This window comes from Haloparvum alkalitolerans, assembly GCF_055381565.1.
Genome location: NZ_AP043937.1, coordinates 55,618 through 167,658, shown reverse-complemented (window position 1 = coordinate 167,658; position 112,041 = coordinate 55,618). Strand labels below are relative to the sequence as shown.

107 protein-coding genes (2 of these 107 cut by a window edge) are annotated in these 112,041 nt (G+C 68.0%); 37 read left to right on the top strand and 70 right to left on the bottom strand.

Annotated features, from left to right (window positions below; translation table 11 throughout):
* Positions 1 to 339 carry the 3' portion of an HD domain-containing protein gene (locus tag ACZ432_RS01825; protein ID WP_426963187.1) on the top strand. Its footprint begins 1,110 nt before the window's first position, so 339 of the gene's 1,449 nt are visible here — the last part of the coding sequence; its start codon lies off the left edge, out of view; its stop codon occupies positions 337 to 339.
* 55 nt (positions 340 to 394) lie between these two features.
* On the opposite strand, the gene ACZ432_RS01820 is transcribed toward ACZ432_RS01825, so the two are convergent.
* Positions 395 to 1,867 (bottom strand): sensor histidine kinase, encoded by a 1,473-nt coding sequence (locus ACZ432_RS01820; RefSeq protein ID WP_426963188.1) that lies wholly within the window; start codon positions 1,865 to 1,867, stop codon positions 395 to 397.
* Between the two features lie 125 nt (positions 1,868 to 1,992).
* On the opposite strand from ACZ432_RS01820, the gene ACZ432_RS01815 reads away from it, so the two are divergent.
* Positions 1,993 to 2,760, top strand: a complete 768-nt coding sequence (locus ACZ432_RS01815; protein ID WP_426963189.1) for a DICT sensory domain-containing protein — start codon at positions 1,993 to 1,995, stop codon at positions 2,758 to 2,760.
* A 48-nt stretch (positions 2,761 to 2,808) separates the two neighbouring features.
* On the opposite strand, the gene ACZ432_RS01810 is transcribed toward ACZ432_RS01815, so the two are convergent.
* Positions 2,809 to 5,310: an efflux RND transporter permease subunit gene (locus tag ACZ432_RS01810; RefSeq protein ID WP_426963190.1), complete on the bottom strand. Its 2,502-nt coding sequence runs from the start codon at positions 5,308 to 5,310 to the stop codon at positions 2,809 to 2,811.
* A gap of 3 nt (positions 5,311 to 5,313) precedes the next feature.
* The gene (locus ACZ432_RS01805; protein ID WP_426963191.1) at positions 5,314 to 6,912 is read right to left on the bottom strand and encodes a COG1361 S-layer family protein; all 1,599 of its coding nucleotides are present in this window, start codon (positions 6,910 to 6,912) and stop codon (positions 5,314 to 5,316) included.
* 187 nt (positions 6,913 to 7,099) lie between these two features.
* On the opposite strand from ACZ432_RS01805, the gene ACZ432_RS01800 reads away from it, so the two are divergent.
* Positions 7,100 to 7,867, top strand: coding sequence for a TrmB family transcriptional regulator (locus ACZ432_RS01800; RefSeq protein ID WP_426963192.1), 768 nt, complete (start codon positions 7,100 to 7,102; stop codon positions 7,865 to 7,867).
* A 36-nt stretch (positions 7,868 to 7,903) separates the two neighbouring features.
* Here the strand turns inward: ACZ432_RS01800 and ACZ432_RS01795 are convergent, their stop codons facing one another.
* The 6 genes from ACZ432_RS01795 to ACZ432_RS01770 all read right to left on the bottom strand — a co-directional run bounded on the left by ACZ432_RS01795 (position 7,904) and on the right by ACZ432_RS01770 (position 13,679).
* Complete coding sequence (locus ACZ432_RS01795) at positions 7,904 to 8,185, bottom strand: DUF8036 family membrane protein (protein ID WP_426963193.1); 282 nt, start codon at positions 8,183 to 8,185, stop codon at positions 7,904 to 7,906.
* Positions 8,186 to 8,240: 55 nt separating this feature from the next.
* A complete protein-coding gene (locus ACZ432_RS01790) occupies positions 8,241 to 8,516 on the bottom strand; it encodes an ArsR/SmtB family transcription factor (protein WP_426963194.1) in 276 nt (91 codons plus the stop codon).
* Positions 8,517 to 8,619: 103 nt separating this feature from the next.
* Positions 8,620 to 9,114, bottom strand: a complete 495-nt coding sequence (locus tag ACZ432_RS01785; RefSeq protein WP_426963195.1) for a fasciclin domain-containing protein — start codon at positions 9,112 to 9,114, stop codon at positions 8,620 to 8,622.
* Positions 9,115 to 9,228: 114 nt separating this feature from the next.
* On the bottom strand, positions 9,229 to 10,548 hold the full coding sequence (gene gdhB / locus ACZ432_RS01780; RefSeq protein WP_426963196.1) for a glutamate dehydrogenase GdhB: 1,320 nt from the start codon (positions 10,546 to 10,548) through the stop codon (positions 9,229 to 9,231).
* Positions 10,545 to 10,688, bottom strand: coding sequence for a rubrerythrin-like domain-containing protein (locus ACZ432_RS01775; protein WP_426963197.1), 144 nt, complete (start codon positions 10,686 to 10,688; stop codon positions 10,545 to 10,547). Before ACZ432_RS01775 ends, gdhB begins: the two co-directional genes overlap by 4 nt.
* Before the next feature lie 117 nt (positions 10,689 to 10,805).
* Positions 10,806 to 13,679: a bacterio-opsin activator domain-containing protein gene (locus tag ACZ432_RS01770; protein ID WP_426963198.1), complete on the bottom strand. Its 2,874-nt coding sequence runs from the start codon at positions 13,677 to 13,679 to the stop codon at positions 10,806 to 10,808.
* 252 nt (positions 13,680 to 13,931) lie between these two features.
* Between ACZ432_RS01770 and ACZ432_RS01765 the strand changes: the two genes are divergently transcribed.
* Entirely contained in the window at positions 13,932 to 16,145 is a 2,214-nt protein-coding gene (locus tag ACZ432_RS01765; protein ID WP_426963200.1) for a PAS domain S-box protein, read from the top strand.
* Positions 16,146 to 16,910: 765 nt separating this feature from the next.
* Here ACZ432_RS01765 and ACZ432_RS01760 read toward each other — a convergent pair.
* Genes ACZ432_RS01760 through ACZ432_RS01745 form a run of 4 tightly spaced genes read right to left on the bottom strand, consistent with a single transcriptional unit; the run spans position 16,911 to position 21,542 of the window.
* Complete coding sequence (locus ACZ432_RS01760; RefSeq protein ID WP_426963202.1) at positions 16,911 to 18,098, bottom strand: ABC transporter ATP-binding protein; 1,188 nt, start codon at positions 18,096 to 18,098, stop codon at positions 16,911 to 16,913.
* 31 nt (positions 18,099 to 18,129) lie between these two features.
* Positions 18,130 to 19,068, bottom strand: a complete 939-nt coding sequence (locus ACZ432_RS01755; protein WP_426963204.1) for a carbohydrate ABC transporter permease — start codon at positions 19,066 to 19,068, stop codon at positions 18,130 to 18,132.
* Between the two features lies 1 nt (position 19,069).
* Complete coding sequence (locus ACZ432_RS01750) at positions 19,070 to 20,065, bottom strand: carbohydrate ABC transporter permease (protein WP_426963206.1); 996 nt, start codon at positions 20,063 to 20,065, stop codon at positions 19,070 to 19,072.
* On the bottom strand, positions 20,058 to 21,542 hold the full coding sequence (locus ACZ432_RS01745) for a substrate-binding domain-containing protein (RefSeq protein ID WP_426963207.1): 1,485 nt from the start codon (positions 21,540 to 21,542) through the stop codon (positions 20,058 to 20,060). The genes ACZ432_RS01750 and ACZ432_RS01745 overlap by 8 nt, the downstream gene beginning before the upstream one ends.
* Positions 21,543 to 21,744: 202 nt before the next feature.
* Here ACZ432_RS01745 and uxaC point away from each other — a divergent pair, with 202 nt between their 5' ends.
* The gene (gene uxaC / locus ACZ432_RS01740) at positions 21,745 to 23,109 is read left to right on the top strand and encodes a glucuronate isomerase (protein WP_426963208.1); all 1,365 of its coding nucleotides are present in this window, start codon (positions 21,745 to 21,747) and stop codon (positions 23,107 to 23,109) included.
* A gap of 45 nt (positions 23,110 to 23,154) precedes the next feature.
* Here the strand turns inward: uxaC and ACZ432_RS01735 are convergent, their stop codons facing one another.
* Entirely contained in the window at positions 23,155 to 23,979 is an 825-nt protein-coding gene (locus ACZ432_RS01735; RefSeq protein ID WP_426963210.1) for an SDR family oxidoreductase, read from the bottom strand.
* A gap of 90 nt (positions 23,980 to 24,069) precedes the next feature.
* Positions 24,070 to 25,086 carry a mannonate dehydratase gene (locus ACZ432_RS01730; RefSeq protein ID WP_464378850.1) on the bottom strand — a complete coding sequence of 339 codons (1,017 nt, stop codon included), beginning with the start codon at positions 25,084 to 25,086 and terminating at the stop codon, positions 24,070 to 24,072.
* Positions 25,087 to 25,807: 721 nt separating this feature from the next.
* On the opposite strand from ACZ432_RS01730, the gene ACZ432_RS01725 reads away from it, so the two are divergent.
* Positions 25,808 to 27,565 (top strand): glycoside hydrolase family 2 protein, encoded by a 1,758-nt coding sequence (locus tag ACZ432_RS01725; RefSeq protein ID WP_426963212.1) that lies wholly within the window; start codon positions 25,808 to 25,810, stop codon positions 27,563 to 27,565.
* A 77-nt stretch (positions 27,566 to 27,642) separates the two neighbouring features.
* Here the strand turns inward: ACZ432_RS01725 and ACZ432_RS01720 are convergent, their stop codons facing one another.
* From ACZ432_RS01720 to xacF, 5 genes are all read right to left on the bottom strand, one after another.
* Positions 27,643 to 28,701, bottom strand: coding sequence for a lactonase family protein (locus ACZ432_RS01720; protein WP_426963214.1), 1,059 nt, complete (start codon positions 28,699 to 28,701; stop codon positions 27,643 to 27,645).
* Positions 28,702 to 28,750: 49 nt separating this feature from the next.
* Positions 28,751 to 29,602 carry an NAD-dependent epimerase/dehydratase family protein gene (locus ACZ432_RS01715; RefSeq protein ID WP_426963216.1) on the bottom strand — a complete coding sequence of 284 codons (852 nt, stop codon included), beginning with the start codon at positions 29,600 to 29,602 and terminating at the stop codon, positions 28,751 to 28,753.
* Positions 29,603 to 29,642: 40 nt separating this feature from the next.
* On the bottom strand, positions 29,643 to 30,734 hold the full coding sequence (locus ACZ432_RS01710; RefSeq protein ID WP_426963218.1) for a mannonate dehydratase: 1,092 nt from the start codon (positions 30,732 to 30,734) through the stop codon (positions 29,643 to 29,645).
* Positions 30,735 to 30,805: 71 nt separating this feature from the next.
* The gene (locus ACZ432_RS01705; protein WP_426963220.1) at positions 30,806 to 31,744 is read right to left on the bottom strand and encodes a dihydrodipicolinate synthase family protein; all 939 of its coding nucleotides are present in this window, start codon (positions 31,742 to 31,744) and stop codon (positions 30,806 to 30,808) included.
* A 147-nt stretch (positions 31,745 to 31,891) separates the two neighbouring features.
* Positions 31,892 to 33,343 (bottom strand): 2,5-dioxovalerate dehydrogenase, encoded by a 1,452-nt coding sequence (xacF, locus tag ACZ432_RS01700; RefSeq protein ID WP_426963221.1) that lies wholly within the window; start codon positions 33,341 to 33,343, stop codon positions 31,892 to 31,894.
* Positions 33,344 to 33,482: 139 nt separating this feature from the next.
* Here xacF and ACZ432_RS01695 point away from each other — a divergent pair, with 139 nt between their 5' ends.
* Entirely contained in the window at positions 33,483 to 33,992 is a 510-nt protein-coding gene (locus ACZ432_RS01695; RefSeq protein ID WP_426963223.1) for a universal stress protein, read from the top strand.
* A 175-nt stretch (positions 33,993 to 34,167) separates the two neighbouring features.
* Here the strand turns inward: ACZ432_RS01695 and ACZ432_RS01690 are convergent, their stop codons facing one another.
* Complete coding sequence (locus ACZ432_RS01690) at positions 34,168 to 35,400, bottom strand: MFS transporter (protein ID WP_426963225.1); 1,233 nt, start codon at positions 35,398 to 35,400, stop codon at positions 34,168 to 34,170.
* Between the two features lie 427 nt (positions 35,401 to 35,827).
* Here ACZ432_RS01690 and ACZ432_RS01685 point away from each other — a divergent pair, with 427 nt between their 5' ends.
* Positions 35,828 to 36,610 (top strand): IclR family transcriptional regulator, encoded by a 783-nt coding sequence (locus ACZ432_RS01685; protein WP_426963227.1) that lies wholly within the window; start codon positions 35,828 to 35,830, stop codon positions 36,608 to 36,610.
* Between the two features lie 366 nt (positions 36,611 to 36,976).
* Here the strand turns inward: ACZ432_RS01685 and ACZ432_RS01680 are convergent, their stop codons facing one another.
* A complete protein-coding gene (locus ACZ432_RS01680) occupies positions 36,977 to 37,300 on the bottom strand; it encodes a DMT family transporter (protein WP_426963229.1) in 324 nt (107 codons plus the stop codon).
* Positions 37,301 to 37,827: 527 nt separating this feature from the next.
* Between ACZ432_RS01680 and ACZ432_RS01675 the strand changes: the two genes are divergently transcribed.
* The 3 genes from ACZ432_RS01675 to ACZ432_RS01665 all read left to right on the top strand — a co-directional run bounded on the left by ACZ432_RS01675 (position 37,828) and on the right by ACZ432_RS01665 (position 40,596).
* On the top strand, positions 37,828 to 38,889 hold the full coding sequence (locus tag ACZ432_RS01675) for a DUF4382 domain-containing protein (RefSeq protein ID WP_426963231.1): 1,062 nt from the start codon (positions 37,828 to 37,830) through the stop codon (positions 38,887 to 38,889).
* Between the two features lie 83 nt (positions 38,890 to 38,972).
* Positions 38,973 to 39,692 (top strand): HAD family hydrolase, encoded by a 720-nt coding sequence (locus tag ACZ432_RS01670; RefSeq protein ID WP_426963233.1) that lies wholly within the window; start codon positions 38,973 to 38,975, stop codon positions 39,690 to 39,692.
* A gap of 64 nt (positions 39,693 to 39,756) precedes the next feature.
* The gene (locus ACZ432_RS01665; protein ID WP_426963234.1) at positions 39,757 to 40,596 is read left to right on the top strand and encodes a VOC family protein; all 840 of its coding nucleotides are present in this window, start codon (positions 39,757 to 39,759) and stop codon (positions 40,594 to 40,596) included.
* 80 nt (positions 40,597 to 40,676) lie between these two features.
* Here ACZ432_RS01665 and ACZ432_RS01660 read toward each other — a convergent pair whose 3' ends face one another.
* The 6 genes from ACZ432_RS01660 to ACZ432_RS01635 all read right to left on the bottom strand — a co-directional run bounded on the left by ACZ432_RS01660 (position 40,677) and on the right by ACZ432_RS01635 (position 46,638).
* Positions 40,677 to 41,381, bottom strand: a complete 705-nt coding sequence (locus ACZ432_RS01660) for an ABC transporter ATP-binding protein (protein WP_426963235.1) — start codon at positions 41,379 to 41,381, stop codon at positions 40,677 to 40,679.
* A complete protein-coding gene (locus ACZ432_RS01655) occupies positions 41,378 to 42,142 on the bottom strand; it encodes an ABC transporter ATP-binding protein (protein ID WP_426963237.1) in 765 nt (254 codons plus the stop codon). The genes ACZ432_RS01660 and ACZ432_RS01655 overlap by 4 nt, the downstream gene beginning before the upstream one ends.
* Complete coding sequence (locus tag ACZ432_RS01650; RefSeq protein WP_426963239.1) at positions 42,139 to 43,182, bottom strand: branched-chain amino acid ABC transporter permease; 1,044 nt, start codon at positions 43,180 to 43,182, stop codon at positions 42,139 to 42,141. The genes ACZ432_RS01655 and ACZ432_RS01650 overlap by 4 nt, the downstream gene beginning before the upstream one ends.
* Positions 43,179 to 44,093 (bottom strand): branched-chain amino acid ABC transporter permease, encoded by a 915-nt coding sequence (locus tag ACZ432_RS01645; RefSeq protein ID WP_426963241.1) that lies wholly within the window; start codon positions 44,091 to 44,093, stop codon positions 43,179 to 43,181. The genes ACZ432_RS01650 and ACZ432_RS01645 overlap by 4 nt, the downstream gene beginning before the upstream one ends.
* 4 nt (positions 44,094 to 44,097) lie before the next feature.
* Entirely contained in the window at positions 44,098 to 45,453 is a 1,356-nt protein-coding gene (locus tag ACZ432_RS01640; RefSeq protein ID WP_426963242.1) for an ABC transporter substrate-binding protein, read from the bottom strand.
* A 213-nt stretch (positions 45,454 to 45,666) separates the two neighbouring features.
* Positions 45,667 to 46,638: an ornithine cyclodeaminase family protein gene (locus ACZ432_RS01635; RefSeq protein ID WP_426963244.1), complete on the bottom strand. Its 972-nt coding sequence runs from the start codon at positions 46,636 to 46,638 to the stop codon at positions 45,667 to 45,669.
* 162 nt (positions 46,639 to 46,800) lie between these two features.
* Here ACZ432_RS01635 and ACZ432_RS01630 point away from each other — a divergent pair, with 162 nt between their 5' ends.
* From ACZ432_RS01630 to ACZ432_RS01615, 4 genes are all read left to right on the top strand, one after another.
* Positions 46,801 to 47,328: a winged helix-turn-helix domain-containing protein gene (locus ACZ432_RS01630; RefSeq protein ID WP_426963246.1), complete on the top strand. Its 528-nt coding sequence runs from the start codon at positions 46,801 to 46,803 to the stop codon at positions 47,326 to 47,328.
* Between the two features lie 2 nt (positions 47,329 to 47,330).
* On the top strand, positions 47,331 to 47,768 hold the full coding sequence (locus ACZ432_RS01625; protein WP_426963248.1) for a hypothetical protein: 438 nt from the start codon (positions 47,331 to 47,333) through the stop codon (positions 47,766 to 47,768).
* Between the two features lie 64 nt (positions 47,769 to 47,832).
* Positions 47,833 to 49,023: an NAD(P)/FAD-dependent oxidoreductase gene (locus tag ACZ432_RS01620; RefSeq protein ID WP_426963250.1), complete on the top strand. Its 1,191-nt coding sequence runs from the start codon at positions 47,833 to 47,835 to the stop codon at positions 49,021 to 49,023.
* An 87-nt stretch (positions 49,024 to 49,110) separates the two neighbouring features.
* A complete protein-coding gene (locus ACZ432_RS01615; protein WP_426963252.1) occupies positions 49,111 to 49,752 on the top strand; it encodes a class II aldolase/adducin family protein in 642 nt (213 codons plus the stop codon).
* A gap of 36 nt (positions 49,753 to 49,788) precedes the next feature.
* Here the strand turns inward: ACZ432_RS01615 and ACZ432_RS01610 are convergent, their stop codons facing one another.
* Entirely contained in the window at positions 49,789 to 49,962 is a 174-nt protein-coding gene (locus tag ACZ432_RS01610; RefSeq protein WP_426963254.1) for a hypothetical protein, read from the bottom strand.
* Between the two features lie 283 nt (positions 49,963 to 50,245).
* On the bottom strand, positions 50,246 to 50,839 hold the full coding sequence (locus ACZ432_RS01605; RefSeq protein ID WP_426963256.1) for a hypothetical protein: 594 nt from the start codon (positions 50,837 to 50,839) through the stop codon (positions 50,246 to 50,248).
* A gap of 462 nt (positions 50,840 to 51,301) precedes the next feature.
* Here ACZ432_RS01605 and ACZ432_RS01600 point away from each other — a divergent pair, with 462 nt between their 5' ends.
* Positions 51,302 to 51,886 (top strand): DUF7344 domain-containing protein, encoded by a 585-nt coding sequence (locus tag ACZ432_RS01600; RefSeq protein ID WP_426963258.1) that lies wholly within the window; start codon positions 51,302 to 51,304, stop codon positions 51,884 to 51,886.
* 111 nt (positions 51,887 to 51,997) lie between these two features.
* On the opposite strand, the gene ACZ432_RS01595 is transcribed toward ACZ432_RS01600, so the two are convergent.
* The 3 genes from ACZ432_RS01595 to ACZ432_RS01585 are packed head-to-tail and all read right to left on the bottom strand — an operon-like array spanning position 51,998 to position 54,379.
* A complete protein-coding gene (locus ACZ432_RS01595) occupies positions 51,998 to 52,336 on the bottom strand; it encodes a lipoyl domain-containing protein (protein WP_426963259.1) in 339 nt (112 codons plus the stop codon).
* Positions 52,333 to 53,367 carry an alpha-ketoacid dehydrogenase subunit beta gene (locus ACZ432_RS01590; protein WP_426963261.1) on the bottom strand — a complete coding sequence of 345 codons (1,035 nt, stop codon included), beginning with the start codon at positions 53,365 to 53,367 and terminating at the stop codon, positions 52,333 to 52,335. Before ACZ432_RS01590 ends, ACZ432_RS01595 begins: the two co-directional genes overlap by 4 nt.
* The gene (locus ACZ432_RS01585; RefSeq protein WP_426963350.1) at positions 53,360 to 54,379 is read right to left on the bottom strand and encodes a thiamine pyrophosphate-dependent dehydrogenase E1 component subunit alpha; all 1,020 of its coding nucleotides are present in this window, start codon (positions 54,377 to 54,379) and stop codon (positions 53,360 to 53,362) included. The genes ACZ432_RS01590 and ACZ432_RS01585 overlap by 8 nt, the downstream gene beginning before the upstream one ends.
* Before the next feature lie 134 nt (positions 54,380 to 54,513).
* Here ACZ432_RS01585 and ACZ432_RS01580 point away from each other — a divergent pair, with 134 nt between their 5' ends.
* Together ACZ432_RS01580 and ACZ432_RS01575 are read left to right on the top strand one after the other, a co-directional pair.
* Positions 54,514 to 55,329, top strand: a complete 816-nt coding sequence (locus ACZ432_RS01580) for an alpha/beta fold hydrolase (RefSeq protein ID WP_426963263.1) — start codon at positions 54,514 to 54,516, stop codon at positions 55,327 to 55,329.
* Positions 55,322 to 56,917, top strand: coding sequence for a class I adenylate-forming enzyme family protein (locus tag ACZ432_RS01575; protein ID WP_426963265.1), 1,596 nt, complete (start codon positions 55,322 to 55,324; stop codon positions 56,915 to 56,917). The genes ACZ432_RS01580 and ACZ432_RS01575 overlap by 8 nt, the downstream gene beginning before the upstream one ends.
* 24 nt (positions 56,918 to 56,941) lie before the next feature.
* Here ACZ432_RS01575 and ACZ432_RS01570 read toward each other — a convergent pair whose 3' ends face one another.
* Together ACZ432_RS01570 and ACZ432_RS01565 are read right to left on the bottom strand one after the other, a co-directional pair.
* Entirely contained in the window at positions 56,942 to 57,508 is a 567-nt protein-coding gene (locus ACZ432_RS01570) for a PH domain-containing protein (protein WP_426963267.1), read from the bottom strand.
* Complete coding sequence (locus ACZ432_RS01565) at positions 57,505 to 58,110, bottom strand: PH domain-containing protein (protein WP_426963269.1); 606 nt, start codon at positions 58,108 to 58,110, stop codon at positions 57,505 to 57,507. Before ACZ432_RS01565 ends, ACZ432_RS01570 begins: the two co-directional genes overlap by 4 nt.
* A 105-nt stretch (positions 58,111 to 58,215) precedes the next feature.
* Here ACZ432_RS01565 and ACZ432_RS01560 point away from each other — a divergent pair, with 105 nt between their 5' ends.
* The 8 genes from ACZ432_RS01560 to ACZ432_RS01525 all read left to right on the top strand — a co-directional run bounded on the left by ACZ432_RS01560 (position 58,216) and on the right by ACZ432_RS01525 (position 66,474).
* The gene (locus tag ACZ432_RS01560; protein WP_426963270.1) at positions 58,216 to 58,917 is read left to right on the top strand and encodes a helix-turn-helix domain-containing protein; all 702 of its coding nucleotides are present in this window, start codon (positions 58,216 to 58,218) and stop codon (positions 58,915 to 58,917) included.
* A gap of 439 nt (positions 58,918 to 59,356) precedes the next feature.
* Positions 59,357 to 59,872, top strand: a complete 516-nt coding sequence (locus ACZ432_RS01555; RefSeq protein ID WP_426963272.1) for a universal stress protein — start codon at positions 59,357 to 59,359, stop codon at positions 59,870 to 59,872.
* Between the two features lie 118 nt (positions 59,873 to 59,990).
* Positions 59,991 to 61,412 (top strand): ABC transporter substrate-binding protein, encoded by a 1,422-nt coding sequence (locus ACZ432_RS01550; protein WP_426963273.1) that lies wholly within the window; start codon positions 59,991 to 59,993, stop codon positions 61,410 to 61,412.
* A complete protein-coding gene (locus tag ACZ432_RS01545) occupies positions 61,413 to 62,315 on the top strand; it encodes an ABC transporter ATP-binding protein (protein ID WP_426963274.1) in 903 nt (300 codons plus the stop codon). It abuts the gene before it with no gap.
* Entirely contained in the window at positions 62,312 to 63,010 is a 699-nt protein-coding gene (locus ACZ432_RS01540; protein ID WP_426963276.1) for an ABC transporter ATP-binding protein, read from the top strand. Before ACZ432_RS01545 ends, ACZ432_RS01540 begins: the two co-directional genes overlap by 4 nt.
* A gap of 54 nt (positions 63,011 to 63,064) precedes the next feature.
* Positions 63,065 to 64,087: a branched-chain amino acid ABC transporter permease gene (locus tag ACZ432_RS01535; protein ID WP_058365270.1), complete on the top strand. Its 1,023-nt coding sequence runs from the start codon at positions 63,065 to 63,067 to the stop codon at positions 64,085 to 64,087.
* Between the two features lie 169 nt (positions 64,088 to 64,256).
* Positions 64,257 to 65,417, top strand: coding sequence for a branched-chain amino acid ABC transporter permease (locus tag ACZ432_RS01530; RefSeq protein ID WP_426963351.1), 1,161 nt, complete (start codon positions 64,257 to 64,259; stop codon positions 65,415 to 65,417).
* 34 nt (positions 65,418 to 65,451) lie between these two features.
* Positions 65,452 to 66,474, top strand: coding sequence for a 3-oxoacyl-ACP synthase (locus ACZ432_RS01525; RefSeq protein WP_426963278.1), 1,023 nt, complete (start codon positions 65,452 to 65,454; stop codon positions 66,472 to 66,474).
* 27 nt (positions 66,475 to 66,501) lie between these two features.
* Here ACZ432_RS01525 and ACZ432_RS01520 read toward each other — a convergent pair whose 3' ends face one another.
* Together ACZ432_RS01520 and ACZ432_RS01515 are read right to left on the bottom strand one after the other, a co-directional pair.
* Positions 66,502 to 66,912 (bottom strand): MaoC family dehydratase, encoded by a 411-nt coding sequence (locus ACZ432_RS01520; protein WP_426963280.1) that lies wholly within the window; start codon positions 66,910 to 66,912, stop codon positions 66,502 to 66,504.
* Positions 66,913 to 67,060: 148 nt separating this feature from the next.
* Complete coding sequence (locus ACZ432_RS01515; protein WP_426963282.1) at positions 67,061 to 67,549, bottom strand: hypothetical protein; 489 nt, start codon at positions 67,547 to 67,549, stop codon at positions 67,061 to 67,063.
* 760 nt (positions 67,550 to 68,309) lie between these two features.
* Between ACZ432_RS01515 and ACZ432_RS01510 the strand changes: the two genes are divergently transcribed.
* Positions 68,310 to 69,638 (top strand): Cdc6/Cdc18 family protein, encoded by a 1,329-nt coding sequence (locus ACZ432_RS01510; RefSeq protein ID WP_426963284.1) that lies wholly within the window; start codon positions 68,310 to 68,312, stop codon positions 69,636 to 69,638.
* A gap of 1,005 nt (positions 69,639 to 70,643) precedes the next feature.
* Here the strand turns inward: ACZ432_RS01510 and ACZ432_RS01505 are convergent.
* The 12 genes from ACZ432_RS01505 to ACZ432_RS01450 all read right to left on the bottom strand — a co-directional run bounded on the left by ACZ432_RS01505 (position 70,644) and on the right by ACZ432_RS01450 (position 80,835).
* Positions 70,644 to 71,165, bottom strand: coding sequence for a hypothetical protein (locus ACZ432_RS01505; protein ID WP_426963285.1), 522 nt, complete (start codon positions 71,163 to 71,165; stop codon positions 70,644 to 70,646).
* Positions 71,158 to 71,982 carry a ParA family protein gene (locus ACZ432_RS01500; protein ID WP_426963286.1) on the bottom strand — a complete coding sequence of 275 codons (825 nt, stop codon included), beginning with the start codon at positions 71,980 to 71,982 and terminating at the stop codon, positions 71,158 to 71,160. The genes ACZ432_RS01505 and ACZ432_RS01500 overlap by 8 nt, the downstream gene beginning before the upstream one ends.
* Before the next feature lie 202 nt (positions 71,983 to 72,184).
* Complete coding sequence (locus ACZ432_RS01495) at positions 72,185 to 73,222, bottom strand: NAD(P)/FAD-dependent oxidoreductase (protein WP_426963287.1); 1,038 nt, start codon at positions 73,220 to 73,222, stop codon at positions 72,185 to 72,187.
* Positions 73,219 to 73,578 (bottom strand): thioredoxin, encoded by a 360-nt coding sequence (trxA, locus tag ACZ432_RS01490; protein ID WP_426963288.1) that lies wholly within the window; start codon positions 73,576 to 73,578, stop codon positions 73,219 to 73,221. The genes ACZ432_RS01495 and trxA overlap by 4 nt, the downstream gene beginning before the upstream one ends.
* 195 nt (positions 73,579 to 73,773) lie before the next feature.
* The gene (locus tag ACZ432_RS01485) at positions 73,774 to 74,178 is read right to left on the bottom strand and encodes a helix-turn-helix domain-containing protein (RefSeq protein WP_426963289.1); all 405 of its coding nucleotides are present in this window, start codon (positions 74,176 to 74,178) and stop codon (positions 73,774 to 73,776) included.
* A 140-nt stretch (positions 74,179 to 74,318) separates the two neighbouring features.
* Positions 74,319 to 75,377, bottom strand: coding sequence for a sulfite exporter TauE/SafE family protein (locus tag ACZ432_RS01480; protein ID WP_426963290.1), 1,059 nt, complete (start codon positions 75,375 to 75,377; stop codon positions 74,319 to 74,321).
* Positions 75,367 to 75,531, bottom strand: a complete 165-nt coding sequence (locus ACZ432_RS01475; RefSeq protein ID WP_426963291.1) for a DUF7512 family protein — start codon at positions 75,529 to 75,531, stop codon at positions 75,367 to 75,369. Before ACZ432_RS01475 ends, ACZ432_RS01480 begins: the two co-directional genes overlap by 11 nt.
* 586 nt (positions 75,532 to 76,117) lie before the next feature.
* The gene (locus ACZ432_RS01470) at positions 76,118 to 77,407 is read right to left on the bottom strand and encodes an MFS transporter (RefSeq protein ID WP_426963292.1); all 1,290 of its coding nucleotides are present in this window, start codon (positions 77,405 to 77,407) and stop codon (positions 76,118 to 76,120) included.
* A 27-nt stretch (positions 77,408 to 77,434) separates the two neighbouring features.
* On the bottom strand, positions 77,435 to 78,610 hold the full coding sequence (locus ACZ432_RS01465; protein WP_426963294.1) for an inorganic phosphate transporter: 1,176 nt from the start codon (positions 78,608 to 78,610) through the stop codon (positions 77,435 to 77,437).
* A 7-nt stretch (positions 78,611 to 78,617) separates the two neighbouring features.
* On the bottom strand, positions 78,618 to 79,076 hold the full coding sequence (locus ACZ432_RS01460; RefSeq protein ID WP_426963295.1) for a YeeE/YedE family protein: 459 nt from the start codon (positions 79,074 to 79,076) through the stop codon (positions 78,618 to 78,620).
* Positions 79,076 to 79,633: a YeeE/YedE family protein gene (locus ACZ432_RS01455; RefSeq protein WP_426963296.1), complete on the bottom strand. Its 558-nt coding sequence runs from the start codon at positions 79,631 to 79,633 to the stop codon at positions 79,076 to 79,078. Before ACZ432_RS01455 ends, ACZ432_RS01460 begins: the two co-directional genes overlap by 1 nt.
* Positions 79,634 to 79,641: 8 nt before the next feature.
* Positions 79,642 to 80,835, bottom strand: coding sequence for an MBL fold metallo-hydrolase (locus ACZ432_RS01450; RefSeq protein ID WP_426963297.1), 1,194 nt, complete (start codon positions 80,833 to 80,835; stop codon positions 79,642 to 79,644).
* Positions 80,836 to 81,085: 250 nt separating this feature from the next.
* Between ACZ432_RS01450 and ACZ432_RS01445 the strand changes: the two genes are divergently transcribed.
* The 5 genes from ACZ432_RS01445 (at position 81,086) to ACZ432_RS01425 (ending at position 83,791) form a co-directional block, all read left to right on the top strand.
* Positions 81,086 to 81,331: a sulfurtransferase TusA family protein gene (locus tag ACZ432_RS01445; protein WP_426963298.1), complete on the top strand. Its 246-nt coding sequence runs from the start codon at positions 81,086 to 81,088 to the stop codon at positions 81,329 to 81,331.
* A 2-nt stretch (positions 81,332 to 81,333) separates the two neighbouring features.
* A complete protein-coding gene (locus tag ACZ432_RS01440) occupies positions 81,334 to 81,933 on the top strand; it encodes a DsrE/DsrF/DrsH-like family protein (protein WP_426963299.1) in 600 nt (199 codons plus the stop codon).
* Positions 81,934 to 82,192: 259 nt separating this feature from the next.
* A complete protein-coding gene (locus tag ACZ432_RS01435) occupies positions 82,193 to 82,633 on the top strand; it encodes a DUF302 domain-containing protein (protein WP_426963300.1) in 441 nt (146 codons plus the stop codon).
* 1 nt (position 82,634) lies between these two features.
* The gene (locus ACZ432_RS01430) at positions 82,635 to 83,195 is read left to right on the top strand and encodes a class I SAM-dependent methyltransferase (RefSeq protein ID WP_426963301.1); all 561 of its coding nucleotides are present in this window, start codon (positions 82,635 to 82,637) and stop codon (positions 83,193 to 83,195) included.
* Positions 83,196 to 83,260: 65 nt separating this feature from the next.
* Positions 83,261 to 83,791, top strand: a complete 531-nt coding sequence (locus tag ACZ432_RS01425; protein ID WP_426963302.1) for a winged helix-turn-helix domain-containing protein — start codon at positions 83,261 to 83,263, stop codon at positions 83,789 to 83,791.
* A gap of 63 nt (positions 83,792 to 83,854) precedes the next feature.
* Here ACZ432_RS01425 and ACZ432_RS01420 read toward each other — a convergent pair whose 3' ends face one another.
* Positions 83,855 to 85,075 (bottom strand): acyl-CoA dehydrogenase family protein, encoded by a 1,221-nt coding sequence (locus ACZ432_RS01420; protein WP_426963303.1) that lies wholly within the window; start codon positions 85,073 to 85,075, stop codon positions 83,855 to 83,857.
* 199 nt (positions 85,076 to 85,274) lie between these two features.
* On the opposite strand from ACZ432_RS01420, the gene ACZ432_RS01415 reads away from it, so the two are divergent.
* A complete protein-coding gene (locus tag ACZ432_RS01415) occupies positions 85,275 to 86,342 on the top strand; it encodes a phosphotransferase family protein (RefSeq protein WP_426963304.1) in 1,068 nt (355 codons plus the stop codon).
* 24 nt (positions 86,343 to 86,366) lie between these two features.
* Here ACZ432_RS01415 and ACZ432_RS01410 read toward each other — a convergent pair whose 3' ends face one another.
* From ACZ432_RS01410 to dgoD, 9 genes are all read right to left on the bottom strand, one after another.
* Complete coding sequence (locus tag ACZ432_RS01410) at positions 86,367 to 87,179, bottom strand: SDR family NAD(P)-dependent oxidoreductase (protein WP_426963305.1); 813 nt, start codon at positions 87,177 to 87,179, stop codon at positions 86,367 to 86,369.
* Complete coding sequence (locus tag ACZ432_RS01405; RefSeq protein WP_426963306.1) at positions 87,176 to 88,825, bottom strand: long-chain fatty acid--CoA ligase; 1,650 nt, start codon at positions 88,823 to 88,825, stop codon at positions 87,176 to 87,178. Before ACZ432_RS01405 ends, ACZ432_RS01410 begins: the two co-directional genes overlap by 4 nt.
* Positions 88,818 to 89,531: an ABC transporter ATP-binding protein gene (locus ACZ432_RS01400; RefSeq protein WP_426963307.1), complete on the bottom strand. Its 714-nt coding sequence runs from the start codon at positions 89,529 to 89,531 to the stop codon at positions 88,818 to 88,820. The genes ACZ432_RS01405 and ACZ432_RS01400 overlap by 8 nt, the downstream gene beginning before the upstream one ends.
* Positions 89,528 to 90,355: an ABC transporter ATP-binding protein gene (locus tag ACZ432_RS01395; RefSeq protein WP_426963308.1), complete on the bottom strand. Its 828-nt coding sequence runs from the start codon at positions 90,353 to 90,355 to the stop codon at positions 89,528 to 89,530. Before ACZ432_RS01395 ends, ACZ432_RS01400 begins: the two co-directional genes overlap by 4 nt.
* Entirely contained in the window at positions 90,352 to 91,488 is a 1,137-nt protein-coding gene (locus ACZ432_RS01390; protein ID WP_426963309.1) for a branched-chain amino acid ABC transporter permease, read from the bottom strand. Before ACZ432_RS01390 ends, ACZ432_RS01395 begins: the two co-directional genes overlap by 4 nt.
* Positions 91,485 to 92,378, bottom strand: a complete 894-nt coding sequence (locus tag ACZ432_RS01385; protein WP_426963310.1) for a branched-chain amino acid ABC transporter permease — start codon at positions 92,376 to 92,378, stop codon at positions 91,485 to 91,487. Before ACZ432_RS01385 ends, ACZ432_RS01390 begins: the two co-directional genes overlap by 4 nt.
* A gap of 21 nt (positions 92,379 to 92,399) precedes the next feature.
* The gene (locus ACZ432_RS01380) at positions 92,400 to 93,719 is read right to left on the bottom strand and encodes an ABC transporter substrate-binding protein (protein ID WP_426963311.1); all 1,320 of its coding nucleotides are present in this window, start codon (positions 93,717 to 93,719) and stop codon (positions 92,400 to 92,402) included.
* 691 nt (positions 93,720 to 94,410) lie between these two features.
* Positions 94,411 to 95,148 carry an IclR family transcriptional regulator gene (locus ACZ432_RS01375; protein WP_426963312.1) on the bottom strand — a complete coding sequence of 246 codons (738 nt, stop codon included), beginning with the start codon at positions 95,146 to 95,148 and terminating at the stop codon, positions 94,411 to 94,413.
* A gap of 38 nt (positions 95,149 to 95,186) precedes the next feature.
* The gene (gene dgoD / locus ACZ432_RS01370; protein WP_426963313.1) at positions 95,187 to 96,338 is read right to left on the bottom strand and encodes a galactonate dehydratase; all 1,152 of its coding nucleotides are present in this window, start codon (positions 96,336 to 96,338) and stop codon (positions 95,187 to 95,189) included.
* 920 nt (positions 96,339 to 97,258) lie between these two features.
* On the opposite strand from dgoD, the gene ACZ432_RS01365 reads away from it, so the two are divergent.
* On the top strand, positions 97,259 to 98,032 hold the full coding sequence (locus tag ACZ432_RS01365; protein ID WP_426963314.1) for a fumarylacetoacetate hydrolase family protein: 774 nt from the start codon (positions 97,259 to 97,261) through the stop codon (positions 98,030 to 98,032).
* 2 nt (positions 98,033 to 98,034) lie between these two features.
* Complete coding sequence (locus ACZ432_RS01360) at positions 98,035 to 98,712, top strand: class II aldolase/adducin family protein (RefSeq protein WP_426963315.1); 678 nt, start codon at positions 98,035 to 98,037, stop codon at positions 98,710 to 98,712.
* Between the two features lie 6 nt (positions 98,713 to 98,718).
* Here the strand turns inward: ACZ432_RS01360 and ACZ432_RS01355 are convergent, their stop codons facing one another.
* From ACZ432_RS01355 to fdhF, 6 genes are all read right to left on the bottom strand, one after another.
* Entirely contained in the window at positions 98,719 to 100,281 is a 1,563-nt protein-coding gene (locus tag ACZ432_RS01355) for a TCP-1/cpn60 chaperonin family protein (RefSeq protein ID WP_426963316.1), read from the bottom strand.
* Positions 100,282 to 100,344: 63 nt separating this feature from the next.
* Positions 100,345 to 101,202, bottom strand: coding sequence for an ABC transporter permease (locus ACZ432_RS01350; protein ID WP_426963317.1), 858 nt, complete (start codon positions 101,200 to 101,202; stop codon positions 100,345 to 100,347).
* A gap of 1 nt (position 101,203) precedes the next feature.
* Positions 101,204 to 101,995, bottom strand: a complete 792-nt coding sequence (locus ACZ432_RS01345) for an ABC transporter ATP-binding protein (RefSeq protein WP_426963318.1) — start codon at positions 101,993 to 101,995, stop codon at positions 101,204 to 101,206.
* Positions 101,996 to 101,997: 2 nt separating this feature from the next.
* Positions 101,998 to 102,819: an ABC transporter permease gene (locus tag ACZ432_RS01340; protein ID WP_426963319.1), complete on the bottom strand. Its 822-nt coding sequence runs from the start codon at positions 102,817 to 102,819 to the stop codon at positions 101,998 to 102,000.
* A 1-nt stretch (position 102,820) separates the two neighbouring features.
* Positions 102,821 to 104,080, bottom strand: coding sequence for a hypothetical protein (locus tag ACZ432_RS01335; RefSeq protein WP_426963320.1), 1,260 nt, complete (start codon positions 104,078 to 104,080; stop codon positions 102,821 to 102,823).
* Positions 104,081 to 104,346: 266 nt separating this feature from the next.
* Positions 104,347 to 106,485, bottom strand: a complete 2,139-nt coding sequence (gene fdhF, locus ACZ432_RS01330) for a formate dehydrogenase subunit alpha (RefSeq protein WP_426963322.1) — start codon at positions 106,483 to 106,485, stop codon at positions 104,347 to 104,349.
* A 345-nt stretch (positions 106,486 to 106,830) separates the two neighbouring features.
* Between fdhF and ACZ432_RS01325 the strand changes: the two genes are divergently transcribed.
* Both ACZ432_RS01325 and ACZ432_RS01320 read left to right on the top strand, forming a co-directional pair.
* Positions 106,831 to 107,016 carry a hypothetical protein gene (locus ACZ432_RS01325; protein WP_426963323.1) on the top strand — a complete coding sequence of 62 codons (186 nt, stop codon included), beginning with the start codon at positions 106,831 to 106,833 and terminating at the stop codon, positions 107,014 to 107,016.
* Between the two features lie 102 nt (positions 107,017 to 107,118).
* Positions 107,119 to 107,316, top strand: coding sequence for a hypothetical protein (locus tag ACZ432_RS01320; RefSeq protein ID WP_426963324.1), 198 nt, complete (start codon positions 107,119 to 107,121; stop codon positions 107,314 to 107,316).
* Between the two features lie 876 nt (positions 107,317 to 108,192).
* Here the strand turns inward: ACZ432_RS01320 and ACZ432_RS01315 are convergent.
* From ACZ432_RS01315 to ACZ432_RS01295, 5 genes are all read right to left on the bottom strand, one after another.
* Positions 108,193 to 108,954 (bottom strand): enoyl-CoA hydratase/isomerase family protein, encoded by a 762-nt coding sequence (locus ACZ432_RS01315; protein ID WP_426963325.1) that lies wholly within the window; start codon positions 108,952 to 108,954, stop codon positions 108,193 to 108,195.
* A 99-nt stretch (positions 108,955 to 109,053) separates the two neighbouring features.
* Entirely contained in the window at positions 109,054 to 109,461 is a 408-nt protein-coding gene (locus ACZ432_RS01310; protein WP_426963326.1) for a universal stress protein, read from the bottom strand.
* A gap of 132 nt (positions 109,462 to 109,593) precedes the next feature.
* Positions 109,594 to 110,316, bottom strand: a complete 723-nt coding sequence (locus tag ACZ432_RS01305) for an ABC transporter ATP-binding protein (RefSeq protein ID WP_426963327.1) — start codon at positions 110,314 to 110,316, stop codon at positions 109,594 to 109,596.
* On the bottom strand, positions 110,309 to 111,076 hold the full coding sequence (locus ACZ432_RS01300) for an ABC transporter ATP-binding protein (RefSeq protein WP_426963328.1): 768 nt from the start codon (positions 111,074 to 111,076) through the stop codon (positions 110,309 to 110,311). Before ACZ432_RS01300 ends, ACZ432_RS01305 begins: the two co-directional genes overlap by 8 nt.
* Positions 111,073 to 112,041, bottom strand: partial view of an ABC transporter permease gene (locus ACZ432_RS01295; RefSeq protein WP_426963329.1) — the 3' portion only. Its footprint extends 1,056 nt past the window's final position; only the last 969 of its 2,025 coding nucleotides appear in the window; its start codon lies off the right edge, out of view; it ends in the stop codon at positions 111,073 to 111,075. Before ACZ432_RS01295 ends, ACZ432_RS01300 begins: the two co-directional genes overlap by 4 nt.

Below are 112,041 nucleotides of genomic sequence, written 5' to 3'. Positions count from 1 at the left end.
GACCGCCTCGAGGGGCTCGTCGCCGCGGAGATCGGCATGCCGACCCACGAGGTGTGGATCGAGCGCTCCTACGTGCCGGAGTACGAGCCGGGGGAGCTCCGCGACATCCCCATCGCGTACGGCGGCACGACACGGTCGGTCGGCGACTGGGGACTCTACGGCGAGCGCGCCTTCGACGTGCCGATCCCGTTCGTCTTCGTGCCGGCGGGGGAGCGGAAGCGCGCAACGCGGACGCTGGTGGAACGGTTCCACGAGGAACACGGCGGGCGGGCCGAGACCGATGCCGGGGGAAGCGGCGAGGACCGCTCCGGCGGTCCCGAAGCGCCGCCGGAACGGTAGCCTCGGCGCCGGCGGAACGCGCGAGGGGGTGCCGTCTGGCGAGGGCGACCTGCGCTCAGTCGGCTCGCTGCAGTTCGACGCAGAAGACCGCGCCGCGGGGGTCGTTGTCCTCGACCCAGACGGAGCCGCCGTACGACCGCACGAGCTGGTCGACGAGGTAGAGACCGAGCCCGCTCCCGGCGCTTTCGAGCCCCTTCTCGCCGCGGCCGAACACCTCGCGCTTGCGGTCGTCGGGAACGCCGGGACCGTCGTCGGCGATGTGGACGACGACCGACTCGTCGTGCTCCTCGATCGAGACGGTGATCTCGGGGTGGTCGCCGTCGTTGTGGAAGACGGCGTTGTCGAGCAGGTTTCCGAACACCGACGAGAGCAGCGAGCTTGCCTCGACCCGGATGCCGTCGGGGAGGTCGTCGCCGCCGCGGATCGTCACCGACTCCGCGCGGAAGTCGAAACTGGAGTTGACCCGCCCGATCTCCTCGCGGAGCACCGGCGCCAGCGGCGTGGGCTCCAGTTCGGGGTCCTCGCCGGCGAAGACGCGCTCGATGTCGGCGACCGCGGTCGTCAGGTCCTTGGCGTGGGTCGCCGCGTCGAGGACGCGCTCGAGCGCGTCGCGGCGCTCCCCCTCGACCTGGTCCGTCAGCGTCTCCCCCCAGCCCAGCGCGACCGCCATGTCGTTGCGGATGTCGTGCCGGACCACCTGGTTGAGCAGGGCCAGGCGGTCGCGCTCCCGCTCCAGTTCGAGCGCCGTCTCGTGGCGGTCGGTCACGTCCTCCTGAAAGCCGACGTAGTGGGTGAGCTCGCCGTCCTCGTCGAAAAGCGGCGCGATGGTGACCCGGTTCCAGAACTCCTCGCCGTCCTTGCGCTCGTTTATCAGTTCGACGGAGACGAACTCCTCCTCGTTGACCGCCTCGCGCATCTCGGCGATCGACGACTCGTCGCTGTTGTCGTTCTGGAGGAACCGGCAGTTCCGCCCGAGCACCTCGGGCACGGAGTACCCCGTGATGCGCTCGAACGCCTCGTTCGCGTAGATGATCGGGTAGTCCGGGCGGTCCGGGTCGGCGATGGTGATCCCCACCGGCGCCTCGTCCATCGCGCGCTCCTTCAGTCGGAGGTCCGCGGCCGCGCGCACGTCCTCGTCGACGTCGGCGTGGACGACGACTGCGTACCGCTGGCCGTCGCGCTGGATCGGGATCACGCGGACCGACCGCGCGTGGGCGCCGTCGCCCTCGGTGTAGGGGTACCGCACCGTCGGCGGTTGGGTGCCGGACTCCAGCGCCGTGACGACCGACTCCGCGACGCGGGCGGCGTGCGGGTCGTCGCTCGTCCGCAGCGTGTCGAGGTACGCCGGGCCGTCCGCGGCGTCGTCGCCAGCGCCGGCGAGCGGGACGTCCGCGTTCGCGGCGAACGATCGCCAATCCTCGTTCAGGTCCACGATGCGCCCGTCCTCGTCGACGACCGCCAGGCAGTACGAAAGCCCGTCGAGCACGTCCCGAAGGATCGCCGGGGGAACCGGATCGTCTGGACTCACTGTGTCGCGGTACGGGATCGAGGTTAGTAGCTGTTTGGTACGGCCTCACTCGACGGAGCATCGCAGACGGACGAGTGCTGGCCGGAACACTTGTCTTTTTGCCGTCGCAACTGGTCGTAAACACGATGGCCGATTCGCTCCGGGAGTTCATCGAACGGGCCGACGCACCCGAGCGGTCGCTGTTGCTCGTCAACCGGTCGTCCCCGGACGCCGTGCGGAACCTCCTCGGCGACCTCCTCGACACGCAGCCGGTCCCCGTCGAAGACGTCGAAATGGAAGGGGAAGCGGAGGACCTGGTCGCGCTCGTCGAGGACGGAGAGATAATCGCCCGCTCTCCGCTGTCGGCGCTGATGGACTCGGTCCTGCTGATCAACTCGGATCTGTTCAAGACGGGAGCCCGGAAGCTGACGGAGATAGACCTCCCGGACGTGTTCGAGGGGCTCGACGACTTCGCGTTCACCGTCCGCGGCTACCCCGCCTCGAACAAGGAGAAGCTCCTGCTGATCGTGATGTCGCGCGTGATCGAGCGCACTGCCTACGAGGCCGGGGCGGGAACGCTCCGGTCGTCGTTCCAGCGACTGTCCCGCCTGCAGGACGAGCGCGGGACCAACGAGGTCTATCGGTCCCTGGGCGAAACGGCGGTCGACGTCCACGTCTACGGCCGCGACGACTGGGCGGACGTCCACGAACTCCCCGTGACGGTCCACGCCGGCGACTCCTACGAGTACCGGCGGTCGTGGTTCGTGGTGTTCACGCCGGACGACCCCGACGACCGAGACGACCACGTCGGCCTCGTCGCGATCGAGCGCGAGCGGAACGTGTGGGACGGCTACTGGACGTTCGACGCCGGGACCGTCCGCGAGATCGAGGCCTACCTCGCCAGCGAGCTCTGAGGGGGCCACGGAGCGGGGGCGGCTCAGTGTCCGCGGATTCCCGTTGGGTCAGCGCGTCACGGCGTTCGCGACCGGCGCGGCCAGCGAGGCGGTGCGGTCCCAGACCACGATGACGGAGGGGAGCACGAAGATCGACGCGAGGTAGGCGTAGAACACCCCGAGCGCGAGCAGGACCCCGAACTCAGCGACCAGCGGGATCAGCGCGAGATAGAGGGTTCCGAGCCCGCAGACGGTCGTGAGCATGCTCCCCGTGAGCGCCCCGCCGGTCCCCCGAGAGGTGATCAGCAGGGCTTCCTCGACGCTCCGGCCCGCCTCGTACTCGTCGACGAAGCGGTGCATATAGTGGACCGTGTAGTCGACCCCCAGCCCGATCGACACGGAGAGGATCGGCGCGTTGAACGGCGTGAGCGGGATCCCGAAGTAGCGCATCGACCCCGCCAGCAGGCCGACGGTGACGAGCACCGGGACGAGGTTGATCAGGCCGTAGACGGCCCGGCTCTCCAGCCACCAGTACGAGACCATCAGGAACGCCGCCGTCAGCAGGAACGCGACGATCAGGCTCCGGATCGCCGACTCGGTGATCCGGTCGATCACCACCTGGTTGACCACGAGCGTGCCGGTCGGCGTCGCGTCGAGGCGCATGTCCTCGGCGACCGCGTTCGCGGCCGCGGTCGCCTCCGCCTGGTCGGCGTCGGCCGTGAGCGTGTACTCGATCCGGGTCGCGCTTCGGTCCGCGGTGAGGTAGTTGCGCGCCCGGTCGCCGTGTGCCGACGACAGCAGCTCGTCGTAGACGCGGTCGACCTCGCGGTCCGGGATCCCGTCGCCGTCCGTGTCGAAGCGGTCGACCATCGCGGCGAACTCGGGGTCGGCGGCGGCGCGCGACTCCATCACCGAGACGATGCTGGTCGCCTCCGCGCGGCGGTTCTCGGAGGCGAACGCGTCGGGCGGGTCCTGCGTGGCCCGGTCGACGTCCTCCAGCGCGACGTTCGACCGCACGTCCCTGTCCTGCACGTACAGCGTCACCGAGCCGATGAACCCCTGGTCGAAGTCCTCCTCCAGGTGGTCGAGCACGCGCATGAACGTGTACTCCGACGGCGCGAGCGGCTCCGGGAGCTGGCCGTAGGCGTCGACCTTCTCCTGGTCGGGGAAGAACGCCTCCTGTGAGAACTCCGTGTCGACGCCGGTCCCGTACGCGCCGCCCGCCGCGCCCGCGACGAGCGCGACGACGAGGACGACGACGGGCGCGACCCGGGCCGCCTTCGCCCCGAGCGGGAGGACCGTCCCCATGATCGACCCCTCGCGGCCGAGCGGCGCGGTCCCGAACCGCGGGAAGCGGGTCCCCTCCCGGAGCCGGTCGAGGACGACCTTCCCGGCGGGCAGGAACACGCCGAAGATCAGGAACGTGAAGACGATCCCCGCGGCGGCGACGATCCCGAAGTCCTGGAGCTGGCCGAGCGAACTGGTGAGGTTGGCGGCGAACCCGAACACCGTGGTGAGCGTGACGATGAAGAAGGCGGTCGTCAGCTGGTCGGTCGTGAGCCGCATCGCCTCGCCGATCGCCGCCCCCTCGGCGCGCTCCTCGCGGTACCGGTTGATGATGTGGATCCCGAAGTCGATCCCGACCGCGAGCAGCAGCGGGAAGACGGTGACCAGCGAGTCGGAGAACGGGATGGACGCGTAGCCCATGAACCCGAACGTCCACACGAGCGTCATCAGCAGCGCGACCACGCCGAGGCCGAGGTCGACCGGGTCCCGGTAGGCCACGACGAGGAAGAAGACGATCAGAAGCAGCGCGGCGGGGAAGACGATGATCGCGGTGTCGGTCAACAGCTGGTTCACCTCCTCGTTGATGATCGCGTCGCCGAAGACGACCACGTTGTCGCCCGGTTCCAGCCCCTCGACGCCGCCGACCACGTCGACCGTCCGCGTCTGGATGCTCGCGCGCTGTCCGGTGCTGGCGGCCGGCGGCGTGTCGTACTGGACGACGACCTGCGCGACCTCCGCGGAGCCCGACTCGGCGGTGAAGTCGGTGCTGACCGGGCCGATCCCCCCGTTGTTCGCCGCCCGTCGGATCGCCGCGTCCAGCTCCCGCGCGGTGGCGCGCTCGACCGCTCGCCGCTGCGCCTCGGCGGTGTCGGCGCTCGGATCGAGCTGCGTCGCGATGATCGACGCCGGTCCGGTCGTGGTCGATACCCGAAGCTCGTCTTTGTCCTCCAGCCGTTCCTGTGCGGTCAGCATCCGCAACAGGCTCGGCTTCGAGAGGACGTTGCGGTCGTCGGAGACGAACAGCGTCGCCGTGCTCCCGCCGCTCTCGCGGCTCCCGCGCGAGAAGTCCTCCTCCATCGCGTCGAGGGCGTCCTGCTCCTCCACGTCGGCGGTGAACTGGTCGGTGCCGGCCTGCTGTTCGCCGCCCATCCCCATCCCGCCCGCGAAGACCAGCGAGACGATCAGGAACGCGACGACGACGGTCCGCGGTCGGCCGGAGACGGCGTCGTTGATCCGCTCCGTGAGCGCGTCGATCGGCGTCCGATCAGGGTCCGGTCCGCGCATCTGTCAGCGCCGCCGGTACAGGACGATCCCGCCGGCGATCAGGGCGATGACCACGACGAGCCCGCCGACGACGACGAGCGGCGACGGACCGCCGCCGTCGTCGACCGGTTCGGACACCGCGACGGGCTGTTGGTACGTGTCCGAGAGGACGGTCTCGCCGCGGGCGGTGTCGTACTGGAAGTCCATCTCGACGGGATAGGTCTTCGCCATCGTCCCCGCGGACGCGGAGACGGAGAACCGGATCTCGGTCGTCCCGTTCGGCGCGAGCTCGTCCACGAACGCCTCGTCGTTAGCGACCGACAGCGGGCTGTCCGCGTACACCTTCGCGTTCACGTTCGAGAGCGGCTCGGGCCGCTGGTTGGTGATCGCCACGACGAGCTCCGTCGACCCGCCCGCGGTGACGTTCGCCCGCACGTTCTCCACTCCGAAGGCGGACTGGCGCTCGTCGACGACCACGCGCTCGGAGACAGGGCCGACGGTCGCGGTCTGCCGGCCGTCGTTGCTGTACTCGACGGAGAACCGGACCTGCCGGGGACCGGGGTCGGCGGAGCCGCCCACGTCGGTCGGGAACGCGAAGTCGGCCGCCTCGCCGGCCGCCAGCTCGGGCAGCGCGTAGCGCCGCTCCTCGACGATCAGCGAGTCGGTGGTCGGCTCGATCACCAGCACGGCGTCGGTGAGCGCAGTCGGCCCCTCGTTGCGGAGCGTCCCCCTGATCTCGCCATCGTACCCCACCGAGAGCGTGTCCGCGAGGTCCTCGATGGCGACCTCCTGTTCCGCCTCGGGATGGAGGCTGCCGTACGCGGGCGGCGCCTCGCGGTCGACGCCGTCGTCGTCGCGGTACCGGACCGCCGCCTCGACGGGCGTGTCGCCGGCGACGACCGACTCTGCGACCCTGGCGTCGACGGTGACGTTGCGGACCTCACCGGGCGCGAGCGTCCCGAGGTACGCCTCCGCGGCGCCCGCGCTCCCGCCGACGGTCACGCCGCCGCTCCCGGAGACGGTCGCCCGCGCCTCGTAGGCGGTCGACGAGCCGACGTTCCGTATCGGGACCGTCGCCTCGCCGCTCGTGCCGGGTTGGACGTCGGTACTGACGTTGCCGATGGCGAAGCGCGGCTCGTCGACGACCTCGACGGTCACCGCCACCTCCTCGGTCTCCGTGCGCTCGTTCGTGAAGCCGGAGTTCGGGTAGGAGCCGGAGGTGTACGAGTACTCGACCTCCAGTTCGACCTCGTAGGTGCCCGGCTCCAGATCCTCGGGCGTCGTCACGCGGAACGGGGCGGTGACGACCTGTCCGTCACGAATCGTGCCGAGCGCCGTGCGCTCGGTGGTCACCTCGAACGGACCGGCGTCGTCGACCGCGACCGTGACGCCGCGGGCGGTCTTCACCTGCGACCCGTCCAGTCCGGCCTCAAGCTCACCGTCGTTCAGCAGCTGGACCTCCAAGGTCGACTCGCTCCCCGGGGTCACGTCGTTGTCCGGGAGGTGCGCCGAGATGTCCGGCTCCCCGCGGGCGAAGCTCTGGCCGGCGACCGGCCCCGCGACCATCGAGGTCACGAGCAGCACCGCGAGCGCGGCGGTCGCGAGGCGGGCCCGCCTCGTCATGGCTCACCCCCGGTATCGCCGGAGGGCTCGATGTCGCTGTACGCGCCTCGCCGCGTCGTCACCGGGGTCGTGTGCGTGTGGGCCATGGGGTTGGAGGACCGTCGCCGGCACTCGCCGGCGAGACTGTTGTGATGTTCCTCCCAACAAAGCCACCACATATATACGTACCGAAAGGAATGCTCCGTCGATGACCGACGACGACGCGCTCGCCGCGCTCGAGCGGTTGGGTCTCGCGACCAACGAGGCGAAGGTGTTACTGGGGCTGCAGTCCATCGGCACCGGGCCTGCGCGCCGGATCGCCGAGGCGGCGGACGTGCCCCGGTCGCAGGTGTACCCCGCCGCGGACGGCCTCCAGTCGCGCGGCCTGCTCCACGTTCAGCACACCAACCCGAAGGAGTACCAGGCGCTCTCGCCGGACGAGACGGTGGGAGTGCTCCGGTCCCGCCTCGAACGCGACCTCGAGGCCGCCCGCGAGGGGTTACAGCGACGCGAGCGCGACCAGACCGGCGCCGACGAGACGGCCGAGGAGATATGGGTCGTCCGGGGGCGCGAGTCGGTCGACGCCCGCGTGATCGAACTGATTCGGAACGCGGACCGGCGGCTAGTCGCCGGCATCGCCGAAGCGGAGTTCCTCCCCGACGCCGTCGCGGACGCGCTCGTCGACCGCGCCGGCGAGGGCGTCGAGGTCCTCGTGATCGCCGAGGACCCGGCGATCCGGGAGCGGTTCGCCGACACGCCGGTCGCGACGCTCGACCCCCCCGAGGAGGTCACCGACGACGAGAACACCAGCCGCATGCTGCTCGTCGACGACGACGGGATGCTCCACGGCGTCCGCGGGAGCGACGACCTCCCGAACGCCGAGGAGACCGCCTTCTGGAGTCAGGGGTCCGGCTTCGCCGAACTGATCGTCTCGCTCGTCGAGTCGTCGGTGAGCGGGGAGGAAGGGACGCCCTGACCGCGGCGCATCGCGCGATCGGACCGCGTCCCCGCCTCAGTCCACGGTCACGTAAACGAGGAGGGCGATGCCAGCGAACTCGAGGACCTGCAGGTACATCATCGCCCGGACCGCCGGCCCGGACATCGACGGCGGATCGAGGTAGTAGAACAGCGCCAGCGCGTTCTCGGCGAGGAGGAAGAGCGCGAACAGGGCCGATCCGAGCGTGTGCTTCGACCGGATCGTGGCGTAGTTCCGCCCCCAGATGCCGACGAGGACGAGCAGGAGCAGTACGTTCGTCGCGGCGGCGACCCGAGCCACCTCGAGCGTCAGACTCATCTCACGCCACCGCCGGTTCGTCCGTCCGTCGCCGCGTTCCTGATTCGGCTCATGGTCACTCCAGTTGGTCGATTATCTCCTCGACGGTCGCCCAGTGCGTCCGGGTGCGGTCGGTGGGCAGGTAGATCGCGCCGTAGTCACGCTCCGTGCTCTCGATCACGCCGTTGTCCTCGAGCACGTCGAGGTGATGTCTGACGGTCTGGTACGCGAGGTCGAGGTCCTCGGCGAGCCGGTTGGCGTTTCGCGGCCGCTCGTCGAGCGCCCGGAGCAGGCGGGCACGGTTGGGACCGCCCCTGGTCCCCGCCAACACCTGCCAGAGGACCGCCTCCATCGGAAGTATCCGTCGGGGTGCCGCAACATAAGACCAACGCCGCGGTTCCCGTCGTGGAGGGCAGGCGCGACGCCATGGAGGGCCGGCGGCCACAGCGGGGTCGCTACGGCAGCAGCACGCCGTCGATGACGTGTACGATCCCGTTCGACGCCTCGATGTCGGTGGCCACTATCTCGGCCCGACCGCCGTCGAGCGTCGTCCCGTCGACCGTGATTCGGGCGCCGTTCAACGTGGGAACCCCCGACGATCCGGTGACCGAGGCCGCGTTGCGGCGGCCCGGCGTGACGTGGTAGGTGAGGACGCTCCGGAGGAACTCCTCGTCGACCGCGCCGACGTTGTCGACGGTGATCCCGGCGTCGTTGAACGCCTCGTCGGTCGGCGCGAACACGGTGAGCTGGCGGTTGCCGCTCAGGGCGTCGACGAGGCCCGCCTCCTGGACCGCGGCGACGAGCACGTCGAAGCCGTCGGCCGCCACGGCCACGTCGACTATCGTGTCGTCCTCGCTGGGGGGCCGGGCCGCGGCAGCGCCGACCCCGCCGACCAGAGCCGCTGTTCCCGCGCCGACGCTCTTCAGTACCGATCGTCTGTGTGCCTTCATGGGATACACCCGGATGGACGGTCCACCGCGGTACTAATCAACGATCGCGTGAATGTGGCTCGGATGCGACCCAAAAGAGACCCAAATCTCGGCCGGTCCGCCGAGACCGGTGGATCAGGGCCAGAGCCCACGCGCCTCGTGGGCCTCCGCGATCCGCGACAGCGCGACGATGTAGGCCGCGTCCCGCCACGTCACGTCCCGCGCCTCGAACTCCTCGCGGACGGCTCGCCAGGCGGCGAGCATCTCCGTCTCCAGTTCCTCGTTGACGCGCTCGAGCGACCACGCGCGACGGTTGATGTCCTGGAGCCACTCGAAGTAGCTCACCGTAACGCCGCCGGCGTTCGCGAGGATGTCCGGGATCACCGGAACGTCCCGCTCGGCGAGGATCGCGCTGGCGGCGCTCGTCGTGGGGCCGTTCGCCCCCTCGATGACGATGTCCGCGGCCACCTCGTCCGCGTTGGCCGCGGTCAGGACGTTCCCGATCGCCGCCGGGATCACCACGTCGACGTCGAGTTCCAGCAGTTCGTCGTTCGTCACCGTCTCCGGGGCCTCGTGGGTCAGCACCGCCTCCGGCTCCTCGTGGTGGGAGGGGATCGCGTGCGTGTCCAGCCCGTTCGGGTCGTAGACCCCGCCGTTGACGTCGCTGACGGCGACCACGTTCGCGCCCCAGTCGTCGAGCAGCTTCGCGGCGTTCGAGCCGACGCTCCCGAACCCCTGTACGGCGACCGAGGTCTCCCTGATCTCCTTGTCGTAGTACTCGATCGCCTCGCGGGCGATGATGGCGACGCTCCGGCCCGGCGCCGCGTCGCGGCCCTCACTGCCGCCGACGACCGGCGGCTTCCCGGTGACCACGCCCGGGACCGTCTCGCCCTCCTGCATCGAGTAGGCGTCCATCAGCCAGGCCATCGTCTGCGGGTCCGTCCCCATGTCGGGCGCGGGGATGTCCGTCGTCGGCCCGATGACCGACCGGATCTCGTCCGTGAACCGACGCGTCAGCCGCTCGGTCTCCTCCGTGGACAGGTCCTTCGGGTTCACCGCGATGCCGCCCTTCGCGCCGCCGAACGGGATGTCCATCACGGCGCACTTCCAGGTCATCCACATCGAGAGGCCGACACACTCCTCGCGCGTCACGTCCGGGTGATATCGGAGGCCGCCCTTGAACGGGCCGCGGACGCTGTCGTGCTGGGCGCGATAGCCGGTGTACACCTCCACGTCGCCGTTCTCGCGCTCGATCGGAACGGTGACCTCGTGGACCTTTTTGGGATGCTTGAGCCGCTCGACGACGTTCGGGTCGATGTCGAGGTGGTCGGCCGCGTGCTGGAGCTGTCGCCGCGCCGTCTCCAGCGCCGACTCCGGTTCGGTCGGCTCCTCCGGCGCCTCGTCGTCCCGCTCCGCGCGCGTCGTCGCGGACGTCGATGTCGGAGGCATCGTCATTCGATCGGCGTCCGTCGGTTCCGCATCTCGCCGGCGCAGTCCGGGCACCGGTCGGGGGCGTTCTCGGCGAGCACCACGTTCCCGCACGCGAAGCACTCGTAGGGCGATACCTCGGCCGAGTTCTGGTCGACGTCTCTCATGGGTGGTCGAGCGCCCCGGCCGTCCGGCGCGGGGGACTCTACAAGGCCATAATGAGGATATAAGGGAATATCCAGTAGTTGATTATCGAACCACTGTGGAGAGTGGGGGTTTACAGTTCAACCTGACGGGGGAGTCGCGACCGGGGTGTGGTCCTCGATCAGCGCCGCGAACAGCTTCCGCTGGGCGGTCCGGATGTGCTGGTAGAACGCCTGCGGGGAGATCCCCAGCGAGTCCGCGACGGTCTCCCCGGTCGCCTGTCGCGGCGACTCGAAGAAGCCGCTGTAGTACGCCGTCTCGAGGACCTCGAGCTGTCTGTCGGTCATGCGGTCGAGCACCGACGCGTAGAACCCGTGCTCGGAGGCCTGCTCGCGCGTCTGCTTGGACGTGAGGTCGGCGTCCGCGAACCGGTCGCTGACGAACCGCGTGACGTTCCGCACCTCGACGCCGTCCGGCACGTCGACGGCCAGCGTCGCCGCCCCGTCCGGCGTGGCCGTCGCGCTCTGTAGAACGGCGCCGTGGTCCGCCAGTTCCGCCGCGAGGAACGGCTCGGAGAGCCGAAGGCGCACCACGCCGCCGGCGTCGCCGCCCCGGATCGGCCGCGCGTCCTCGACGACGGTGAGCCGGCGCGTCGCGTCGACGACGGCGTCGAGCGGCGCGTCCTCGACGGTGACGAACACGTCGTTGCCGCCGGCCGTCTGTCGAACGCCCCCCTCGTAGGTGAGCGCGCAGTCGGCGGCGTCGGCCAGCCGAGCGAGCACGAACGACGGGTCCGCGACCGCGTACTCGACCCGCGTCAGCGACGTGGTGAGGAGCGCGCGCTTGCGCTCGCTGGCGCTGATCGCGGCGGCGATAGTCTCGCCCAGCTCCGCGAGCACGGCCCGAACGGTCCCGTCGAAGGCGTCGGGCGTCTCCGCGTACACCGTCAACACGCCGTACGAGAGGTCGTTGTACACGAGCGGGACGCTCACCACGGAGAGCAGGTCACGCGAGATCGCGTCCTTGCGCCACGAGGCCGCACGGAGGTTGGCCGCGACGTTCGCGACGTGGGTCACCTCGCCCGTCGCCGCGGTCCGGCCCGCGGGGTCCACGCCGTCTGCGGAGACGGGGATCGACCGCGCGTCGAGGTACCCCTGGTCGGTCCCCGCCCGCGTCTGCGGCGTCACCGTCTCCCCCGCGTCGTCGAGGGTGCCGATCCACGCGAACCGGAAGCGCCCGTCGGCGGTGAGTCGGTCGCAGACGGTGTGGTCGATCTCCTCGCGGGTCTCCGAGCGGACGATCGCCTGATCGATCTCGCGGATGGTCTCGTTGATGCGGTTGAGCGCGGTGAGCTGGTCGTTCCGACGCTGGAGCTCCCGGTCCTGTTCGCGAAGCTTCGACTCCCGGTCGACGCGGTCGAGCGCCGCCTCGGCGGTCGCCGCCAGCAGGTCCGCGAGCTCCCGAGTGACGTCGTCGAAGGCGCCGACGTCGGTCGAGCCGGCGACGAACACGCCGTGGTCCCCGAGCGGGATGTACGCCGCGCTCCGGAGGTCGGTCGCGGGGTTCGTGAGGCGGTCCGAATCGTGGACGTCCGCGAAGAACAGGGGCTCGTCCTCGACGAAGCTGTGGCTGGTGAGGTCGCTGCCGTCGGCGTGAACGGCGGGCAGCGGTCCGTGGACCTCCCGCATCGCCCGCGAGTGAGCGACCGGCTCGAGGTGGTTGTCGTCGGCGTCGAAGCGGTAGACGGCGCTGGCGTCGAGGTCGAGGACGGCCGCGGTGTCGTCGACGACGTGGTGGGCGATCTCCTGATGGGTCTCGGCGTACAGGAACTCTCGGGCGGTCTCCTGGAGGGTGGCGAGCGCCTGTTCGCGCTGCTTGCGCTTCGTGATGTCCCGACAGCTGTACAGCAGCGTCCCGTCCTGGATCGACACCTCGCGGACGTTCACCAGCAGGGTGTGCTCGCGGCCCGCCTTGTCCGTGGCGGTGGTCTCGATGTTCTTCAGGACGCCCTCCTCGGCGAGCGCCTCGCGGTCGAAGAGGTCGTCGCCGAGCAGGTCGTCGATCGTGCCCAGGTCGCGGATCTCGTCGGCGGTGTAGCCGAAGATGAAGTGGACGTTCGGACAGACGTAGGTGTACTCGCCGTCCGCGTCGGTCATGAGCACGGTGTCGGTCATGTTGTTGAGCGTGACCCGGTGGAGCTCCTCGGACTGCCGGAGCTCACGCTCGAGGTCGACGCGGTCGGTGATCTCGTCGCTGTCGACGATGATCGAGACGAGCTCGCCCTGTCCGTCGGTGACCGGCCGCACGGAGAGTTCCAGCACGCGGCTACCGGCGACCGCGTCCCGGGGAAGCACGGCGTGACCGGACTCCCCGTCCCGCGCCGCGTCCACGAGGCGGCGGACGTCCGCCCGCGTCCGGTCGTCGCCCCACCACGGGAGCGTCCAGAACGGCTCCCCGACGACCGCGTCGGCGTCCGCGGCCACCGCCTCGCGGGCGGCCCGGTTGACGCGCGTGAGCGTGCCCTCGGGGTCGAGCACCCACGTCGCCGACTCGGCGTCGTGGAAGACGGCGTCGAACTGTCGCGCACGCTCGCGCCGCGTCTCCGACCGGCGAGCCTCCCGGATCGCGGCCTCGGTGCGCCGGAGGGCGTCGTCGACGGCGTCCGACACCGGCTCGGAGACCCGGAGGTAGTCGGTGACCCCCGCCTCGATGGCCTCGGCGGCGATCGACTCGCTGCCGTCGGCCGTTCCCAGGACGACCGGGAGCGTCGGCATCTCCTCGCGGACGCGACGAACGAGGTCGATGCCGGTTCCGTTCGGGAGGGTGTAGTCGGCGACGACGCAGTCGGCGCGCTCGCGGGAGAGCGTCTCGCGGGCCGCCGCCGCGGTCGAGACGCGGCGGACGGTCGCGCCGGATTCCTGGTGGAGCGCGTCGGCGTAGGCGGCGAGCCACGGTTCGTCGCCGACGACGACGACCGCGGACGTGTCGAGGAGGCTACTGGCGGTGGGACTCATGTGTGGAACGGGAGTGGGAACGGTCGAGCACGAAACCCGCGGGTCGGTGCGGGGGTCTGATGCCGACAGCTACTCGTGCGACGACCAAAACGCTGCTGTTTACTTATCAACTGGGAGTGTATTCCCGGTTTCAGGGACAACAACCACCGTGGCCGCGACGGCCGGGCGACGGGACCGCGACGCGACCGCCGCGGCGAGCCGCGTTCGGGGCGACCAGTAAGACAATTACCACGGCGGCCCCGAGACGGACCCATGACCGGTGACGCCGAAGCCAACCCGGACTCGTCATTGCCCGCGGAGCTGGAGGACGTCGACATCCTCCACGTCGACGACGAGCCGGACTTCGCCGACCTCGTCGCCACGTTCCTGGAGCGCGAACACGGCGCGTTCACCGTCCACACCGAGACGGACCCGCGGGACGCCCTCGACCGGCTCGACGACGAGGACTGCGCCGTCGACTGCGTCGTGAGCGATTACGACATGCCGGCGCTGGACGGCCTGGACCTCCTCGAGCGCGTCCGCGACCGCCGTCCCGGGCTCCCGTTCGTTCTCTTCACCGGGAAGGGGAGCGAGGAGATCGCCAGCGAGGCCATCTCGGCCGGCGTTACCGACTACCTCCAGAAGGCCGGCGGCACGGAGCAGTACCGGGTCCTCGCCAATCGGGTGCGGAACGCGGTCGCGGGGTACCGGGCCGAGCGGGACGCGAACCGCGGCCTCGAGGCCATCGAGACGGCGCGGGACGGTATCGCTATTCTCGACGGGACAGGACACATCGAGTACGCGAACGACGCCTGTGGCGAGATCCTCGGCTACGACCGCGAGGAGCTCGTCGGGCTCCACTGGGAGACGTTCTACCGCGACGAGGACGTGCCGTTCGTCTACGACGTGCTCCTCCCGAAAGCGCGCGACGGACGGTGGCGCGGGACCACCTCGTTCGTGCGGAAGGACGGGACGGAGATCGACGTCGATCACGCGCTCTCGTACAGCGACGACGGCTCGCTCATCTGTACGCTCAGTCCGCGGGCGATGGCCGACACGGGCACACCGCCGGCGATGGACGACGCGGACGCACAAACGCCGTCGGCCGACGCGGGCGCGTCGACGCCGTCGGCGAAGGAGCGGGCGATGAACGAGGCGCCGATCGGGATCGTCCTGACGGATCCCCTCGAGACGGACGAGCCGATCGTCTACGCGAACGACGCGTTCACGACGCTCACCGGCTACGAGACGCACGCGGTCGTCGGGCGGGACCGCGGGATCCTCTGGGGAGAGAACACCGCCGCCGGGGCGCTCGCGGAGCTTCGCACCGCGATCGACGACCGCGAACCGGCGACCGTCGAACTGCGAAGCTACCGGAAAGACGGCGAGGAGTTCTGGAACCGCGTCCGCGTCGCCCCGCTGTTCGACGACGAGGGCGACCTGGACTTCTTCGTCGAGTTCCACGAGGACGTGACGGAGCGCAAACGTGACGAGGAGCGGCTGCAGTCCCACACCGCGCGGCTCGAAGCCCTCTTCGAGCACTCGCCGGACATGATCGCGGTCCACGACATCGACGGCGTCATCCGGGACGTCAACCAGCGACTGTGCGCCGAGCTCGGGTACGCCGAGAGCGAACTCGTCGGGCGAACCGTCTGGGACATCGACCCGACGGCCGACCGCGACCGCGCGACCTCGTTCTGGGAGACCCTCCCGCCGAACACCTCGCATCGGTTCGAGGGAAAGCTCGAACGCGAGGACGGGTCGACGTTCCCCATCGAGGTCCACCTCATCCGCCTGAATCTGGACGGCGAGGACCGGTTCGTGGCGATGGACCGGGACATCAGCCGGCAGAAGCGTCGCGAGCGCGAACTCATGCAACAGAACGAACGGCTCGACCGGTTCACCAGCGTCGTGAGCCACGACCTTCGGAACCCGCTGCAGGTCGCGGAGGGGCGCCTCGAACTGCTGCGGGAGGACTGCGAAAGCGAGCACATCGACGGGATCGGCGACGCGCTGGACCGCATGGACGCGCTGATCGAGGACCTGCTGGCGCTCGCACAGACCGGCGAAGCGGCGATGGACGTCGAGCCGGTCCGGCTGGCCGACGTCGTGCGGTCGTGTTGGGAGACGCTTCCGGCGACGACCGCGACGCTGACGGTCGAGACCGACCGGACCGTCGAGGCCGACCGCGACCAGCTCCGCCAGCTCGCGTCGAACCTGCTCCGGAACGCGGTCAAACACGGCGGGGCGGACGTCACCATAACGGTGGGTGACACGCCGGACGGGTTCTACGTGGCCGACGACGGGGTCGGGCTCTCGGAGTCCGAGCTCGAGGACGTGTTCGAGTCGGGGTACACGACCGCCGACGACGGGACGGGCTTCGGGCTCAGCATCGTCGACGAGGTCGCCGACCGCCACGGCTGGGCGGTCTCGGCGACGAACGGGGCCGACGGCGGCGCCCGCTTCGACGTGACGACCGACCGCTGACCGGTCCCGAGAGGCCGGGCCGGCGTTCGCGTTTTCGACCGCGACCGACTCCCGCGTTCGCCGAGACCCTCGCGGAGCGAACCGGGGGGCGGGAGCGACAGGGAGTCGAGCGGCACGCGTCGATAGCCCCACGCGCGACCGCGACCGTCCTCGGCGCGGAGCCGGCGATCCGGATCGGCGGTGGTTCGCATAACGATAACGATTACCGAATAAACTAGATATTGATAAGTTTGTGGATGAACCGGACTGGGCGACATCGAAGAACCCAGTTGTGAGAAAACTGGATGATCCGACATTGGACTCCGAATATCCCTCTTTTTGTGGTTATGAAGGAACTATACGACCATATTCGTCGGTCTTTTCTACAATATTCCAGATCTCCCAGCGATTTCTATTCAGTTCCCGCGAGTGACTGCCGACCGCGATCGGGGGTCCAATGGAAATCAAAAAGACACGGACATCGGCGGGTTTGTCTCGGTCGATCCGGTCGGTACGTCCGAATCGTCGCGATGTCACGGACCGAGATCGGGTTGCGTGTGACGAAATCCCGAGTCGCAGATAATCATAAGAAATTCGAGTTATCGGTTAAAAGGTCAAAATCAGTATAGTAATCCTAGCGCTTAGACCCGAGCGACCGGGCTCGGAATCGCGGAGCGAGAACGGAGCGGTCGGAGGGTCTCGTCGGGGAGCGCCACGTACGGGACGGGGGGTCGGTGCGGTCGCGAGCGGGCGGTGCGGTCGTGAACGGGCGATGCGGTCGAGAGATCAGACCTCGGCGCCGTTCGCGAGCGGTTCGTCGTCGACGCCGAGCCCGTGACTGATCGCCTCGCCGGTCGTTCCCTCGAACAGGTGGATCTGCGCGCGGTCGAGGACCACGTCGACCGCGTCGCCCGAGGAGAGGTCCGCCGTCGGCTCGACGGTCATGAGGAGCTGGTCGGTGCCGCCGGCCGGCCGACCGCCCTCCTCGTCGAGGTCGGCGCCGAGCGTGACGTCGCCGTCGTCCGCGCGGAGGTACACGACCAGCTCGTCGCCCATCGGCTGGACGACGTCGACCATGAGGCGGGCGGTGGTCGTGTCGTCGAGGTCGCGGTGGGACCCCTCGAGGTACACGTCCTCGGGCCGGATGCCGAGCACCACGTCGTCGCCCGCCGCCACCGGCGCGCCCGACACGTCGATGTCGAACCCGAACGTCGAGTCGACGAAGCGGCCGTCCTCGACCGCTCCGTTCACGAAGCGCATGCTCGGGGAGCCGACGAAGCCCGCGACGAACAGGTTCGCGGGCTCGTTGTAACACTCCAGCGGGGGTGCGAACTGCTGGAGCTCCCCCTCGTTGATGATCGCGATGCGGTCGGACATCGTCATCGCCTCCGCCTGGTCGTGGGTGACGTACACCGTCGTCACGTCCAGTTCCTGCTGGAGCCGCTGGAGCTCGGTGCGCATGTGGACGCGGAGCTTCGCGTCGAGGTTCGCCAGCGGCTCGTCCATCAGGAACACCTCGGGGTCCATCACGATCGCGCGACCGATCGCGACCCGCTGCCGCTGGCCGCCCGAGAGCTCGTCCGGCATGCGGTCGAGCATTCCCTCGATCTGGAGGATGTCCGCCGCGCGCGAAACGCGGTCGTCGATCGCCTCCTGGTCGTAGTTCTTCAGCCGCAGTCCGAAGGTGAGGTTCTCCTCGACGGTCATGTGCGGGAACAGCGCGATGTTCTGGAACACCATCGCGATGTCTCGGTCCTTCGGGGCCGCGTCGGTGACGTCCGTCCCGGCGATCTCGATGTGGCCGCCAGTGGGCTTCGTCAGCCCGGAGATCGTCTCGAGGGTCGTCGACTTGCCGCAGCCCGAGGGGCCGATGAGCGAGATGAACTCGCCGTCCTCGATGTCGAGGGTCATCCCGTCGACCGCCACGACGTCGCTGTACTGCTTCGTTACGTTGTCGAGTTTGAGGTGTGTCATGTTCGTATTGTGTGTGAGTTGTCCGTCGGCGTTATCCCTTCAGCGACCCCGACGAGAGGCCGCTGACGATCTTTCGCTGCGCGAGCAGGACGAGGATGGCGACCGGAAGGACGCCGACGATGCTGGCCGCGGCCATCAGGTCGTACCGGATGGAGAACTCGGCCTGGTAGTTCGTCAGCCCCCAGACGATCGGCGACCAGTCCTGTGCGGCGCCGGTCGTCATCAGCTGGGAGAAGAAGAACTCGTTGTACGCCGTGATGAACGTGAGGATGCCGGCGGTGACGAGTCCGGGCGCCGAAAGCGGCATGATGACGTGGTAGAGCGCTCCCAGACGGGTCGACCCCGTCACCCGCGCCGCGTCCTCCAGCCCGTCCGGGATCTGCCCGTAGAACGTGGTGAGAATGAGGATGGCGAACGGGAGCGCCAGCGCGGTCAGGGGCAGCCCGACCGCGGCCGGCGTGTTGAACAGGTTCGGGCTGGTGACGCCGAACACGGTGACGTTCCCGGTGAGCAGCTTGAACAGCCCCACGAGGAACGTCGCACCGGGGAAGTACGAGACCGCGATGAGCAGCAGGAAGAGCGGTCGCTTCCCCCTGAACTCCATCCGACCGAACACGTACCCCGCGAGGCTCGCGAACACCAGGACGAACGCCGTCACGCCGACCGCGATGACGAGGCTGTTGAACACGAACCGATGGAACGGCAACACCTGGAACATCTCGACGAACGAGGACGGGTCGAACCCCGCCGGCAGCAGGCCGGCGTCCGTGGTGCGCCCGGCGGGCGTGAACGCGATGACGAAGAGGTAGTAGAACGGGAACAGCGCGATGAGCAACACCGCCGCGGTCGAGAGGAAGAACGTCGTCCGGTGGAGCGCGTCCGGGTCCGTGACCGACGAGAGCAGCCCCTCCGACCCGGAGTTCGCGGTCCCGTCCGCCGCTGCGTCTCCCGCCGCGCCGTCTGCCGCCATCTCAGATCCCCCCCGCGGTGGAGTCGTTGTACTTGATCAGGTACACCATCGACACCAGCCCGATCAGGACCGCGGTGATGATCGCGAGCGCCGAGGCGGTGCCGTAGAGGCTCCCGTTGAACGTCCCGACGACCGCGCAGGTGATCGAGGGCATCGTGCTGCAGTTCGAGATGGCGTCGATCTGCCCGTACACGCGCATCGAGCCGATCGACGTGAGTAGCATGGCGATGAGGAGCACGGGCATCACCTGCGGGAGCGTGATGAGCCGGAACCGCTCCCACCGGGAGGCTCCCGCCACCTTCGCCACGTCGTAGAGCCGCTCGTCGATGCTCTGGAGCCCCGCGAGGACGATCAGCGCGACGAACGCGGAGCGCTTCCAGACCGCGGACAGCGTCACGACGCCGAGCGTCGCCCCGCTGTCGTTGAGCGGGCGGGCCCCGATGAGTCCGAGCTCGTTGAACAGTTGCGTCCCGAGACCGGCGTCGGGGATGAACAGCAGGTAGAAGATCATGCCCTGGATGACGACCGGGACGGCCCACGGGAGCAGCACCGCGGTCCGGACGACGGAGCGGCCCCGGAACGTCTTGTCGAGGATGAGCGCCTGCACGAACCCGAGCGTCGTGACCAGCACGACGCTGACGGCCGTGTAGATGAGCGTCGTGGGAATGATGCTCTGGAACGGGTTGCTCAGGTCGAGGAACGGTCGCAACAGCAGGGCGTCCCGCTGCCCCGTGACCAGTTCGACGTAGTTGGTCAGCCCGACGAACTCGCCGCGGAACTGGCTGAAGCTGTCCGCGTAGAAGGACGTCTCGATCGAGTAGAGCACCGGCCACAGCGCGACGACCGAGAACACCACGAGTACCGGAGCCAACACGAGGTACGCGAACTGCGTCTCCGACAGGTCCTCGACCCAGTCGGTGACGCGAGCGGTGCCGTCCGCGACCGGGTCGGGAAGCAGCGTCGACCGCGTGGAGACGTTCGCCCCCCTGTCAGGCATTGTTCTCCTCGATCTGTTGCAACTGCTCCTTGAGGTCGGTCATCCCCTGCTCCGGCGGCTTGCCCTGCGAGACGACGTTGTGGACCTCCTGCGCGATGATGTCGGCCTCCTGGAAGTAGATCGGCGTCACCGGACGCGGAACCGGGTTCTCGGCCGCGATACGGAACGTGTCGAGGTACTGACCGAAGGTCTCGTGTTCGGTGAGCGATTCGGACTCGAAGACGCTCGGTTTCGGCGGGAGCGAGCCGGACACCTCGAAGTAGTTGCGGTGGAAGTCGTCGGTGAGGACGGCCCGCAGCACCTCGAGTGCGGCGTCGATCTTGTCGGAGTTCGGGTTGACCGAGAGGTTGTACCCCGCCAGCGGCGAGACGCTGCCGCCGAGCCCCTCGTACTCGGCCTCGGACCGCTCGACGCCGTAGGGGTACGGCATCATGCCGATCATGTCGTTCACGTCGCCGTCGACCGACGCGCCGATCTGCTGGAGGAGCCCCATCTGGCCGACGGTATAGGCGAAGGCGTCGCCCGCGATGAACGACTCCATGTCGGTGGTGTACCGCCACCCGAGCGCGTCGCTGGGGACGATGTCGCCCGCGAACTCCGACTCGTCGAGGGAGTGTTCGTCGTCGTGCCCGTGCATGAACGTCCGGAGCATCCGGAGCGCGTTCAGGACCGGTTCCTCGTCGACCGTGACCGGCCGCTCCCCCACGGGGCCGAACAGGTTGTCGCGGCCGCCGAAGTACGCGCCGCCCCACTGGGACATCATCCCGTTGAACGCACAGCAGGTGATCGTCTGTGAGAGCTCGAACGGCATCGTCATCCCGTACTCGAGCTCCTGCTGCTGTTTCACGTCGGCGGCGATCTGCGAGAACTCGGCCCACGACATCGGCTCGCTCCCCCAGTTCTCCGCCTCGGGGTCGTAGCCGGCCGCCTCCGCGTGGTCCTTCCGGTACATCACGCCGCGGACGTCCATGATGAACGGGACGCCGTAGAGGTTCCCGTTCTGCCCTCGACTAGAGTCCACGCTCGGCCCCTTGAACTCGGACTCGAGCGTGTCGATCTCCTCGTCCGAGAGGTGGTCGTTGAGGTTGAGCAGTTGGCCGCGGCGAATGAAGGGGATCGACCACCCGACGTCCATCAGGAGAACGTCGGGATCGCCGCGCCCGGCGTTGAGCCACTGCCGGTACTGCTGTTCCAGTTGGCCCGGGGTCGCGGTGTTGATTTCGAGGGTGATGTCCTCCGAGAGGCCGGCCTCCTTGAGCGCGGGCTCAAACCCGTTTATCGCCTGCTCGGTCATCTGCGAGAGCAGGGTTATCTGGAGGGTCGTCTCGCCGTCGGCCCCGTCGGAGGACGTCGACCCGCCCGATTCGTCCGAGTCGCCTCCGTCACCACCCAGACAGCCCGCGATCGATGCGCCTACTCCGGTCGCTCCGGCCGTCCGGAGAAACCGTCGCCTATTGACCCCGTAGTGGTCTCTCATGCTACGACCACACATACACGGTTTATATTATTAATAATTTTTGTAAGTGGCGGGTATCGTCACCGGTGTGGCGGGCGGGTGAGAACGGGGGCGCCCAGCGACGACCGGACGAGTGAGTCACCGGACAGCGGAGCGCGACGACCGTCAGCGGCGGTGCGACGACCGCAACGGTTTTATTAGGATGACGGACGGACCGGCGCGTATGGGCTTCCTCGACGAAGATTACCTGCTCGAATCGGCGTCCGCGCGCCGGCTGTACGACGAGATCCGCGACCTACCGATCCTGGACCCGCACAGCCACGTGGACGTGGCGGCGCTCGCGCGGAACGAGGGGTGGACCGACATCTGGGAGGTCGAGGGCGCGACCGACCACTACGTCTGGGAGCTGATGCGGAAACGCGGCGTCCCGGAGCGGAAGATCACCGGTGACGCGCCCAACCGCGAGAAGTGGGACGCGTTCGCGGCCGTCTTCCCGGAGTTCGCGGGCAACCCCACCTACGAATGGGTCCACCTCGACCTGAAGCGCCGGTTCGGGATCGAGAAGCCGATCTCCGCGGAGACCGCCGACGAGATCTGGACCGAGACGAAGGCGGCACTCGAGAGCCCCGAGATGCGCCAGCGCCGACTCCTCCATGAGATGGACGTCGAGGTCGTCTCTAGCACGGACGACCCGACCTCCGACCTGGAGCACCACCGCACGCTCGCCGACGAGTTCGACGGCGTGACCGTGCGCCCGACGTGGCGCCCAGACGCCGCGATGGGGGCCGGCGCCCCGGACTGGCCGGCATACGTCGATCGGCTCGGCGACGCCACCGACACGGACGTCGCGGACCTCGACGGCTTCCTCGCCGCGCTCCGGACGAGCCACGAGTACTTCGACGCCAACGGCTGCGGCGCCAGCGACCACGGCCTGAGCGAGGCCGTCACGAAGCCGGTCGACCGCGACCGCGCCGCGGACGTGTACGAGCGCGCGTACGCCGGCGAACCGCTGACGGACGCCGACGTCACCGACTTCAAGGCGTTCGTCCTCGAGCGGATCGGCGAGCTCAACCGGGAGACCGACTGGGTGACGCAACTGCACATCGGGCCGGTCCGGGACTACCGCGACTCCCTGTACGAGGAGCTCGGCACCGACGCGGGCGGGGACGTCTCGACGGGCGACCTCGACCTCGCCGACAACCTGCGGTACTTCCTCAACCGGTTCGACGAGGAGCTGGAGGTCGTCCTCTACGTCGTCGACCCGACCCACTACCCGACCGTGGCGACCGTCGCCCGCGCGTTCCCGAACGTCAGCGTCGGCGCGGCGTGGTGGTTCAACGACAGCCCGCACGGGATCGGGTCGCAACTGGAGTACGTGGGGACCGTCGACCTGCTCGCGAACTACGGCGGCATGGTGAGCGACTCTCGGAAGCTCCTGTCGTTCGGCTCACGCTTCGAGATGTTCCGCCGGACGCTGGCGAACACGGTCGGGGGGATGGTCGAGCGCGGACAGGTGCCCGGCCACGTCGCCGAGGACCTCGTCCGGCGGGTCGCCTACGAGCGCCCGGCGGAGCTGTGGGACTTCTGACGGCCGCCTGTTAACGGATAGAAGAAATCTGCCCGGAAGAAGCGTTCAGACGCCGCTGAACGCGGAGAACCCGCCGTCGATGGGGATCGATGCGCCGTGGACGAACTCCGCGCCCGGCGAGACGAGCCACAGGACGGTCGTCGCGAGGTCCTCCGGCCGCCCGAACCGGTTCTGCGGCGTGTGGTCGATGATCGTCTGGCCGCGGTCCGTGTACTCGCCGGTCTCCTCATCGATCAGCAGGTAGCGGTTCTGTTCGGTGAGGAAGAAGCCGGGCGCGATGGCGTTGACGCGGATATCCGCCGAGTAGTTGTGCGACATGTGGACCGCGAGCCACTCGGTGAAGTTCGAGACGGCCGCCTTCGCGCCCGAGTACGCGGGGATCTTCGTCAGCGGCGTGTAGGCGTTCATCGAGGAGACGTTCAGGATACAGCCCGTCCCCTCCTCGACCATGTACTCGCCGAAGACCTGCGAGGCGAGCACGGTGCCCGTGAAGTTGACGTCGAGCACCTGCCGGATCCCCTCCGTCGACAGGTCGAAGAACGAGGTGTCCGGCCCAGTGGTCGCGTCGGGGCTGTTCCCGCCCGCGGCGTTGATCAGCACGTCGATCCGGCCGTACTCGTCGACCACCGTCTCGGCGGCCGCCTCCAGTTCGACGCGGTCGAGGACGGACGCCGAGAGCGTGAGGTGTTCGATCCCCGCCTCGGCGAGCTCCTCGCCGGTCTCGCGCAGTTTCTCCTCGCCCCGCGCGAGGATCGCGACGGTCGCGCCGTTCTCGCCGAGGGCCCGCGCCATCTCGGAGCCGAGCACGCCGGAACCGCCGGTGACGACGCACACCTTGTCGTCGACGTCGAAGTCGTTGGATACGCTCATTGGCTGTCTGCTTCGTTCCTCGCGTGCAGACGGCATGTATCTTTTCGTCCGGGTCGGTCGAGAGTTACGTCCGGATCCGTCGAGAGGGTCTCAGTCCGCCGTGGTCTCGGGGTTGACGGCCGCCTCGCGGCCGTCGGTCTCGCTCCCGCCCGCGGTCGTCTGCTCCAGCAGTCCCCGCATGTAGCCGATCGCGAACAGCCGCCCCTTCGTGTGGTAGCCGGGGTTTGAGTTGTCCTCGCCCGCCATCGTGGGGACGTGATCCGGCCGCATCGGCCCGTCGAAGCCCGCGTCTCGGAACGCCTGCATCGCCGCGAGCATGTCGGTCGGCCCGTCGTCGTGCCACGTCTCGACGAAGTCGTCCGCCTCCCCCTCCACGTCGCGGAAGTGCGCGAAGTTGATCCGGTCGCCGAAGTGGCGGATCGTCTCCGGAACGTCCACGCCCATCGCGGCGAAATTGCCCTGACAGAACGTCACGCCGTTGTGCTCGCTGTCGACGATGTCGAGGATCCGGTCGTACGACTCGACGCTGTTGGCGAGCCGCGGCACGCCCCGCACCGAGTCGATCGGCGGGTCGGCGGGGTGAAGTCCGAGCTTCACGCCGGCCTCCTCGGCGACCGGGACGACCTCCTGCAGGAAGTACTCGAGGGCGTCCCAGAGCTGGTCCCGGCTCACGTCGGCGTAGTCGATCTCCGGACCGCCGGACATCCGCTCGTCCGTGTAGCCGGTCGTGTACGCCCCGCCCCGCGTCTCGACGTGGACCTCGGTTCGGGCCCACCGGACGCCCGCCATCCAGTCGTAACACACCACGGGGATGCCGACCGCTCCGCAGTCCCTGAGGAACTGCTTGAACTCGGCGATGTCCTCGTCGCGACCCTCGAGCCCCAACCGGACGCGGTCGGTGAGCGGCACGGAGCCCTCGATGACCGAGAGGTCGATGCCGACCTCCTCGAACCAGTTGGCCATCCCCTTGAGCTCGTCGTACGTCCAGTTCGTCTTGTCGTCCCCGATCTCGAGGGGGTGGACGACCGCGTTCGTGACGCCCATCTGGCGGGCGAGCTGCCACCGGTCGTCCGGCTCCGGCGGCAGGATCAGCGACAGTTGTACCATGTGTCAGTAGTAATTCCGCTCCAATAAATAAAAGTTGTTCTAGAGGGGGTTTTCGGCCCCGAGCGGCGTGCGGTCCGCCCGAACCCGACCGCAGTCATCGACTTCGAGGGGAAGAGGCTCTCGGCGGCCGCGGCCCCGTGAACGACGACGATCGTTCAAGGTGATCGAACGAATCGGCAACGCGAGCTACGCCGAGTGGCCGGTGCTGCGGCGAGGAACACCGGATCGGCAGAGCACGACCGCGATCAGCGTCCGATATAGTTGAACGGAGAGGAATTCAGATCCGGATCGGGATTACAGAAATACATTTGTAACGTTATCCGTCTTTCACCGTCGTCTCCGCCCTGCAGTCGACGACGCCCCGCGGACACGAGAGGGATCTTTTTCGATCCGGTGAAACGAGAGAACGATTTTATGCGCGTTCTGGGCCATCTACCGTCGGATGCGGGAATCATGTGGCGTTGGCGGCCGCCGGCCAGCGGCGTGTGTCCGACAGTGTTGAACGACGTGCCGGCCAGCGCCGGGAGAGCGGCGGGTTCGGGAAGATCAGTAACGATCGTGAGGGTCGTTTCCGGCGCGAACTCCGCGCCCCCCGTCCCGCACGCCCAGTCGGTTCAACGATGTTGGATTCCGGGGGGCGCGACGGGCTCGGAGCGGGCGGCCGGGAGCGCGATCGGTCGTTCCAGTATTTTTAATACACTCGTGACCCGAGTACCCGGTGATGCACCTGTTAGCATACCCCCGAGAGACGCGGTCGCTCGACGGGACGTGGCAGGCGATCCCCGATCAGTACGAGAACTTCGAAGGGTACTTCGAGGACTTCTTCGACGACGAGGACGACAATCCCGCCGGCTTCGAGGTGAAGTCCATCTACGAACCCGGCGCGTCGGAGGAGAACGACCCGTGCGACTTCAACATCCACGACGGCCGCTCGGTCTCGATCCCCTCCAGCTGGGGCGAGGAGATCCCCGAGTTCCGCCACTACGAGGGCTGGGTCTGGTACGCGCGCACGTTCGACTGGGACGCCGACGAGGGCGACGACCGCGCGTTCCTCCGGTTCGGCGCCGTCAACTACAAGGCGAAGGTGTGGCTGAACGGGGAACTGCTGGGCACGCACGAGGGGGGCTTCACGCCCTTCAGCTTCGAGGCGACCGACGCGCTGCAGGAGGGCGAAAACGTGCTCGTCGTCAAGACCGACAACCAGCGGTACGAGGACGGCATCCCCAACGAGGCGACCGACTGGTTCAACTTCGGCGGGATCAACCGCTCCGTCGAACTGGTCGAGGTACCGGACGCCTACGTGCGCAACTTCAAGGTCGAGTCGGAGCTGTCCGACGGGGCCGTCGACGTCAGCGTCTCGGCGTGGGTCGAGGGCGCCGAGGGCGACGGGACGAGCGTCTCCGCCGCCTTCCCGGAGCTGGACCGCGACGTGTCGCTCGAGGCGGCCGGCGACGGCGAGTTCACCGGGGAGCTCCGGCTCCCGGAGGAGGAGGTGTCGCTGTGGAGCACCGAGGACCCGCACCTGTACACGGTCCGCGTCGAGGCCGACGGGGACGCCGTCGAGGACCGCGTCGGGCTCCGCGACCTCCGCGTCCGCGACGGCGACGTGCTGTTGAACGGCGAGCCCCTCTGGCTGCGCGGCATCGCGCTCCACGAGGAGGCCGCGGGCAAGGGCCGAGCGCTCGACGCCGAGGACGTCGAGGAGCGGTTCCAGTGGATCGCCGAACTGGGCTGTAACTACGCCCGGCTGGCCCACTACCCGCACACCGAGCAGATGGCCCGGAAGGCCGACGAGGAGGGGGTCCTCCTGTGGGAGGAGGTGCCCGCGTACTGGGACATCAACTTCGGCGACGAGGAGGTCCAGGAGCTGTACCGGCAGCAGCTCCGCGAGCTGGTCCAGCGCGACTGGAACCGCCCCTCCGTCGCGATGTGGTCCATCGCGAACGAGACCGACCACACCGACGACACCCGCAACGAGGTCCTCCCGCAGATGGCGGACTACGTCCGCGACCTCGACGACACGCGGCTGGTGACCGCCGCCTGCTTCGTGGACGAGACCGACGACGGCCTCGAGATCCGCGACCCCCTGGAGGAGCACCTGGACGTCATCGGCATCAACGAGTACCACGGCTGGTACTACGGGGACGCCGACAACATGCAGGAGTTCCAGGAGGACCCCGAGGGCACGCCGGTCGTCATCTCGGAGACCGGCGGCGGCGCCAAGTGGGGCCACCACGGCGACGCGGACGAGCGCTGGACCGAGGAGTTCCAGGCCGAGATCTACCGCGGGCAGACGGAGGCGGCCGCGGAGAACGACCAGATCGTCGGGTTCTCGCCGTGGATCCTGTTCGACTTCCGCGCACCGATGCGCCAGAACGAGTTCCAGCGCGGCTACAACCGGAAGGGCGTCGTCGACCAGCACGGACGCAAGAAGCAGGCGTTCCACGTGCTGCGAGACTTCTACCAGACGCACCGCTGACGACGAGAGCCGCGTCGCGAACTGCACTGGTGAGAAAGGGCGGTCGGGGCGACGGTCGCCGGCGCCCCCGCCGACCGTCAGTCGCTACCGGGCAGCCACTGCATACAGACCGGCTCCGGGACCGACAGCGACTCTCCCGTCCGGGAGAGCACCCCAGTGTCTGCGTCGACGTCGAAGGCGACGATCTCGTCCGTGTGGCGGTTCTCCGCGAACAGGCGGCTGCCGTCGGGCGCGACCGCGAAGTGGCGCGGCCACTCGCCGCCCGTCGGCGTCTGGCCGACTCGCGCGAGCGTCCCCTCCTCGACGGAGAAGGTGACGATCGTGTCGAGGCCGCGGTTCGAACCGTACACGTACTCGCCCGACGGATGGACGGCGATTTCGGCGGTCTTGTTCTCGCCCGCGAACTCCGGGGGGAGGGTGGAGACGGTCGACCGCTCGGTCAGCAGACCGTCCGACCCGCGGTCCAGCACGGTCGCGGTCGAGTCGAGTTCGTTTATCAGGTACGCCCGGTCGCCGTCGGGTGAGAACGAGAGGTGTCGCGGCCCCGACCCGGGAGCGAGGTCGACCGCGCCCACGCGGGAGAGCGAGGGCTCGTCGCGCTCGACCGCGTAGACGTGGACCTCGTCGGTGCCCAGGTCCGGTACGTACGCGAACCGGTCCTCGGGGCCGAGCGTGATCGAGTGCGGATGCGGGGCGGTCTGGCGGTCGGGGTCGACGCTCGACCCCTCGTGTTCGACCACCTCGGAGGGCGGATCGATCCCGCCGTCGGGACCGAGGGAGAGCATCGAGACCGCCCCGCCGGCGTAGTGCGCGACGAACAGGTACCGACCCGTCTCGTCGACGGAGCAGTAGCAGGGGGCCACCGCCCCGCTCCGGGCGCCGTCCCGCTCGGTCAGCGCCCCCGTCTCGCGGTCGACCTCGTACGACCGAACGACGCCCTCCTCGTCCTCGCGGACGGCCGCGTAGAGGTACTCACCCGACGGGTGAAACGTCACGAACGTCGGGTCGGGGCCGGCCGCCACGGCGTCGAGGTGCCGCATCGACCCCGTCTCGGAGTCGACCGCCACGGTGTGGACGCTCTCGTCGGTCGCCGCGCTGTACGTTCCTACCGCCGCTATCTGGGTGTCGCGTGTCATTGGTGTCTGCTCCGACCGTCCGCGGTGTCCGCCGCTCGATTCCGACCGCTCATGGGGTCGGATCGGCGGGTGGTTCGTCCCATTGCTCTCCGTTGTCGACCGGGTCGTAGCCGAGCCGGTCGCGCGCGTTCCGTATCGAGAACCAGCGCCGGTCGTTGTCGCTGACGCCGTTGAAGACGTCGAACTCGACCGAGTCGTCGGCGAGGCAGCGGTCGACCAGGTGGGCGAAGTCCCGCCGGGAGTGCCACGTCGCCTTCGTCCGCGCCACCGACCGCTCGTAGGCGTCGCTCCCGCGGTCGATTTCTCCCTCGGCGACGCGGCGCTCTGCCCGACCGTACGGATGGTCGATTTCCGGCGGGAGCACCGAGCAGATCCGGAGCGCGTAGAACCGGCGCGGATAGGCGTACCGCTCCGCGTAGTAGCGGCCCAGGTCCTCCCCGAACGACTTGGTCGCCCCGTAACACGAGTCCGGGCGGACCGGGTCGGTCGTGTCGAGACGCAGGTCGTAGTCCGGTTCGTACAGCTCCGGAGCGTGCTCCTCCTCGTACATGCCCATCACGTGGTTCGTCGACGCGAACACGAACGTCTCCACCTCCGCGGCCCGGGCGGCCTCGAGCGCGTTGTACATCCCCACGACGTTGGGCTCGAACACGTCCTCCCACTCGCCGTCCGTGTAGGGGTACGCCGCGAGGTGCACGACGGCGTCCTGCCCGTCGAACGCCGGCCGGATGGCGTCGTAGTCCGCGATATCCGCGACGTGCGTGTCGAAGCCGCCGTAGCGGTGGTCGGCCGGACGGTCCGACCGGTTCAGGTACGTGAACTCGTACCCCGGGTCGTCGTCGAGGTGGTCGATGATCGCGGTCCCGCACCTGCCGTACGAACCGGTCACGAGAACGTTCATGCGGGCGTGGTCAGGGCGCGGCGCCGTCGCGGCGCATGGTTCACTGACCCCCATCGTCCGAACACGACAGGATGCCGTTCAGGTAGGCGACCGCGTGGGCGCGCGACCGGTGGCCCCACTCCGTGTCGCCGACGACCTCCGGGACGTGGTCGGGGACCACGACGCCGTCGAAGCCCGCGTCGCGGAGGGTCTCGATCGCCGCGACCGGGTCGTAGTTGCTCCGATCGTCGTCCAGGAAGGTCTCGGTGAACCGCGGCCAGGTGCCCACGACGTCGCGGAAGTGGACGAACACGATGTCGTCGCGCTCCCCGAAGTGCGCGATCACCTCCTCGACGTCGGCGTCCGGCATCTCGGAGAAGCAGCCCAGACAGAGCTTGAGCCCGTGGGCGTCGCTCGGAACCGCCTCCATCGCCCGCCGGAACGCCTCGAAGTTCCGGAACAGCCGCGGGATCCCGCCGAGCTGCTCCACGGTCGGCGGGTCCGCCGGGTGAAGCGCCAGCCGCACGCCGGCCTCCTCGGCCACGGGGAGCACCTCCTCCAGGAACGCCTCGTAGTTGTCCCACAGCTCCGCCTCGGTGTACTCCCGCTCCAGTTCGTCGACGGGCTCGTACGGCTCGTCGAGGTCCTCGATGTCGAACTCGCGACCGCGGGCGCCGCCGCGGAGCCGCGCGGTCTGGGAGGTCCGCATCGGGACCACGCCGCGGGGGTTCCACTGGTAGCCGAGGATCGGGATGCCCGCCCGCCCGAGGTTCCGGATCAGCTGTTTGATCGTCTCCAGCTGGCTCTCCTTGCCCTCCTTGTCGAGCATGATCTTCCCGTAGACGTTGTAGCTCAGCGACTGGATCCCCATCAGTCGGAGCCCGGCGTCTTCCGCGCGCCGGCGCGCCTGCACGAGTTCGGAGACGCTCGGAACGACGCCGTCGTCGATGGTGATCGTCTCGTCGTCGCCGCTGCCCTCGTCTTCGAACACGTCGCCGCGGGGGGAGCGGTGGTCGAGAAACACGTCCCGGACGCCGATCTGGCGGCAGAACGCGAGCCGTTCGTCCGACAGGGTACGGGTCCGGAGGCCGGTTCGGAGCGGGAGCTGTTCGGTGTCGGTGCGCGGTCTCTCGTCGTGGGTTGCGTCGGTCATCGTCGTGTGAATCGGTCGTGAGTCGGTCTGTCGTGCTGTCTCGCTCGGCGGTGCGTGTCGGCGGTTCGCTGTCAGTCGATGAGCCGGTCGATGGCGTCGTCCAGTTCCTCGTAGATGGCTTCGGCACGCTCCTCCTCCGCGGAGGTGAGCGGGCGGATGGGCTCACGCACGTCGCCCCCGTGGAGGCCGGCGAGGTCGAGCCCCTTCTTGACGGCCGGGACGCTGACCGCGCCGGGGAGCGCGTTGTTCCGTCCCGTCTCGCTCCGGAACCGCTGGTAGGGGAGGCAGACGTCCCTGAGCGCGCGCGCCCGCTCCCAGTCCTCCTCGGAGAGGGCCCGGAAGAGCGCGCGGCCGACCTCGGGCCGGAAGTTGCTGACGCCCGCGGTGAACCCCTCGATCCCCTCCGCCCAGTAGGCGACCGCGTACGGCTCCGCGAGCCCGTCGACCCAGACGGCGTCGTCGTCGCCGGCGCGGACGGCCTCGCCCAGTTTCACCGGGTCCTCCAGGGCGTACTTTACCCCGACGACGCCGTCGACGCGGGTGAGGTCCGCGAGGAACTCCACGGAGGGGTCGAACCCGCGGACGTACGGGACGAGCGGGGCGTCCGTTCCCGCGGAGAGCTTGCGGTAGTACTCCAGCAGCCCCCGCTCGTGGAGGTAGGTGTGGTCCGGCGGCATGACCATCATCGCGTCGGCGCCGACGCGGTCGTACGCCTCGATCAGCTCCAGCGCGTCGGGCGTGCTCCCGCCGACGCCCGCGAGGACGCACGCGTCCGACGGGAGCGCGTCGACCACCGTCTCGACGCTCGCGATGCGCTCCGCCTGGGAGAGGGAGTGGTACTCGCTGATGTTCGCGGCCGCCAGGAAGGTGCGCATGTCCGCGTCGTAGAGCGACTCCGCGTTCGCCGCGACCTTCCCGTGGTCGATCTCGAGGTTCTCGTCGAAGGGCGTGAGCAACCCGACAGCGACGTCTCGCAATCGCTGTCGGACCTGCACTGCTGTCGATGACATCATGTGACATGATACGGCCGGCAGGAATAAAGCCATCGTTGACGGCGCATAAACGGCGGGTTCGCGGCGGGCGCGCCGGTGGCTAGTGCAGGTCGGGGACGATTCCGCGGACCGGCCGCGGTCCGCGACGGCTTCCCCGTGGCGTGGTCAGTAGTTGCGGTAGACCGTCTTCGTCGACGTGAAGAAGTCGAGCCCCGCGTCGCCCTGCTCGCGGTAGGTGTTCGTCGAGGAGTTCTTGTACCCGCCGAAGGGGACGTGGAGTTCGAGCCCGGTCGTCTTCTCGTTCACCTTCGCGACGCCGGCCTCGATCCGGTCGACGAACGCGTCGGCCTCGGTGAGGTCCTGCGTGACGACGCTCGCGGAGAGGCCGTAGTCGACGTCGTTGGCCAGCTCGAGGGCCTCCTCGAAGTCGCTCGCCTCGATGACCGACAGCACCGGCCCGAAGATCTCCTCCTGGGCGATGCGCATGTCGTTGTCGACGTCCGAGAACACCGCCGGCTCGACGTAGTAGCCGTCGCCGGTCGCCGACTCGGCCGGACGCTCGCCGCCGGTCTCGAGCGTCGCCCCCTCCTCCTGTCCGATCTCGACGTACTCGAGGGTGGACTCGAGCTCGGCCGCCGAGACGTGCGGACCCATGTCAGGGTTCTCGAGCCCCGGCCCGATCTCGACGTCGGTCGCGTACTCGACCATGGCCTCGACGAACTCGTCGTAGACCTCCTCGTGGACGATCGCGCGCGACGCCGCCGTGCACGACTGGCCCGTCGTGCCGAACGCGCCGGCGCCGAGGATCTCGACCGCCTCGTCGACGTCCGCGCTCGGCATCACGACGGTCGGGTTCTTGCCGCCCATCTCGCACTGGACGCGCTTGAGGTCGTCCGCGGCGCTCCGGGCGACGCTCGTCCCGACCGCGGTGCTCCCGGTGAACGAGACGCCGTCCACGTCGTCGTGCTCCGCGAGGGGCGTCCCCACCTCGCTGCCGGAGCCGGTCACCATGTTCGCGACGCCGGCCGGGAGGCCCGCCTCGTCGAGGCACTCGAAGAGGACCGCCGTCATGGTCGGCGCCGCGGAGGCGGGCTTCACGACCGCCGTGTTCCCCGCGGCCAGCGCCGGTGCGAGCTTCCAGGCGGGGATGGCGACCGGGTAGTTCCACGGCGTGATCAGGCCGACGGTCCCGAGCGGTTCCCGCTTCGTGTACAGGTCCTTGTTCCGCCCGCTCGGCGACTTACTGATCCCGCCGAGGTCGCGCGCCTTCTGGGCGTAGTAGGCGAAGATGTCGATCGCCCGCTGGACCTCCCCGGCCGCCTCGGCGCGCGTCTTCCCCTCCTCGCGCACGAGCGTCTCCGTCGCGGACTCCTTGCGCTCCGCGAGCAGTTCGCCCGCACGCTTGAGGACGTCGCCGCGGTTCGGACCGGGCGTGTCGGCCCATTCCGACTGCGCGTCGACCGCGGCGTCGACCGCCGCGTCGAGGTCGTCGACCGTCGAGGCCTGGAACCGGCCGACGGTCTCGGACGGGTCCGCCGGGTTCTCGACGTCGAACGTCTCGCCCGACTCGGAGGCGATCCACTCACCGTTCACGTAGTTCTCGTACACTGTCGGCATCCACTCGACGTTCCGCGGCGAGCGATACAAAGGTTTTGATGAGGGGAGTATTGCGACCGACCGGGCGCGGGCCGGGCCATTCCCGGTATCCTTTGCGGACACGTACAGCCTTTTGGCGGTGCGTGGGGTAGCACTCGCCGTGACCATCGAGACAGTCCTGCTAGCCGTCAACGAAGAGGACGACCGTCGCGTCGAGCGACTGGCCGACGTCGCCCTCGAGGTCGCGGAACCGCTCGACGCGACGGTCGTCATCGCGCACGTCCTCCCCGAGGAGCCGGAGGTTGTTTCGACGAGCACGGCGCCCATCTCGGGCTCTCCCGGCCCCTACGTGCTCTCCGACGACGAGTACGACGACCTGCTCGAGGAGTTCCCTCCCGAGGAGTACACGGTCGACGAGATCGTCGCCGAACAGGGGACGGTCCGGGCGGTCGCCGACGCGGTGGCCGACGCGGGCGTCGATCACGAGGTCCGCGGCGCGGTCGGCGACCCGAGCGAAGGGCTCGTCGCGCTCGCCGACGAGTTCGACGCGGACCGAATCGTCGTCAGCGGGCGGAGCCGCTCGCCCACGGACAAGGTGATCTTCGGCAGCGTCGCGCAGACCGTCCTCCTCGAGTCGCCGTGTCCGGTCACGTTCGTCCGGAACGACTGATCCGGGGACCCGAGACGAAAAGCGACGCGACGGGGCGGGTACTTTTCTGACCAACGCCGACCATCTTTCTGAACAACGCTGCCCACTTTTCTGACCAACGCTGACCACCTTTCTGAGACACACCGACCGCGAGAGAAGGCGACGGCCGCGATAAGTGGCGAGAACCCCGTCGCGATCAGTCGGCCCGGACCGCGTCGGGCGCCGGGCTGGAGTCCCAGTCGGTGAGCCAGAGCACGCCGAGCCCGACCGTGACGACCGCGAGGAAGCCGGCCCAGATGAGGAGCGTCGTGCTCCGACCGAACGCGTCGATCAGGGGCGTGGGGACGAACGGCGAGATCGCGAAGCCGAGATACATGGTCGTCGTCACACCGCTGAGAGCGCGGCCGCGGTACTCCTCGTTCACGATCGCCGCCACCCAGTCGTTGATCGTCGGGAGCAGGAACCCCATCCCGCCGGCCGCGACGAGGATGCCGCCGAGGACGACCGCGAAGACGTCCGTCGCGCTGATGATGGCGTAGCCGACCGACGCGATCCCGAACGCGATCATCAGGATCGTCGCGTGCTGGAACCGCCTCCGGAACCGGCCGTACAGCGCCGCGGAGGCGACCCCGGCGACCATCGCGGCCGACAGGGCGACGCCGGTCATCCCGCTGCTGACCCCGATCGACTCACGGAGGTAGTACGGCACCTCGATCTGGATCAGGTTGTTCGTCAACATCCCGAAGGTGACGAGGAAGTAGGCGACGAGGAGGATCAGCACCGGCGACTCGCGCGCAATGTTGACCGCGGCCTCGATCCGGCCGACCTCGTCGTCGGTGGCGGCCCGGTGCACGTCCGGTTCGGGAAGGTGCCGGATCACCGGCGGGACCAGAAGCAGCGCGAGCGCGTAGATGGGGAAGATGAACCGCCAGTTGACCGAGGCGATGGCGCCCCCGAGGAGCGCGGCGACCGCGCCGCCGGCCATCTGGATCGCCCCGTACCACCCCATCACGGACTCGCGGCGGCTCCCCGAGTAGTAGTCCGAGATGAGCGTCGGCACGGTCACCATCAGCGTGGCGACCGCGATCCCGTCGAACACCCGCGTCAGGAGGATCAGGTAGATCGAGTCGAGGAAGAACGCGATACTCGTTCCGAACCCGTAGATCACGATCGACGCGATCAGCACCGGCTTCCGCCTGTACCGGTCGAGGAGGTAGCCGACGATCGGCGCCACGATCACCACGATCGGGGCCGACATCGTACTGACCATCTGCGCGAGCGTCTCCGAGTTCGGCAGGTGCGAGAACGTGGTCTGTATCGCCGGGATGGTCGGGTTGATCAGCGCCCCGGAGAACGCAGCCATCACCGGAATGAGCAGCAGCGTAACGAGCTGCGGATAGTTGAACGAGGATTGGGTATCGGTAGACATCGTGTGCTAGTTGAGAGGGGTGTTCGTGCACGTCCGATCGACGGAGCTGACGCCGTCGGACGCCGGGGTCACGGCGTTGGGTCCGGTCGGCGTGCCGCCGGCGGAGACCGGTCCGCGAACCCGGTTCGGCGGCGAGGCGTCGAACGCCGGTCGGTCGGTCGAGGAGAGATGCCTATGGTCCCGATGACGGCTCGTGTCGTTCATGTCACGCTCTCTCGTTCATCACTCATCATAATAAATACACGGAATGACTTCGGCCCCGTGGGCGTAAGTTTCACCGGTGCTGTCGAGCATTATTCGGCCGCGGGGCCCGCGGGAGCCGGGAGACGGCAGCCGCGAGACGGACCGAATTCGTCCAATGATATTAGACAGAACATGTAGACAACAATAAAGAACGGTTAACTGCCGGGAGCGTCTATCTTACGTCATGAGCGAGGACCGAACCGACTCCGGCGGAGAACAACGGATCAGCTCCGTCGACAACGTGTTCAACATCGTCGAAAAGATGCAGGAGCTGGAGCAGTGCGGCGTCTCCGAACTCGCGGACCACCTCGACGTTCCCAAGAGCACGGTGCACATCTACCTCAAGACCCTCGAGGACCTCGGATACGTCATCAACGACGGCGGTCGCTACCGGCTGAGCCTACGGTTCCTGCAGGTCGGCGGGCTCGTCCGCCACAACCGGAACGGCTACCAGGCGGCGCGGTCGGAGGTCGACACCCTCTCCCGAACGACCGGCGAGGTGGGAACCCTCGGGTACGAGGAGAACGGGATGCGGGTGCTCGTCTATCGGTCCGAACCGGTCGAGGGAGTCTCGGACAACGCCCCGACCGGCGAGTACACCAGGATGCACTGGACCGCGGTCGGCAAGGCGCTCCTCGCACAGCACACGGACGAGGAGGTCCGGGACATCGTCGACCGCTACGGGATCCCCGCGGCCACGGAGCAGACGATCACCGACCTCGACGAGCTCCTGGCGGAGATGGACCGGGTCCGCGAACAGGGGTACTCGACGGAGGACGAGGAGCGAGTCAGCGGGATCAAGTCGGTCGCCGTCCCGATCGGCGGCGACGACCCGGACTCGGAGAACATCGCGGTCTCGATCGCCGGCCCGAAACACCGGTTCAGCGACGAGCGCATCGAGGACGAGCTCCTTCCCGAACTCCGGAACGCCGCGAACGTGATCGAGCTCCAGTCCCGACACTACTGACGCGGACGCCCCCTTCCGCTCCCTCCCATTACACATATATATTTGTAACACCGTGCGAACTGCGTTCGAGATAGTTGAACGACGGGGCTGACGTCGCGTTTCCGACCGGTCGAGCGACCGGAATCCCCCGACGGTCGCCTCTCGAACCGAGCGCGCGCCGCGTCCACCGCGTCCCCGTGCGCGGCGCATCCACCGAGACGAACCCCTCCCGCGGGAGACGACCGACCGCGGTCGAGAACCGCGGGGACGACGGAGGAGGGGACGCGGAGGGGGGCGGCGGAGGGGAGCGGTGGAAGCCGGACTGGGATCTACAAAATTACCAGATTACGTAGTTATATCGAATAATGGCAGAATTCACAAATGAGATCAGTGGCCGCCGGAGACGGCGTGGAGACCGACGATCCCGAAGACGATCACGGAGATGAACAGCAGTCGGGCGCCCGTCGCCGGCTCGTCGAAGAGGACGATACCGAGCGTCGCGGTCCCGACGGCACCGATTCCGGTCCACACGGCGTACGCGGTCCCGATCGGCAGGTCTTGGACCGCCCTGGCCAGCAGCACCATGCTGATGAGGAGCGAGGCGGCCGTTGCGACGGTCGGTACCGGCTCCGTGAGGCCGTCGGAGTACTCCAGCCCGATCGCCCAGGCGATCTCGAACAGACCGGCGACGAAGAGGACGAGCCACGACATCGTGTCGGATTACCCCGATCGGCCGGCTATAGCTTTCGGTCCCGCGGAGTCGACCGACGACTCGAACGCCGCGAGACGAGACCGGCCGGATCCACACGCGTGCGCCGGAGGCCGGACGTGCGGCCGTCACCGGACTCCCCGAACCCGAACTCCCCGAACCCCGACCGAAACCGACCTCTCCGGGAACCGTATCCTCGACTCTTTTCTGATCCACATACTGTTATTATTTCTGGTAGGTTTGTTCAACGGACAGGGATCGTCGTCCGCGACCGGGCCGGCGAGAGGCCCGAGTTCGAGTGCCCGAGTTGATCGAATCGCGCGCGAGCCGGGTGCGCGGCGGGCGCGGAGTGAACCGATCCGACGGTCGACACCGCGGCCGGACGGGGGAAGCGCCGCGCGGACCGCCCGGACCGCGCGGATCGGCCGTCAGCGGTCCGGAAACCGGGGGGCAAACGGAGTTAAACCGACCAAACTCGGGTGGACGATGTCGACTTTATAACCCTCCGAGGGCCCGTGGTTCGAACACGATGCACGACTCAGGAACGACGGACGGCGAGGAGCGGAACAGTGCGGGAGCGACGGACGCGGTGGGGCGCCGCCGGTTCGTCGCGCTCGGGGCGGGCGCGAGCGCGACGCTTCTGGCCGGCTGCTCGGGCGCGACCGACTCGGACGGAACGACCGCGGACGGAGACGGGACCGGCGACGGCTCGACCACCGAGTCGGGGTCGGACGGGTCGACGACCGTGGGGAGCTTCCGGCTGCTCGTCAGCGACCAGCCCGCCGACATCGGCGATTTCGAGGAACTGAACGTGACCCTCGATCACGCCCGCGTGTTCCGCGGCGAGGGGGACGACGAAGGGGACGATGAGGAGACCGAGGACGAGTCGGAGACCGAAGACGGGGCCGAAAGCGGGACCGAAACCGCGGAGTCGACGGAGACGACGACCGAGACGGCGACGGCGGAGGCGACGACCACCGAGGCGACGACCGAGGCGGAGTCCACGGACGAGGACGCGGCCGACGAGACTGAGGACGACGACGAAGACGCGGACGAGGAGGAAGACGAGTCCGAGGAGGACGAAAACGACGACGGGGAGAACGGCTTCTCCGAGATCGACCTCGACGGGAGGACGGTCGACCTGACCGAGGTCGTCGGCGACAAGGCCGTCAGCGTGTTCGACGGCGAGCTCCCGGCGGGGCGCTACACCAAGGTCGAGCTGCACGTGCGCGACGCGGAGGGGATCGTCGACGGCGAGACCGTCGGCGTGAAGGTGCCGAGCGAGAAGCTCCAGATCGTCAAGCCGTTCGAGGTCGTCGCCGGCGAGTCCCTGAGCTTCGTCTTCGACATCAACGTGGTCAAGAAGGGCAACACCGGCGAGTACAACCTGCTGCCGGTCATCTCCGAGAGCGGCGTCGCCGGGGAGGACGTCGACGTGGAAGAGGTCGGTGATGAGGGCGAGGACGACGAGGACGGAGACGGAACGGAGGAGGAGACCGAGACGGGCGAGACCGACGAAGAGCCCACGGCGACGGCGGAAACCGACGGCGGTTCGCCCGAGGACGGCGGCGGGAACTCCGGGGGCGACTGATCCGGTTCGTCGCCCGTCCCCGGACTCGACTGCGGGACGGCCGATTGCCAAAGACGTAACTCGCGGGGCGCGTAGTGGCCGCCATGAGCTACGAGGCGGTCTTCCTGGACCTCGACGACACGCTGTACCCGTACCCGCCCTGCAACGAGGCGGGCAAGCGAGCGGCGTTCGCGGAGGCACAGCGGCTCGGCTACGACCTCTCGCGGGCGGCGTTCGACGAGCTCTACCAGCACGGACGCCGCGAGACGAAGCGCGAACTCGCCGGCACGGCCTCCGCTCACGAGCGGTTTCTGTACTTCAAGCGCGCGATCCGGCACCACACGGGGACAAGCGACGCCGCGGACGCGCTCGCGCTCGGCGAGGCGTACTGGGGCGCGTACCTGGAGGAGATGGCGCTGTTCGACGGCGCCGTCGAGACCCTCGAAGCGCTCCGCGACGCCGGACTCTCCGTCGCCATCGTCAGCAACCTCACCACCCGGATCCAGCTGAAGAAGATCCGACGGCTCGGACTCGACCCCCTCGTGGACGAGGTGCTCACCTCCGAGGAGACCGGCCGCGAGAAGCCGTCGGCGATCATGTTCACGCTCCCGCTGGCGGAGCTGGACCTGCGCCCGAGCGAGGCGGTCATGGTCGGCGACTCGGTGCGCGCAGACGTGGAGGGCGGCAACGCCGTCGGGATGGACACGGTGCTGCTCGACCACGAGCGCGAGGACGATGACGCGGGCCCGAGCGCGCTCTCCGGCCACGAGCGGCCCGACCATCGGGTCACCGAGTTCGCGGCGCTGACGGACGTCCTTCTCTGAGCGATGCCGGGGCGCCCCGAAGCGACCCCGGAACACCTTTGATCGTCGCCTCCCGCCACCAACCATGGACCTCCGCATCGACCACGTGACCGTCGCGGGGCGGGATCTGGATCGGCTCACCGAGGCGTTCGAGGCGGCCGGACTTCCCGTCGCGTACGGCGGCCAGCACTCGAACGGCGTCACGCACATGGCGATCGTCGGCTTCCGGGACGGGAGCTACATCGAACTCATCTCGACAGTCGAGGACGGCGCGGCGTCTCCGTGGTGGGACTCGGCGATCGGGGAGGACGGCGGGCCGTGCGCGTGGGCCGTCGGAATCGACGGCATCGCGGCGACGACCGCGACGCTCCGCGACCGCGGCGTGACCGTCGAGGGACCCGCGGCGTTCCAGCGGGAACGCGAGGACGGAACGCTCGTCGAGTGGGACCTCACGTACCTGGAGGAGGGCGATCCGGGCGCACGGCTCCCCTTCCTGATCGAGGACCGGACGCCCCGCGAGCGGCGCGTCCAGCCGACTGGGGACCTGGCGTCGTCGCCGGTCCACGGGGTCGACACGGTGGTGATCGGCGTGCCTGATCTCGACGACGCGGTCGAAGCGTTCGAGACGGCGTTCGACGCCGCCGAGCCGACGCGACACGCGTGCGAGGACCTCGACGCCACGGTCGCGTCGTTCCCGGGCCTGCCGGTGACGCTGGCGCGGCCGCGGGGGGACGGCTGGCTCGCCGACCGGATCGAGCGGTTCGGTGCGTCGCCCGCAGCATATTTGCTGGGGTACGACGAGGACGCCGACCACGGCTTCGACGACTGCACCGCGGGATCGGTGGGGGAGCGCGCGGTCGAGTGGCTCCCGGTCACCCACCCCGTCGGCCGGCCGTATCTGGGACTCGTCGCGAGAGACGAGTAGGTTCGGCTGTACCGCGAAGCCGAGGACAGAAAACCCGCCGACAGAAAACCCGCGGGGAAAAGCCGTGGCGCGACCGCGAGCTATCCGCCGAGGAACTGCTGGCGGACCTCCTCGTCGTGAAGCAGGGCGTCGCTGTCGTCCTCGTAGCGGTTCTCGCCGCCCGCGAGCACGTAGCCGCGGTCGCACCGTCGGAGCGCCTCCTTCGCGTTCTGCTCGACCATCAGGACGGTCGTGCCGGCGTCGTTGATCTCGTCGACACGGTCGAACATCTCGTCGACGAGGTCGGGCGCGAGCCCCGCGGACGGTTCGTCCAGCAGGAGGACGTCCGGGTCGAGCATCAGCGCACAGCCCATCGCGAGCATCTGTCGCTGCCCGCCCGAGAGGGAGCCGGCGTCCTCGTCGGTCCGGTCCGCCAGCGCCGGGAACCGGTCGTAGACGTCGCGCTTTCTGTCCTCGGGGACGCCGTCGAGCACGTACGCGCCGAGCCGGAGGTTCTCCTCGATCGTCAGCGTCGGGAAGACGTTGTCCGACTGCGGGACGTAGCCGATCCCCTTCCGGACGACGTCCTCCGGCGACGCGCCCGCGAAGTCGGTCCCGCGATAGCGGATCGCGCCGTCGAAGTGGGTCGCGAGCCCGACGATCGTCTTCATCACCGTGGACTTGCCCGCGCCGTTCGGGCCGACGATGGTGACGTACTCGCCGTCGTCGACGTGAAGGTCGACGTTCGAGAGCACCTGCAGGTCGCCGTAGCCGGCGTCGAGGTCCTCGACTTCGAGCAGACTCATTCGGCGTCACCTCCGAGGTACGCCTCGATGACGCGCTCGTCGGAGAGCACGTCCTCCGGGTCCCCCTCCACGAGCAGGCTCCCCTGCTGGAGGACGACCAGTCGGTCGACGAGTTCGCTCAGCGTCTCGATCTCGTGTTCGATGACGACGACGGTCATGCCCTTCTCGTTGAGGTCGCGGATGCGGTCGGCGATCTCGCGGGTCAGCGTCGGGTTGACCCCCGCGAACGGTTCGTCGAGCATGAGGACCTCGGGGTCCAGCATGAGCGCCCGCGCGAGCTCGAGGAGCTTCCGCTGACCGCCCGAGAGATTGCTGCTGTACTCGTCCGCGAGGTGGTCGAGCTCGAACGTCTCGATCAGCTCGTCGGCGCGCTCCCGGACCGTCGCCTCGTGGTCCCGCATCGCGCCGCTGCGGAGCAGCGCCGGGAGCGTCCGCTCTCCCGGCTGATCGGGCGCCGCGAGCCGGACGTTGTCGCGGACGGTCATCGTCTCCAGCTCCCGGGTGTCCTGGAACGTCCGCACCAGCCCCCGGTGGGCGAGCGACTCCGGCGCGTCGCCGGTCACGTCCGCGCCGTCGAGCGTGACCGTGCCCGCGTCCGGTTTGATCACGCCGCTGACGCAGTTGAAGAACGTCGACTTGCCCGCGCCGTTCGGGCCCATCACGCCGACGATCTCGCCCTCCTCGACGGAGACGGAGAGGTCGTCGACGGCGCGCAGGCCGCCGAACTCCTTGACGAGCCCGTCGGTCGAGAGGAGGCTCATCGGTCCACCCCCAGTTCGCGGGCGTTACCCCAGATCCCGGCGGGCCGGTAGCGGATCACCGCGACGAGGATCATGCCGACGACGATCAGCCGGATCGAGGCGAACACGTCGCCCGAGACCGGCGTCACGCCGAGCGCGAACCGCGAGAGGAGCCGCAGGCCCATGATGATCGCCAGGCCGGCGAGCACCGCGCGGTGGTTCGCCGCCCCGCCGAGCAGCATCCCGATCCAGATCGTCACCGTCACCTGGATCGTGAAGAAGCCGGGCGCGACGGCGCCGTTGTACAGCGCGAACAGCCCGCCCGCGAGGCCGGCCAGCGCCGCGCCGTAGACGAACGCCTGCGTCTTGTAGGTGATCGTCGACTTGCCGAGCGAGCGCGTCACCAGTTCGTCGGCCCGGATCGCGCGGAGCACGCGGCCGTACGGCGCCTCGGTGAGACGCGTCACGGCCGCCAGCGTCACGAGCGTGACGCCGCCGAGCACGAACAGGGTCGCGACCAGCCTGGTGTCGCCGTCGGCGACGAGCGCGGCGATCGGCCGCGGGACGCCCAGGATGCCGACGTTCCCGCCGAAGATCCCCTGGAAGTTGACGAACACGGAGTGGAAGATCTCCGCGGTCGCGAGCGTGACGATCGCGAGGAAGTCCCCGCGGAGCCGGATCGACGTGACGCTGAGCGCGAGGCCCAGAACCGCGGCCGCGAGCACGCCGACGGCGAGCCCGATCGGCCACGGGTAGCCGAGCGCGACGCCGGAGAAACTGTCCTGTGCGGACAGCATCGCGGTCGCGTAGCCGCCGACCGCGAAGAACACGACGTGGCCGAAGTTGACCAGCCCCGTGTGCCCGTACTGGAGGTCGAGCCCGAGCACGAGCAGCCCGTAGACCACGAAGAGGATCCCGACCTCGACGAAGACGTACAGGAAGCTGGGGAGCTGTGCGCGCATCGGCGTGAGCGCGAAGAGCGCACCGACGAGCAGGCAGACGACCCCCGCGATCAGCGCGCGGTCGCCGTGGCCGTCGGGCAGTTTATCGAGGGCGCTCACGCCTCACGCACCTCCGTACCGGCGATCCCGCTCGGCTTGACCAGCAGCACTCCGATGAGGATGACGAACGCGACCGCCGAGGAGAGCCCGGTCATCGAGGAGGGGAGGAACGCCGTCGAGACCGCGAGCACGAGCCCGATGACGTACGCCCCGAGGATCGCCCCGTAGGGGCTCCCCGCGCCGCCGAGGATGGCGGCCGAGAGGATCTGCAGGATGTGGCTGAAGCCGGTGTCCGCGCTGACGTTCGTCTGGATGGCCATCAGCACGCCCGCCAGCCCCGCGAGCACGCCAGCGAGTATCCAGACGCTGTCGCGGATCAGCTGGGTGTCGATGCCGCGGACGCGTGCGAGGTTCTCGTCGTCGCCCATCGCCCGCATCGCGATCCCGACGTCAGTCCGGGTCAGCAGGCCGTGGATGGCCACGAACACCGCGGCCGCGGCGCCGATCACGATCAGGTGTCCCGAGGTGACGAAGAACCCACCGAGCAGGTCGATCGGGCCGACCGACAGCGAGGGCACCGCGTCGAAGCGGAAGGTGGCGGTCTCCGTGTCGAAGTACCGTGCGCTCCGGCCGCCGACGAGCCGGATCGCGTTCCGGAGCGCGATCCCGAGCCCGATCGAGGTGAGTAGCATCGGCACCGGGCCGGTGTCGTTGATCGGGGTGAAAAAGCCCCTCGCGAGGACGATGCTGACGACCCCGCCGCCGATCATCGCGACGAGGACTGCGACCGGGAGCGGCACGGGGAGCGCGGTCGCCGCGACGAGGCCGATGAACGCGCCGAGCGTGAGGTACTCGCCGTACGCGAAGTTGATCATGTTCACGATCCCGTAGATCAGGGTGAACCCGATCGCGGCGATCGCGATGTACGACCCGGTGACCAGTCCGAAGATGGCCTCCTGAAGCAACCCCATCGCTTCAGTATTCGCCTTCCGCGACGTACTCGCGGACGGCTTCGGCCGAGACCTCGCTCGTGGCGTTGAACGAGCCGTCCTGAGCCGTGCTGATGGTCACGCTCCCGAAGACGTTGCCGTGCTCCGTGAAGTCGACCGGAGTCGCCGCGCCCTCGTAGGTGATCTCCTCGCCGTTGGCGAGCGCCTCCTTCCCCTCCGCGAAGCTGCTGACGACCGTCCCGTCGCCGCGGCTGACGGGGCCGAGGTTCCGCTGGATCGCGTCGTGGCTCGCCTCACCGGCGCGCTCGATGGCCAGCGCGGTCACCTGCACGGCGTCCCACGACGGCGGCGTCCAGCCGTTGATCTCCGCGTCGCCCTCCTCGCTGTAGATGCCCTCGAAGGTGTCGTAGCTCGGGCCGGACCGGCCGGGCGAAGCGACCCACGCGCCGTGGAGGTCGCTACCGACCTGGTCGATGACCGCCTGCTGGGCCAGCGTGTCCGAGAGGATGGGCTGGCGACCGTAGCCGCCGTCCGACCAGTCGCTCAGCGCCGTGATCGCCGACTCCTGCGGCATGCTGACGAGGAACGCGTCGAAGTCGGCGTCGAACAGGCGGCTGAGCGCCGACTGATAGCTCGAACTGCCGAGTTCGACCTCGACGCGCTCGGCGACCGAGCCGCCGTTCTGCTCGTAGACGGAGAGGAAGCCCTCGACGTAACTGCGCTCTCCCTCCGTGTTCCCGTTGATGACCCCGAGCGTGTCGTACCCCTCCTCGAGGGCGTAGACGGCGCTCCCGCCGGTGTGAACGGTGTCGCCGACGACGGTCCGCCACACCCACTCGTCGTCGCTCAGGTCGTCCGGCGTCCCCTTGTCGCCGCCGCGGGTGTCGAGGAACGTCGACCCCGGCCACGGCGTGACGATCGGCGTCTGGAGGTCCTGCAGGAAGTCCCAGAGGGGGTTGATCTCGCTGGAGAACAGCCCGACGATCGCGTCCGCGTCGTCGTTCTCGACCAGCTGGGTCGCCACGGTACGGGCCTCCTGCGGGTCGACACCGGTGTCGCGGCGCACCAGCTCCAGGTCCGCGCCGAGCGGGCCGCCGGCCTCGTTGATGTGCCGGACCGCCGCGTCGGCCGCCTGCGAGACGCCCGGCTGGAGGAAGTCGAACGCGCCGGTCAGCGCGCCCGGCTGTCCGAAGACGACGGTCTCGGGCCCGGCTTCACCGGTCGTGGTGCCGGACTCGGTGCCGCTGCCGCCGCCGCTTCCGCCGCTCTCGCTGCCACCCTCGCCGAAGCTCACACACCCGGAGAGCCCGGCGATCCCGCCGGCCCCCGCCGCGGTCAGAAACGCTCTGCGGCTCGTCCCCGTATTGGTATTAGATACCATCGCAACTGATCCTCGTACAGCGAGCCATAAACCCCGAGGCGACCATGGTCGGAGGTGGGGGGAGATACCGGAGAAATGTTCAGGTTTCTCGAGGAAGTGTCGGCCTGTTCACCGTATTCGGCGGCGAAGTCGCCATAATGTAGTTTTTCTCACCATTGGTGTGGACGTTCAGATCGGTTCCTGATGGCGCTCGCGGGGCGGGGAGCCGACGGCTCACAGCGGGATCTCGGTTCCCTCGCCGACCTCGACGGCCCGGCGGTAGACGGCCGCACCGGCGGCCGCGTCGAGCGTCGCCGAACCGACGCTCGCGACCACGACGGGCGCCTCCGAGTCGGGCGTGTCGCACCGGCCGCCGACCAAGTCGCCGAACGGCAGGAGGTCCGCGACGCCGAGGGCGGTCCCGCGGAAGTCCCCCGTCTCCGCGACCTCCTCGGGCACGTCCGCGAACACCCTCGCCGCCCCCTCGACCAGTTCCGGGGGTAGTTCCCGCATCTCCGCGGTGAACGCGCCGACCGCGACGACCAGCGCGCCCGGTTCGAGCGCGTCCGCCGGGAAGACGGGCGCGGTCGCGGTCGTCGCCGTCACGACCGCGTCGGCGCCGGTCACGGCCGCCCGCGGCGACTCGACCGCGCGTGCCGGGATGCCCTCCTCGGAGAGGTCCTCGGCGCACGCGTGCCGGGAGTCACTCGGCGAGTAGACCCGCACGTCGTCGAGGTCGGCCACGGTGGCGACCGCCCGCGCCTGCCACCGCGCCTGTTCCCCCGCACCGATCACCCCGAGCGCGGCGGTCTCGGGGGCGAGTTCGCGGACCGCGAGTCCGCCGATGCAGCCCGTGCGGGCGTTCGTGACCGTCGTTCCGGCCATGTACGCCTCCGGGGTTCCGGTCCGGGCGTCGGTGAGCGCGATCTGGGCGTTGATCGTCGGGAGTCCGCGGTCCGGGTTCCCCTCGTGTACCCCGACGAGCTTCGTCGCGTACTGGTCCGCGCCGTGGATGTACGCGGGCATCGCGATCGCGGTCCCCGTCGGCTCCTCGCCGTCCAGCCCCCGCCCGACCGGGAAGTGCGGCCGGTCGGGACGCTCCACCTCGCCCGCGGCCTGTTTGTCGAGCGCGTCGCCCACCACGTCGACGAGTTCCGGAAGGTCGACGTGGGGCTGGACCTCCTCCTCGGAGAGCACGAGTACCATGTGTTCGGTCGTCGCTCCCCCATGCCTTAGGTGTTGATCCACGAGGCGATGGGTGGCGCGCGGGGTCCCGAACGCGCCGACCGCGGACGGAACGACCGAACCACATCGCACAAATATCTGAACGGTAGAAAGATATATTGAGCGCCGGGGCGTAGCTTCTGTATGAGCGAGTTCGAGGCGGCCCCGAACTCCGGGGCCGATCGATCCCGGTGGCAGGAGGGAACGGACACGTTCGGTCGTGTCTACGACGTGATCCTAGGAGTCACGTCGCCGACGGCGTACACGGACATCGCCGAGATCGCGGACTGTTCCCCCAACGCGGCGAAGAAACACCTCGACCGACTGACGGAGATGGGCGTCGTTCGCGCGGACCGCGATCGCCGCCCCGCGGCGTACGAGCGGAACGAGGGGTTCCTCGAGTGGCAGGACGCGAACCGCATCGCCGACGACCTCTCGGTCGAGGAGATCCTCGACCGCGTCGCCGACCTCGAGGAGCGGCGGTCCGAGTACGAGGAGCGGTTCGGGACCGCGGATCCGAACGACGTCTCCGTGTTCGGGGCGGAGAATCACGAAACGGTCCACGCGCGAATGACCGCGGTGAGCGAGTGGAAAGGCGTGATCCGGGACCTCCGGCTGTACGAACTCGCCCGTCAGCTCGCGGGGAACGACGGACATCTGATCCCCGCCTGAGAATGGGTCCGCCCCCGAGCGAGCCGGGAGCCGACTCGACCGGACCACCCGACCGACAGACGTTGCGGCTCCTCGAGCGCCAGCTCGCCGCGGACGAACTGGTCGCCGAGGTCGCGTTCGATCCCGACCCCTACGAGCCGCGACTGCTTCGCGCGACGCTCGACCGCGATAGCTACCCCGATTCGGTGACCGCGGTCCGGCTCGACGTCAGGTGGTTCACGACCGGCGACTTCTCGATCCACTACGTCGAGTCCCGCGGAGACGACCGTTGGGAGTGCCGCTGGGACAGGCATCCGAACGCCCACAACGCCCGGGTACACTTCCACGAACCGCCGGCCTGTGCGACGGTCACGGACCTGGATCTGTCGTCACTGCACCCTCTGGACGTCTACGCGACGGCGTTCGAGGCGGTCGAGAGACGCATCCGGTCGCTGTGGTGACCGCCCGTCGAGGCCCGACGGGCCCGGTGCGGACGCTTATGTCGGGAGGGTCCGACGGACGGCCATGGACGTACTGGTCTGTGGCGGCGGGATCGTCGGGCTCGCGGCCGCGTACGAACTCGCCGAGCGCGGCGCGGACGTGACGCTGTGCGAGAAGGGGTCGCTCGGGGGCGGGAGCACCGCCCGCGCGGCCGGCGGCATCCGGTCGCAGTTCTCGACGCGCGTCAACGTCGAACTCTCGCTCGCCAGCAAGCCGGTCTGGGAGGGCTTCGAGGAGCGGTTCGGCGTCGACATCGGGCTTCGGAAGAACGGCTACCTGTTCCTCGCGCGGAGCGAGGCGACCGCGGAGCGGTTCCGGGAGAACGTCCGCATGCAGCGCGAGCTGGGCGCCGCGTCGGAGCTTCTGACGCCCGCCGAGGCGGCCGAGCGCTGTCCCGGACTCGACCCCGACCCGTTCGTCGCGGCGACGTACAATCCCGACGACGGGGTCGCCGACCCGAACCTCGCCGTGCAGGGGTACGCCGGCGCCGCCCGAGAGGCGGGCGTCGAGATCAGGACCGGCGCGGTCGTCACCGACGTGCTCCGGGAGGAAAGCCGCGGGAGCGGCCGCGTGGTCGGAGCCGAGGTCCGCGCGGACGGGGGCGAGATCGGGGAGCAGGCGACGGACCGGCTGGCGGTCGACTACGTGGTCAACGCGGCGGGCGCGTGGGCGAGCCGGGTGGGCGAACTGGCCGGCGTCGACCTGCCGATCTCGCCCCGCCGGCGACAGATCGCGGTCGTGGAGCCGTCGACGCCCGTGCCCGAGTCCGTCCCCCTCACCATCGACCTCGAAACGGGGTCGTACTTCCGGCCGGAGCGCGAGGGGATCGCGCTCGTCGGCGGTCACTTCGCGGAGCCGGATCCCGACGCAGACCCGGACGGCTACGACGAGGGGATGGACATCGACTGGGCCGCGGAGGCGGTCGAGCGCGCCGGCGCGTACACCGACTACTTCGGGCCGGCGACGCGGATCCGGCGCGGCTGGGCCGGGCTGTACGCGGTCACGCCGGACCACCACCCGGTCGTGGAGGAGTCGGTCCCCGGGTTCGTGACCGCGGCGGGGTTCTCGGGCCACGGGTTCCAGCACGCGCCCGCGACCGGCCGGATCGTCGCCGACCTCGTCCTCGACGGCGAGACGGGTCTCGTCGACGTGTCGGGGCTCGATCGGGAGCGGTTCGAGCGCGGGGAGACGCTCGCGGAGCGCAGCGTCGCCTGAGTCCGATACCCCCCGAGTTCGTCACCGTCCCGTGAGGGGGCCGAACCACAGGATTGAGAACCTCGGGGAGCGAACCGGCGGGCCACTGTGACTCTCGAACGCGAACGCGAGGCCGTGGTGCGTCACGCGCCCGCCCTCGCCGACCTCACGCCCGCCCGCACCGGCAACCTCAGCGTCCGCCGCGGCGACGCCTTCGCCATCACCCCGACCGGCGTCCCGTACGACTCCTTCGACGCGGCCGACGTGCCGGTCGTCGGCTTCGACGGCGAGCAGAAGGCCGGCGAGATGACCCCCTCGAGCGAGGTGCCGATGCACACGGGCATCTACAGGCACGACGAGCCGGGCGCCATCGTCCACACGCACTCCACGTGGGCGACGACGATGGCGACGCTCCACCAGTCGCTCCCGCCGGTCCACTACATGATCGTCGCGGTCGGGCGCCGCGTTCCCCTCGCGGACTACGCCCCCTACGGCACCGAGGAACTCGCCGCAAACGTCGTCGCCGCGATGGCCGAGGCCGGCTCCTCGGCCGCGATCATCGAGAACCACGGGCTCGTCGTCACCGGCCCGGACCTGGAGACTGCGCTAGAGAACACCCGCCACGTCGAGGAGCTCTGCCGGCTCTACCTGCGCGCCTCCGCGGTCGGCGAGCCGACGACGCTCACCGACGACCAGCTCGCGACCGTCGAGGAGAAGTTCGCCTCCTACGGCCAGCCGGACGCGGAGTAACCGGCCCGACGCGGAGAGAAGGGCGACCGGCGGCATTTATGAATGACTGCGGCGACCGGCGGCGTCGGGGCTGTCCGCGCGCCGGCCGAACGTGCCGCGGCGTTCCACCCGATGTGCGATCACGCCCGCGAGCGGGACGCCGTTCGCGACCGCGACGCCGATCGGTTCGGAGCGCGGCGCGCTCCCGAGGTCGGTGGAGGGTCTGTACATCGGTCCTCGTACGCGGTCGAACATAGAAGGCAGCGGAGTGGGACGGACGATGATGTGTGCCCGGGTTCAGCGATCGGTCACACCATCCTGCAAGTGTTCGTGGGTCCGCCGTCCGTCGGTTCGGACACCGTGCTGCAAGTGTTCTTCCGGAAACGAAGCGGACGGAGTGGAAGCTGAAGGGGAGACTTCAGCAATAGGGGTTCAACGTCCGATATCTTCGAGAACCTCCAGACCAGTAGGATCGGTCAAGGGAGAAATTAGTGACTCGGTCCCGTCGACCCAGTCAGGTCCCGCCCGAGTTGCTACCGTACGGGCCGTCCGCGTCCGTGACGGCAAACGTGATTTCCCCGCCAGGCACAGTGTTCATATCCCGAGCATCGATCGCGACACCGACGAGCGTGGAGTCACCCGAATTCAGTCCCCCTCCACTCGCGTTGGTAGTGTCGTATCCCTGGAAATCGTCCCAGCTGGGGTAGAAGCTGTCTTCGGGGTAGTTACCGCTGTACTCCTCGTAGACCTCCTTGGGAACGAAGTGCCATCGGCCCGGATTAGCCAGTCCAGATTTGTCGATGGTAATGTCGAGATTGTTGGGTCCGTTATTCACCATCCTGAAGACGCCGTCGAAGGTCGAGACAGAATCCGCGTTGATCCCGGAGCCACCGTTGCCATTGGCAGCGAAATTCAGCATCAGTTCCTTGCCGTTCTTTTCTGCGTATGAGGACGTGTCCTCCAGTCCCAGATATGCGTTCTGGTCGCCAGCCACATTGACGCTGACACTACGATCCGCTTCAACACTCGCGAACGCACCCGTACCCATTGCAGCTGCCCCACCGGCAGCGAGCGATCCCATTCCGATCACGAATTTGCGACGTTCCATGTCGTATCTCACCTTCGTTGACGCACCCCGCAACCCGGGCATCCGGGCCGGGAATGCTCACATGGGCCATGGGGGGAGAGGTACTTCGTTATGAGATCCTCGACATGATCCCCGGATCTCCTCGTTGGCGTTCCGGGCTCGGCTCGTTGGATGGATACCCTCGCTCGTTGGATCCCCGAGACGGTCCCGCGGACGAGAAATCGCGGCCAGAACGTGGTTCAACCGACCATCTCCGCCGGGGCGCTGAGCTCGAGCGATTCGGAAAGGGTCCCCTGTGACGCTTCGACCGCGGCTCGCGGCCGTAACGAGAGACCCCATAACCTATCACTATTCGTTAATTTACATGTAAACTACCCAACTACTTTATGGTGCATTGTCACAGACAATGCGGGCGAATGCTGCCGGTTCGGGGCCGCGGCATCCTCGCGGGCTCCGAGCGGCGACCGACTCAGACCCAGACCGATGCACACCACGACCGCCATTGCGAACGGAGCCAGTCCGGACGAGCCCGACCTCTCCGATAACGAGGTCTTCGAGATGCTCGCGAACCGCCGCCGGCGGTTCGTCATCCACGCGCTCAAGGGCGAGGAAGAACCGATGGACGTCTCCGAGCTGTCGCGGCGCGTCACCGCGTGGGAGGTCGGCGTCGAGCCCGACGCGGTCGAGTACGAGGACCGGCGGAACGTGTACAGCACGCTCCGGCGGACGCACCTCCCGAAGCTCGAGGAGAAGGACGTGATAACCGTCGACGACGAAGGGACGGTCAGGCCGACCCCCGCGCTCGAGAGCCTCGACGTCTACGTCGAGGTCCTCGAGGCCCGCGAGGTCCCGTGGAACCTCTACTACCTCGGACTGGCGGGCGTCGCCGGCGCGCTGCTGCTCGCGGTCGCGACGGGGGTCCCCGGTCTCGCCGGGCTCTCCCCGCTCGCGGTCGGCGCCTTCACCGTGGCCGCGTTCGGGGTGTCGGCGGTCGTTCACCGCGTCGTCGGCCGGCGCACCCGGCTCGGGACCACCGAGAAGCCCCCCGAGGTTCGGCGGCGCGACTGACGCCGGGACCGCGCACCGGAGCGCCCCGAAACGGATCGGTACGGAGCCCTCACGCGGTGCACACCGACCTGCAAGTGTTCTTCGGCGAGCGCGGCCGCGATGGGACGGGCGTCACGCCGGATCGATCCAGCCGACCGCGTCGCCGATCTCGAACTCCCCGTCCTCCGGGACCACGATCTCGTCGAGCGTGCCGTCGACGGGCGCGTGAAGGTCGATGCTCACCTTCTCCACCTGTATCTCGCAGACGGCCTCGCCCGCCTCGACCGGGCGGCCCTCGCGAGCGAACCAGTTGACGACGATCCCCTCCGTCTCGTCGACGTCGCGCTCCCAGTCGCCGCTGGCGCGGACCGCGACGCGGACGCCGCCGGACCCGCCGTCGGTGAGCAGCGGGCCGGCCGTCGGGGCGGGGTCCGGTCGGTCGGTCGTCGCACCTCGTGGGTGGCCGCTCATCGCACCTCGCGAACGGCCCGTTCGACGTCCTCGACCCCGGGGATCACCTCGTCCTCGAGCGGGCGCGCGTAAGGGATCGGCACGTCCGGAACCGCCACGCGCTCGACCGCGTCGAGGGCGTCGAGGTCCGCGTCGGCGACGCTCGCGACGATCTCGCCGGTGAGACCGAACGAGCGGTAGTCCTCGTCGACGACGACCAATTTCCCGGTCTTGCGGACCGACTCCACGACGGTGTCGACGTCCAGCGGGACGAGCGTCCGGAGGTCGATCACCTCGGCGTCGATCCCGTCCGCGGCGAGGGACTCGGCCGCCTCCAGGGCCCGGTGGACGTGCAGCCCGAGCGTGACGACGGTGACGTCCGCGCCCTCGCGTTTCACGTCCGCCTTCCCGAACGGGATGGTGTAGTCCGTCTCCGGGACCGGCGTCTTCGGCCCGTCGGGCGCCGGCATCCAGCCGATCCCCATCAGGCGCTTGTGGAACAGGTAGACGACCGGGTCGTCGTCGCGGATCGCGTTGTGCAGCAGCCCCTTCGCGTCGTAGGCGGTCGAGGGGACCACGACCTTCATCCCGGGCAGGTGCGCAAACGTGCCGTACAGCGTCTGTGAGTGTTGCGCGGCGTCGTTGTACGTCCCGCCGACCGCGGCCGTTAACACCAAGGGGACGTTGACGCTGCCGCCGCTCATGTACGTGTTCTTCGCGAGCTGGTTGTAGATCTGGTCCATCGCGACGCCGAAGAAGTCGACGAACATCAGCTCCGCGATGGGGCGCATCCCGGCCTGTGCCGCCCCGACCGCGGCGCCGAGGTACGCCGTCTCGCTGATCGGCACGTCCATCACGCGGTCGCGGCCGAACTCCTCCAGTAACCCCTGCGTGCTGTCGAAGATGCCGCCGTAGTCGGCGACGTCCTCGCCCATGTAGAACACCTCGTCGTCGGTCTCCATCTCGTGGGCGATCGCCTCCACCATCGCGCGGCTCATCGTCAGCTCGCGGTCGATGACCTCTCGGGAGCCCGGCTCGGCGGCGTCACTCATCGCCGCTCACCTCCGCCAGCTCGAAGTCGGGCTCGCTGTCGGTCACGCCCGACGCCGGGTTCACGAAGACGTCGTCGTGGGCGGCTTCGGGGTCCGGATGCGGCTGTTCCTTCGCCCACGAGATGGCCTCCTCGACGCGCGCCTCGGCGTGCTCGCGGACCTCGTCCAACTCCGCGTCGTCGACGCCGCGGTCGCGCAGCTCCCGTTCGAGACGTTCGATCGAGTCGCGCGCGAGCGCGGCCTCCTCGTCCGCGTCGGAGCGGTACGTCTGCGGGTCGCCCATGAAGTGGCCCATGCGGCGGTGCACCTGCACCTCCAACAGCGTCGGGCCGTTTCTGTCGCGGGCGCGACCGACCGCCTCGCCGGCCGCCTCGTACACCGCGACCGCGTCGTCGACGTCCACGCGGACGCCGGGCATGTCGAAGCCGTCCGCGCGCTTCGAGCCGTCCTCGACGTCCGTGACGCGCTCCTTCGGCATGCTTATCGCCCAGTCGTTGTCCTCGACCACGAATACGACCGGGAGGTCGTGGACGCTGGCGAAGTTCAGCGACTCCAAGAACCCGCCCTGGTCGATGGCCCCCTCGCCGAGGAACGCGACCGCGACCGCGTCCTCGTTGCGCTTCTTCGCCGCCAGCGCCGCGCCGGCCGCGGGCGGACACCCCTGCGCGATGATGCCGCTGCACGCGAAGTTCACGTCGGGGTCGAACAGGTGCATGTGGCCGCCCTTCCCCTTTCCGAGTCCCGTCTCCCGACCGAATATCTCCGCCGTCATGCGCTTCAGGTCCACTCCCTTCGCGATGGCGACGTGGTGCGGGCGGTGCGGCGCCGTGACGGTGTCGGACGGTCGCAGGTGGTGACAGACCCCGACCGCGGCCGCCTCCTGTCCGGCCGCGAGGTGAAGCTCCCCGGGGATCGGCCCGGCCGAGATGTCGAACGCGGGCTGTTTGCCCTCCAGGTACTCCTCCTGGAGCCGCTCCTCGTACCGGCGGGCGGTCACCATGTCGGCGTACATCGCCCGCAATTTGTGTATTGCTACCATAGCGCGTAGATAGTCGTTTATAATTATATAAGTTCGTTTGGGTGATCCGCGGCCGGGTTCACATGTGAATCTCCGGATTGATGCGGGAGCGGGTCCTTCTCACACGCATGCCGAGCACGGACTCCGACGGCGTGCGGATCGACTACGCCGTCGACGGACCGCCGGACGCGCCCGCCGTCCTCCTGTTGGAGGGACTGGGGTACGGTCGGTGGATGTGGGACTGGCTGACCGGCGACCTGACGCCCGACTTTCGGGTTATCAGACCGGACAACAGGGGAACCGGCGACTCGGAGGCGCCGGCGGGGCCGTACACGATCGGGGAGATGGCCGCCGACGCCGCAGCGGTGCTGGACGACTGCGGGTTCGACCGGGGGGACCGGGTCCACGTCGTCGGCGCCTCGATGGGCGGGATGATCGCCCAACGGCTGGCGCGCGACGACGAGCGCGTGGCGACGCTGACGCTTCTGTGTACCACGCCGGGCGGCGAGGAGGCCGTTCCGACGCCCGAGGACGTGCTGGACCACATCTTCTCGGTCCCCGAGGGCGCCGACGAGCGCGAGACGATCAGACACCGCATGAAGCCGGCCGTCTCCGACGACTTCTACGACCGCGAACCCGGCCTCGTCGCGGACATCGTCGACGCCCGACTCGCGGGCGACGCGGGTCCGGAGGGGCGCGAGGCGCAGGCCGCCGCCGTCGGCGCGTTCGACGCCTCCGCGTGGGTCGGCGAGCTGACGCAGCCCGCGCTCGTGATGCACGGCACCGCCGACCGCGTGCTCCCGTTCGAGAACGGCGAGTTGCTCGCCGAAGCCCTTCCGGACGCGACGTTCGAGACGGTCGAGGGCGGGCCGCACCTGTTCTTCATCGAGGAGCGCGAGCGCGTGAACGACCGGGTCCGCGAGTTCCTGGAGGGGCATGTCTGAGAACACGCCGCCCCCGTCGAGGGGGACCGACGACCCGCGGCCGCACCCCCACGCCGCACGCGGGTACGACTGGGTCGGCGACCTCGCGGGGCGTCGCGCCGCCCTCTCGCCCGACCGCGTCGCGGTGAAGGACGCCGTGAGTGGCGAGACGCACACCTACGCCGACCTCGAGGAGCGCGCGAACCGCACCGCGCGGTACCTCCGCGAGCGCGGCGTCGGGAAGGGCGACCGCGTCGCCGTCGTCTCCCGGAACCGGATCGAGCTGTTGGACCTCTTCTTCGCGACCGGCAAGATCGGCGCGGTGCTCGCGCCCCTCTCGCACCGGCTCGCGGAGCGGGAACTGGCCGCGGTGTTCGGCGACGTCGACCCGACGCTGTTGCTCGTGGAGACGCCGTTCGTCGGCGACGCCATCGACGCCATCGAGCGCGCGAACGCCGAGCCGGCGGTCCGGTCCATCCCGAGCGACGGCGACAACGAGTGGACGCCCTACACCGCCGAGTTGCCCGACGACGGCTCGCCGGTCGACCGTCCCCCGGTGGCGCTCGCCGACCCCCATCTCTTCTTGCACACCGGCGGCTCCACCGGCGTGCCGAAGGAGACGGTCATCAGCCACGGCGCGATCCAGTGGAACTCCTTCAACACGATCACGGCGTGGGGGCTCCGCGAGGACGACGTGACCCCCCTCCTGTTCCCCATGTTCCACACCGGCGGCTGGAACGTGCTCACGGTGCCGTTCCTCCAGATGGGCGGGACGCTCCTGATCGCGCCCGAGGTCGACCCCGGGCGCGTGCTCCGGAACGTCGAGCGCGAGGGCGCGACGGTGCTCGTCGGCGTCCCCGCCGTGTTGCGGATGATGGCAAATCACGACGACTGGGCGGCGACGGACCTCTCGACGCTCCGGTTCGTCAAGAGCGGCGGCGGGCCGTGCCGGGAGGCGGTGATCGCCGAGTGGCGCGACCGCGGGATCGAGTTCTCGCAGGGGTACGGGCTCACCGAGTGCGGTCCGAACAACTTCGCGATGCCCGACGACTTCCCGCCCGAGAAGACCGACAGCGTCGGCGTCCCCGCCCTCGGCGTCGACGCCCGCGTGGTCGACGACAGCGGCGAGCCGGTCGGCCTCGACGAGATCGGCGAGCTGGAACTGGCTGGCCCGGCCGCGGGCGACCGCTACTGGAACAACGACTCCGAGACGCGAGAGACGTTCGGCGACTGGGTGTCGACGGGGGACCTCGCGCGCGTGGACCCGGACGGCTACTACCACATCGAGGGGCGCAAGAAGAACATGTTCGTCTCCGGCGGCGAGAACGTCTACCCGCCGCAGGTCGAGGACGCCATCGCCGACCACCCGAAGGTCGAGGAGGTGATCGTGATCGGCGTCCCGGACGAGAAGTGGGGCACCGTCGGCAAGGCGGTCGTGCAGGGCGACGAGTCGCTCACGCTCGGGGAGCTGGAGTCGCACCTCGCCTCCCGGGTCGCGCGCTACGCGGTCCCGAAGGCGCTCGCGTTCGTCGACGAGATGCCCACGAGCGGCCCCTCGAAGATCGACCGGTCCGCGATCGCCGACCGGTTCGGTGCGGACGGCGAGTAGTCCCGCCCGAGGTATCCCGGCCCCTCACCGCTCGCCGGCCTCGACCGCCTCGCGGAGCGCCCGGACCTCCTCGCGGACCGCCCGCCAGTCGTCCAGCGATCCCGGGACTTCGCTGGCGCCGTCGCCCGCGCGCTCGCGAACGATCCCGTACGGTTCCGTCGGCCCGCGCACGTCGTAGAGGCGCAGGTCGCGGCCGCCGGCGACCTCGATGTCGACGGTCCCGTACCCGAACAGCGAGCCGGTCACGCCCTGTCCGTACCCGACGTTCTGAACGCGCGCGTACTCGACGCGGCGCACCGACCGGCCCATGATTCCGGTCTTCACGAGTATCGCCCGGTCGGTCAGAACGAAGACGGTGGTGACGACCCGCAGGTAGTGGTAGACCGCCGGAGCGACCGCGGCCGGCGCGAGCGCCAGTACCCCGGGATGGATCGCGTACGCGGCCGCGACCACGGCCGCGAGCGCGACGAGGGTCACAGAAATGCCACCCAGCGCGCGGGTCCGACGGGGAGACGCCTCCCACAGCACCGCGGACTCGTCGAAGCGCCGCCAGTCGGACGCGCCGGAAGCCGCTTCGTCAGCGGCGGTCATCGGTCCGCGTCGTCCTCCACGGCGCGGCGAATGCCGCGCAGCTCCTCGAGGATGTCGGCGAGCACGTCCGCCTTTCCCTCGCCGCCGCGGTCGTCACCGTGCTCGACCTGCCGGTCGATGAGTTCTTGCACGTCCGCGGGCGCGGGCACGCTCCGAAACTGCATCTCCACGCCGGAACTCCCTGCTGTGCTCACTTCGACGTTGCCGTAGCCGAAGTAGGCGCCGACCGCGCTCTGGCTGTAGGAGATGTTCTGCACCTTGTCGAAGCCGATCTTCTGGACGTCTCGCGAGAGGATGCCGGCCTTGCGGTAGAGACCGGAACTCGTCACCACGTAGTTGGTGTTCGTGTACGTCAGGTACGCGCCGGCGACGATGGGGATCCCGATCAGGACCAGCGAGAGCGGGAGGCCGACGACCAGCGCCGGAACGAGGCTGCTCCGGTGCGGCTGGCTCGCCCACAGTACCTCCTCGCCGCCTTCCAGCGTGAGCCAGTCGAGCGTCGGGTCACCGGCCGCGGCTGGCGAATCCGGTGAAGCGCCGACGGTTTCCGGTGATCCGGTTCCTGGAGAGCCGGTGTTCTCGGACGCGGGGTCTGGCGTCATGGGTTCGCCGTCGCCGCCCCGGGACTAAATCCTGTCGCGGTGGCGGGTCGCGCATCGGCCGCCCCGTCACACAGACTTATCACGGAGTAACGATATCGATCTGCCATGATCGACCTCACGATGGACATGGAGCAGTTCGACTGCCCGTTCATCGACACCAGCGCGGACCACGAGGTCACCTTCTCCACGATGCACTGGCAGCTCGACACGGCCGCCGAGCAGTTGGAGACCCGACTCATCGCGGAGGCGCCCGACCGCTGGGAGTTGGACGCGGGACTCACCGCGCTGCGCGAGCACCCGAACATGAGCGACTATCGGCTGTTCTCGAAGCAGGACGGCACCGCCGTGATCCGGACGGTGATCGAGGAGACGAACGCGATGTCGACGATCACGGGCCACGACGGCTACATCACCGGGCCGTTCCACATCGAGGACGGGTCGGAGCTGTGGCAGGTCGGCTTCGACGACGAGGCGACCGCGGAAGAGGCGGTCGTCGACCTCGAGAAGGGCAACGAGTTCGACATCGAGCGCCGCTCGGAGCTGGAGCTGAACCAGCTGTTCGAGATCATGAACCACGCGGACGCCGCCTCGACCCTACTCGACGCCTGTCGCGACCTCTCGGAGGTCGAGGAGGAGACCATCACCACCGCCGCGGACGCGGGCTACTTCGAGTCGCCCCGCGAGGCCACGCTCTCGACGCTGGCCGACGAGTTCGACGTCTCGACCGCGGCCGTCTCCAAGAACATGCGCCGCGGCGAGAAGAAGTTGCTCCGGAGCGTCGTGCAGGCGCTCGAGGACCTAGACTGACCGGCGCGGTCGGGGAGCCATGCTGTCGGCGCAGACGAACCACGGGTTCTTCGACGGAGACCGAACGAGCGCCGCGCGTCCTCCCTGCCGCCACGCGCCCTCGCTGCCACCGCGTGTCCCTACTGACTGATCCGCGTCGCGCTCACGACGAAGACCTCTCCGCAATCGCAGTGGACCTGGAAATCGGTCTCGTATCGCGAGTGCATCTCCGCGACTCGCTCTCCACCACAGTCACACTCGAACCGTACTGTCGCACCCATACTAGTTATTTGATTGTCACGTAACATAGTGCTTTCTATCATTACTCGTTTGATAGTTTCTTTATTTCCTCCGGATTGATAATCGTGACAGTTCCCCTCGCGACGGGCCCCACCCGGGGGTGACGGCGTGTGACAAATTTTTGGATGTGTATTTATGCTCAGATCGCCATTATCCGCCGATGACGCTCGTGGTTCCGTACGACGGTTCCGATCTCTCGAAAGCGGCGCTCGTGCGCGCGGCCCAGTTCGACACGCTCCTCGAGGAGGGCGTGATCGCGGTGACCATCGTGCCGAGAGAGAACGCCGAGTACGCCCGGGACAGAGGATGGATCGAGGCGGGAGAGCCGTTCGACGCCGCGACCGTCAGCACGCGCCTCGAGCGAGCGGTCTCCGAACTGGCGCCCGGAGCGCGGCACGAGACGGTCTTCGTGGACAGGTCCGCGCAGATCGGAACCGTCGCGGTACGACTCAGAAAGTTCGCGATCGAGCACGACGCCAGCATCGTGTTCCTCGGGAGCGAGAACGCCGGCCGCATCGCCAGTTCGATCTCGGTCGGCCAGACCGTCGCCGCCGACCGCGGGTTCGACACGCTGATCGTCTCGCACGTCTCGCCGACCCACGTCGACAAGTTCCGGGAGACGGGCGTTTCACTCGACCCGGCCGACGACCGCCGTTCGGCCGAACGCGGCCGATAACCGATCGCAGCAGCGTTCCCGTGGACGATTCGTGCGGTAGGGGCCGCGAGGCGTCCGTCTTTCGAGGTTACCATATTAACCATGCAGGTTTTGCCGGTCCCTGACCCTCGTTAGTAGCATGCGAGAGCACACCACACGACGGCGATACCTGAAAGGAGCCGGCGCGGCGAGCACCGTTGGCGTCGCGGGACTGGCGGGGTGTACCGGCGGCGACGACGGCGGGACCGAGACGGAATCGGGCGGGGGCGACGGCGACACCGAGTCCGGCGGCGGCGCCGAGGCGACCGCGGAGGGAGAGGTGAGCGGCACGCTGACGGTCGGCGTGCTCCAGCCGCTGACGGGCGACCTCGAGTACTACGGCCTGCAGTCGCTGTGGGGGTTCCTCTCCGGCCTGGCGTACAAGTTCGACCAGGAGCCGCTCGCGGTGGAGTCCGCGGGCGTCGAGACCATCGAGGCGGGCGACCTGACCGTCGAGCTGCATATCGAGGACTCCGGCTTCGCGGCCGACCAGGCGCAGTCGGTCGCGACCGACCTCGTGGAGGACGTGGGCGTCGACGTGCTGTTCGGCACCGCGTCCTCCGGTGCGGCGCGGCGCGTGATCGAGACCGTGGCCATTCCCTCCTCGACGCCATTCGTGGCGGGGCCGGCCGCGGCCGCGGACTTCACGGCCGACTCCGACACCTGTAGCGAGTACGTGTTCCGCGCGAGCGAGAACACGGTGATGGACGCCCGCTCCGGCGGGCGCTACGTCGCACGGGAGACCGAAGTGGAGAGCGTCTACATCATGGCGGCGGACTACTCGTTCGGCCGGTCGGTCGCGGCGAACTACCGCGACGTGCTGGAGAGCGAGGGCGTCGAGATCGCCGGCGAGCAGTTCGTCCCGCAGGGCTACTCCGAGTTCGAGGGGCTCTACGAGAACGCGGTCGACGCGGGCGCGGACGCGGTCATCGGCGGCTTCACCGTCGCGACCCTGCCCACGTTCCTCAGCGTCGGGCTCGAAGGGGGGTACGACCTCCGGCTGTTCGGCGGCTTCGCGACCCAGATCAGCGTCAACGCCATCGGCGGCGTCGCCCAGCGCGTCCTCGGCGAGGACCTCACCGAGCAGGACCTGAAGGACGCCAAGCTCGGCCCGTTCACGACGCGCTACCACTGGAACCAGTACGACAACGAGATCAACGACGCGTTCGTCGACATGTACACGGACGCCTACGGCGTGGTGCCCGACCTGTTCACCTCGGGGACGTTCACGGCCGCCTCCTCGATCGTACAGGCGGTCGAGGCCAGCGGCTCGACCGACGGCGCCGACATCGCGGCCGAGATGCGCGGGATGACCGTCGCGGAGACCCCGAAGGGCGAGGGGGGCTACGTCTACCAGGAGTACAACAATCAGGCCCGCTCTGAGATGACCGTCTCCTACCCCGTCCCCAACACCGAGGAGAACTGGGACGCGGCGCTGATGCCCGGCGAGCCGGTCGCCCGCATCGGCATGGACGAGGTGACGCTCCCGGCGGACGACGAGAACATGGACTGCTCGCTGTAGATGACGCTCCGCACAGCCGGGCTGACGAAGCGGTTCGGCGGGCTCGTCGCCGTCGACGGCGTCGACTTCGAGCTCGAGCCCGACGAGTGCTGCTCGCTGATCGGCCCGAACGGCGCGGGCAAGACGACGTTCTTCAACCTGCTCACCGGGGCGCTCTCCCCGACCGAGGGGACCGTCGAGTTCCGGGCGGGGGCGGCCGGCGGAAGCGGCGCGGGCGGCGGCGCGGACGGCGACGACGCCGGCGTGGCCGCTGACGACGCCGACGATGGGTGGCGCGACCTCACGGACGCCGCGACCCATGAAACGGCGCTCGCGGGGATCCACCGCTCGTACCAGATATCGAACCTCTTCCCGACCTCGACGGTGCTGGAGAACGTCCGCATCGCCGCGCAGGCCCACGGCGACGACTCCTGGAAGCTGTGGCGCAACGCGGACGCGCTGACCGACTACACCGAGGAGGCCTACCGGATCCTGGACCGCGTGGGGCTCGCGGACGCGGCCGACACGCCCGCGCAGGCGCTGAGCCACGGCGGCAAGCGCAACCTGGAGGTCGCCATCGCGCTGGCGGGGGACCCGGACGTGCTGCTCCTGGACGAGCCGACCTCCGGCGTCTCGACGGACGGGATCGAGGACGTGATCGCGGTCATCGACGACGTGGCCGACGACCACGCCATCCTGCTCGTGGAGCACAACATGGACGTGGTGATGGAGGTCTCCGACCGCATCGCCGTGCTCCATCAGGGGAGCCTCATCGCCGACGGCGAGCCGGCCGCGGTCCGGGAGGACCCCGCGGTCCAGGAGGCGTACCTCGGCGGCTACGAGGGCGGCGAGACCGGCGAGACCGACGGCGGAGAGTCGGAGGGGACTCCCGAGAACGGCGGCCCCCCGGGAGGGACGGCGTGAGCCTGCTCGAACTCGACGACGTCCACGCCTACTACGGGCAGAGCCACGTCCTGCAGGGCGTGTCGCTCGACGTCGAGGAGGGCGAGGTGGTCGCGCTGATCGGCCGCAACGGCGTCGGGAAGACGACCACGCTCCGCTCGATCCTCGGCCTCACGCCACCTCGCGAGGGGACGGTTCGGTTCCGCGGCGAGGACGTGACGGGCGAGGAGACCCACGAGATCGCCCGCCGCGGCGTCGGCTGGGTCCCCGAGGAGCGCCGGATGTTCACCCACCTGACGGTGGACGAGAACATCCGGATCGCGACCCCGGAGCCCGCGGGCGTGCCCGAGGCGTTCGAGACCGCCTACTCCACGTTCCCGGAACTGGAGGAGCACCGCGGTAAGGAGGCCGGCGACCTCTCCGGCGGCCAACAGCAGATGGTCGCCATCGCGCGCGGCCTCGTGGGCGACAACGATCTGTTGCTCGTCGACGAGCCCTCGGAGGGGCTGGCGCCGCTCATCGTCGAGGCGGTCGCGGACGCCATCCGGACCGTCAGCGAGGAGACGACCGTACTGCTGGTCGAACAGAACTTCCCGCTGGCGACGGAGCTGGCGGACCGCTACTACCTGCTCGACCACGGCACTGTCGTCGACGCGGGGTCGACCGAAGGGGTCTCGCGCGACGACGAGACGATCCGGAGGTACCTGTCGGCATGAGCGCGTTTAGGGGGTGTCTGTCGGCATGAGCGCGTTCAGGAGGTGTCCGTCCGCATGAGCGCGCTCGGTGCGGCCCTCGTGTCGGCCGACCTGCTGTTACAGGGCGGCGTCGTCGACCTCTTCAGCGGGCTGGTCGGCGTCGTGCTCGACGGGCTCTCGAAGGCCGCGCTGTTCGTCCTGATCGCCAGCGGACTCAGCCTCATCTTCGGGCTGATGGGCGTGCTCAACTTCGCGCACGGATCGCTGACGATGATCGGCGCGTACCTCGGCGGCGTCGTGATGGTCGTCGCCGTCACTGGCGAGACCGGCGGGCTGACGCGGCTGGTGCTGTTCTTCCTCGCCATCGCCGCCGTCTTCGGCGTCATGACCGCGTTCGGCGCCGCGATGGAGCGAACGATCATCAGGCCCATCTACGACCGCGCGCCGCTGTTCCAGATCCTGTTGACCTTCGGCGTCGTCCTCGTGCTGGACGAGGTGGCGCGGATCGTCGTGGAACTGCGGGGCATGCAGCCCCAGAGCGACTGGCAGGCGGCGCTCGGGACGGCCCCGGACTTCCTCGCGGCGTGGTACGAAATTGCCGGCGTGAGCATCCGCGGGCTCTACCTCTTCGAGGTCCTCGTCGGGGCGCTCGTCGTGACCGCCATCGCCGCCTTCCTCACCCGGACCAGATACGGGCTCTACATCCGCGCCGGTAGCGAGGACGCGGAGATGGCGCAGGCGCTCGGCATCGACATCAGGCAGGCGTTCACCGTGGTCTTCGGCGTCGGTGCCGGTCTCGCGGGCGTCGCCGGCGTGATGTTGATGTGGGATCCGCGATACGGCGCCTCGGTCCCGCTCGGGGTCGAGACGCTGCTGATCGGCTTCATCGTCGTCATCATCGGTGGGCTCGGATCGTTCAAGGGCACCGTCGTGGCGGCGCTTCTCGTCGGGTTCACCGACGCGACCATGACGTGGGTGTTCCAGAACCACGTCTCCTTCCCCGGGCTTCCGGAGATGGTGATGTTCCTCGTGCTCGTCGGCGTGCTCGTCGTCAGGCCGCAAGGCCTGTTCGGCCTCGCGGAGGTGGGCGGCCATTAGTCACCCCGACGGCGGCGCGGACGACGCGTCGACTGAAGCGAACGAGTCGGCGGGAGCGACCACCGACGACCGCATCGACCGGCCGGACGGCCCGCGCGAGGCCGCGGTCAGCTACCTGCGCGACCACGTCGTCCACGCGGCGGTCGTCCTGGCGTTCGGGCTCTACCCGCTGGTGTACGGAGCACTGATCGGGTCACCGCTCGGCGACGAGTTCGCGGTGCTGCTGCCGCGCGTGCGGACGATGATCGCCGTCTTCTACGTCGGGCTGTTCGCGATGAGCTTCGACTTCGTGTCGGGGTACACCGGCTATCTCTCGTTCGGCCACGCGATGTTCTACGGCACCGGCGCGTACCTCGTCGTGATGGCCGCCAACGGCGCGCTCCCGCTCGTTGGGGCGGAGACGTCGTTCATGACGCTGCTCGTCGTGGCGGCGCTTCTGGGCGCGGCGTTCGCGCTCCTCGTCGGCTCCGTCTCCTTCCGGCTGACCGGCGTCTACTTCGCGATGGTGACGCTCGGCTTCGCGGAGGTCGCGCACGTGTTCATCCGGAACTGGGACCGCGTCTCCGACAACCCGCGCGACGGCGCCGCGGTCACGTCGCCGGACGGCTTCGCGATCGGCGTGCCGGGCGTGGATGACCTGCAGTGGAGCATCGGTCGGCTGGTGGGCGACAGCGTCGAGAACGCCTTCGGGCTCGGGATCGAGCTCGGCACCGCGGAGCTCTCCTACTACCTGATCGGCGCCGTGACGCTGCTGTGCTACCTCGCGCTCCAGCGCGTGCTCCACTCGCCGTTCGGGCGCGTGATGGTCGCGGTTCGCGAGAACGAGGAACGGGCCCGAGCGGTGGGGTACGACACCTTCCGCTACAAGATGGGCGCGTTCGCCATCAGCGGCGCGTTCGCGGCGGTGGCGGGGGCGCTGTTCGCTGGATACCGCCGCTCCGTGGCGCCGTCCAGCACGTTCGACCTGTTCGTCACCGCCGACGCGCTGCTGGCGTCGATCATCGGCGGGTTCGGGACGCTCGCGGGCCCGCTGTACGGCCACCTGTTCCACGAGACCGTCGGCGACATGCTGACGACCGAATCGGGCGGCCTCGCGCGCTACCTCCGCGAGACGCTCCCCGAGTCGCTGCTGACCGCCGACGTGGCTGGCATGGAGGTCGTAACTGTCGTCAACGTCCTGATCGACGGCCGCGCCGAGCTCTACCTGGGCCTGATCTTCATCGCCTTCGTGCTGTTCGTTCCGCGCGGCCTGCTCGGGACGCTCCGGGACCGCCTCGGCGGGACCGTCGCGGAGGCCGCCGCCGAACGGTTGCGGAGGTGGTCGCCGTGACGGCCGCCGTCGGTTCTTCTCGGTGGTGGTCGCCGTGACGACGGTCGGCCTCACGGGCTTCGGGACTTACGTCCCGGACGGCGTCGTGACCGGCGAGGAGATCGCCGCCGAGAGCGGGATCCCCGAGGCGGTCGTCGTCGAGAAGATGGGCGTCGTCGAGAAGCGGGTCTGCCCGCCCGACGCGGACCACGCCTCGGACATGTCCGTCGCGGCCGCGGAAGAAGCGCTCGCGGACGCCGGCGTCGCCGCCGCGGACGTCGACCTGCTGTTGTACCACGGCTCGGAGTTCAAAGACCACGTGGTCTGGAGCGCCGCGGCCGACGTAGCCGACCGGCTCGGCGCCGAGAACGCCTTCGCGACCGAGAGCTACACGCTCTGTGCCGGGGCACCGATCGCCGTCCGGCAGGCGGCCGCGCAGCTGCAGGTCGACCACGTCGACACCGCGCTGCTGGTGGCCGCGAGTCGCGAGGAGGACCTCGTCGACTACGCGAACCCCGACTCGTCGTTCATGTTCAACTTCGGGAGCGGCGCGAGCGCGATGGTGTTGGAGGCCGATCCCGGGAATGACGCCCGAGCCACGGTCCACGAGAGCGCCGCGAAGACCGACGGCTCATTCTCCCGGGACGTAGTGATGCCCGCGGGCGGGTCCGTCGCCCCGCCGAGCGCGGAGACGGTCGACGCCGGCGAGCACGCCCTCGACGTGGCGGATCCCGACAGCATGAAGGAGCGGCTGGGACCGGTCTCGCTCCCGGCGTTTCTGGAGGTCGCTGACGCGGCGCTGGAAAGGTCCGGCTTCGCCCGCGAGGACGTGGGGTTCGTCGCGCTCACCCACATGAAGCGGTCGTTCCACGAGCGCGTGCTGGAGGAATTGGGCGTCGATCCCGCCGAGGACGGCTTCTACCTCGACCGCTACGGTCACGTGCAGAGCGCCGACCAGATCCTCGCCGTCGAGGAGGGGCTCGAACGCGGGCGGATCGACGACGGCGACGTGGTGCTACTGCTCGGTGCCGGGACCGGCTACACGTGGGCCGCGACCGCGCTCCGCTGGCGAGCGTAGGCGACTCCGGGTGCTGCGCGCTCCCGGTCAGTCGCTCTCGTGGAGTACCGACAGCACGACCGCCTCCCCGGTGAGGACGGTCTCCTCCTCGCGGTCGGGGACCGTCGCAGTCGTCTCGACGCGGACGCGGTCGCCCCCGAGTTCCTCGACGACGGTCGCGGTCGCGACGACCCGGTCCCCCGGTCGCACGGGCGCCTCGAACGAAAGGTCCTGCGAGAGGTAGATCACGTCTCCGGGGAGCTCCGCGAGCGCGGCGCTGATGACGCCCGCGGAGAGGATCCCGTGGGCGATCCGACCACCGAACATCGTCTCGTCGGCGTACGTCTCGTCGGTGTGGATGGGGTTGTGGTCCCCGGAGATTTCCGCGAAGGCGTCTATCGCGTCGGCCGTGATCGTGCGCTCCGCGGTCGCCGTGTCGTCTGTAGTCGCGACGGGCATGTCCGTGTGAACGCGCCCCCGTCGGTTCAAGCCGGAGGTTCGACGCTGAACCTCCGGATGGTCGCCGCGTTCGCGGAGGGTGACGTGTTCGCGGAGGGTGCCGCTTTCACGGAGGGTACCGCGTTCGCGGATCACCGAGAGGGCGCCGTCAAAAGTCGACGAGTTTCCAGCGCGAGTTGCCGATCTCCGCGGTGGTTCCGTCCGCGGGCGAGGCCGCGTACACTTCGCCCTCGGAGTAGAGTTTGAACAGCGCGATTTCGGCCGCGTACGGCGAGACGCCCTCCGCCTCGCTGGCGCGGTCGACGACCGCCGTTCCGCGGACGCCCGCGCCGTCGTCCTGATCGTCGATGACGTCCGTCACCGCGTCCTTCGCGGACCACAGCGAGGTGACGCCGCAGGTCGGCTGGGCGGGGTTCCGCCAGTCGGAGTAGTGGTCCTCGAGGACGCCCCGGTCCTGAAGCCTCTCGGCGAGCGTCCGGAGCTCCTCCTCCTCGATGTCGAAGTGACGGTCGACCACCTCTGCCACGAGATCGGGATCGACCGCGTCGTTGGAGCCGCCCTGGAGGTCGCCGACGACGCGAGCGACGATGCTCGGCGGGTCCCGCCGCCAGCCGTCGTCCCGGCTCTCTGCGGCCATGACTGTCTCTACGTACCGCGGCCGGAGTTAAAGAACTTCCCCGAGAGTCGGAACTGGTTCGGCGGACGCGACCGCCCGAGCGGAGTGAGGGAACGAACACACACACACCACCCTGCAAGTGTTCTTGGGGGAGGGAGGTGGGGGGTGGGTGTAGTGGAGGGGGTGTCGTCGGGGGGACTTGACCCCTGTCCGAGAACAGAAACGAAAGAGATGGGGAATCGACGAAAGTCGGAAGTATATAAACCACTCAGAGAAGGTTAATGAATCCTATAATAAAACCCGAGTACCAGTAATAGAGCCACTATAACCGTTGTTGCCCAATATACATAACAGGCCACAAACTCCGGGACCAAAAAGTATATAATATAATTATAGATCGATCCTGTAGTGTGTGTTGTAGAAGAGTAGAGGAGAGTAAGAAAGAGCAGAGGAGAATAAGGGAGAAAGGAGGGTGCGACGGTAGTGGCAGACCCGATACTTAACGACTGTTTAACACTCGACGATCATTCGTCTATCAAACCCGCATTCTCTCTTATTCTACCGTTCCCACTCCCTCACTACCATTCTCCCACCACTATCCGCCCACCATCACAGCCCCATCACCATCCCCCCACCACCATCCCCCCACCCACCGTTACCCTCCAAGAACACTTGCAGGGTGGTGTGTGTGTGTTCGTTCGTCGGTCCGATCCAGAACAGTTGAAACACTTGTAGGGTGGTGGCGAGGATTTATCATGGACGAGTCGTATGGGTACGACGAATGGTCGAGACCGACGAGAACCCGTTCGAAGCCGAGGACCCCATCTTCGAACTGAAACAACCACTGAAGAAGGACACCTTCGACCCCGACACGATCTTCCATCGCGACGACGAGATCGGCCTCTACATCAACGCCCTGCAGGACGTGGTCGTCGGACACGATCCGAACAACGTCTTCGTCTACGGTCCGACGGGCGTCGGGAAGACCGCGGTCACGAAGTGGGTACGCGACAAACTGTTGGAGAAGGCGGCGGAGGAGGCCGTCCCGCTGGAGGTCATCGGCCCGATCAACTGTCGCAACTACAAGTCCGCGTATCGGCTCGTCAACGGACTGGTTAACGAGTTCCGCGAACCCGAGGACAAACTCCCGAAGAGCGGATACAGCACCGACACCGTCTTCGATTTCCTCTACCAGGAGATCGAGGCCGTCGGCGGCAACGTCCTGATCATCCTCGACGAGATCGACAACATCCCGCCGGACGCCCGCAACGACTTCCTCTACGAACTCCCGCGGGCGGAGGCCAGCGAGAACACGCCCATCGAGGAGGCGAAGATCGGACTCATCGGCATCTCGAACGACCTCAAATTCGTCGACGCGCTGGAGCCGAAGGTGAAGTCGACGCTCGGCGAACGCGAGATCAAGTTCGGGCCGTACGACGCCAACGAGCTCCGCGACATCCTCGGCTACTACGCCGACATCGCGTTCAAAGACGACGTGCTCACCGACGACGTGGTGCCGCTCGCGGCCGCGTTCTCCGCGCAGGAGCGCGGGGACGTCCGACAGGGGCTGAAGATCCTCGAGAAGGCGGGCGAGTACGCCCGCATGGAGGGGTCCGGCCGCGTTACCGAAGAGCACACGCGCCGCGCGACCGAGACCATCGAGACCGACGAAATTCTCAACTACTTCAGCCAGGACCTCAGCTCCCAGCAGTCGCTCACGTACCTCGCGACGACCCTCGCGATCATCGAGCCGGACCACGACGCGCGGACGAAGCGGATCTACACCCTCTACAGCTCCCTCGCGGAGTCGATCGGGCGCCGCGTCAAGTCCGAGCGCAAGGTCTACGAGTTCCTCGACCAGCTCAGCATGCAGGGGCTCGTCCGCTCCTCCGAGCAGAACCTCGGCCGCAAGGGCGGCCGCCGCTACATCTACAACGTCACCGACGACCCCGCGGACATCATCAACGCGGCACAGAAATCGGACTACAGCGACGCCCTCCCCAGCAACGTCTGGGAGATCCTCCAGCACCACAAGGAGGGCGAGGCGACCTCCTACGAGGCCCCCCACGGCTCCGACGAAACCCAGCAGAACCTCTGGCGGTTCACCTGACAGCCCTCTGCTTCCACTAATCACGATATTCGTCGCTCCGCAGTCACCGGCATCCGCGCTCTGCCGTCTAGCGCCGTCCCTTCTCCCGTCCGGAACTCAGAACACTTGCAGGGTGGTGTGTCCGTGTACATCCGTCTCACTACGCCACCACAGAACACTTGCAGGGTGGTGGGTGTCAGTCCCGCTCCGTCGACCGAGTTCTCCGGTCGGTGCCGGATTCACCGACTCGGATTCGTCGACCCGGATTCCCCGGCCGGAACACTTGCAAGGTGGTGGGTGTCGGTCCGATTCCCCGTTCGCGATCGTCTTTCCCGCCTTTTGCTGCTTCTTTTTCTCTTGGTCTTCTCTCTCCTCCTCTTCTCTCTCCTGTCTTCTCTCTCCTTAGAACACTTGCAGGGTGGTGGGTGTGTGTCGGACGATCCTCTAACCAACGTCTCTCCCCGGACTCAGAACACTTGCAGGGTGGTGGGTGTGACCCGTCCGATCCCCTCAGCGCTCCCCCCTCCGGAACACTTGCAAGGAGGTGTCCGGGTCGACAGCTATCGTCGAAGAACGACGAGGAGAAGGGCGGATCGACGGCGAGAGCGCCAAACTGACTGGGAGAACGACGGAACGACGGATCGTCGCACGAAGGTGGTGCGACAGCCGTGGTCGAATAACTGGTTGTCGGATGGTCGGGCGGTCAGGTGCCTCAAGACCGAGGTCAGTGCCCCGAGATCGGGGTCAGGAACACTTGCACGGTGGTGTGTGCGGATCGAACCGGACCTCTCGCCGAGGCTCACTCCCGGAACACTTGCAGACCGGTGTGTTCCCGCGGGATCCCGACCAGCGTCGTGGCGCACGGACCGTCCCCAACCGGGGTCATGAAGGCACGGTCGCAAGAGCCACCCGACGATCGTCGAACGGTTTCCGCCCGGAGTTATGGGTCGGACGCAGGGCGACGGGGGTCACTGCGAAAAACTCCGTCATTCACTGTGAGACGCTCCATCGGTGCGAAATCTCTTCTCACTCCTCTTCGCGAAGGCGGACGATCTCCTCGGCGACCTCCTCCGCGTGGTCGGCGATGACGCGAACGGCGGCGTCGTGGAACTCCCGCCCGGTCACGTTTCGGATCTGTCGGTCCCGCCGGAGCGCGGCCTCGACCTCGAACTCCGCGTCCTCCAGCAACGCGAGCGTTTCGTCGCGCACGTAGATGGACTTCGGCGACGCCTCCTCGAACGCGAACGCCGGCACTTCGGCGGGGTCCACGTCGTCCGCGGTCTCCCCGTCGTCGGGCGCGGCGCCCCCTTCGGCGTCACCCTCGGCGTCCGCGTCCTCCGCCTCATCCGCGTCGGCCGCGGCCGATTCGGAACCGGCCGCGGAGTCGGAACCGGAGTCGGCATCGGCCGCCGATTCGGCGTCAGCGGCGGGTTCGCCAGCGTCATCGGTCGCTTCGTCGGCCTCCGCCTCGTCGGCCTCCGGCTCGTCGGCCTCAGCTTCCTCTTCCATCGCGTCGGTCAGCCCGGCGAAGCGGTTCTCGTCAGGCATCGGCCACGCCTCCCTCCTCGACGATCCGCGCGAGCTCGTCGAGCCGATCGAGCATGTCGCTGTCCGGGTCGTACTCGCGGAGGGTCTTCCCCTCGCGCCACGCCCGGCTGAACGCGATCCGGTGGCGGATCCCCGGACCCGGGGAGTCCGGGTCGTCGAACTCGGCGGAGCGACAGAACGCGGGCAGGTACGCCCCGAACTGCGACTCCTCGAGGTCGCGGATGATCCGCTTTTCCTCGTTGTTGCCGCTGAGATCGTTCGGCACGATAGCCAGCAGGTCGAGTTCGACCTCGTTGCGGATCGGTACGACTTGGTGTTCCCACATGCGCTCGAACCCGCTCACGCTCGGTTCGCTCATCAACAGCGGGACGACGACGTTCCCGGCGCCGATGAGCGAGGCGTCAGAGAGGGGACCCAGGCTGGGCGGCGAGTCGATCACGACGTAGTCGTACGCCTCGTCCAGCAGCGGTTCGACGATGCGCCGGCGCACCCACAGCATCCCGAACGTCGAGTTCCGGATCTTCTCCGCGGTCTCGTCCAGGTCGACGTGGGCCGGCAACACGTCGAACGCGTCGCGGTCGACGATCACCTCGCGGGCGTCGACGGGGTCCGAGTCCGTGAGCACGTCGCCGACGTTCGGGCTCGCGTTCTCGTAGACGTCCTTGAGACCGACCCCCTCGGTCGCGTTCCCCTGCTGGTCTAAGTCCACGAGCAGCACCTCGTTGTCGCGCGCCGCGAGCGCGTCCGCGAGGTTGATCGCGACCGTGGTCTTCCCGACGCCGCCCTTCTGGAGCGAGACGCTGACCGCTCGGCCCATTACTCGACCCCTCCTCGACATCGCCGTCCGTTCCCGGACCCCAGTGTCGGCGTCCGCGAGCGACGATCGGTGGCTGGCTCGTGCGCTCTCGTCATCGTTGCGTCCCACACATCCCGCCTACTTAACCATGTCCAAAATGCGCAAACCTCACGAGATTTTCAGAATTTCTAAAATTTCTAGTTCGACGGGAGCGGACGGTCGATCACGGGACCGCCTCTGCCGAGGCGGTTGCCATCGACTCGTCCGCGTACGGAAGCGCCTCGAGGAACTCTTCGGCGTCGAGAGCGGCCATACTGCCGGTGCCGGCGGACGTAATCGCCTGTCGATAGCGGGGGTCCGCGACGTCGCCGGCAGCGAACACCCCGTCAACCGCCGTGTGGGCCGTGGGCCGCCCGGCGTCGTCGGTCCGCGTAAAGATGTAGCCGCTCTCGTCCCGTTCGACGCCGGTGCCGTCGAGGAACTGCGTGTTCGGCGTGTGGCCGACCGCGTAGAACACGCCGCCCACCTCGACCGTCTCCCGCTCGACGTTCATCCCGGACTCCGCCTTCTCTCCCGGATATCCCTCGGGGTGAGCGACGAGCGTGGCCCCGGTGACCCCCTCCGTTTGGGAGCCGTGGATGGCTTCGAGTTCAGTGTTCCACCGGAAGCCAATATCGTCGTGTTCGCGGGCGCGATCGGCCATGATCTCGGAGGCACGCAGCTCTTCGCGGCGGTGGACGACCGTCACGGAATCGGCGAACTTCGCGAGGAACAGCGCTTCCTCCATCGCGCTGTCGCCCCCGCCGACGACGAGCACGTCGTCGCCGCGGTGGAAGGCCCCGTCACAGGTCGCGCACGTCGACAGCCCGTGTCCCATCAGTTCGTCCTCGTTTTCGGCACCGACCCAGCGGGCGCTCGCCCCGGTCGCGACGATCAGCGACCGCGTGGAGACCGTGTCGCCGGTCGACAGCGACAGCTCCAGGGGCTGGCCGTCCAGCTCCGCGTCCTCGATCCGACCGAATCGAAACTGCGCGCCGAACCGCTCGGCCTGCTCTTTCCCGCGCTGGACGAGGTCCATACCGCCGACGCCGTCGGGGAAGCCGAGGTAGTTCTCGACGTCGGTCGTCAGCGCGAGTTGGCCGCCCGGCTCGTCGCCTTCGAGGACGAGGGGGTTGAGGTCGGCCCGCGCAGCGTAGACTGCGGCCGAGAGGCCGGCGACGCCCGACCCGGCGATGACGAGGTCGTGGATGTCCTCAGTCATTCGGTGTGGGTCTCGATGAGCGCGCGGAGCTGATCTTCGCCCTGGAGACCGACGACTTGCTCGACCTGCTCACCGTCGTCGAACAGGACCAGCGTGGGAACGCCCTGGACGCCGTAGGCAGCAGCGAGCTGCTGGTTGGCGTCGACGTCGACTTTCGCCACGGTCGCGTCGGTCTCGGCAGCCAGCGTCTCCACGGTCGGTTCGAGCATCTGGCACGGCCCACACCAGTCGGCGTAGAAGTCCACGAGGACGACGTCGTGGTCCGCAACGATCTCGTCGAACCGTGACTGCCCGTCGACGTAGAGCGGTTCGTTCGCGGTCGCGGTACCGGCGTCGGATGCGGTGTCTGTTGCCATCACCAGTCCGTACGCACCAGAAGTAATTAAAGATTTGGGCAATATACACAATACTACTTGGCGGGGGAGCTCGCCAGAAATGGCGGTCGTGCGACGTCTCATACAGTAGTCAGCCCACGGTCTGGAGAAGTCCTTCAACCGGGAGAAGCTCTACGACCGGGAGAAGCGGAACCCGACGAGAGAGAACCGGGTGCGTTAGCTTTCGGCGGCCGGGGCCGCAGTGTCGGACTGTTCGTACTTGGTCTCGAACTCCTGGATGAGCTGCCCCATCTTGGCGTACCAGTCGTTGAGCAGCCGCTGCATGTCGTCGGCTATCTTTGAGGGGTCCGTCGGCGAGTAGACGTGGTAGTAGCCGCCCTGGTCGTAGTTGATCTGGTCCTTCTCGATGAACCCGGTCTGGAGCAGCCGCTGGACTGCCCGGTAGGCGGTCGAGCGCTCGCGGTCGACCGCGTCGGCGATCTCGTCGACCGTCAGCGGTTCCTCGGACTCGACGAGCGCCCTGAAGCACTCCTTATCGAGTTCCTTGAGGCCGTGGAAGCACTCCAGTAGCCCCTCGCACTCCATGTCCCGGCGGAGCTGTTCGGACATCGAATCTGGCATTGTTATCGGTTCCTCGTAGACGCTGTGCCGTTAAAAGACTTTTGCACAGGTTGCACAATTTCGCGATGAACCGAGCGGGATGACGACCCGGGATCGGAGTGGTCGTCAGTGTGCGTCGAGTCGGGGTCGGTCGAGCGAGATCACTCCGCAGTGGCCGCTCGCTCGGTGCGTTTCACTCGGAGCGAGGAGATCGCGGTGTAGAGGATCGCGAACGCGACGACGACCGCCGCACCGATGACGAGCACCAGCCCGACCAGTTCGAGGGTCGGGCTCCCGATGTAGGAACCGATCTCGCCGATACCGACCGCTACGGCGCCGATCAGGAGCATCCCGCCGAAGTAGATCTTGATCCCGTCCGCGTCGACGACGGCGGTCGCGGCGGACCCGACACGCGCACCGAGTGCGCTCCCGAACAGCAGCGGGACGACGATCCCGAGGTTCACGCCCCCGCCCTGTCCGTAGAGGTAGCTCCCGAGACCGCCGGAGAAGACGATCTCGAAGAGGTCCGTTCCGACCGCGACCGGCACCGGGACGCCGATCGCGTAGATCATCGCCGGCATCCGGATGAAGCCGCCACCGACCCCGAGAAAGCCCGACAGGAGGCCGGTCGCGAAGGCGACGGCCGTGATGACCCACGCGGAGACGCGGACGTCGCCGCGGAGCGTCACCATCGGCGGGATCCGGACGGTCCGCTGGATCGTTTTCGCGATCTCGGGGATCTCGTACTCGCTGAGGTCCTGATCGGTCGCTTCGTGGTCGATCCCACCGCCACCGTCGCCGTTCAGGGCGTCGCGAGTCACCATCGCCCCGACGCCGCCGAGCAGGACGACGTAGGCGACGCTGATGATCCCGCCGGCGAGTCCCAGCGACTCGAGGTAGTAGACGCTCGCGCGGCCGGCCTCGATCCCGATGGTCGTCCCGGTGATCATTATCGCGCCGAGCTTGTAGTCGACCTGCCCGAGGTCGTGGTGTTTCAGGGTCGCGATGACCGCCGTCCCGAAGACGAACGCCATCCCGCTCCCGACCGCGACCGGCGCCGGGTAATCCAGCATCAGCAGGGCCGGCGTCACGAGGAACGACCCGCCCATGCCGAAGAACCCGAACAGTACCCCGACGACGAGGCCGAACCCGACGAACAGCGCCAGCATCTCGGGACTCGTCCCGGCGATGCCGAGTCCGTCGAGGAGGCTATCGAGCATCCGCATCACCTCCGACCACGAGTCGCATGAGATGGGGTCCGAAGAGTCGTTCGAGCCCGCCGTAGCCCACGTACAACACGATCGCTTCGAGGAGGATCGTGCCGATAAGCACGGCCGTCTCCGGGTCCCACGTGGGGATCTCTAGTCCTGCCATCGATTCTCCCTCCGACAGTCGAGTGCGGAAATTCGCTGTTGGAACATTTCTGCTCAACACCCCCTACCCGCCTTGTGCCTATAACGGTTTTGGGGTTACTGTACAATACTATATCCGGATAACCTCGGCCGGAGTACCGATAACTTATCGAGAACGTATCGTACCGATCCGCTCCAGGATCCACCTGCTGGTCGTTCACTTCCACGTTTCACGTTCACCGGCTACTGACGGTGGGCGCGCGCGAGGAACGCGCGCGAGGGAGGGCGCGGGCCGGCCGCCTGCGTACGGTGCTGTTTCGCGGCCGGCCCGCGGCCGAGGCTGGGGAGGGGCGAGGCTGCGGTGCGGTCGCGGTGCGGTCGCGGTGCGGTCGCGGTGCGGTCGCGGTGCGGGAGTGGGACTTTCTGTGTGTCGTCGTTCCGAGTAACAGGATCAGCGACCGAGACAGACTCAAAAATGCGCCGTACCGAGCGCGGCTTGGGCTTTCGTACTGGATGCCACCACTCGACCGCACCGACTTCGTCACCACTCGCTGTCGAAACCCCTTGAGAACGTCTGCGAGCCTCAGAAAACCGGCCGAAGCGACCCGTCAGTCTCCCGTGCCGGCCCGACCATCCCCGGACGGCGCGGGTGCGGGCGGCTCGTGCGTCCCGAACTCGGGATGCGTTTCCTCCATCCACACGTACACCACGCCGCCGGAGAGGAACATCAGGGCCGCGGTCAGGTAGAACGCGGCGGCCGCGCTCACGAGCTCCATCGAGAGCCCGATCAGGACCGCGCCGACGGCGTAGCCGGAATCACGCCACATCCGGTAGACGCCCATCCCCGCCGAGCGCCACGTCGGGTGCGCGGCGTCGCTGGGGACCGTCATCAGGTTCGGGTATAGAAGCGCCATCCCGAGCCCGGAGACGCCGGCCAGCACGGCCCACGGGAGGTACCCCTCGACGAGCACCATCCCGAGGACGCCAGCACCGGCGAGGAACATCCCCCAGATCACCGGTGAACGGCGACCGATGCGGTCCGCGAGGCCGCCGGTCGCGATCTGGAGGAAGTACATCGCGCTGTGGACGCCCACGACGACCCCCACCGCCGCGATGCCGAGCCCCTGACTCGTCAGGTACAGCGGGACGGCGATCCAGAACAGCGTGTCGACGAAGTTCTCGACGTGGCCGGCCTGCGCCGCCGCGAACAGCGTCCGGTCGCCGTAGGTCGCCCGCTTCAGCACCTCCTCGAACGGCAGGTTCGCGTCGTGGTCGTCGTCGTCGCCCTCGGCCCGCGCGTACTGGACGGTCTCCGCGATCAGGAAGACGGAGATGAGCAGCGCCAGCACGACGACGGCGCCGAGGAAGTAGAACGGCTCGGGCCGCAATCCCCACTGGCCGGCGATGACGCCGGTGACCCACGCGCCGACGGCGACGCCGGTGTAGCCGAACGCCTCGTCGATACCGACCGCGAGGCCGCGCTGGTCGGGCCCCGCGAGGTCGATCTTCGCGTTGATCGCCATGCTCCAGGTCAACGCCTGGTTGATCCCCAGCAGGACGTTCCCGACGGTGATCCAGCCCCAACTCGGGGCGAAGATGAGGATGACCGGCAGCGGGAGGGCCGTCACCCACCCGGCGACGAGCACGGGCTTGCGGCCGTACTCCTCGCCCCACTTGCCGGCGTAGAGGTTGAGGATCGACTTCACGATGCCGAAGGAGACGACGAACGAGCCGATCACGAGGAACGACTCGACGCCGAGGGCCTCCTCCCCGAGCACCGGGACGACGGTTCGCTCGGAGCCGATGGTCAGTCCGGTCGCGAAGACGAGCAGGACGTGCAGCGAGAACTGTCCGAGGTGTTCGCGGATGCCTTGTCTGAGTTCAGTTGTCGTACTCATTGGTGATGAAGTTCTGTTGGTCCAGCGTCACAGCGTGAGGAACGCGGCGCCGTACGCGAGCGCGAACGAGAGGCCGAACGACCCGGCCCACGCCCCCACGGTCATGAGGATCTTTCGCGCGTCCACTGCCGCTCGACCGCCGACCGCGGCGCCGCTTCCGATGATGGCGCTGACGACGATCTCGTTGAACGAGACGGGGACCCCGAGCAGCACGGCCAGCTGTGCGATCAGGAACGACGGCACGAGCGCCGAGATGGAGCGCCGCGGCCCGAGCGACGAGTAGTCCTGCGCCAGCGACTTGATCATCCGCGGCGCGCCCGTCCACGAGCCGACGAGCATCCCCAAACCGCCCCCGACGAGCACTGCGAACGTCGACACCACCTCGACCTCCTCGAGCAGCGGGAGCAGCGGCCCGACGGCGAGACCGACCTGGCTCCCGCCCGCGGAGAACGCCACGAGCGACCCGAGCGCGAGCAACACGCGCCGCAGCCCGCCGCGTTCATCGCGGCTGATGTCCCACCAGACGACAGTGGCGACGGCCAGCGCCGCGAAGCCGGTTATCCCGACCGCCGAGGGAGTCCCGTCGATAGCCAGCATCTGCTGTCCGAGACCGCGGAGGGTCCCGGAGGCGCTCCCCTCGCCCAGGAAGCTGAACTGGACGTTCACGAGGGCGCCCCCGACGAGGCCGGCCAGAGCGGGAACGCTGTACCGCTCGGGAACGCCGGGACGCGGGAGGACGCTCGCGATGGCGAACGCGATGCCACCGCCGACGAACGGCGTCAGCACCCAGACGGCGGCGATCTGTCGGTACTTCGGCCAGACCGGCGTCCCGCCGAGCGCGAGGCCGACGCCGATGACCGCGCCGGTCACGGTGAACGCGGTCGCGATCGGATAGCCGGTCGTGATGCCGACCGCCATCAGCCCCGCGCCCAACACGAGCACGAGGATGACCCCGGCGACGGGCAGGCTGATGCCGCCGACGAGGCCGCTGCCGACGGCTTCCGAGACGCTGCCGCCCTGCGTGACGGCACCGACGAAGCCGAACACGCCGACGAGGAAGGCGGCGCGCATGGTCCCGATGGCGTTCGCGCCGACGGCGGGGGCGTACGGCGTGGCGCCGCTGGAGCCGGCGCCGATGACCCACGCCATGAACAGGCTGGCGAGCGCTGCACCGACGAAGAGGGCGAGGAGAGCGAGGTCCATTCGTGAGTCAGTCCGCGCCCGTTACGGCGGAGTCACGCGCCTGGCTGCGGCTTCGCCAGTATCCCTGGGCGTACGCGCCGAGGAACATCCCGGCGAGCGCCCAGAGGATCGCGATGTTGCCGGTGCCGAGGCTCGCGTACGCCGCGCCCGGACAGATGCCGGAGAGCCCCCAGCCGACGCCGAAGACGGCGCCGCCGACCAGGACGTTCCGGTCGAACGGCTTCAGGCGCCGCTCGTATGGGTCGCCCGTCAGGGGCGCGGCGTCCCGGATCCGTGGCAGCAGGGCGAACGCGATCCCGGAGACGATGGCGGCCCCGAACATCACGAACGGGAGGCCGAGGTCCTCGAACTGGAGGAAGTTCAGCACGACCTCCGGTCGCGCCATGTGGCTGAACCCGAGCCCGAACCCGAAGACGAGGCCGCCGACGAAGACCAGCGGCTTGAACAGCGGATGTCTGTCCGCCATTACGGGCTCACCCCCAGCGCGGCGACGACCTGTGCGGTGCCGATCGCGACGGTCAGGAACGTCACCACGCCGACCAGCGACGTCTTCGAGGCCGATCCGACGCCACAGACGCCGTGGCCGGACGTACACCCCTTACCGATCCGGGTGCCGATGCCGACCAGGACGCCGCCGACGAACAGCCGCCACGGCTGAACGTCGGTCGTCCACAGCGTCACGCCGGCGACCTCGTAGAGCTGCCCGGTCGTTCCGGGCTCGTACAGCGAGCTCGCGACCAGCCCGGACTGGAACGTCGCCGCGAACGCCAGGCCGCCGAGGACGATGCCGGCCGTGAACACGAGCCGCCAGTCCCGGGAGCCGACGTACTGCTGGAAGCGGGACTGGTCGGAGACGTACGACAGCGTCGACTCCAGGAACGTGCTCGCCCCGGCCGGGATCCCCGTCCCGACGTAGATCAGGACGGTCCCGAGGCCGACGAGCAGTCCGCCGACGGCGTAGCGACTGATCCCGTTGGGGAAGAGGTCGGCGGCCGCCTGGAGCAGTACTGGGTCAGTGACCATCGGCGTCGTTAGTCACCCGCGAGCGAGTCCTGGCTGGCGGCGCAGTTGTTCGGCCCGAGCTCCAGGGTGAACGCTTCCTCGTCGCCGACGGCGTTCTGGCCGAGGTTCGTCGCGATGATCTCCTCGTAGTTGGCCGGTCGCGGGGGCATGTCCGAGAGGATCAGGTCGACGAACTCCCCTTCGTCCATCGTGAGCGCGTCCATCCCCTCGACGAGCTCGCCGATCGGCGCGGTGTAGGTGCCGTCGGCGGCGGGCTCGGCGGCGTCGCTGAAGTGGGCGCCCCCGATCAGCGTGTCGTCGGGCAGCGTCAGGACGCGCTCCTGGAGCGACTCGTAGAGCGTGCGGGCGGCGTCGGGCGCGCCGTCGTCCCCTTCCTCGAGGTCGGGGCGGGCGACGCTCTCGACGAACAGCCCGTCGCCGGTCGCGAGCAGGCTCCCGTCGACGAGGTACGAGGTCATCCCGGTCGTGTGGCCGGGCGTGGAGACGGCCTCGATGGTGGCGTCACCGACGGCGAAGGTGTCGCCGTCCGCCGCGGTCATCAGGTCGTCTGCGTACGTAATGCCGCGGTCGACCGCGGCCTCGGGAATGACGCCCTCGACGCCCTCCGCGTCGATGTCGCGAACGCCCGAGATGTGGTCGGCGTGGACGTGGGTATCGAACGCGTACCGCAGGTCGACGCCGAGATCGGCGGCGTCCGCGAGGTAGCGGTCGGTGAACGCCCGCAGCGGGTCGATGATCGCGGCCTCCCCGTCGTCGTAGAGGAGGTAGCCGAGACAGCCCGAGGAGGGGCGCTGGTACTGGACGAGCGTCCCGGCGCCGTCGTAGCGCTCGACCTCGACGGCCTCGTAGATGCTCGCCCAGCCGTTCATGCCGTCCTCGAGGTGGTTCACCTCGTAGCCGCGTTCCGCGAGCGCGCCCGCGACGAACTCGCTGGCGCCGCCCTTCGCGCACAGGACGGTCACCTCGCGGTCGTCGGGGATCCGGTCGAGGACGTCCTCGTCGATCTCGTCCTCGAGGAACTCGAAGTACGGAGCGTTGATCGACGTGACGTTCGCACCGTCGATGTGCCACTCCTCGTAGTCGGATTGCATGCGCGCGTCGAGGAGCGTCACGTCCTCGCCGGCGTCGATACGGTCTTTGAGCGATTCGGGGTCGACGGATTCCACGTCGACGTCCGGAGTCGGGAAGTCGTCGGCGTTCATGTTGTGCAGTCGCTTCTACCGGATGGACGTACAAAAGAGTTTGCATAGTAATCCACATTCTAAACAATACTATCTGGGCTGATACTCCGAAATGAGCCATCAAAAACCCCCAGTTAGCGGGTTTTGGCGGGTTCTGTGGCATTTCTCGGGCATACAATAGTTGGTGGTGTTCACAAGAATCGACAATCTTTTACTTGGGCAGGGGGTATTGTGCGATAGCTCCAATACAGACTAACGGAGCAGATAACCAATGAGTGCTGAATTCGACATCACCGAGACGCTCGACGTGAAAGGCGCATCGTGTCCCATGCCAGTGGTGAAGACGAAGGCCGCCATCGACGGTCTCGCCGAGGGCGAGGTTCTCGAAGTGCTGGCGACTGACCCCGGCAGTATGAGCGACATCGACGGCTGGGCCGCCGGCACCGCGGGCGTCGAGCTCGTCGACCAGGAGGAGGGCGACGACGTGTACAGACACTACGTCCGCAAGACGGCGTAACGATGAGTACGGACACATCCGAGGCGCCGGCCGACGACGCGCCGGCCGACGACGCGCCGGCCGACGACCCGCCGTCGCGTGCGGAGCTGGCCGCGCGCGTCGACGAACTCGAGGACGCGCTCGCCGAGGCCGAGGGCGAGGACGGCAAGAAGATGAGCATCATCGCGACGAAGGGGACGCTCGACATGGCGTACCCGCCGCTCATCCTCGCCAGCACCGCGGCCGCGTTCGGCTACGAGGTCACCGTCTTCCACACGTTCTGGGGGCTGGAGATCCTCCACGAGGAGCGCTCGAAGAGCCTCAAGCTGAGCTCCGTCGGCAACCCCAACATGCCGGTGCCGAACGCCGTCGCCGCGCTCCCCGGGATGGACCGCGTGACGACGAAGATGATGGAGAAGAAGATCGCGGACAACGACACCGCCACCATCGAGGAACTCATCGAGACGAGCCTCGAGATGGGCGTCGAGTTCCAGGCCTGTCAGATGACCATCGACCTGATGGACTACGACGAGGACGACTTCTACGACGGCGTCACTGCGGGCGTCGGCGCGGCGACCGCGCTCCAGGACATGGCTGACGCCGACATTCAGCTGCTCGTCTGATCGCTGCCGCCCGACTTCACGGATCCCATTTCTCGCGCCGGCGATGCTGCCACGGGGCGAACGGCGAGAGACCGCCGACGCTCGAGGCACCGCTAACCAGGGGTTCCGACCCGTGGGCACCGGATCCGGGCCTCGAGAACTCGCCGGTATCTGTCCTCGGGAGTCGCCGGCATCTGTCCTCGGACTCGACGGCCGATCGGCGTCCTGCCGGCTGCGCATCCGAAGAGACTTTGTTCTGTAAACACAATACAACACACGAATGACTCTCCCTATCGACCCGACCCAGATCGACCCCGCGGACATCGGCGAAGAGCGGGCGACGCTCGACATGAGCCACGAGGACGCCGTCGAGCACGTCCGCGACGTGTTCACCGACGCCGGCTTCGGCGTCCCCGTCGAGTTCTCGCCCTCCGAGATGCTCAACGAGAAGGTCGACGCGGGCCGCGACCCCTACTACGTGCTCGGCGCGTGCAACCCCGAGGTCGCCGACCGCGCCCTCGACGCGACGGACAACAAACTCGGCGCGCTCATGGCCTGCAACGTCGTCATCTGGGAGGAGGAACCCGGAACGCAGGTCGTCTACCACGTCTCCATCATGCGGATCGCCCGCCTGGTGGGGATGGCGCCCGACGACGAGGAGATGGCGGACATCGTCGCCGACACCGGCGAACTCGTCGACGAGGCGTTCTCGAACCTCTAACATGGGGTACCACACGTTCGACGCCGACCGCGCCGACAAGCTCGAGGACGCCCGGCAGCGGTACCGGTTCCTCTCGGCGGAGGAACTCCTCTGGGCGCTCTCGCCGGACGGCGACGAAACGGTCGCGGACCTCGGAAGCGGGACCGGGTTCTACACCGACGACGTCGCGCCGACCGTCGACCACGTGTCCGCGGTCGACGTCCAGGACGCGATGCACGACTACTACCGGGAGAAGGGCGTCCCCGAGAACGTCGACCTCGTGACGAGCGGCGTCGCCGACCTCCCGTTCGAGACGGGCAGTCTCGACGCCGCGTTCTCGACGATGACCTACCACGAGTTCGCGGACGACGCGGCGCTGACCGAGATCGCTCGCGTGCTCGCTCCGGGCGCGACGTTCGTCGTCGCCGATTGGGCGGCGTCCGGCCGCGGCACCCACGGTCCGCCCGTCGATGAGCGATTCTCCCTCACCGAGGCCGCGAGCGCGCTTCGCCAGCACGGGTTCGACGTCCGGTTCGAGGCGGAACGACCGGAGACGTTCCTCCTGGTCGCTCACACCGAGTGAGCCGCCCGGCGGCCGGGACCCGGTCCAAATACTGATTACGGTGACGTGTCCACCTTCAGGAAAGCATGCCCGAGAAACAGCCGCGCTCCGACTGGAACCTCTCCGAGCGGGACACGATCATCCTCCAGGAGCTCGCGCGGGACCCCCAGCTCACCTCTCGGGGGCTCCGCGACCTGCTCGCCGAGGAGCACGACATCGACGTCTCACACGTCACGGTCAACGAGTCGATCCGCCGAATGCGCGAGGACGGCGTGTTCCGCGAGGCGCTGGTCCCCAACGAGGAGCACCTCTTCTTCTCGCTGTTCGAGTTCCAGTTCAATCCCGAGGGGTTCGACGAGCACTGGCGGGAGGCGCTCGAACACGTCCGGTCGAGCCGGCACACGTTCATGTACTTCCTCTCCGACGGCGACTACCAGTGGAAGACGATCATGATGTTCGAGAACCGCGAACAGGAGTCGAAGTGGATCCACGAGTTCTACAAGGAGCACGGCGAACTCATCAACAACCTCCGCAACTCCGTCGTGACGAACGTCCTCAAGTTCGGGACCGACCCCGAGCTGTTCGAGGTGTTTCAGGAGGACGGCGACGGCGAGTGACCGCCGCCGTCGCCCGCCCGCTCACCCGGCCTCGGGACGGCCCTCACGACCGGTCTCGCCGACTCAGTCGAACTCGCCGAACCGCGTGACCGCCTCCAGCTCCTCACTCGGCGGGTCCTCGAACGCGTCGCGGGCGATCGACCGTCGGTGGACCTCGTCGGCGCCGTCGACGAGCCGGAACTGGCGGACGTTCTCGTGGAAGCGTGCGATGGGGAGGTCGTACGCGATCCCGTTGCCGCCACAGAACTGGAGCGCGTCGTCGATCGCTTCCTGCGTCACGTTCGCCGCGAACGTCTTCGCCATCGCCACCTCGATGCGCGCCTCGTGGCCGTCGGCGATCCGCCCGGCCGCGTGTCGGACCATCGTCCGTGCGGCGTGGAGTTCGGTGCGGCGGTCGGCGATCCGGAACCGCGGCCCCTGCTTCTCGGAGAGCGGTTCGCCGAACCCCTCGCGCTCGGAGAGGTAGGCGGTCGCGATGTCGAGCGCGCGGTCGGCCATCCCGGCGTACCGCATGCAGTGCGTGAGCCGGGCCGGCCCGAGCCGCTGTTGCACGAGCGTGAACCCCTCGTTCTCCTCGCCGAGCGTGTTCTCGACCGGGACGCGAACGTCGTCGAACCGGATCTCGGCGTGGGTCGTCCCGACCAGTCCCTCGCCGAGGTGCGGGATGTTGCGGACGATCTCGACGCCGTCGGCGTCGGTCGGGACGAGAATGACCGAGCAGCCGGCGTACGGATGCGCCTCTTGGTCGGTTCGGGCGAACGTCAACAGCACGTCCGCGTCGACGCCGCCGGTCGTCCACCACTTGTGGCCGTCGATGACCCACTCGTCGCCGTCCTTCTCCGCGGTCGTCGCCAGCATCTTCGGGTCAGACCCGCCGCCCTGCATGGGCTCGGTCATCGCGAAGCCCGAGTTCATCTCGCCGGCCGCCAGCGGCCGGAGCCAGCGCTCCTTCTGTGCCTCCGTGCCCGCGATCTCGAAGGTGTGCATGTTGCCCTCGTCGGGCGCCGCACAGCGGAGCGCGGTCGGTCCGAGCAGGCTGCGGCCCGCCTCCTCGAACACCGGCAGCATCTCGCGGAAGCCGAGTCCGAGCCCGCCGTACTCCTCCGAGACCTGGGGGGCGTAGATCCCCCGCTCGCGTGCGGCGTCGCGCAGCGCCTCGATCTCCGGCGCCGGGAGCGGTCCCCGACCGAGCCACTCGCGTTCGACCGGGAGCACCGTCTCGTCGACGAACTCCCTGACGGCCTCGGCGACCTCCGGCCCCCGCCCGATGTCGTCGTACTCCATGCCCGACCTTATTTAGCAATGTAAATAGTCGTTCCGGACGAACGCCCCAAAAGGCTATAAATACCGACGATGACCACTCTTGTATCGCGGATCAATTTACAATGTTAGTCGAACATCCCCTAGACGGTGAAAGCCGTTCGGATGGAGGTCGATCGGTCCCGGACCGATCCGGAACCGACCACCCGGGGGTGGTCCGGGCGTGAGCGATCCGGACTTCCTCGATCGGTTGGTCGACGACGATGCACTTCGGGCGTATCTGGCGGCCGAGTTCGGGCCGGCGGACACGTTCAGCGTCGAGCGGCACGCCGAGGGGCACTCGAACGAGACGCTGTTCGTCACGTGGGGGGACCGCGAACTGGTGATCCGACGGCCGCCGCCGGGCGAGACGGCCGACACGGCCCACGACGTGCTCCGCGAACACCGCGTCGTCGACGCGCTCGGCGACACCGACGTTCCCGTTCCGAGGACGCTCCGCGCCTGCGACGACCACTCGGTCCTCGGCAGCGACTTCTACCTCATGGAGCGCACCGAGGGCGACGTGCTCAGAGAGACCGAGCCGGAGCGGTTCGCGGACCCGGCCGCACGCGAGCGGATCGGGACCGAGCTCGTCGACACGCTGGCGGCGATCCACGCGGTCGACCGCGAGGCGGTCGGGCTCGGCGAGTTCGGTCGCCCCGCGGGGTACACGGCCCGACAGGTCGAGCGGTGGACGGGCCAACTCGAGTGGGCGTTCGAGACGACGACCGCGGTCCGAGACGTCCCCGACCTGGTCGCCGTCGGCGAGTGGCTCGCGGACAACGTCCCCGACGAGCACCCCGAGACGCTCGTTCACGGCGACTTCAAGCTCGACAACGTGATGTACGGCCCCGGCACGCCGCCGGAGGTCGTCGCCGTCTTCGACTGGGAGCTGTCGACGCTCGGGGACCCCCTGGCCGACCTCGGATGGCTGCTCCTCTTCTGGTACGACGAGGGCGATCCGGACCCGGCGATGCCCGACCTGATGTCGACGTTCACCGCACGGGAGGGGTACCCGACCCGCGCGGAGCTGATCGACCGGTACGAGACGACGACCGGCCGCGAGTTCGCTCACGAGCGGTTCTACCGGGCGCTCGCGGCCTACAAGATGGCCGCGCTCGGTGAGATGTTCCTCGCGCGGCACCTGAACGACGACAGCGACGACCCGCTGTACCCCAAAATGGAGGCGCAGGTGCCCACGCTCGCGGCGCGGACGCTGGCGTACGTCGAGGGCGAGACCGAGCGGCTGTAGCGACGAGCGCCCGGACGACGGGACCTACCGCGCCGTCCAGCCGCCGTCCGCGGCGAGCGTCTCGCCGGTGACGAAGCTCGCCGCGTCGCTCGCGAGGAAGACGACCGGACCCGCGATCTCCATCGGGTCCGCGAAGCGGTTCTGTGGCGTCCGGTCCATGATCGACTGTCGCAGGCGCTCGTTCTCCTGCAGCGTCTCCGTGAGGTCCGTCGCGACGTACCCCGGAGCGACCGCGTTCACCCGCACCTCCGGCGCCCAGTCCAGCGCCGTGCTCTTCGTCAGCCCGACGAGCCCGTGCTTCGAGGCGACGTACGGGTGCTGTTTCGGCAGGCCGACCTCCCCGGCCACGCTGGCGACGTTGACGACGCTGCCGTTCGCCTCCTTTAGGTGCGGCCCGGCGGCCCGAATGGTGCGGAACGCGCCGCGCAAGTTCACGTCGAGGACGGAGTCGACCGCGTTACTCTCGATTTCGGCCGGGTCGCCGAGCGCGTCGCCGGGGTTGAACCCCGCGTTGTTGACGAGCACGTCCACGGCGCCGAACGCCTCGACGGTCTCCTCGATCAGGGCGTCCACATCGCCGTCGTCGGTCACGTCCGCGGTGATCGCCCGCGCCTCGACGCCGTGCTCGCGTGCCTCGGCGGCGACCGCCTCGACCTCCGCCGCGGTTCGCGCCGAGGGGACGACCGCCGCCCCCGCGGCGGCCAGCCCGAGCGTGATCGCCCGCCCGATCCCGCGGCCGCCGCCGGTGACGACGGCGACCTTCCCCGACAGATCCGGGAGGGCGTCCTCGGGCGTCAGGGCGGCGCTGTCCGGCGTCGAGGAACCGTCGTCGCTCATTCTTCTCCCCCCTCGCCCGGCGCGTACGGGAGATCCGGATCCTCGACGGCCTCACGGAGCGTCTTCTTGTCGAACTTGCCGGTCGCGGTCTTCGGGATCTCCTCGCGGAACCGCACGTCGTCCGGGAGCCACCACCGCGGGAACTGGTCGGCGAGGAACGTCCGGACGGCCGCCACGTCGAGCTCGCGGTCCGCCTTCGGGACGACGAACGCCAGCGGGCGTTCCTGCCAGCGCTCGTGGGGCGCCGCGATCACGACCGCCTCGCTCACGTCCTCGTGGGCCATCAGGGCGTTCTCCAACTCGATGCTGGAGATCCACTCCCCGCCCGACTTGATCACGTCCTTGACGCGGTCGACGACTTCGATGAAGCCGTCCTCGTCGACGGTGGCGATGTCGCCGGTCCGGAGCCAGCGCGCCCCCCCGTCGTCGGCGTCGACGAAGTCCGTCCGGTTGGCCTCCGGGCGGTTGTAGTACTCCTCGACGACGGAGGGCCCGCGGACGAGCAGCTCGCCGAACGCCTCGCCGTCCCAGGCGACCGCCTCGCCGTCGTCGTCGACGACCCGCATCTCCAGCCCGGGGGAGAGCAGCCCCTGCTTCGCGCGCTTGTCGAGTTTCGCCTCGCGGTCGTCGTCGTCCATCCCCGAAGTCGGCCGGGAGACCGAGCCGATGCTCATCGTCTCGGTCATGCCCCACGCGTGTTCGATCGTCACGTCGTGTTCGTCCTCGTACCGACGCATAACTTCCCGGGGAGCCGCGCTCCCGCCGACGACGATGCGCTCCAGCGAGGAGAGGTCGCCGCCGTGTTCGTCGAGGTGGTCGAGCACGTCGATCCAGACGGTGGGGACGCCCGCGGTGAGCGTCACGTCCTCGGACTCGATCAGCTCCACGAGGTCCGCCGGCTCCGGAGACGGACCGGGATACACCTGTTTCGCCCCCGCCATCGTCACGGCGTACGGGAACTCCCAGGAGTTGACGTGGAACATGGGGACGACGGGCATCACCACGTCGTCCTCGGCGATGTCGAGCGCCGTGGGCGTCATCACCATCATCGCGTGGGCGTAGATCATCTTGTGCGTGTACTCGACGCCCTTCGGCTTCCCCGTGGTCCCGGAGGTGTAGCACATCCCGGCCGGGTCGTCCTCCGAGAGCGGCGGCCACGAGGTCATCGGGTCGGCGTCCGCGATCAGCGCCTCGAGCGCCGACAGCGGTAGGTCGGACTCCGTCTCCGGCACCGAATCGCCCATGACGACGACCTCGCGGACGCCGTCGATCCGGTCCCACAGCCGGTCGAGCGTCGCGACGACCTCGCGGTCGACGATCAGCACGTCGTCGTCGGCGTCGTTGATGATGTACTCGACGTGGTCGTCCTGCAGGATGGGGTTGACCGTGTGCAGCTGCGCGCCCGAGAGGGGGACCGCGTAGTACGCCTCGAAGTGCCGGTGGGTGTTCCACCCGAGGGTCCCGACGCGGTCGCCGGGCTCGACGCCCAGGCCCGCGAGCGCGGCCGCGAGCCGGCGGACGCGGTCGCCGAAGTCGGCGTACGTGTACCGGTCGACCCCGTCGCGGGTGCGCGAGACGACCTCCGTGTCGGGGAACAGCCGGGTCGCCCGCCAGAAGAACGGGCGGAGCGTGAGCTCCTCAGGCATCCGCGGTCCCCACGGAGAGGTACGTTTCGAGGAGGTCCTCGCGCTCGCGGATCTCCTCGACGGTGCCGTCGAAGACGATCTGTCCGGTGTCCATGATGTAGCCCCGTTCCGCCAGATCGAACGCGAAGTCCACGTTCTGTTCGGTCAGCAACACCGTGACGTCCTGGTCGACGACGGTCTGGACGATCTCCCGGAGGTCGTCCACGATGACCGGCGCGAGCCCCTCGGTTGGCTCGTCGAGCAGCAGCACGTCGGGCGACTGTACGAGCGCGCGGGCGACCGACACCATCTGCTGTTCGCCGCCGCTGAGGTTCTGTCCGTCGTTGTTCCGGAGCGGATCGAGCGCGGGGAACAGCTCGTACATCTCCTCGACCGGCCGCGGGTCGCTCGCGAGGTTGTGGGCGAGCCGGAGGTTCTCCTGAACGGTCAGGGTGGGGAACACTCGCCGGTCCTCCGGCACGAGCGAGATCCCGAGCGCGTTGATCTCGTCGGGCGAGAGCCCCGAGATCTCCTCGCCGCGGTAGGTGATCGACCCGGTCCGCGGCGGCGACGCGCCGACGATGGAGCGCATCGTCGTCGTCTTGCCCGCCCCGTTTCGTCCGAGCAGGGCCACGACCTCCCCCTCGTCGATCGAGAGGGAGATCCCGTGGAGGACGTGGCTGTTCCCGTAGTACGTGTCGATGTCGTCGACGTCGAGTATCGTCATACGCTATCACTCCCCAGGTACGCCTCGGTCACGCGGTCGTCGGTCAGGACGTCCTCCGGCGTCCCGTCGGCGAGGATCGCCCCCTCGGCGAGCACGACGATCCGGTCGGAGATGTCGGTGACGACGTCCATGTTGTGTTCGGTCACCACGAACGTCGCGTCCAGGTCCGCGTCGAGTTCGCGGATCAGCGAGACGATCTCGGTGACCTCCGTCGGGTTCATCCCCGCGGTCGGCTCGTCCATCAGGAACACGTTGGGCTCGATGGCCAGCGCGAGCGCGATCTCGACCGTCCGCTTTTCGCCGTGGCTCAGCGTGTCACACGTCGTGTCCGCGATGTCGGTGAGCCCGGTCAGCTCCAGCAGCTCCTCGATGTCGGCCTCGAGCTTTTCGTCGCCGGTCGCCCGCGACCGGAAGTCCAGCCGCGTCTTCTCGTGGCTGATCCGCGCGACGCGGACGTTCTCGCGCACCGTCAGCCCCTCGAAGATATTCGTTATCTGGTAAGACCGCGAGAGGCCGGCCTGGGCGACCTCGTGCGGCTCCGAGTCGGTAATGTCGCGGAGCCCACCGTCGCCTCCGGCGCGGCCATCGCCGCCGGCAGCATCGCCGTCGCCGACGACGGCGGCGTCGCCGCTCCGTAACCAGATCGAGCCGGCGGTCGGCTGTAGCACGCCGGTCAGCAGGTTGTAGAACGTGGTCTTGCCGGCCCCGTTCGGCCCGATGATGCTGGTGATCTCGCTGTCGTCGATCTCGATCGAGACGCCGTCGACAGCGGTCAGTTCGCCGAACTGCTTGCGGAGGTCTTCGGTTTTGAGAACTGTCGTCACGAGTCGTCACCCCGGTCGGTCCGCGCGTCGTCGCTCCCTGAGTCGTCGGTCGGCTCCTCCCCGGTTCCGCCGTCCGCGTCGTCCCCGAGCAGCCGGTCCCGCGCCAGCAGGAGGCCGCCGACGGCCCCCTGCTTGAAGTACAGCACGACGCCGATGAGCAGCGCGCCGAAGAACAGCTCCCAGTACGCTTCCAGCGTGGGGAAGCGGCTGATCGCCCAGCGGATGTACAGGAAGATGAACGCGCCCACGATCGGCCCGGAGAAATACGTCGCGCCGCCGATCACGGTCGCGATCACGGCGATCGCGCTCGTCGACCAGTGGGTCAGTCCCGGCGAGGCGACGCTCGCGAGTCCCGCGCGCAACACGCCGGCGATCCCGACGATCGCCGCCGAGATGATGAACGTCATCCAGCGGTGGTGTCTGACGTCGATCCCGAGCGCGGCCGCGCGGTCGGGGCTCTCGCGGATCGCCTTGCAGACGGTGCCGAACGGGGAGTTGACGACGCGCCATGTCCCGTACGTCGCCGCGGCCACGACGGCCACGGTGAGCGCGTAGTACGTCCGCCGTGCGCCGATCCGGAAGCTCGACCCGCCCAGGTCGACGCTCCCGAGCAGGACGATGATCCCGTCGGTCCCGTTCGTCAGCCCCGCCGGGTCCTGGATGATGAGCGAGTAGCCGATCATCCCGAACGCGAGGGTGATCAGCGCGAAGTAGATCTCCTCCAAGCGCACGCTGAGCCACCCGACGGGCACCGCCACGACGACGACGAGCGCCAGACCGACGACGCCGCCGACGACGAACGTGACGAGCGGCGCGATCCCGGACCCGACCACGTCCGCGAACACGGGCGTCAGGTCCCGCAACACGATCGCGAGCCCGTACGCGCCGCCCGCGTAGAACAGCCCGTGACCGAACGACAGCAGGCCGGTGTAGCCGTACAGCAGGTTGAACCCGAGCGCGAACAGCGCGACGACGAGGAAGTCGGTGAACAGGTAGACCTGGAAGGACGGCCCGAACGCCATCAAGATCAGGCCGATCGCGCCGAGGAGGCCGAACCGTTCGCGGGTCCAGCCGTCCGCGACCGCGGAGCCGAACTCGCGAACCCGGTCGCCGGTGTCGGTCGTCGAGCTCATTCGCCGAGCCCCCCGAAGAGCCCCTCAGGCCGGAACAGCAACACGATCACCATCGCGAGGAACGGGATCGCGATGCTGCCGGCGCTGATGAACTGCGGGCCGAGACTCTGCATCATGCCGATGAGCATCGCGCCGACGAACGCGCCGCCCATGGAGCCGAGCCCGCCGATGACGACGACGATGAACGCGTCGATGATCACCTGGTCGCCGAGCGCGGGGCTGGTCGACTGCAGCGGCGAGGACAGCGCGCCGCCGAGCCCGGCGAGCACGCTCCCGAGGAAGAAGACCCCCGTGTACAGGCGCGGCACGTCGACGCCGAGCATCGACGCCATCTCGCGGTCCGAGGAGGTGCCCCGCACCAGCGAGCCGAAGTACGTCCGCGTGATGAACAGCCAGAGGCCGACCAACACCGCCACCGCGAGGCCGATGACGACCAGCCGGTACGCGCCGAAGGAGCTCCCGCCGAGCGAGACGGAGAAGTCGAACAGCGCGGGCGGCTCGACCGAGTACGACCCCGACCCCCAGATGAAGCGGACCGTCTCGTGGATGATGAGCACGAAGCCGAACGTGACGATGAGCTGGTCGAGGTCGGCGTCGACCCGGTCGTACAGCGGCCGGATCACCGCGAACTCGATGGTGGCGCCGACGACGCCCACCGCGAGCGCGCCGACGACGGCGGCCAGCCAGAAGTTGTCGATGACGTTCGTCACGACCGCGAGCGTGACGTACGCCCCGAGCATGTAGAAGCCGCCGTGCGCGAAGTTGAGGACGCCGAGCACGCCGAAGATGAGGCTCAGTCCGACGGCGATCAGGAAGAGCCGACTGCCGAGGCTCAGCCCGATGACGACGTCGGAGATGCCGATCAGTGGAACGAGGGATGATAGGCTCATGGAAAACACGTCGGGGGCGGGTTAGATGCCCGTCGGCAGGTCGGAGTCGCCGAGCGCCTCGGAGAGCTCGTCGGGGCCGGCCTCGTACCTGTTCACGGGATCGAGGACGTTGCTCTCCCACTCGTCGTCGTACGAGACGGTCCCCCAGATCGACGCGACCGTGGCCTGGTTCGTCTCGCTGAACTGGTAGTCACCGACCGGGCCGGAGTGCTCCATCCCGGTGAACTCGTCGACGAGGGCGTCGGCTTCGGTGCTGCCGGCCGACTCGATCGCCTCCTTGTACAGGTAGACGGCGCGGTACGCTCCCTCGGCGTTGTACGTCGGGAGCGTGTCGTGCTCCTCGTAGTAGGCGTCACGGAACGTGTTGTTCGCCTCGGTGTCGGGGACGAACGGGTCGTACCGGGTCGAGGCGTACTCGCCCTCCGGGAGCGGGTTCCCGTCGCTCGCGAGGTCCGTCCCCATTCCGACGCTGAACAGCGTGTGGTCGATCTGGTCGAACCAGCCCGCCTCCTCGGCCTGGCCGATGAACGTGGTGAGGTCGGCTCCCCACAGCGGCGTGATCACCGCGTCCGGCTCGGCGTCGAGGATGGAACTGATGTAGGGCGTGTAGTCGCTCGTCGCCAGCGCCGGGAACTGCTCGGCGGTGAACTCGGCCTCGACCCCGAGGCCCGCACAGAAGTCCTGGAAGTAGTCCCACGTCTCGTAGCCGAATGCGTAGTCAGGGCCGATCGTCGCCCACTCCGTGGCGTCGAGCTCCCCGGCGGTCCGCGCGGCGCCGTAGATGTCCTGCGCGAGGCTGTTGGAGTCGCGGAACACGTAATCGTTGCCCACGGAGTCCTCGTGTTCGCCCTCCGGCGAGGTGACGAACGGCGTCGCCGCGTGCGTGATCATGAACGGCATCTGGAGCTGTGCCACCTGTGGCGCCACGGCCTGGGCGACCCCGCTGGAGTCGAGCCCGAACAGCCCGTCGACGTCGTCCTCCTCGACGAGGCTCCGTATCTGCTGGATCGCCGTGTCGGCGCTCGCCTCGCTGTCGCGGACGATGATCTCTACGTCCTGCCCGTCGATGCCGCCGTTGTCGTTGATCTCCGACTGGGCCATTTCGATACCCCGCTCGGCGGCCTCGCCGTACAGCGAGGCGAACCCCGAGAGGATGTACGTCGCACCCAGCCGCACCACGTCGTCGCCGCCGCCCGTACAGCCGGCCAGCGCGACGCTCGCGCCGGCGCCAGCGGCCTGCAGGAACCGTCGCCGACCGACCGACGATCGGTTTTCCGAATCCCTCTCGACATCCCCTGTCCGGTTACGCTTGTTTCCGACATCCGAACCTGCAGTTACCATTGTTAACGATTATCCCTGTGTGTCGGTCCTATATAAATATGCGGGTAGCTACCACACGTCGCGTTGCCATCCAACGTGACCCGGCGGTCGATCGATCCCCGTCCGATCCGATCACACGAATCTGTCAGATCCATCGGCAATCCTCTGAATAGTCCTCTAAAAAACACTTCACTCTACGCTCAGTTGGTGTTTCTCTCGACGAGGATCGCGAGGATCGAGTACGCCCCGGTCGCGGTCGGGATGCTCTCTCCCGGTTACGATCCGGATGCTCTCTCCCGGTTACGATCCGGCCGCTGTCTCGGCACAGGCGACGGTGTGCTGGTGGGTACCGTCGTCGGATGGTCGGGGGAACTGTCGGGTGCGTCCCCTCGTCGGTTCGTCCCGAGCGTCTTCCCGCCGAGTCGCTGCCCGCTTGCGATCTCGCGGATTCGGCACGAGTCGGATCGACTTCGCCGATCGGTTCTGCTCCGTCGTTCCTATCGGTCGTCCGATAGCGATAATTCTCGATAGTTATCGGATCAGCTACTATTCAACCAAATTGGTGGGTTGTGCGAGGGCACCGTGAACGCCCGCGGACTCGGTCTCGTCCTCTGCCCGAACGCCACCTCGGCCGCAGTCGCCTTGGCCACAGTCGCCCTGGACGCAGTCGCTCTGGACGCAGTCGCTTCGGATTCGGTCGCTCTCGGGGACCCTACGAGAGAATGTGCCGCTGGATCTCGTTCGACGCGCTCACCACGAGGCCGGCGATGTCTTGCTGGAGGGACTTGCCGTCGAGTCGGTCCTTGGGACCGGTGAGCGACACGACGTACGTCGGCCCGTCGCTACTGTCGATCGGCGCCGCCACGCTGTACTGGTCCTCCTGGAACTCGCCGCGGCTGAACGCCAGCCCTTGGACGCGAACGGTCCGGATCTCCTCGAGTAGCGATTCGGTCTCGTGGCTGGTCCCCTCGCGCACGAGGGCCGCCGCACGCTCCTCGGGGAGCGTCGCGAGCACGACCTTCCCCGCGGCCGTCGTCGCGAGTGGCAGCTCCTGGCCCACGGACAGCCAGTGGCGCTCGACCAGTTCTCCGGCCGCGGTCTCCGTGACGATCGGCGTTCCGTCCCGCGTCTTGACGAAAGTCGCGAACTCGCCGGAGGTCAGCGCCAGATTCCGAAGGGTGCCACGGATGGCCGGGAAGCCCGGGATCGCCATCCGCGCCTGCTCGCCCAGAGCCAGTACGCCCGCGTCCACCCGATAGGTCCCGTCGACCCGTTCGAGGAGTTCCAACTCGACCAGCGTCGAGAGGTGGTTGTACAGCGCCCCCTTCGAGACCGACACGCGGTCGTTCAGCTCCATGAGCGTGGCACCGCCGCTGTCGGCCACACATCGGAGGATCTCGACCGATGTCTGCGTCGTCCGGACCGGGTTCGCTGCCTCCGCGGTTGTCATGGGAGGACGTAACACTCCGGTGCGCAAAAGGCCATCGCTCACCAGTTCGCGACGCTTCCGTCTTCGTAGTTCCACGTCGGGCCCTTCCAGGAGGTCTTCTTCCCCGCCTGCTCGCGGATGTACGACTCGTTCATCTCGATGCCGAGCCCGGGCTCGTCGTCCATGAACATGTAGCCGTCGGACCGCGTGAACGGGCTCTCGTCGGCGAGGTAGTTGAAGAACTCGTTGTCCTGCTCGGCGTAGAACTCGTCGTGCTGTTCCTGCAGGATCGAGTTCGGCACCGCGAACTGGACGTGCATCGAGGCGGCAAAGGACACCGGCCCGACGGAGCACTTCGGCATCAGCATGATGTTGTACGCCTCCGCCATCTTGCCGATGTTGACGACCTCGGTGATCCCCCCCGCGTGCGATATCGCCGGCTGCACGATGTCCACCGACTGGCTCTGGAACACCTCCCGGAAGTCCCACCGCGAGTACATCCGCTGGCCGGTCGCGAACGGGATGTTCGTCGCCGCGCTCAACTCGGGCAGGTTCTCGTTGTACGAGGGATGGACCGGCTCCTCGACGAACATCAGGTTGTACTCCTCGAGCATCGACAGCAACTGCCGCGCGACCCCGGTGGTGACCCGGCCCCGGAAGTCGACCGCGAGGTCGACGCTCTCGCCGACGGCGTCCATCACGGCGTCGACCCGCTTCTGGACGTTCAAAACGATCTCGCGCGTCCGCACCCGCGCGGGCCGCGTGTGAGCCATCAGTCCCAGCGTCGTGTATCCGTCCTCGACCGCCGCGACCGCGACGTCCGCGAGGTCGTCCGGGTGGTCGCCGCTGAGCCACTGGTACACCTGTACCTTGTCGCGGACCGGTCCGCCCAACAGCTCGTACACCGGCTTCCCGAGAGCGCGTCCCTTCAGGTCCCACAGCGCCTGGTCGATGCCCGCGATCGCGCTCATCAGGACCGGGCCGTTGTTGTAGTGGTCACCCATGTACATGCGGTACCAGAGGTCCGCGATGCGTCGGGGATCCGAGCCGATGACGTAATCCTCGACCAGCTCCGAGAGGGCGCTACAGAGGGTGGTCGAGCGCCCCTCCAGGGCCGGTTCACCCCAGCCGATCACCCCGGTATCCGTTTCGAGTTTGAGAAAGACCCACCGCGGGGGGATCGCGAACAGTTCGTAGTCGACGACTTCCATACTCTGGTCTCTCACCGCCCCGTCTTCAAGATTGGTCCCGCCGCCAGCGTCGCCGCCTCCGGATTCGCGCGGCTCTCGGACCACACGAGCCGTCCGCGTCGCGACCGTCACGTCCGTCCCGGTCCGGGTATGAGTTTTGCAGAGCTAAATCCATCACGGTCGATCCGCATCCTACTCCCGAACGCTTCGCCTCGCCCGCCGTATCGACCCCTGCCGCGAGCGCGGAGGGGCTCACGGCCGCGGTCGCACGCGTTCGCCCGTCGCCGCCGACGCGGCCGTCCCCGGTTCGGTCAGGTCCGGGAACCCGGCCCGCTCGCGTCAGGCGGATAGTTATGTTCGTATTCTGATTGCTCTCTATTCTCATACTCTATCTGCTATGTACTAAAACACTGGTACTGGATAATTCTCCACGTTATTTTTTTAGAATTGGCATTATTACCGGTGTCACCCGCGATACAGACAGTTATTTATCGTATTCCCTCATAGACCGAGTTTGTCTCCTGAATATCATATCGAACCAACTACTTCTCGAATATTTATATGACGTTCGTTCCGTCGGCGTCTGACCGGTCGACTTCGTTCGGACGTCGGTCTCTCTCCCGACATTCCATTACACATGTACTACTGTAATTCTACTTCTCGCCCGCGCCCGTCTGCTGTCGGCTATTCTCTCCCGAAATTTAGCAGGACTAAACCCATCGGGTTGGGTGTGGAGCGTTCACATACGATCAAAGGCGGCCGCGGCCGGAACGGCCTCGACTCCGCGATGCTTCTCGCGCGGACGACTCGAACGGGCCGCGAAACCGTCTTCGGTCTGCCGGATTTAGATCTCCTAAACGAACAGCCGCCAGCGGGCGACGGGGTGGAATGCGGAACTCAACCAAGGTTTTATGCCCAATCACCGTATCTAGAGGGCTGTAATGCGAAGAGTAACCTTTAGAGATCCCGCGGGAACCGAACGAACTGGAACGCTGACCGACGGTGAGGTGGCGTTCGGCAACCGGACGTACGACCTGGACGAGGTCGAACTGCTGCCGCCGGTCGACCCCTCGAAGATAGTCTGCGTCGGGCTGAACTACTCCGACCATGCCGAGGAGACCGACTCCGAAATCCCCGACCGCCCTCTCCTGTTCATCAAGACCCCGAACACGCTCGCTTCGCCGGGATCGACCGTGCAGCTCCCGGAGGACAAAGAGCGGATCGACTTCGAGGCCGAGCTCGGGGTCGTCATCGGATCTCAGTGCCGGAACGTGCCTGCAGACCAGGCCGAGGAGGTCATCGCGGGGTACACGTGCGTGAACGACATCTCGAACCGCGACGACCAGCGACAGGAGCAGAACTGGGTGCGCGGCAAGGCGTTCGACAACGCCGCACCGATGGGCCCGGTACTGGCGACGCCGGACGAGGTCCCGGACGACGCGTCGATCTCCCTCCGCGTCAACGGCGAAACCCGGCAGGACTCGACGATCGAGAACCTGATCTTCTCCGTGCCCGAACTCATCGAGGAGATCACGACGCTGATGACCCTCGAACCGGGCGACGTCATCGCGACGGGGACGCCGGCGGGCGTCGGCCCGCTCTCCGACGGGGACGAGGTCGCCATCGAGATCGAGGGGGTCGGAACGCTCTCGCACGACGTCGCCGCGGGCGAGTTCGCCGGGACCGTCGAGCACGACTTCATGCCGAACCTCTAACCATGTCGGTAACCGATAAACAGCAGTTGGTGCTGGGCTGCCGGCTCCTCGACAAGGCCGGACTGTTCGACGAACACGGCCACCTCAGCGCACGCCAGGAGGACCCGGACGACGTCCTCATCAACGCGTTCGCGAGTCCCGCGACGACGACGATCCGCGACTACATCGAGGTGGACCTCTCGGGGACCGACTACCCCGACAGCGCGCCCGGCGAGACGCCGATCCACACGCAGACGTTCCGCAACCGCCCCGACGTCGAGGCCGTCTGTCACCACCACGCGCCGTACACGACGCTGTTGTCCAGCGTCGGCATTCCCCACAAGCCGGTCCATCCGAACGGGGTCATCCAGAAGGAGCCCTTCCCGGTGTTCGAGGATTACCACACCGAGGGCGGCATGCTGGTGACCACCGAGGACGAGGGACAGGACCTCGCCGACGCGCTGGGCGACCACGAAGCGGTCGTGCTCCGCGGGCACGGCGTCGTCGTCGTCGGCGACAGCGTCCCCGAGGTTGTCGTGAAGAGCCTCAAGATGGAGTATAACGCCGAACTGCTCTACAAACAGGCGGTCGTCGGCGAGCCCTGGTACCTCCCCGAATCGCTGGTCGAGGAGAACGTCAACAACATGACGAGCGAAGGGCAGATCGTCAAGACGCTGGACTACTACTTCACGAAGCTGTAAGGCGGCCTACTGCTGTGCCGCCTCGACGATCCCGTCGATCCGAACCAACATACAGGCGGCGTCGACGCTCGTCGAGATCGCGTGGCGTTTCACGGTCAGCGTGTCCCGAACGCCGTGTTCCGTGGCGTCGATCACGGCCCCGTTCTCCAGGTCGATCCCGGCGTTCAGCCGTCCGTCCGCGTGCGCGGCCCGCTGATCGTTGAGTCGGTCGATCGGGTCGAGACCCGCGTTCCGCACGAGGACTCTCGGGATCGTTTCCAGCGCGTCCGCGAAGGCGTACGCCGCGAGTTGGGCTTTGTCCCCCCGCCGCCGAGCCGCCGCCTCGACGGCTCGGGCCATCTCGATCTCGGCCGCTCCGCCGCCGGGCACGACCCGGCCGTCGTACGCCACCTGCGCGACGACCTCGACCGCGTCCGACATCGTGCTCTCCAACTCCTCGCGGTGGGCGTCGCTCTGGCTGAACAGCAGGACCGTGACGGCCCGCGCGTCCGGCGTGGTCACCGTCGTCCGTCCCTCGTCCCAGTCGTACGCGACCGACCCCGACACGGTGTCTCCGTCTCCGATCCCGTCGAGAGTCGTCGGGATCCGCGTCTCGAACGTCCGCCGCAGGAAGCGGATGTCGGGCTCGCTCACGTTCGTCACGCAGGTGACCCCGTGTCGCCGCAACCGCCCTCGAACCGCGTCGTCCACCGTTCCCGAACAGAGCAGGACGGTCGCCCCGCTCTCCCGGATCCGCTCGGTCGCCCATGTGACCCACTCTCGGTCCTCCGCGGCGAACTCCGAGGGGTCGTACGTCGCGCCGTCGACGACGGCGGCGACGTCCGTCTCCTCGCGCGTGATCGATCCGTCCACGACGAGGATCTCCGCCTCGCCGGTCGTGTGATCGCCGGTCCGTCGCTCCGGCGTCGCCTCGAGCATGGCGCCGGACACGAGGCGTGACTCCGCCATGTCCCGGCCCCCCGCCGTTCGAAGGCGGATGGCGTCGAGGTTGACGTCGTAGCCGTCCGTCACCCGTTCGACGGCCCGCACCGCGAGTTCCGCCAGGTGTTCGCGCTCGTACGTCGCGTTCGACCCGGCCAGCGTCGTCCGTGCGACATCGCGGGCGACCTCGCGGTCGGTGAGGTCGTACGTCGTCGCGATTTCCGTCAGCCGACCGCGTGCGGCGTCGGCCGCCAGCCGATAGCCCTGGATCACGCTCGTCGGGTGGAGCCCCTCCTCACAGAGGTCGAGCGCGTGCGACATGAGCTCGCTCGCGAGGACGAGCGCGGTCGTCGTCCCGTCCCCGGCGTTGAAGATCTGGCTGTTCGCCACCTCCCGGACCGTCCGACTGACGGGATCGGTGAGGTGGAGGTTCCGGAGAACGGTCACTGCGTCGTTCGTGACGTGGACGTTCCCACCGTTGTTGACGACGAGCTTGTCCCGGCCGAACGGTCCCATCGTCGTCGCCACTATCTCCCCGACCGATCGGGTGCTTTGCGTCGCCTGGCTTCGGGCGCGGTCGTCCCACTCTACCTCGACGTCCTCGCTGAGGATCGATTCGATCGACTTGCCTGTTGACGTCCGTGACATGAATGGTCTCGCTAGGTCGCTCGCTCGTAAATAGCCTCGGGGAAAATCGGTGCCGCTCGGCGACTACGTGCCGCCGATATCGCTCAATTCGACGTCGCTCCGCCAGTCGAACGCGCGCCGTTCGATCGGTTTGAAGACGCCGTATTCGATGAGGATGATGATGAACAGGAAGACGGCGGCCCATGCCCACGCCTCCTCGTACTGGTACACCTGGTAGGCGTGTTCCAGTTTGTACCCGACGCCGGCCGACCCGGCGAACAGCTCCGCGATGATGGTGACCTTCCAGCCGATCGCGAGGCCGAACCGAACCGCCGAGAAGATCTGGGGGGCGATGTTCGGCAGGACGACCCGCCAGAGGACTCGCCGCCGTGAGATGGAGAACGCGTTCGCCATCCGAAGCAGGTCGTGGTCGATGTTCTCGACGCCCTTCCAGATGTTGATCGCGACGTACGGGAACACGGTCAGCGTCGCCGCGGCGACGGGAGCGAACCGGAGCGTCCCCAGGGCGATCGACCCGTACGAGAAGACGAGAAACGCCACGGCCGCCCACGCCAGACCGGGAATGGACAGCCCGATGTTGACGTAGGGCGTGAAGAAGTTCTGACTGTAACTGTTGAGCCCCATCAGGATGCCCAGCGTTCCGCCGAGGATCATCGCGAACAGGAACGCCCAGAACAGCGACTGGAACGTCGTCGAGATGTGGATCCAGGCCGTCCCGTCCGCGACGAGTCCCCACGCGAGACCGACGGTCTCTATCGGGGTCGGCAGCAGCTCGCGCGGGAACTGGGCCGCGAGTAGCGACCAGAGGACGAAGCCGACTCCGATCCCGATCACCCGGGCGAACGAGTCGGAGAGCAGCGACTTCACGTCCCCGTTCAGCAGTTGGACGTTGTATCTGGATAGCTGTGTGCGGATTGACATACTAATCCTCGTCGATGGAGTGGAACGTGTCGATGGCCTTCTGCCGGAACTTGAGGAACTCGTCGGAGTCGATCCGGCGGGGGCGGTCGAGCGGGACCTCCAGGTCCCCGTAGATCTCCCCGTCGCCGAGCATCAGCAGGCGGTCGGCCAGCTGGATCGCCTCCGTCATGTCGTGGGTGACGAAGAACACCGTCTTGTTCAGCTCCGACCAGAGGCTGATGAGCTCCTTTCGCAGCTCCTCGGCCGTGATCTCGTCGAGGTTGCTGAACGGCTCGTCCATCAGCAGGACTTCGGGGTCGATACTCAGCGCCCGCGCGATCCCGACGCGCTGACGCTGGCCGCCCGACAGCTGTCCCGGGTACTTGTGGTAGTGGTCGGAGAGCCCGACCAAGTCCAGGTGCTGTTTCCCGACTTCCTCCGTGTAGTCGGGGTTGTCCTCGTTCACGAACTCGATGTTCTGCAGGTTCGAGTCCCACGGCATCAGCCGCGGGGACTGGAACACGTGGCCGAGGGTGACGTCACCGCTGCCGTCCGCGGTCTCGAACCGTACTCGACCCTCGGTCGGTTCCAGGATCCCGCTCACGATGTTCAGCATCGTGGACTTCCCGCTGCCGGACTTCCCGAGGAGGCAAACGAAGCTCTCGGGCTCGATGTCGACGTTGATGTCCTCGAACACCTGTTCGTGGCCCTCAGCCGTGTCGAACTCCTTGGCGAGGTTCTCTATGTGAATGGAGCCGGCGTTGTTCGTGGTGAGCGATTCGTCGGTCGGCGCTGGTGATGATTCTGAACTCATTGTTAGGACCACCCGACGGAGTCGTTCTGCCGCCAGGCGAAGACGCGTTTTTCGATCTGCGCTAACACGCCGTATTCCAGGAACAGCAGGAACACGGTGAAGAAGACGACCCAGGACATGACGCCCGCGAGGTCCAGGACCCGCATCTCGAAGCGGATCATGAAGCCGATCCCCTGCTCGGCGGCGATGTACTCCGCCAGACTCGCGATCTTCCAGCTCAACGCGAGCGCGTACCGGAGCCCGGCGAACCAGTCGGGCAGGACCGACTGGATGATCACGCGACGGATGACCCGAAGCCGGGAGACGTCGAACGCGTTGGCCATCTTCAGCAGGTCGTTGTCGATGTTGTTGATGCCGCCGTACACGTTCGTCGCCAGGTACGGCGTCGCGACGATCGCTGCGGCGGCCGCGGGCGTCGTCGCCCCGAGCCCGAACCACATCGCCGAGAAGATCGCGACGAAAAGCGAGGGGACCGCGATGCCGATGGTGAGGTAGTCCTGGAACGCCTTCTCCCAGAAGTCCCACCATCCGACGAGGATCCCCAGTGCGGTACCGGCGAAGAGCGCGATCCCGAATCCGTAGGCGACGTGTGTCAGACTCGCGAGGAAGTGCTCGACCCACACCATGCTCACGAGGAGGTCCCGCGTCGCGATGACGACCTCGGTCGGCGAGACGAAGGACTCCTGAATCGGCGGCAGGACCCGATAAACGACCGACCAGACGAGGACCAACGCGACGATCGACTCGACGAACACCACGGACCGGTTGGTGAACAGCGAGTCCGGAAGCGCGTTGGCCAGTCGGCGCGGCTGAGACGTACTCATGTTATTCGGTCGCGACCTGGCGGTACTCGAGGTTCTCCTCCCAGCCCTGCGTGAGGAAACCGACGTCCTGGGCCGAGCGGAGGAAGTTCTTGTCCTCCTCGATGAACGATTCCGTCAGCTCGATGTCCTCGTAGATGACCGGTAGGTCGTTGTCCAGGTCCAGGTTGAGCCCCCAATCGAGGACGTACTGCGCCTGGTCCATGTTCTCCAGTCCGAGCTGATTGAGGTGCTCTTCGTCCTCCTCGATGCGGCCGATCGGGTCCTCGTACAGCCAGTCGAGCCCCTCGGAGAAGGACTGGACGATCGCTCGCGGGGAGCCGGGGTACTGAGACGCGTAGTCCTGCGAGCAGGTCCACGAGTTCAGCTGCGGCGCGTTGAACCCGTCGAGATCGGCCATGATGCTCCCGCAGCCGAAGATGCTCGTGATCGTCGGGTCCTCGTCGTTGTACTCCGCGGGTGCCATCGTCGGCGCGGCCCCGTGGATCGGGGACGTCGTCCCCATCGCCGCGTCCCCGCCCTCGACGAGCTGCGGGACCGCCGAGTACTCGGCCGTGGTGATGCTGTCGAAGTCGCTCGACTCGTCGTCAGTGAAGTTGTAGCCGAACGCCTCCTGGATGATCATCGGCATCATGATGCCGGTGCCGCCACCCCAGCCGCCGAGCGCGAACACGTCCTGCTGTTCGTTGAGCAGGTCCATCGACGCCTGCGGGCTGCCCGAGGTCTCCGGGTCGTAGTCGCCGCCGCGTGCCCCGACCACCTGCATGATCTGAGGCGCGAGGTTGGCGTTGACCGCGAGCGGGATGTCCCGCTCGCCCGCCAGCTTCGCCGCCTCCAGGGAGCCGAACGTCTCGAAGTCGGCGCCACCTGAGGTGAAGATCGCCGCGCCCTCCCAGCTCCGGGAGACCTCGACGTTCAGGTTCTCCTCGCTGTAGTGGTCCGCGAGGATCTCCGTGTCCTCGGCGAGATAGTCCATGATGATCCCCTGGAACCCGGTCGGGGCGAGGAGGAGTCGTACCGTCGTCTGCGACTCCTGACCACCGTTCGAGTCACCGCCGTTTCCTCCGCCGTCACCGCCGCCACCGCCGTCTCCGTCCGGACTGCTCGTACATCCCGCCGCGGCCGTGAGCAGTCCCGTGCTCGCTGCCGCGCCGGCCTTCATCACTTTCCGGCGCTTCCACGAGTCGTCCGCCACTTCTTTATTATTTCTGACATTACTGTCCGACGTCCCACCGTCTCCGCTAGGGCTGTCACTGGTTGCCATGCGACTGGGTAGATAGCCTAAGATTATATAAAGGTTAAGCATAATTCGGGATAGTGCACGGGAAATACTATCTCAGGTAATTACTGGATTGCATAACTCCGTTCACGTTCGGGAGAGCCGCTGGTAGAACCAGTGAATATAACCGATAATGACCGGCCGAGCCTGTCTCGCCAACGTGGCGGTCTCCGCGCGCCCGGTGGGCCGATGCGTTCGGGTCCACCGGCTCTCTCGGGCGGCGTCTTCGACGGAAAAATGGTGCCGGGCCGCTAGTCGTCGGCCGGTTCGGCGCCGCCGGAATCGGCGTCGACGTTCACGGCTATCTCGGCCGCAGCCGCCTTGTACTCCGGGATCTTCGCGCGCTCGTCGAGCACGTCGTTCGTCAAGCGGTTCGCGGAGGCGGCCGCGAAATGCGGCGTGGTCCACACGACGCCCTCCTTGATCGCCTCGGTCACGTTGGCGCGGACGTCGATGGATCCGCGCCGGGACCGCAGCGTCACCTCGTCGCCGTCCTCGATGCCGTAGTGGGCGGCGTCGTTCGGGTGGACGTCGACGAAGTTCTCCGGGTGCTGGCGCGACAGCGTCGGGGACCGCCTGCTCATCGTCCCCGTGTTGTAGTGTTCCTCGAGGCGCGCGGTCGTGAGGATAAGCGGGTACTCCTCGTCGGGCGTCTCCACCGGCGGCTGGTGGCGGACGCCCTCGATCTTTCCGAGCCCGTTCTCCGTCTCGAAGGCGTCCTCGTAGAGGTACCGGTCCCCTTCGTCGCCCGGCTCGTAACAGGGCCACTGGATCCCCGTCTCGCCGAGCCGGTCGTAGGTCATGCCGTGGTAGCTCGGACACACCTGCCGGAGCTCCTCGAAGACGGCCTCCGGGCCGTCGAACCGGAAGCCCTCCTCGCCGAACAGCCGACTGCCGACCTCCATCAGGATCTCGAGGTCGTGTTCCGTGTTCTCGTGCACCTTCTGGACCGGCCGCATCCGCTGGACGCGACGGTCGGTGTTCGTGACGGTGCCGCCCCGCTCCGCCCACGTCGTCGCCGGGAGCACCACGTCGGCGTACTTCGCCGTCTCCGTCATGAAGATGTCCTGCACGACGAGGAACTCCAGCTCCTGGAGGCGCTCCTCGACGCGGTTCCCGTCGGGCTCGCTCATGATCGGGTTCTCGCCCATCACGTACAGCCCGTGGACCGAGTCGCCGGCCTCGTGGGAGATCTCGACGTTCGTGAGTCCGGGCTCATCGGGGATCGTGAACCCCCAGACGTCCTCGACCGACTCGCGCGCCTCGTCGTCGTCGACCAACTGGTAGCCCGGGAGGACGTTCGGCATCGCGCCCACGTCACAGGTTCCCTGGACGTTGTTCTGTCCACGGAGAGGGTTCACGCCCGTTCCGGGCTTGCCGAGGTTCCCGGTCACCAACGCGAGGTTGATCTCGTTCTGGACGTTGTCGACGCCGCAGGTGTGCTGGCTCATCCCCATCCCCGTGAAGATGGCGGCGTCGTTCGCCATCGCGTACTTCTCGGCCGCGAGCTCGATGTCCTCGAGGGGGACCCCGCACTCCTCGGCCGCGGCCGCCTTGTCGAAGTCCGCCAGCGTCTCGCGGAGGTCCTCGAACCCCTCGGTCCGCTCGGCCACGAACGCCTCGTCGATCCAGCCCTCGTCCGGGTTCTCCTCGTGGCGCTCGAGGATCGTCTTCAGGACGATGTTGAGTAGGGGAATGTCCGTCCCCGGCTCCAGCTGGAGGTGCATGTGCCGCTCGGTGCCCTCGATGTCGAACGACTCGGTCGTCTTGTTGGCGTGGGGGTCGACCTGGATCACGGTCGCGCCCTCCAGGACCGCCTGTCGGAAGTACTGGCTGTTGGCGATCGGGTGCTGCTCCCCGGGATTCGCGCCCTGGATCCAGAGCAGGTCCGCGGACTCCTCCAGGTCGGCCATGCTGTTGGTCATCGCGCCCGCGCCGAGGCTGGTTCGCAGCGCCCACACGGTGGAGGCGTGGCACATCCGGGTGCAGTTGTCGACGTTGTTCGTGCCGTACCGGCGCGCGAGCTTCTGCAGGAGGTAGTTCTCCTCGTTCATCGTCTTCGAGGAGCCGAAGAACCCCATCGCGTCCGGGTCGTGTTCCTCCCGGATGCGCTCCATCTCCTCGACGACGCGGGCGTAGGCCTCCTCCCAGGTCGCCTCGCGGAACTCCCCGTCCTCCTTGACCAGCGGATCCGTCAGGCGGTCCTCGTGGTCGACGACCTCGGTCGCCGCACCGCCCTTGATGCAGATGCGACCCTCGTTCACCGGGGCGTCCCCCCACGGGAGGAAGCGCATGTCTCCCGGGTCGTCGTCGGGATTGACCTGAATCCCGCAGCCGACCCCACAGTACGGACAGATCGTCTTGACCGGATCGTCCTCCTTACTGGACATTGTCATCACTTGTGAGACGTACGTTCACATGACTCAATATTCGGGACCGCTGATAAAGTCACCGACCGCGGGACCGGTCATCGGTCGACACGCCCGACCGCCGAACTGCCTCCGAGCGGCGTGTCTACCTCCGAGCGGTGTATCTGCCCCCACGCGGCGTACCGCTCCGGTTCCGGGACGCATTTCACCGAAGATTTTACGCCACTCGCTCACCCACGGAGGACCACGACTCCCCATGCCACACCTACCACGGACCCCCGACCGACAGACGAGAGAGTCCGATGCGACCATCCATCCGCCCACGTTCGGTGCGCACCGCGCCGACGGGTCGGCCATCGGGGAACTATGAGCGAGCGGTTCCCCTCGAGTTCGTTCATCGTGACGATGCTCGTCATCGACGCGCTGTTCCTGGGGATTCTCGGGAGCGGCGTCCTCCCGTTCGACCCCAGCGCGCTGCTGGTCGGATTCGGGCTGTTCGGCCTCTCGCCGCTCCTCGCGTACCTGATCACCGAGTCGCGCTCCGCTCCGTAGCGGCCACAGTTCGGTCGTACTCGCTCGTGGATCGTCCGGTTCGCGGTCGTCCGTCCCCCTCCTGAGAAAAATTTATGTACTCCGAGTTCGGTTGTCTGCTCGATGAGAGAGATATTAACACACACCATAATCATCGCCGTATTCGGCGCCCTGCTGTACGCGGCGGCAGTATCGATGTACACCGCAAACACGGGGAACATCCTCCTGTTCGGCTACATCCTTCTGACCCCCCGCCTCTTCGAGTTCCTCGGCGCCGTCCGGGAACGGAACAGCACGGCCCCACAAAAAGAGATCGCCTGACTCGCCGGGAGTCTTTCGACTGGGTCGGAGGTCGCTGCTGCCGGCGTCGTGATGAGTCGCGGCGGTCGACGGCAGACCCTCCGAGCAGCGACGCGACTAGCCGGCGCCTGCTCGTTGCCGGCCCCGGCTTCCACCAGGTGCCCCGAGATTCGGTCCCCGTGGCCGATCGCGACGCGAGCATCCGGCTCCTCGAACCGTTCTCCGGTCTCGGATTCTTTCTTTCTCTCCCCGAGTAGCCCCGCTCGGTTCTCCGACGGTTCGACCATCGTTCGTTCAGCTGCAGCAGACACGCCCTGCGGACGGTAGTTCGAGGGAACCGCTCCGACGCATTTCCGTGATCTGACTTCTGAATATAGTATACTTTCCATTACTGCTTTATCGTACTTCCATATAGATTATATAACTGGACGCGATTCGGATGCGGTCCGTGTTCGAGACTGAGGTTCCGCTCGAGATCGAAGTCTCGACGGGTTATCCCTGGCTATAACATCTTTCTCGGCCCTATAAAAACTGTTAGACGAATAATCCGGACTAAAACAGATCATTCACTCATCCGGAACTTAGTATAACACAATTCCTGAATAGATACGGGAATTTCTGGATAATTCTGGCCTCTTCTCTCGGAGAATAGCCATATATGGCGGATCTTCCGATATATAGTGTCTATTTCACAGTGGTATCTGTATCCCTTTGACTTCCTTTTTTCTCAATGACCTCTCTATCTCAGATACATATCGAAATTCAATGGTGTCTCGAATCCGTGCAATTGGTCGGAACGGTGTCTCTCCCTCGAACGGCTGGCGTCGTCGCGCGTTGCTGCTCGCTTTCCCGGGTTGTGAACGCTTCTCGACCGGCGGTGTCCGCGTTCGAACGCGGTCACTCGAAGTCGGGCGAGCGTCCCTCGAGGAACGCCGCGACGCCCTCGGCGTGTGCGTCGGTGCCGTACGCGAGCGTCTGGTAGTGGGCCTCTCGCTCGAGCCCGTCCTGCCACGACCGGCCGAGGTTACCGTGGATCGCCCGCTTCGTGAGCGCGATGGTCTCGGTCGGTCGCTCCGCGAGCGTCGACAGCAGCGAGTCAACCCGCTCGTCGAGGTCGGCGTCCGGGACGGCCTCGTTGATCACGTCCCACTCCGCGGCCTTCGACGCGGGGATCAACCGGCCGGTAAAGGCGAGGTCCTTCGTCTTCCGGAGGCCGATGACGCGCGGCAGGATCGCGGTGGTGCCGGCGTCCGGTACCAGCCCGACGTTGACGAACGAGGCCCCGAACCGGGCGGACTCGGCCGCGTACGCGAAGTCGGCGAGCGCCGCGATCGCCATGCCGGCACCGACGGCGTCGCCGTTGACGCGAGCGATCACGGGGACCGGCGCCTCGAGGATCGACTCGGCGACGCCGCCGAGCGTTTCCTGGACGCGTTCGTGTGCCTCCAGCGCGGTCTCGTCGCGGTCGGCCATCGCGTCGATGTCGCCCCCGGAGCTGAACGCGTCGCCCTCGCCGGTGACCACCACGGCGTCGTGCGTGGCGGGGTCCAGTCCCTCCATGGCCTCGATGAGGTCCCGGGCCACCGCTCCGGTCATCGCGTTGTACGACTGGGGCCGGTCGAAGGTGATCGCTCTGACGTCACCGTCGTCGACGTGCATACTCGTGTCCGCGCGTCCGACGGCCCTATACCCTTCGCTGTGCGGACGGGTCCTCCTCGCCCCGCACCCTCCCCGATTTTGGGACGCGGCGGATTCCCGTCAATCGTCCGTCTCCGACTCCTGCGGACTGCAGACGATCACCGGCCGCTCCGTCTGCAGGATCACCGACTGGGAGACGCTCCCGAACAGCACCTTTCCCGCGGGCGTTCGCTTGCGTCCGGCGACGCAGATGGCGTCGGCGTCCAGCTCGTCCGCGGTCTCCACGATCGACGGCGCGGGCTCCCCGCTCCGCTCGCGGAACTCGACGGTCACGCCCTCGGCGGCCAGGAGCGACTCCGCGCGCGTCACCGCGTCCACCTGCGAGACCGAGGCCCCCTCGGGGTTGTCGACGAAATCGTGGAGCAGGTACGCGACCACATCGTCGCCCGAGAAGAGGTCGAGGACCGTCTCGGCCTGTGCGGTCGCACGCTCGATGCTCTCGTCGATCGCGAGCAGCAGCCGGCTCATGTCGTCCCGTTCGCCGCCGCCGGTGTTATAGTCATCGGAAAAACACACTGATCGTTCGTTCTGATCCGTCGCCCGGTTCGGGGGTCACCGCGGTCCGTTCCGACCGAGGTCCGGCCGCGGACCGGCATGGCCTCAGTCGGCACCGGTGATGCCGAGGTGCTCGTCGAGGATCGCCTGATCCTCGCGCACGTCCGCGGAGCGCCCCTCGTGCACGATCTGCCCCTTCTCGAGGATGTACGTGTACTCGGAGACGTCGAGCGCCACCGGGATGTTCTGCTCGACGACGAGCACGGTGATCCCCCGGTCGTTCAGCGTCTCGATCACGTCCTCGATCTGTCTGACGACGTACGGCGCGAGCCCCTCGGTGGGCTCGTCGAGGAGCAGCAGGTCCGGGTCGGCGACCATCGCGCGCGCGATCGCGAGCATCTGTTGCTCGCCGCCGGAGAGCACTGACCCGGGGCTGTCCTCGCGCTTCTCGAGGTTCTCGAACATGCCGATCACCTCGTCGACCGAGGGGCCGTCGGGCGCGTCGACGCCGATCTGCCCCATCCTGACGTTCTCGCGGACCGTGAGTCCGGGGAAGATCCGGCGCTCCTCGGGGACGAACGTGATCCCCGCCCGGATCGTCTCCTCGGTGTCGAGTCGGGTGACCTCCCGACCGTCGAACGTGATGGTCCCCGCCGTCGGCACGATGTTCCCGACGATCGACCTGAGCGTCGTGGTCTTCCCGACGCCGTTCCGCCCGACGAGCGAGACGACGGAGCCTCGCTCGACGTCCAGCGTGATCCCCGTAAGGACCTCGGTCATCCCGTAGCCGGCGTGGACGTTACGCAGGCTCAAAATCGGGTCACTCACCGCGGCCACCTCCGAGGTACGCGTCCTGAACCGCGTCGTTCTCGGCGATCTCCGTCGGCGTCCCGGTCGCGAGCACCTCGCCGCGAGTGAGCACGGTTATGCGGTCCGATACGTCCATGATCAGGTCGATGTCGTGTTCGATGAGCATGATGGACTGGTCGGCCAGCACCTCGTTGACGAGCGCCAGCGTCTCCCGCGTCTCCTCGCTGCTCATCCCCGCGGTCGGTTCGTCGAGGAGGACGAGTTGCGGGTCCGTCGCGAGGACCAGCCCGATCTCGAGGCGACGCTGGTCGCCGTACGCGAGCGTTCCAGCCAGCTCCTCGGACCGGTCGTCGAGCCCGATGCGGCGCAGGATCTCGTCCGTCCGGTCGTTCATTTCGTCGAACGATCCGGTGTCCCGGAACAGCGCCTCCGTCCTGCCGAGGTCCGCGTACCGCTTCGACTGGACGGCGAGTCGGACGTTCTCGTGGACGGTGAGCCCGCTGAAGACGTTCGTTATCTGGAACGACCGGCTGACCCCCCGCCGGACGCGCTCGTGGGGCGGGAGGTCGGCGATGGGTTCGCCGTCGAACTCGATCCGGCCGCTCGTCGGCTGGAGCGCGCCGGAGATCAGGTTGAACAGGGTCGTCTTCCCGGCGCCGTTGGGACCGATCACGCTCCGGAACTCGCCGCGTTCGATGTCGAGATCGACGTGGCTCGTCGCGGTCAGCTCTCCGAACTTCTTCGTCAGGTCGCGGATCTTCAGGGCAGTGTCGGTCATCCGGCTTCCTCCGGGTCTCCCGTGGTGGCGCTCGAGTCACCGAACCGGGAGTCGTCGTACGCGCTGACGACCATCGACGGCAGCGAGACGAGCCCCCGGGGGACGAACAGCACGAACAGCACGAAGATGGTCCCGATGATCAGCCGCCACTGTTCGGTGTACGACGAGAGCACATCCTCGGCGCCGACGAAGAAGCCCGCGCCGAGCATCGGTCCGATAAGCGTCCCCATTCCGCCGACCAGCGTCATGACGATCACCTCCCCCGAGTGGATCCACGCCAGCGTCTGGTCGGGCGAGATGATGAACGTCCCGGGCTTGACGGCGAGTAAGCCGCCGGCCATTCCGGCCATGCCGCCGCTGATGACGAACACGCGCCGCTTGTACTTCCGAACGTCGTAGCCCAGGAACTCGGTCCGCTCCTCGGTCTCCCCGATCGAGGCGAGCACGCTCCCGAACGGGGCGTTCATGACCCGCGTCGCGAAGTACAGCGAGCAGAGTGCGAGCCCGAACGCGATGTAGTAGAAGGCGGTCGCCGGCGTTATCTCGATCGGGCCGAGCGGGACCGTGATGGCGCCGAGTTCGAGTCCGATGCCGGCGATCCCGACGAGGGGTTCCCAGCCGACCAGTCCGTCGCTGCCGCCGGTGAAGTCGAACTTGAACACCATGTTGTAGAACAGTTCGGCGAACGCCAGGGTGATCATCGCGAAGTAGATCCCGGACACGCGGATCGAGAGGCTCCCGACGACCCACGCGATGAGCGCGCAGACGAGGATCGCGACCGCGAGCGCGACGAGGAACGAGGCGGTCAGGTGGATCATGACCAGCGCCGCGGCGTAGGCGCCCACGCCGTAGAACATCGTGTGGCCGAGCGGGACCAGCCCCGTGTAGCCCATGACGATGTCGAGGCTCAACGCGAAGATGGCGAAGATGAACATCTGGTTGAGCAGCGTGATGTAGTAGGTGTT

Excerpts from the sequence above, each read along its gene's own strand:
- xacF (WP_426963221.1), bottom strand. The coding sequence starts at position 33,343 with ATGCCGACAGTGTACGAGAACTACGTGAACGGTGAGTGGATCGCCTCC.
- ACZ432_RS01355 (WP_426963316.1), bottom strand. The coding sequence starts at position 100,281 with ATGTCACGGACGTCAACAGGCAAGTCGATCGAATCGATCCTCAGCGAG.
- ACZ432_RS01580 (WP_426963263.1), top strand. The coding sequence starts at position 54,514 with ATGCCGAGCACGGACTCCGACGGCGTGCGGATCGACTACGCCGTCGAC.
- ACZ432_RS01680 (WP_426963229.1), bottom strand. The coding sequence starts at position 37,300 with ATGTCGTGGCTCGTCCTCTTCGTCGCCGGTCTGTTCGAGATCGCCTGG.
- ACZ432_RS01360 (WP_426963315.1), top strand. The coding sequence starts at position 98,035 with ATGTCGGTAACCGATAAACAGCAGTTGGTGCTGGGCTGCCGGCTCCTC.
- ACZ432_RS01785 (WP_426963195.1), bottom strand. The coding sequence starts at position 9,114 with ATGAAGGCACACAGACGATCGGTACTGAAGAGCGTCGGCGCGGGAACA.
- uxaC (WP_426963208.1), top strand. The coding sequence starts at position 21,745 with ATGGGCTTCCTCGACGAAGATTACCTGCTCGAATCGGCGTCCGCGCGC.
- ACZ432_RS01385 (WP_426963310.1), bottom strand. The coding sequence starts at position 92,378 with ATGAGCCTATCATCCCTCGTTCCACTGATCGGCATCTCCGACGTCGTC.
- ACZ432_RS01720 (WP_426963214.1), bottom strand. The coding sequence starts at position 28,701 with ATGACACGCGACACCCAGATAGCGGCGGTAGGAACGTACAGCGCGGCG.
- ACZ432_RS01810 (WP_426963190.1), bottom strand. The coding sequence starts at position 5,310 with ATGCGCGGACCGGACCCTGATCGGACGCCGATCGACGCGCTCACGGAG.
- ACZ432_RS01595 (WP_426963259.1), bottom strand. The coding sequence starts at position 52,336 with ATGAGCGGCCACCCACGAGGTGCGACGACCGACCGACCGGACCCCGCC.
- ACZ432_RS01400 (WP_426963307.1), bottom strand. The coding sequence starts at position 89,531 with ATGACGATACTCGACGTCGACGACATCGACACGTACTACGGGAACAGC.
- ACZ432_RS01760 (WP_426963202.1), bottom strand. The coding sequence starts at position 18,098 with ATGACACACCTCAAACTCGACAACGTAACGAAGCAGTACAGCGACGTC.
- ACZ432_RS01640 (WP_426963242.1), bottom strand. The coding sequence starts at position 45,453 with ATGGTATCTAATACCAATACGGGGACGAGCCGCAGAGCGTTTCTGACC.
- ACZ432_RS01575 (WP_426963265.1), top strand. The coding sequence starts at position 55,322 with ATGTCTGAGAACACGCCGCCCCCGTCGAGGGGGACCGACGACCCGCGG.
- ACZ432_RS01725 (WP_426963212.1), top strand. The coding sequence starts at position 25,808 with ATGCACCTGTTAGCATACCCCCGAGAGACGCGGTCGCTCGACGGGACG.
- ACZ432_RS01775 (WP_426963197.1), bottom strand. The coding sequence starts at position 10,688 with ATGAGAGACGTCGACCAGAACTCGGCCGAGGTATCGCCCTACGAGTGC.
- ACZ432_RS01625 (WP_426963248.1), top strand. The coding sequence starts at position 47,331 with ATGGGTCCGCCCCCGAGCGAGCCGGGAGCCGACTCGACCGGACCACCC.
- ACZ432_RS01520 (WP_426963280.1), bottom strand. The coding sequence starts at position 66,912 with ATGCCCGTCGCGACTACAGACGACACGGCGACCGCGGAGCGCACGATC.
- ACZ432_RS01795 (WP_426963193.1), bottom strand. The coding sequence starts at position 8,185 with ATGAGTCTGACGCTCGAGGTGGCTCGGGTCGCCGCCGCGACGAACGTA.
- fdhF (WP_426963322.1), bottom strand. The coding sequence starts at position 106,485 with ATGTCCAGTAAGGAGGACGATCCGGTCAAGACGATCTGTCCGTACTGT.
- ACZ432_RS01325 (WP_426963323.1), top strand. The coding sequence starts at position 106,831 with ATGAGCGAGCGGTTCCCCTCGAGTTCGTTCATCGTGACGATGCTCGTC.
- ACZ432_RS01805 (WP_426963191.1), bottom strand. The coding sequence starts at position 6,912 with ATGACGAGGCGGGCCCGCCTCGCGACCGCCGCGCTCGCGGTGCTGCTC.
- ACZ432_RS01390 (WP_426963309.1), bottom strand. The coding sequence starts at position 91,488 with ATGAGCTCGACGACCGACACCGGCGACCGGGTTCGCGAGTTCGGCTCC.
- ACZ432_RS01405 (WP_426963306.1), bottom strand. The coding sequence starts at position 88,825 with ATGCCTGAGGAGCTCACGCTCCGCCCGTTCTTCTGGCGGGCGACCCGG.
- ACZ432_RS01790 (WP_426963194.1), bottom strand. The coding sequence starts at position 8,516 with ATGGAGGCGGTCCTCTGGCAGGTGTTGGCGGGGACCAGGGGCGGTCCC.
- ACZ432_RS01710 (WP_426963218.1), bottom strand. The coding sequence starts at position 30,734 with ATGACCGACGCAACCCACGACGAGAGACCGCGCACCGACACCGAACAG.
- ACZ432_RS01380 (WP_426963311.1), bottom strand. The coding sequence starts at position 93,719 with ATGGTAACTGCAGGTTCGGATGTCGGAAACAAGCGTAACCGGACAGGG.
- ACZ432_RS01730 (WP_464378850.1), bottom strand. The coding sequence starts at position 25,086 with ATGGTACAACTGTCGCTGATCCTGCCGCCGGAGCCGGACGACCGGTGG.
- ACZ432_RS01665 (WP_426963234.1), top strand. The coding sequence starts at position 39,757 with ATGGACCTCCGCATCGACCACGTGACCGTCGCGGGGCGGGATCTGGAT.
- ACZ432_RS01535 (WP_058365270.1), top strand. The coding sequence starts at position 63,065 with ATGAGCGCGCTCGGTGCGGCCCTCGTGTCGGCCGACCTGCTGTTACAG.
- ACZ432_RS01350 (WP_426963317.1), bottom strand. The coding sequence starts at position 101,202 with ATGTCAATCCGCACACAGCTATCCAGATACAACGTCCAACTGCTGAAC.
- ACZ432_RS01585 (WP_426963350.1), bottom strand. The coding sequence starts at position 54,379 with ATGTACGCCGACATGGTGACCGCCCGCCGGTACGAGGAGCGGCTCCAG.
- ACZ432_RS01815 (WP_426963189.1), top strand. The coding sequence starts at position 1,993 with ATGGCCGATTCGCTCCGGGAGTTCATCGAACGGGCCGACGCACCCGAG.
- ACZ432_RS01500 (WP_426963286.1), bottom strand. The coding sequence starts at position 71,982 with ATGGGCCGAGCGGTCAGCGTCTCGCTCCAGAAGGGCGGCGTCGGGAAG.
- ACZ432_RS01705 (WP_426963220.1), bottom strand. The coding sequence starts at position 31,744 with ATGTCATCGACAGCAGTGCAGGTCCGACAGCGATTGCGAGACGTCGCT.
- ACZ432_RS01420 (WP_426963303.1), bottom strand. The coding sequence starts at position 85,075 with ATGGAGTACGACGACATCGGGCGGGGGCCGGAGGTCGCCGAGGCCGTC.
- gdhB (WP_426963196.1), bottom strand. The coding sequence starts at position 10,548 with ATGACGATGCCTCCGACATCGACGTCCGCGACGACGCGCGCGGAGCGG.
- ACZ432_RS01440 (WP_426963299.1), top strand. The coding sequence starts at position 81,334 with ATGAGTACGGACACATCCGAGGCGCCGGCCGACGACGCGCCGGCCGAC.
- ACZ432_RS01570 (WP_426963267.1), bottom strand. The coding sequence starts at position 57,508 with ATGACCGCCGCTGACGAAGCGGCTTCCGGCGCGTCCGACTGGCGGCGC.
- ACZ432_RS01485 (WP_426963289.1), bottom strand. The coding sequence starts at position 74,178 with ATGCCAGATTCGATGTCCGAACAGCTCCGCCGGGACATGGAGTGCGAG.
- trxA (WP_426963288.1), bottom strand. The coding sequence starts at position 73,578 with ATGGCAACAGACACCGCATCCGACGCCGGTACCGCGACCGCGAACGAA.
- ACZ432_RS01340 (WP_426963319.1), bottom strand. The coding sequence starts at position 102,819 with ATGAGTACGTCTCAGCCGCGCCGACTGGCCAACGCGCTTCCGGACTCG.
- ACZ432_RS01605 (WP_426963256.1), bottom strand. The coding sequence starts at position 50,839 with ATGGAACGTCGCAAATTCGTGATCGGAATGGGATCGCTCGCTGCCGGT.
- ACZ432_RS01690 (WP_426963225.1), bottom strand. The coding sequence starts at position 35,400 with ATGTCTACCGATACCCAATCCTCGTTCAACTATCCGCAGCTCGTTACG.
- ACZ432_RS01410 (WP_426963305.1), bottom strand. The coding sequence starts at position 87,179 with ATGAGCGACGACGGTTCCTCGACGCCGGACAGCGCCGCCCTGACGCCC.
- ACZ432_RS01560 (WP_426963270.1), top strand. The coding sequence starts at position 58,216 with ATGATCGACCTCACGATGGACATGGAGCAGTTCGACTGCCCGTTCATC.
- ACZ432_RS01315 (WP_426963325.1), bottom strand. The coding sequence starts at position 108,954 with ATGCACGTCGACGACGGTGACGTCAGAGCGATCACCTTCGACCGGCCC.
- ACZ432_RS01590 (WP_426963261.1), bottom strand. The coding sequence starts at position 53,367 with ATGAGTGACGCCGCCGAGCCGGGCTCCCGAGAGGTCATCGACCGCGAG.
- ACZ432_RS01685 (WP_426963227.1), top strand. The coding sequence starts at position 35,828 with ATGAGCGAGGACCGAACCGACTCCGGCGGAGAACAACGGATCAGCTCC.
- ACZ432_RS01510 (WP_426963284.1), top strand. The coding sequence starts at position 68,310 with ATGGTCGAGACCGACGAGAACCCGTTCGAAGCCGAGGACCCCATCTTC.
- ACZ432_RS01445 (WP_426963298.1), top strand. The coding sequence starts at position 81,086 with ATGAGTGCTGAATTCGACATCACCGAGACGCTCGACGTGAAAGGCGCA.
- ACZ432_RS01600 (WP_426963258.1), top strand. The coding sequence starts at position 51,302 with ATGCACACCACGACCGCCATTGCGAACGGAGCCAGTCCGGACGAGCCC.
- ACZ432_RS01655 (WP_426963237.1), bottom strand. The coding sequence starts at position 42,142 with ATGAGCCTCCTCTCGACCGACGGGCTCGTCAAGGAGTTCGGCGGCCTG.
- ACZ432_RS01435 (WP_426963300.1), top strand. The coding sequence starts at position 82,193 with ATGACTCTCCCTATCGACCCGACCCAGATCGACCCCGCGGACATCGGC.
- ACZ432_RS01610 (WP_426963254.1), bottom strand. The coding sequence starts at position 49,962 with ATGTACAGACCCTCCACCGACCTCGGGAGCGCGCCGCGCTCCGAACCG.
- ACZ432_RS01750 (WP_426963206.1), bottom strand. The coding sequence starts at position 20,065 with ATGCCTGACAGGGGGGCGAACGTCTCCACGCGGTCGACGCTGCTTCCC.
- ACZ432_RS01515 (WP_426963282.1), bottom strand. The coding sequence starts at position 67,549 with ATGGCCGCAGAGAGCCGGGACGACGGCTGGCGGCGGGACCCGCCGAGC.
- ACZ432_RS01545 (WP_426963274.1), top strand. The coding sequence starts at position 61,413 with ATGACGCTCCGCACAGCCGGGCTGACGAAGCGGTTCGGCGGGCTCGTC.
- ACZ432_RS01495 (WP_426963287.1), bottom strand. The coding sequence starts at position 73,222 with ATGACTGAGGACATCCACGACCTCGTCATCGCCGGGTCGGGCGTCGCC.
- ACZ432_RS01455 (WP_426963296.1), bottom strand. The coding sequence starts at position 79,633 with ATGGTCACTGACCCAGTACTGCTCCAGGCGGCCGCCGACCTCTTCCCC.
- ACZ432_RS01375 (WP_426963312.1), bottom strand. The coding sequence starts at position 95,148 with ATGACAACCGCGGAGGCAGCGAACCCGGTCCGGACGACGCAGACATCG.
- ACZ432_RS01800 (WP_426963192.1), top strand. The coding sequence starts at position 7,100 with ATGACCGACGACGACGCGCTCGCCGCGCTCGAGCGGTTGGGTCTCGCG.
- ACZ432_RS01430 (WP_426963301.1), top strand. The coding sequence starts at position 82,635 with ATGGGGTACCACACGTTCGACGCCGACCGCGCCGACAAGCTCGAGGAC.
- ACZ432_RS01565 (WP_426963269.1), bottom strand. The coding sequence starts at position 58,110 with ATGACGCCAGACCCCGCGTCCGAGAACACCGGCTCTCCAGGAACCGGA.
- ACZ432_RS01550 (WP_426963273.1), top strand. The coding sequence starts at position 59,991 with ATGCGAGAGCACACCACACGACGGCGATACCTGAAAGGAGCCGGCGCG.
- ACZ432_RS01755 (WP_426963204.1), bottom strand. The coding sequence starts at position 19,068 with ATGGCGGCAGACGGCGCGGCGGGAGACGCAGCGGCGGACGGGACCGCG.
- ACZ432_RS01660 (WP_426963235.1), bottom strand. The coding sequence starts at position 41,381 with ATGAGTCTGCTCGAAGTCGAGGACCTCGACGCCGGCTACGGCGACCTG.
- ACZ432_RS01480 (WP_426963290.1), bottom strand. The coding sequence starts at position 75,377 with ATGCTCGATAGCCTCCTCGACGGACTCGGCATCGCCGGGACGAGTCCC.
- ACZ432_RS01450 (WP_426963297.1), bottom strand. The coding sequence starts at position 80,835 with ATGAACGCCGACGACTTCCCGACTCCGGACGTCGACGTGGAATCCGTC.
- ACZ432_RS01345 (WP_426963318.1), bottom strand. The coding sequence starts at position 101,995 with ATGAGTTCAGAATCATCACCAGCGCCGACCGACGAATCGCTCACCACG.
- ACZ432_RS01320 (WP_426963324.1), top strand. The coding sequence starts at position 107,119 with ATGAGAGAGATATTAACACACACCATAATCATCGCCGTATTCGGCGCC.
- ACZ432_RS01310 (WP_426963326.1), bottom strand. The coding sequence starts at position 109,461 with ATGAGCCGGCTGCTGCTCGCGATCGACGAGAGCATCGAGCGTGCGACC.
- ACZ432_RS01770 (WP_426963198.1), bottom strand. The coding sequence starts at position 13,679 with ATGAGTCCCACCGCCAGTAGCCTCCTCGACACGTCCGCGGTCGTCGTC.
- ACZ432_RS01735 (WP_426963210.1), bottom strand. The coding sequence starts at position 23,979 with ATGAGCGTATCCAACGACTTCGACGTCGACGACAAGGTGTGCGTCGTC.
- ACZ432_RS01505 (WP_426963285.1), bottom strand. The coding sequence starts at position 71,165 with ATGCCTGACGAGAACCGCTTCGCCGGGCTGACCGACGCGATGGAAGAG.
- ACZ432_RS01765 (WP_426963200.1), top strand. The coding sequence starts at position 13,932 with ATGACCGGTGACGCCGAAGCCAACCCGGACTCGTCATTGCCCGCGGAG.
- ACZ432_RS01645 (WP_426963241.1), bottom strand. The coding sequence starts at position 44,093 with ATGGGGTTGCTTCAGGAGGCCATCTTCGGACTGGTCACCGGGTCGTAC.
- ACZ432_RS01675 (WP_426963231.1), top strand. The coding sequence starts at position 37,828 with ATGCACGACTCAGGAACGACGGACGGCGAGGAGCGGAACAGTGCGGGA.
- ACZ432_RS01715 (WP_426963216.1), bottom strand. The coding sequence starts at position 29,602 with ATGAACGTTCTCGTGACCGGTTCGTACGGCAGGTGCGGGACCGCGATC.
- ACZ432_RS01745 (WP_426963207.1), bottom strand. The coding sequence starts at position 21,542 with ATGAGAGACCACTACGGGGTCAATAGGCGACGGTTTCTCCGGACGGCC.
- ACZ432_RS01465 (WP_426963294.1), bottom strand. The coding sequence starts at position 78,610 with ATGGACCTCGCTCTCCTCGCCCTCTTCGTCGGTGCAGCGCTCGCCAGC.
- ACZ432_RS01635 (WP_426963244.1), bottom strand. The coding sequence starts at position 46,638 with ATGGTACTCGTGCTCTCCGAGGAGGAGGTCCAGCCCCACGTCGACCTT.
- ACZ432_RS01630 (WP_426963246.1), top strand. The coding sequence starts at position 46,801 with ATGAGCGAGTTCGAGGCGGCCCCGAACTCCGGGGCCGATCGATCCCGG.
- ACZ432_RS01365 (WP_426963314.1), top strand. The coding sequence starts at position 97,259 with ATGCGAAGAGTAACCTTTAGAGATCCCGCGGGAACCGAACGAACTGGA.
- ACZ432_RS01470 (WP_426963292.1), bottom strand. The coding sequence starts at position 77,407 with ATGAGTACGACAACTGAACTCAGACAAGGCATCCGCGAACACCTCGGA.
- dgoD (WP_426963313.1), bottom strand. The coding sequence starts at position 96,338 with ATGGAAGTCGTCGACTACGAACTGTTCGCGATCCCCCCGCGGTGGGTC.
- ACZ432_RS01335 (WP_426963320.1), bottom strand. The coding sequence starts at position 104,080 with ATGGCAACCAGTGACAGCCCTAGCGGAGACGGTGGGACGTCGGACAGT.
- ACZ432_RS01300 (WP_426963328.1), bottom strand. The coding sequence starts at position 111,076 with ATGACCGACACTGCCCTGAAGATCCGCGACCTGACGAAGAAGTTCGGA.
- ACZ432_RS01670 (WP_426963233.1), top strand. The coding sequence starts at position 38,973 with ATGAGCTACGAGGCGGTCTTCCTGGACCTCGACGACACGCTGTACCCG.
- ACZ432_RS01475 (WP_426963291.1), bottom strand. The coding sequence starts at position 75,531 with ATGGCAGGACTAGAGATCCCCACGTGGGACCCGGAGACGGCCGTGCTT.
- ACZ432_RS01425 (WP_426963302.1), top strand. The coding sequence starts at position 83,261 with ATGCCCGAGAAACAGCCGCGCTCCGACTGGAACCTCTCCGAGCGGGAC.
- ACZ432_RS01460 (WP_426963295.1), bottom strand. The coding sequence starts at position 79,076 with ATGGCGGACAGACATCCGCTGTTCAAGCCGCTGGTCTTCGTCGGCGGC.
- ACZ432_RS01620 (WP_426963250.1), top strand. The coding sequence starts at position 47,833 with ATGGACGTACTGGTCTGTGGCGGCGGGATCGTCGGGCTCGCGGCCGCG.
- ACZ432_RS01555 (WP_426963272.1), top strand. The coding sequence starts at position 59,357 with ATGACGCTCGTGGTTCCGTACGACGGTTCCGATCTCTCGAAAGCGGCG.